This is a genomic window from Streptomyces cinnamoneus (assembly GCF_014650495.1).
In the GTDB taxonomy this organism is placed as follows: Bacteria; Actinomycetota; Actinomycetes; order Streptomycetales; family Streptomycetaceae; genus Streptomyces; species Streptomyces cinnamoneus.
The window spans coordinates 56,249-170,834 of sequence record NZ_BMVB01000006.1; the positions used below are offsets into that span (position 1 = coordinate 56,249).

Below are 114,586 nucleotides of genomic sequence, written 5' to 3' on the forward strand. Positions count from 1 at the left end.
GACTCCCCGGTACGACGATCGACTGTGCGATTCAAGGAAAGCCGAAAGGGAACCATGAGCGTGTCTTCCGGTCCCGAGGTGGTCGTCTGGGACACCACCTACGCCTGTCCCCTGCGTTGCTCGCACTGCTATTCGGAGTCCGGCCGGCGGGCGCCCAGGCAATTGAGCCACGAGGACATGCTGCGGGTGGCCGACGCCCTGATCTCGCTGAATCCGCGCGTGGTGGCGCTCTCCGGCGGCGAACCCCTCGTGGTCAAAGGGATCTTCGAGGTCGCCGGCCGGCTGTCGCGGGCCGGCGTGAAGACCGCCGTCTACACCAGCGGCTGGATCATGGAACCCTGGATGGCGACCGAGCTCGCGAAGGTGTTCGACGAGGTCATCGTGAGTCTGGACGGGGCGACGGCGCAGGTCCACGACCGGATCCGGGGCCGGCGCGGCTCCTTCGACCGGGCGCTGAGCGCCCTCACCCTCCTCGACGGAGTGGCCCGGGAACGCAGACGCCTGCGGCAGACGCCGCTCTGGTTCGGCATCGACTGCGTCGTGGTGCAGAGCAATTTCCCGCAGCTGGAGGAATTCTGCACGGCCATCGCCCCGCGCTTCGGCGAATTGCGCAGCCTCACCTTCAACGCGGCGGTTCCCGAAGGGCTCGCCAGCCGGCCGGAATTCTGCCGCTTCGAGCTCCTCGACGACGACCGGATCGCGCAGTTGACGAGCGAGCGGCAGGTTGCCAGGCTGCAGCAGCTCGCACCGGAAGGGGTGCGGGTCTGCACCACCGACAATCAGAATCTCGTCATGCGCCCCGACCGTTTCGCACGGGGCGTCGACACACTCGTGATGCAGATCGAACCGGACGGTGCCGTCCGGGCGCTTCCCGTCTACGAAGGCACCGTGGGAAACATTCTGCAGGAGTCCCCGCTCGACCTGTGGTATCGCGGGGTGTCCCGGCTGAGCGACCCGTTCGTCGTGGAGACGCTTTCCGCAGTGCGCACCATGCAGGACTGGGCGGAGGCCGTCCGGCGCATGGATTACCACTTCGGCTCGCAGGAAGTGCGTTCCCGCATCGACCGGCGCTCCGTCCGCACCAATCCGCCGGAGTTCACCGCCCTCGCCCTGTGACGCCCTGACCGACCGCGCACGTCCTCGCTCCGGAAGTCCTCGCCCCCGAAAGGGACGCGCCGTGCTGACGCTCAAGGACTACGACCGCTTCGCTCTCGCCGACCCCGTCTTCTACGACGTGCCCGAGCGCTACCCCGACGACCACGACCGGATCCCCGCGGCCCGCCGGCAGCCTCCCGAGGGCTGGGAGCGGGACGAGTCGGACTGGTGGGTCTCCCTGCGTCCGCGCGGGGCCCCACCGCCCGCGCCGGGCTGGCGGATCCACGTGTCGGTGACGCCGGACCGTCTCGCCCGGGCCGCCGGGATCGTCTGGGGCCACTGCATGGAGCACGGGCTCGCCTTCGGCTTCCTGCGCAGCGCCGCCACCGCGCGCGAGCTCAACGGCCATCGCGCCGACCGCTTCCGGGGCGGGCGGACCATCACGGTCCACGCCGGTGACGAGGCCGCCCTCACCCGGACCCTCGGCGAACTCGCCGTCCTCCTCGACGGCCTGGCGGGGGTGTACGTCCTGGGCGCCCTGCGGCACGGGAACGGCCCCCTGTACGTGCGCTACGCCACCGGGCCCGGCGCACCGCGACGGCGGCCGGACGGCACGCCCGTGGCCGCACCGCGCCGGGCCGCCTTCACCGTCCCCGACGGGGTGCGCCTGCCCGAGGTACTGCGCTCCGACCTCGCGGCGCTGCACGCCCCGCCCGCGGGCGGGTTCCCCTACCGGGCCGAGCGCGCGCTGCGCCTGCGCCACGGCGGCGGGACGTACCTCGCGACGGACACCCGCACCGGGGAACGGGTGGTGCTGCACGAGGCCCGGCCCCACGCCGGGCTGGACCGGCACGGCGACGACGCCGTCGCCCGGCTCGGACGGCGCCGGGCCGCCCTGGAACGGCTGGCGGGCCTGGCGTGCGTACCGCGGCTCGCCGGCCACCTGACGCACTTGGAGCACCACTTCCTGGCCGAGGAGCACATCGAGGGCGACCCCCTGCAACGGGCCGCCGCGGCCGCCTTCCCGCTGACCTCCGCCGCCCGCGCCGCACGGGAGGCCGGGCCGTACACACGGTGGGCGCTGGAGGTGCTCGGCCGGATCGAGGAGGCGGTGGGCGCCGTTCGCTCCCGCGGGCTGCGCCTGGCCGCACTGGATCCGGCCACCGTGCTCCTGCGCCCCGACGGCTCGGTGGTGCTCACCGGCCTGGCCTCGGCCGTGCCCGGCGACGACGACCGGCCGGCGCCGGCCGGCGACCCCTCCTTCTCGGTGCCCGCCGGCCTCGGCGCGGCGGCCGCGGCCCGGTACCTGCTCGACCGGCTGCGCCTGTGGCTGTTCCTGCCCGTCCCGTACACCGGCACGGGTCCGCTGCGTGCGCTCGCGGCCGCCGTCGAGGAGCACTACCCCGTGCCCCGCGGGTTCGGTACGGCCCTGCTGTCGGGCCTGCGACCGCCCGGACGCTGCGAGCGGGGGAACGGGAAGGACGACGGGGACGACGACGCGGTGAGCGCGCTGCTGACGGCACAGCGGCCCGACTGGCCGGCGATCCGCGACGCGCTGGTGCGCGGCATCCACGCCGGTGCCACGCCCGACCGCCCCGACCGGCTCTTCCCCGGCTCCCCGAGCGGACCGCGGGAGATCGGCGGGACGGCGTTCGCCCACGGCGCGGCCGGCGTGCTGTACGCCCTGCACGGCGCCGGGGCGGACGTCCCGGACGCGTACACCGCCTGGCTCACGGCCGCGGTCCGCCGGGAGAGTGCGCCCCGCGCCGGCCTCTACGAGGGCCTGCACGGCGTCGCCCTCACCCTCGACGTGCTCGGGCGGCGCGAGGCGGCACTGGAGGTCCTGGAGCGCTGCCCGCCGGCAAACGACCCGGCCGCCCCCGCGGACCTGGCCGGGGGCCGCGCCGGAATCGCCCTGACCCTGCTGCACTTCGCGTCGGTGACCGGTGACACCGCCCTGCACGACCGCGCCCTGCGGCTGGCCGGCGAGCTCGCCCGCACCACCGGCGACGGGCCGCTGCCGGCCGTGCCCGGCAGGCCGCCGCCCCACGGACTCCTGCACGGCCCCGCCGGAGTCGCCCTGCTGTTCCTGCGGCTGTACGAACAGAGCGGGGACGGCTCCTGGACCGGCCACGCCCGGCGGGCGCTGCGCCACGATCTCGCCGGGCTGCGGACCCTGGCCGACGGCACCGTCGCCCTCGCCGCCGGCACCGGCCCGGCCCTGCCCTACCTGCAGGGCGGCAGCGCCGGCCTGGCGTTCGTCCTGCCGGAGCTGCACCGGCACCGGCCCGACCGCGCCACGGCCGCGCTGCCGGCCGCGATCCGGCGCACGTGCGACGCGGTGTACGTGCACACCGCAGGGCTGCTGCGCGGGCGCGCCGGGACCGTCGCGGCGCTGGTGGCGCTGGGCGAGCCGGCGGGCGGGCCGGTGCTGCTGCGGCAGGTGCGGCGGCTGGCGTGGCACGCCCGCTCGTACCGGGGCCACCTCGCGTTTCCCGGATTCCGGCCGGACCGGCTCTCGTCGGACCTGGCGACGGGTGCGGCGGGCGTGCTGCTCGCCCTGAGGTCCGCGTTCGAGGGGACCGGCGTCCTTCCCTTCCTGGGCGCACGGTCCATGTCCGTCCCGTCGGCCCCGTCGGCAGCGGAGGGGAGGTGAGCGACGTGTCGGAGATCCTGGAACTGCAGGAGCTGGAGGAGGAGCCCCCCGCCCAGTGGCCCTGCAGCAACAGCTACCAGAGCACCTTCGGACAGGTCTGAGCCGCGCGGGCGGGCGCGGCGGCCGTCGTCCCGGACGACGGCGGCCGGCGCGCCCGCCGCGTCACCCCTCGCCCGTCCCCGCCACGCCGCCGGCACCGGGAGGAGACTGCATGCTCGCTCAAGGCCACCTCGCCGCCGACCCCCTGTTCGTGGACGCGCTCGACCGCGTCGAGGACACCGCCGGGCGCTTCGCGCGGGCCGCCCAGCCGGCGCCGCCGGGCTGGCGGCGCGCGGAACGCGGCGGCTGGGTGGCCCTGGGGCGCGGGGACGCCCGGTTGCCGGCCCAGGGCTGGAAGATCCACGCCTCGGCAACCGCCGAGGAGGCCCCGCGAGTGGTCGACGCGGTGTGGGAGTACTGCGTGGAGCACGGCATCAGCTTCAAGTTCCTGCGCAGCCGCACCCTGTTGGCGCTGGTCAACGGCAAGCGGGCGCCGCGCTCGGCCGCCGGCAAGCTCGTCACCGTCTATCCGCGCTGCGAGGAGATGCTGGAGCGGACGCTCCAGGAGCTCTCGACGCTGCTGCGGGGGGTTCGGGGGCCGTACATCCTCAGTGATCTGCGCTGGGGCGACGGCCCGTTGTACCTGCGCTACGGGGGTTTCTCCGCCCGCTACTGCTTCGGCGGCGACGGCGAGTACGTGCCCGCGGTGGTGCGCCCGGACGGACTGCCGGTGCCCGACGTGCGCGGCACCGTCTTCAAGGTCCCGCCGTGGGCGCGGGTGCCGCCCTTCATCGACGCGCGGATCCGCGCCACCCGGGCGAGGACCGGCGGCGGCCTGCCCTACCGGGTCGAGAAGGCCCTGCACTTCTCCAACAGCGGCGGCGTCTACCGCGCCGTGGACCCGGCCACCGGCCGGCGGGTGGTGCTGCGGGAGGCCCGCCCGTACGCCGGTGTCGACGACAACGGCATGGACGCGGTCGCCCGGCTGGAGCGCGAGCACGCGGTGCTGCGGCGGCTGGCCGGGCTGGACTGCGTGCCGCAGCTCCTGGCCCGCACGCGCCACTGGGAACACCATTTCCTGGTCGAGGAGTTCGTCGAGGGCGAGCGACTGCACGAGGCGGTCGCCCGCCGCCACCCCCTCTTCCACCCGGGCGCGGGCGAGGAGGAGGCCGCCGCCTACGCCGCGTGGGCGTGCGGGGTCCTCGACCGCGTGGCGGTCGCGACGGCGGCGCTGCACGCGCGGGGCGTCGTCTTCGGGGACCTGCAGCCCGCCAACGTGCTGCTGCGGCCGGACGGCAGCGTCTGCCTGGTCGACTTCGAGACGTGCTTCGGCATCGCGGAGGACTTCACCCCCGTCCTGGGCACCCCCGGCTTCACGGCCCCCTGGGCGCGTTCGGGCGTCGCCGTCGACGCGTACGCCCTGGACTGCCTCAGGCTCGCGGTCCTCTGCCCGCTGACCGAGCTGCTGCGCTTCGACGTGCACAAGCACGAGCAGCTGATCCGGCTGGCGGAGAGCCGCTTCCCGCTGCCGCCCGGCTTCGGTGACCGGCTGCGCGAGGGCCTCGCCCCGCCCCCGGACGCCTCCCCTGCGCCGGCCGTCCCCTGGCCGGTGGGGCCGGGCGGCCGCAACGAGCCGGGCCCCTGCCGCGAGGGCGGCACCGGTGAGGAGCACGCCCCCGGCTGGGAGGCGGTCCTGGCGTCCCTGGCCCGGGCCGTCCTGAGCAGCGCCACCCCGGAGCGGGAGGACCGCCTCTTCCCGGGCGACGTCCGGCAGTTCGACCAGCAGGGCGCGGGCCTCGCCTTCGGAGCGGCGGGGGTGCTGCACGCGCTGCACGGCACGGGGCACGGCACGGGTTCCCGCTTCGACGGGTACGTCGACTGGCTGGCACGGGCGGCCGAACGCACCCGCTGGCCGCGGCCCGGCCTGTACGACGGGCTGGCAGGCATGGCGTACGTCCTCGACGAGCTCGGCCGCCCGCAGCAGGCACGGGCGGCGGTCGACCGGCTGGCCGCCTTCGACCTGCGGGGATGCGGAGCGGGACTGTTCGGCGGGCTCGCCGGGATCGCCCTGACACTGTGGCACTTCGGCGACGCGCAGGGGGCGCTGCGGCTCGGCGACCGGCTGGCGCGCTCCCTCGACGACGAGGCGTCGCCGCCGGCGGCCGTGGGGCTGATGCGCGGCTGGTCGGGTCCGGCGTTGCTGTTCGCCCGGCTCTTCGCCGGGACGGGGGACGAGCACCATCTGCGCCGCGCCGAGGCCGCGCTGACCCGTGACCTGGCCCACTGCGGGGTCGCGCGCGGGAGGTTCGTGCACGTGCGGGAGGGCGAGCGCCGGATCACCACGCTCGGGCGGGGCAGCGCCGGGATCGGCATCGCCCTCGACGCGTACCTGGAGCAGTGCGAGGACGCCCACTTCCGCCGGCTGCGCGACCGCATCCGCGAGAGCCTGGGCACCGAACTCCTCCTGTCCTCCGGCCTCCTGGACGGCCACGCCGGACTGCTGTACGCCCTCACGCACCTCGGCGGGCCCGCCGGCGCGCGCCGGGTGCAGCTGCGCGGGCTGGGGCTGCACGCGGTGCGGTGCCGGGGGGAGCTGGCGTTCCCGATGGACGGCCGGCTGCGGCTGTCGATGGACCTGGCGACGGGCACGGCGGGCGTTCTGCTCGCCGTGCACGCCGCAACCCGGCCCGGGTCGACCGCTTCCTTGCCGTTCCTGCGCCCGGCGTGAGGGAGCGCGCGCCTGCCCTGACCCGCCGGCAGTGCGCGGCCGCCCGTCAGTGGCCGCCCGTCACCTTGAAGCCGCGCGGCACCATGAGGACGACGAGCAGGGTGACGGCGACGACGATGCCGGCCGAGACGTACGCGGTGGTGGTGAGCGCGGTGTCGAAGGCGGCGCGGGCGGCGTCCAGCACGCGCCGGCCCGTATCGCCGGCCGCCCCCTCGGCCACCTCCGCCGCGCCGCCCACCGACTCCCGGGCCGTGTCCAGGTCACTCCCGTGGAGCGGAAGCCCCGTCATGCGGCCGGTGTAGACGGCGCCGTGGATGCTGCCGAGCAGCGCCACACCGAGGCCCACCCCGAGTTCGTAGCAGGTCTCGGACACCGCGCCGGCCTGACCGGCCCGTTCGACGGGGACGGAGGAGACGAGGACGGACGCCGAGGCGGTGATCGCCAGGCCGTCGCCGAGGCCGAGCGCGGCCAGCACGAGCGCGACGACCGGGTACGTCGTCGGTTCCGGGGCGAGCGCGAGCAGGAGGAAGCCGGCCGCCAGGGCGCCGAGGCCGACGGCCAGGACGGCCCGCACCCCCAGGTGGTGCATCAGCCAGGGCGAGGACAGGGAGCCGGCCAGCATGGCGAGCGCGGAGGGCAGGGTCCGCAGTCCGGCCTCCGCCGGCGAGTAGCCGTGCACGTACTGCAGCCACAGCGAGATGAGGAACAGTGCGGCGCCGATGGCCAGCATGGCCAGCAGGGTGGCGAGAGCGGCGGCCGTGAAGGGGCCGGTGCGGAAGAGGCGTACGTCGAGGAGGGGGTCGTCGAGCCGGAGCTGGCGCCGGGCGAAGACCGCGAGCAGGACCACGCCCGACAGGAGGACGCCCACGTCCCCGGGGTGCAGGCTGCCCTTGGCGACGTGTTTGATGCCCCAGGCGAGCGCGACGATGCCGGCGACGGACAGCAGCGCGCCCGGCCAGTCGAGCCGCCCGTGCTGCGGGGCCCGGTACTCGGGCAGGAGTCCGATGCCGGCCACGACCGTCACGACGACGACGGGGACGTTCACCCAGAACGCGGACTGCCACGCGAAGTGTTCGACGAGGAAACCGCCGATCAGCGGCCCGACGCAGGCGCCGGCACCGGCCACGGCGGCCCAGATGCCGATGGCCAGGGCGCGTTCGCGGTCGTCGGTGAAGATGTTGCGGATCAGCGAGAGCGTCGAGGGCATCACCATGGCGCCGCCGAGGCCGAGCAGTACCCGGCCGGTGATGAGCTGCCCGGAGCTGTGGGAGGTGGCGGCGACGACGGAGGCCAGCCCGAACAGCACGAAGCCGGTGAGGAAGAGCAGCTTGCGGCCCCAGCGGTCGCCGACGGCGCCGGTGGTGACGAGCAGTCCGCCGAGGACCAGGCCGTAGACGTCGATGATCCACAGCTGTTCGAGCGCGCCGGGCCGCAGGTCGTCGATCAGTGAGGGGAGCGCCACGTTGAGGATGGTGGCGTCCATGGCGACGAGCAGCAGGCTGGCGCACAGCACGGCGAGCATGGCCCAGCGGCCGGCGTCCGGGGCCGCCGCCCGGTCCCCGGTCCCGGGTTCTCCGGGGGCTCGCGCCATGGCACGACACCTCACCCTCCACGGCCCCGAGCCGCCGGTGGCGAAGGACGACCGGCCTGAACAGTATGAACCGGTTTGATGCTTTTTGCCCGGGAGTGCTCACCGGCTGAGCAGATCGGTGCGGACGCGGGCCACGTCGCGGGCCACGCCGGTGAGCCACGCCTCGGCGTCGACGGCCAGCAGCACGGGCGCGGCGTCCGCGGCCTGTTCCGGGGAACGGCTCGGCGGGGGCGAGCCGCCGGCGGACGGCTCTTCTCCCGCCGTGGGAGGGGCTCCCGAGCGCAGCAGCTCGCCGGAGCGGCGGCAGGCGGCCGCCACCTCCTCGGCCAGGGCAGTGAGTCCTGCGGCCGCCTCCGGGGGCAGCGGGGCGGGGGCGGCCCCGTCCGGGCAGCGCAGCAGCATCAGCTCGCCGCCGCGCAGCATGTGGTAGCCGGCCGTCAGGGCGAGCTCCCAGTGCGGGTCCGCCGTGTGCCGGGGCATGCGCTCGGTCTGGTACTGGCAGTAGGTGGCCTCGGCCAGGAGCATCGCCCGGCGGGCGGGCCGCAGCGGGTCCGCGGGGCCGGGTCTGCCGCACAGCACGTCGACGACCGCGCGGCAGGCCGCGGCGCCCTCGGTGAGGAAGCCGGCGAGTGCGCCCCGCAGTTCGCCGTGGCCGCCGCGCGGCCAGGCGAGCAGGCTCACCGCCGCGCCCACGGCGCCTCCGGCGAGCACGTCCACGATCCGCACGGCGGACAGCTGCCAGTCGGCCACCGACAGCTGAGTGAACATCAGGACGAAGGCGAGGGTGAACACCGCCTGCTCGCCGGCCGGCCCGAGGACGGGCCCGGCGGTGAGGCCGGCGAGGAGGACGAGGGGCAGCACGGCGGCGTAGAAGAGGGGGACGTCGCCGACCGCGAGGAGCAGGAGGGCGGCCAGGCCGGCGCCGACGGCGGTGCCGAGGAAGGCGGGGCGCAGGGCGGTACGGGTGTCGGCGGCGGAGGTGCGCAGGAGGCTGAGCGTCGCCAGCAGCATCCAGAAGCCGTGCGACAGGCCCAGCCCGCCGGCCAGGAGCCGGGCGATCGCCATGGCCAGGGCGACCCGGAGGGCGTTCTGCAGGTGGACCGAGTGGGGGGTCAGGTGCAGGCGCAGCCGTCGCCACCACAACAGAGCGGCGGGTTCGGTGGCGTACCGGAACGGCCATGTGGGGGCGCGGCCCTCGGCGGTGGGGCGGACGCCGAGCGCGATGCGGGACGCCTGCGCGGCCAGCAGTGCCCCTTCGGCGGCGGCCTTGACGACCGCGTCCTGGTGCCGCCGCAGGGGCGAGGCGCCGGGGAGCGCGTCCGCGCGGGCCGCGTCGAAGGCGGCCACGGCCTCGGACAGGCCGGCGGCTTCGCCCGGCGGGGACCCGCCGCGCAGCCCGGCGGCCACCGGGTCCAGGGCCGCCGCGGTCCGGCCCAGCAGGGCCAGCGCGGGCGGGGCCGCCACGGGCGGCCCGCCGGTGCCGCCGTAGAGCCGGTCGAGCTGGTCGCGGACGTGCCGGACGGCCGCGCGGGCGTGGTTGAGGGCCCGGTCGCGGGCGGAGGGCGAGGTGGGGCGCTCGGTGGGCGGCATCCGGGACGGGCGGGCGGCGTCGAGGGCGCGGTCGGCGGCGGGCCGGGTGTCCCCCGCCCCGGCGGCGGCCGTGGCGCAGCTGCCGGCCACGGCGGCGGTCGCGTCGGCGAGGTGGACGCGGTACGGCACGGACGGGGGCTCGGGCCGCAGGACCCGCTCCACGAGTGCGGTGAGCAGGATGCCGGTGGTCAGGCCCGCCAGCCGGGAGCCGAGGGTGTCGGGGGCGTAGGGCGGGAAGCAGGGCAGGACGTAGAAGAGCTGGACGGCGACGCTCACCCCGGCCAGCCGGGGGCCGCCGACGCCGCCGAAGGAGACGGCGAAGCCGACGACGAACATGCCGCAGGCGGCGGCCCAGTCGCGGACGGCGAGCAGGGTCCCGGCGGTGACCATGAGGCAGCCCACGGGCACCATGGCCAGCAGGGTGCCCGTGCGTTGCCGGGCGGTGCCGCTGAGCCGCGAGAACATCACCAGCGGCAGGGAGCCGAACATCGCGTACAGCCCCATGAGGGGGTCGCCCAGTCCGTAGGTGCACGCGTAGAAGCCGGTGCAGCCGGCGACCGTCGCCCACAGGGCGCGCCGCGCAGCCTGCGGACCGCCCCGCTGCCGCAGCAGCCGGCGGACCGCGGCGCTTCCCCCCACCGGCCGTTCGACCGGGCTACGGGCACGGACCATGGTGCCTCCCCAGGCTAGGCCGGTCCGGGCCGGCCGCAACCCGACCGGGCGGCACGACGAAGCCGAGCCGTTCGCCGCCCAGGGCATGCCGGGCGACCTGCGAGCCACGGAACCCACCCACCGACCGACGCACCACCCGGCCGGGGGCCGAGACCCGGCCGAGACGACCGCCACCAGGCCGGGCGACCTGCGGACCGCGGAGCCCACCCGCCCACTGACGTGCCACCCGGCCACAGCCGAAACCCGCCGGGCAGCATGACGAAGCCAAACCGGCCGCCACCCGGGGCACGCCGGGCTACCTGCGGACCGCGGGCCTCACCCACCAGCCAACGCACCACCCCGCCGGCAGCCGAGACCCGCCGGCCGGCACGACGGAACCGAGCCGACCGCCACCCGGCGCACGCCAGGCGACTCGCGAACCACGGGCCCCACCCACCGGACGGGGGCCGAGGCCGCCGGGCGCACGAAGCCGAGCCGGCCGTCGCCCACAGGCACCGCCCATCCCGCGGCCCACCGGCTGTCACCGCAGCCAACGAGCCGCGGCCGCCCGCCGGCCGACGGGCAACCCGGCCGTCGGCCGGAGGGCGGGCGGATCCGGCAACCCGTGCCCGCCCGCCGGCCGTCGGCCGCAGCGGCCGCCTCCGGTCAGGCCGCCGCGGCGAAGGCCGCCAGGCGCTGTTCGATCTGGGGGGCGGTGGCGTGGCCGACGGCCAGGACGGCGGCGCGGGCGCCGTCGACGGCCAGGAGGGTGGGAAAGCCCTCGACGCCGTACTCCGCCGACCGGCGGAAGTCGGCGCGGGCGGCGTTCGCCGAGGCCGGAGAGGTGAAGGCGGCCGCCACGGCGTCCGCGTCCAGGCCGGCCCGCTCGGCGACGGTGCGGTAGGTGCCGGCGTCGGACAGGCTCAGCCCGTCGACGTAGAACGCCTCCTGCAGGGCCGCGGCCAGTTCCGCCGCCCGCTCGGGGGCGGCCTGGCGCAGGGCGGCCACGCCACGGGCGGCGGCCTCGGAGTCCATGACGAACGAGCCGTCCGCGATCAGCCGGTCGTAGGCGGCGCCGAACCCGGCCCCCGTCATCTCGGCGATCTTGGCGTTGGCGCCCTGGACGTAGCCGAACTCCCGGATCGGCACCCGGCGGGCCCCGGTGAACAGGCCGCCCGAGACGACCTCCACGGGCAGCTCGGGCCGGCGGCGGGCGACCTCGGCCAGGGTGGCCGAGAAGCCGTGGGACCAGCCGCAGTAGGCGTCGAAGACGTAGACGAGCTTCATGGGGGGGCCTCCAGGGGCGGTGGTGCGGTGCCCGTCGGCACGGGCGGTTCATCTGCCTCAACAGTATCTGCTGCGTCAGACATTCCCGTCCGCCCGAGGTTTTTACGGCCTCCTCACCGGCACCCCCGTCACCGCAGCCGCGGCAGCGCGTCCCGGGCCGCGTGGCTGAGGGTCTTCAGGTCCTCCGCGAACCGCTCGCGGTGATCCTCCGGCAGCGGCTCCAGGAAGAAGCGCCGGATGTTCTCCACATGGACCCGCGCCGCCCGCACCACCGTCTCCTCCCCCCGGGGCGTCAGCCGCACCAGCCGCCCCCGCCGGTCGTCGGGGTCGGCGTCCCGGACCACCAGCCCCGCCGCCTCCATCCGGTCCACGAGCCGGGTGACCCCGCCGGTGCTCAGCACGCGCTCCTGGGCGATCGCCCGCATCGGCAGGCCCGCCTCCCCCGCCCGGCCCAGGATCAGCAGCACCTCGAACATCAGGTGGCTGATCCCGCACTCCTCCTCGATCGCCCGGCCCAGGATGTACTCCAGCCGGTTCGCGGCCCCCTGCAGCCGCCCGAACGCCAGCACGAGGCCGTCGTTCGCCGCCTGCTCCGCCGTTGCGATCTCCGCTTCCCCTGCCACCTGGTCCCTCTCACCGCGCCTCACCACGTCCCGCGACGCCCTTGCGCCACCCCGGAGCCTACGAGGAGAACCGCGGCACCGGCGCCGGTGCGGGGCCGGGGTCGTCACCCGATGGCGGGAAGGGACGGCGCGGAGGGCAGAATCGGAGGGTGTCCAGACGAACGAGCCCACGCCGGCAGCCGGCGATCACCGCCACCTCACCGTGCCCCTGCGGGCTCGGCGCACCGTACGGGGAGTGCTGCGGCAGCTTCCACCAGGGCCGGGCGGCGGCGCCCACGGCCGAGCGGCTGATGCGCTCGCGCTACAGCGCCTTCGTGGTCCGCGACGCCGCCTATCTGCTGCGCACCTGGCACTCCACGACGCGGCCGCCCGGGCTGGACTTCGACCCCGGCATCACGTGGACGGGTCTCGACGTCCTGGGCGCCACGGACGGCAGCGCCTTCCACCAGGAGGGCACGGTGGAGTTCCGTGCCCACTACAGGGTGGGAGGGGAGGCGGACAGCCAGCACGAGCTCAGCCGCTTCGCCCGCGAGGACGGACAGTGGGTGTATCTGGACGCGGTCGGCTGACCGGGCCGGCGGCCCGGCCCGGACGAGGCCGGCCTCAGACGAGGTCGAAGGGTTCGACGCCGTGGCCCTCCCAGATCCGCCGGGAGGCGTCCTCGGGGTACGGGCCCGCTCCGGTCCCCGTGTCCAGGAGCCCGGTGAGCCGCCCGTCGGTGACCCGGTAGGCCGGCCAGCCGGGGTCGCCGTGGGCGGCGAACGACGCCCACGAGCGGCGGATGTCGTCCCCCAGCGCGAGGACGTCCTCGGGCGGCGGCTCCTCCCCGTAGAACAGGCGGGCGGCGGGGGCGCTGTAGGTGCCGAACAGCAGTGACACGTCCAGGCCGTGGGCGGCGCCGAGGGCGCCGCCGAGCGCGGGCGCGGACAGGCACAGCTCGTACAGGTGGGCCGTGCCGCCGCCGGCGGAGTGGGCGTCGGCGAGGTGCAGGGACGGCATGCGGAACAGCACGTCGCTGTAGAGCAGTTCGAAGAGCGCGGCCGGCGAGGCGTCCGGATGGGCGGCGCGGTAGGCCCGTTCGCCGTCGGGTGCGGGGGCCAGGGCGCGCAGCGCCGCGGTGGCGTCCTCGTCGGTGATCTTCTCGGGATGGCCGGAGAGCATGAGGAAGGGGCGGAACTCGTCCCGGGTATGACCGGTCAGCAGGTCGGTCTCGCTCGCCCGGCCGTCGCGCAGGCTCCGCCAGGGCACGTCCGGCACCACGTCGCCGTCGACGACCGGCAGGAAGGGAACGCCCGAGCGGGCCAGCCGGCCCCAGCGGTCGATGCGGGCGGGCAGTTCCTCCATGAGCGGGTCGATGGCGTCGGCCAGGCGTTGCGGGCTCACCGCGGCGAGCCCGGCGGTGGTGGGGGTCGTGCCGAGCCGGGCGGCCAGGTCGGCGGTGACGTCCGCGGCCAGGGCGCAGGTCGCGTAGAGGCCGGGCACGGACTGGGTGATGGCCCGGCGGAAGAGGCCCGCGGCCCGGGGGGCGGCGAGCAGCGTGGCGATCGAGCCCGCTCCGGCGGACTGTCCGCAGAGGGTGACCCGGTCCGGGTTGCCACCGAAGCGGGCGATGTTCTGCCGCACCCAGTCGAGGGCGGCGAGCTGGTCGAGCAGGCCGCGGTTGTCGGGTACCCCGGGGAGGTGTGCGAAGCCCTCGGCGCCGAGCCGGTAGTTGAGGGTGACCACGACCAGTCCGCCCTGGCCGGCCAGGAGCGCGGCGTCGTACAGGGGGTCACCCGCGGCCCCGGAGACGTAGGCCCCGCCGGGGATCCACACCAGGACCGGCAGCCCGGACCCGCCGGGGTCCGGGGTCCAGACGTTCAGGGTGAGCCAGTCGGTGCCGGCCGGGTCCCCGGGGACGCGGGCGGGCCCGGACTGCGGTGGCGGTGGCCCGAAGGCGAGGGCGTCACGGACCCCGTCCCAGGGGAGGGGCGGCTGCGGCGCGGCGAAGCGCAGGTTTCCGACGGGTGGCCGGGCATAGGGGACGCCGCGGAAGACGGCGAGGCCCCCGGCGGTCAGCTCTCCGCGCACGATGCCCTGAGCGGTACGTATCTCCATACCCGTACCGCTCCCCCGCGCCGCCCTTTCCCATGTGTGCGGGGGCGGCCGTGTGCGGGGGCGGCCGGTGCAAGGTGGCGGCCCCGCCGGGTGGCGGGGCCGTGGAGCGGGGCTACTTGACGCGGCCGTACCAGACGCTGTTGGTCCAGATCTTCTCCAGCCGGACGGAGGTGCCGGGCTTGGGGGCGTGCCAGATCTTGTTGTTACCCGCGTAGATCCCCACGTGGTAGACGTTGCTGCCGCTGTGGAAGAAGACCAGGTCGCCCGCCTGCCGGGAGCTGCCGGACAGGTGCCGGGTGGCGTTGTACTGGCTGGCGGCGGTGCGCGGGAGGGTCTTGCCGGCCTTCTTGAACGAGTAGAGCGTCAGGCCCGAGCAGTCGAACCGGTCGGGGCCCGTGGCGCCGTACTGGTAGGGGGAGCCCTGCTTGGCGGCGGCGACCTTCAGCGCCTGTTCGCCGGCGGTCGCCGCCTGGGCCGCGGGGGCCAGGCCGGGGACGAGGACCGTTGCCGCGAGCGTGGCGGCGGTGACGGCCGACGCGGCGCCGGCCCGGGAAATGAGCGCAGGTATGCGAGGCATCGCAGACATGCCAAAGCCCTTCGGCATCCGCCTACGAAAGATGACCTGTCGGGTTCGGGCTGCGAAGTTGCCCGGCCACGGTGTGGCTTCACCCCAAGAACCACCGCGTTCGTGGTTCGTACTGCTTGGGTCTCCCGCTCCTGCCGATTCGTCGAATCGTTTCCGCACCCGGTGCGGCGGCAGGACTCGGCGTCCGCCCGGGTCGCCCGCCTCGGTGACGGGATCTTGTGTTCGGTGAGAGATCCTGCACCATCAGTCGCTCAAATTCGGGCTCCAAACGGTCATCTGTGAACTTCTTCACTTCAGATGCAAACAGGGAACCGAAGCCGTTCCACCGCCCGCCGCCTGCCGCCAAACCGCTTTCCCGCAAGGGAGTTGAAGCACGGAATCATCAACTCCGCAGCGGCGGTTCAACACGGCTGCCGCCAGGCGTCCAGCTCCAGCTTCTTCTTCATGGAGCTGAGCCCCAGCCGCCCGGCCGTACCGCAGAACTCCTTCGGGGACAGGTCGTATTCGACGTGGAAGACCGCTTTGTTCTGCTTCACGAAGGGGGTGAGCTTCTCGCACTCGCCGTACTGGGCGCACTGCTCGTTGACCGCGAAATCGAAGTCGCGCACCAGCTCCGGGATCTGTTCGAGATCGTTCTTCAAACCGATGGCCAGTCCCCGGTCATGAGCGAGTTTCACCAGCATCCGGTTGAAGGCCAGCTGGTCGGCGGCCGTCAGCGCGAAACCGGTGCGGTTGCGGAATCCCTCGGTCAGATCCGGTTCGACCGCGTCGAATCCCTTCTGCCGGCACATGTCGATCCGCGCGGCCATGATCGGCCGCAACGCGTCGAGACGGCGGATGTCCAGCCATTTCTCGCCGTCCCAGCCCTTGTTGTTCTTCCCGAGGACCGACCTGGGGAATTCCGAGTGATCGGGACGGAAGTCCTCCCAGGCCCCGGCGTTGATGTAACAGATCACCTTGCGGCCGCGGGAGTGCAGCTCGGCCACCGTCCGTGCCGAGTTCTCGAAACCGTCGATGTCGTAGACGGGGACGTCCACCGAGGTGTCGACCTTCCCGCCGAGCTGCCACTGCCAGCGCAGGCCCGGCCGGGGCTGCCAGCGGCGCGACGCCGGGGGCGCCGAGCCGTCCGGCGCCGCGCTCATGCGGTCCACCGGACGCTCGTCGTCGGCGCCCGGTGCCTCGTCCGGCGACGAGCCCGAGCAGCCCGCCAGCACGAACGGCAGCACGAGCAGCAGCGCGCCCAGGAGCCCCGCCCGGGACGGCCGCCCGGTCACCGGGCGCTCCCCAGGGCCCGGTCCCCCGTGCGGGGCACGCTGCACCAGGGGTTGGCCCCGGTGCCCGGAACCGCGCAGTGCACCCCGGCGCCCCGGGCCTCGGCGGTCCGCGCGACCTGCCCGGCGCGGTCGGGCGGCACCGCGTGGACGAGGTGGCAGAAACGGCCCGGCGGATGGTCGGCGGTCCAGGCGGGCACGCCGGCCCGCCGGTACTCCTCCCACGTCCCCTCGAAGGTGACCAGCAGGTCGGCGAGCGCGGCGTAGCCGGGGTCGGGATGCGTGCCCGGGTTCAGGACGACGGTGCGCGCGCCCAGCAGCCGGGCGGCCGTGACGAGCCCGCGGTAGCGGGGCAGCAGCGCGGCGCCGGCCGCGGCCTGGTCGAAGAAGACGCCGTCCACGCCGTACCAGCGACGGTGCCGGAGGACGTCGGCGGCCACCGCGCGGGGCGGCCGCCGGCCGTAGCCGGTGTCGACGTAGCCCAGCAGCCGCGCCCCCGCCCGGCGCAGCCGCCCGGCGACGTCCCGGAAGGCGGGGTCGGGGCCGCTGCCGGGGCCGTCCGCCATGTTGAGCACGACCGCGTACAGGCCGGGGGCGGCCGCCACCAGGGCGGCCCACTCCTCGGGGTGGGCCGCCGGGTGCACGTACAGCGGGACGAGCAGGCGCCCGCCGCCGCCCTCGGTCGTGTGCGGTGCGGGGCGCTTCACCGGACGGGCTCCGCGGAGCGGCCGGCGGCCGCGGCCCACAGGTCGGCGAGGGAGTCCTCCAGGCGGTGCCGGGGCGCCCAGTCCAGGGCGCGGCCGGCCGCGGTGATGTCGGCCCGTTGCCAGGGGACGGCGGCCGAGCGGGGCGAGCCGTCGCCGTCCTCGTCGATCCGGACGCCGCCGGGTCCGTCGAGGCCGGCGGCGTGCAGCAGTCCCTCGGCGACGGCCCGGACCGGACGGGCCGTGCCGCTGCCGATGTTGAGGACGCCGGGCAGCGGCCGCGAGGCCGTCACGGCGCACACGACGGCGTCGGCCACGTCCCGCGCGTCGACGAAGTCGCGGTGCGCGGAGAGGTCGCCGGTGCGCACCCGCCCGCCGGGGCGGGCCCGGTGCAGCTCGATGGCGAGCCGGCCGGGCAGGGAGGCGGGCGGGGCGCCGGGGCCCACGGGGTTGAACACCCGCAGGACGACGGCGTCGAGGCCGGAGGCGGTCACGGCGAGGGTGCCGGCGAGCTTGCTCGCCCCGTAGAGGCCGAGGGGGCGGGCCGGGTCGGTCTCGGTCACGGGCCAGTGGCCGTCGGCGGGTCCGTACTCGGCGGCCGACCCCAGGTGCACCAGGCGTGCGTCGGGGGCGGCCGCGTGCAGGGCTTCGCACAGGGCGGCGGGGCCGCGGGCGTTGACGGCGGTGAGGGTCAGCGGGTTGCCGCCGACCGCTCCGGCGCAGTTGACGACCGCGTCGGGTGCGGCTTCGCGCAGGACAGCCGCGAGCCGGTCCGGGTCGGTCGTGGCCAGGTCGACGGGCAGGGCGGAGCCGGGCGCCCGGCCGCCGCCGAGCACCCGGACGCCCGGAAGGGCGCGCAGGTGCGCGGCGGCGTGCCGGCCCAGGAAGCCGGTGGCGCCCAGGACGAGGGTGCGCATCGGGTCCGGTCACGCTCCCTTGATCAGCAGGTCGCGGCGGACGGAGAACTCCGCGTTGGCCCGGTCGTAGTCGTCGGGGCGCCCGATGTCGAGCCAGTAGCCGTCGAATTCGTAGGCGTGGGGCGGGGTGTCGTCGGCGAGCAGGTCGAGGACGAGCTCGTCGAAGCCCAGCGGCAGGCCGGGGGTGTAGCGGGCGAGGGCGGAGCGGGTGACGCCGTAGACGCCCATGGAGACGCGGTAGTCCATGCTGGGCTTCTCGGCGAAGCCGACCACGCGCCCGGAGTCGGTGGTGAGCACGCCGAAGTCGATGTTGACCTTCCGGGCGTAGGTGGCGATGGTCAGCTGGGCTCCGGAGGCGATGTGGTCGGTGAGGACCTCGCCGAAGTCGAGGTCGGTGAGGACGTCGCCGTTCATCACGAGGAAGTGCTCCGGCAGCCGGCCGGTCATGGTGAGCAGCGGGCCCATGGTGCCCAGCGGGCTCTCCTCGGTGGTGTAGTCGACCGCGATGCCCCACTGGGAGCCGTCGCCGACGTAGGCGCGGATGATGTGCCCGAGGTGGCCGATGGCGAGGGTGCAGCTGGTGAAGCCTGCGCCGGCCAGCTGGCGCATGACGATTTCGAGGATGGCGTGCTGGTCGCCGATGGGCACCAGGGGCTTGGGCAGTGCGGTGGTGTACGGGCGCAGCCGGACGCCCTTGCCTCCGGCCAGGATGACTGCGTGCATGGGGTGCCGTTCCTCTCTGCGAAGGGTGTCTCTCGTCGGTCCGTCGTCGGTCCGTGCGCGGGGGAAGGGCGTCAGACGTTGTAGATGCCGGTCTTGTACCGGCCGAGGTTGACCGGGTCGCGGAAGAAGTCGATGGCTTCGCGCAGGCCCTCCTCCAGGGTGTGGGCGGGGCTCCAGCCGGTGGCGGCCCGCAGCCGGGAGGAGTCGCAGACGAGCCGCATCACCTCGGAGGCGGCGGGCCGGACGCGCGCCGGGTCCTCCTGGACGTCGAGGTCGGCGTCCATCAGCTTGCCGATGAGGGTCACCAGGTCGCCGACGGAGATCTCCTCGCCGGTGCCGGAGTTGAACGTGCGCCCGAGGACGGCGCCGGCGGGTGCGGTGCCGACGGCGCGGAAGGCGGCGACGGTGTCCTTGACGTAGCTGAAGTCGCGGGTGGGGCGCAGGTCGCCGAGGGTGATGGTGCGTTCCCCGGCGGCGACCTGGCCGATGACGGTGGGGATGACGGCCCGCATGGACTGGCGGGGGCCGAAGGTGTTGAAGGGGCGCAGGGTGACGACGGGCAGCCCGAAGCTGGCGTGGTAGCTGTCGGCGAGCCGGTCCCCGCCCGCCTTGGACGCGGCGTACGGGGACTGGGTGTTGATGGGGTGGTCCTCGGTGATCGGCACGGTCTGCGCGGTGCCGTAGGTCTCGCTGGTGGAGGTGTGGACCAGGCGGGGGATGTCCTGGTGGCGAACGGCCTCCAGGACGTTGAGGGTGCCGGTGACGTTGGTCTCGACGTAGCTGTGCGGGGCCCGGTAGGAGTACGGGATCGCGATGAGCGCGGCGAGGTGGTAGACGGTCTCGGCGCCGGCCACCAGGCCCTGGACCGAGCCGGGGTCGCGGACGTCGCCGAGGACCACCTCGACGTGGTCCATGACGTCCGCGGGCAGGTCCTCCAGCCAGCCGAAGGACGAGAAGGAGTTGTACTGCACCATGGCGCGGACGCGGTGGCCGTCGGCGACGAGCGCCTCCACCAGGTGGGATCCGATGAAGCCTTCGGCGCCGGTGACGGCGACGAGTGAGGGTGCGGGCATGCGGGTCTCCTCTTCGGAACGAAGCGCGGGGACGTACGGGGACGGAAGGTGCGCGGACGGAAGGTGCGGCGGTGCGCGGGCGGGTCAGCGGTGCGTGGTGATCCGGCCGAGCAGGGCGGTGGCGGCGGCCAGCAGACCGGCCGCCGCGCCGGTACAGGCCACCAGTTGGGCGGTGACCGGGGACGAGAGGTGGAGGACGAGGGCGCAGGTCTCCGCGCCGGCGGCGCCGAGGCAGAGCAGCGCCGGGATCCAGGCGGTGCCGTATGCCTGGAGCAGCAGCCCGGACCAGAGCACGGTCCCGAGCGCCAGCAGGGCGGCCAGCCGTGCGGGGGCGGGCTGGGGGGCGCCGGGCCACAGGGCGCCCACGGCCAGCAGGAGGACGGTCAGCGCCGCGAGGTAACCGGTGGCGCAGAGGGCCAGGACGCGGGCCGCCCTCAGCAGCAGCCCGGTGGTGGTCGTGGCGGCGGAGAGCGCGCCCAGGGCCATGCCGCGGCAGCGGTGGAGCAGCCATTCGGCGACGCCCATGCTGAGGGTGAGGGCCAGGACGGCCGGCGCGCCCGGGCCGCCCGGGTGGTGGACGAGGACGTCGCCGAGCGCGGCGACGGTGGTCAGGACGCCGCAGCCCAGGCCGAACAGGCCGTAGGGCAGGGAGGTGACGAGCGGGGTCCCCGGCCCGTCGGCGCCCTGGGACTCGCGCCGGGTGCGGGCGATCTCGTACCCCGCGGCGAAGAGCGCGCCTCCGGCGGAGGCGAGCAGCAGGGCGGTGCCCAGGGCGTCCGGCGGCCGGGTGACGAGGACCACCGCTCCCCCGGTGGCGGTCGGCAGCAGGGCGAGCAGCAGGAGCCGTTCCCTGCCGAGGACCAGCAGGACGGTGGCGGCGGCCAGGTAGAGCGCCTGCCCGGCCGCGAAGGCGAGCGCGCCGGCCGGCGCGTTCGCGGCCAGGGCGGCGCCGGTGGCGAGCAGGGCGCCGAGCGGGGCGCCCGTGCTCAGGCAGCGGCCCGCCGCCGCCCGCCCGCCGGCCGCCAGCCGGAGGTACGCGCGGTGGGCGAGCGCCTGGTTCCACGCCCAGGCCACCAGGGCGGAGGCCACCAGGGCCCCGGTGCCCGCGGGCAGCCCGAAGCGGTCGCGGCCGCCGTCCAGCAGGGGCGAGCCGAGGGCGTAGCCGAAGCCGGGCAGGGTGAAGACCACGGAGCGGAGCAGGAACGGCCACGGTGCGACCCGCCAGGGGTCGGGGCGGGGGCCGGGCTCGGGGTGGCTGCGCGGCACCCGGGCGTAGAGCTCGGCCGCCAGCTCGAAGGCGTCGGTGCGCCCGTAGCGTTCGGCGATCTGTTCGCCCGTCAGGCCGTCGGCCTCCAGGACGGCGGCGATCTCGTCGGGGTGGACCGCCGCCGCGCAGACGGTGCCCAGTTCCTCGGCGAGCTCGTCGAGGGGGTCGGCGGCCCACCGCGGCCGGGAGCGCGTGTGCGCGGGGGCGACCGCGAGGTCGTGGGCCGGTTCGGGTTCGTCGGGTACGAGCCGCAGCAGTCCGCTCACCGGACACCCCCTGCGGCCAGGGCCATGACGGGGACGGTCTCCGGCACGGCGAAGGGCCGCGTCAGGCCGGACAGGTCGTGGTAGATGTCGCGGAAGGCGCTGATGGTCTGCCGGAGGGTGAACTGCTCGATGACGCGCAGCCGGGCGGCCTGCCCCATCTCGGCCCGCAGCGCCGGATCCCGCAGGAGCCGCAGCGCCGCCCGGGCCATGCTCTGCGGGTCGCGCGGCGGGACGACCAGTCCGCTGTCGCCCACCGCCTCGCGGACGCCGCCCACGTCGGTGGAGACGGTGGCCCGCCCGCACGACATGGCCTCGATGAGGGTGAAGGGGAAGCCTTCGCTGATGCTGGAGAGCATCACGACGTTGCCGGCCGCGTAGGCGTCGCGGATGTCCTCGACGCGGCCCTCGAAGACGACGGCGCCGGCCACGCCCAGTTCGGCGGCGAGGGCCTCGCAGGCGGTGCGGTAGCCCTCGCCGCCGCGCGGGGTGCCGCCGAACAGGCGCAGCCGGGCGTCGGGTATCTCGGCCCGGACGAGCGCGAAGGCACGGATGAGGGTCTCCAGGCCCTTGATGGGGTCGACCCGTCCGGCCCAGCTCAGGGTCGGGACCTCCGGTTCCGGCCCGGCGGGCGGGAACGCGGCCGGGTCGACGCCGTTGTAGACGGTGCGGATGCGGCCGGGCGGGGTGCCGCCGTGCTCCTCCCAGCGGCGGTTGTAGCGGTTGCCGGGGGTGACGAGCGCCGCGCACCGGTAGCTCTCCTCGGCGAGCATCCTGAACAGCCCGAGCATCAGTGCCTTGACCGGCCAGCGGTAGGGCTCGCTGCGGAAGCCGAGGTAGCGCTCGCGCAGGTAGATGCCGTGCTCGGTGAGGAGGAAGGGTGTGCCGTGGCGGTGGTGGGCGACGAGTCCGGGCAGGGTGGCCAGGCCCCCGCTGACGGCGTGGGTGATCCCTTCGGCGGGCGGCTGCGCGGCGAGCGGGCGCAGGGCGTGTTCCAGCAGGTCGGTGGCGGCCAGCGCGTCGTGGAGCGTGGGGCGCGCGGCGGCGGTGGCCAGACGGGGGCGGTTCCAGAGGCGGGCGAGCAGGCGGGCCGCCGGCTCGCTGCGCAGGGCGGCGAAGAGCGTGCCGCGGTCGGCGTGGTCGGCGAGCCGGTAGAAGCTGCGGGCGAAGTGCTGTTCCTGCGGGGGGTCGAGGAGGGCCAGCAGGAACTGCTCGTAGCAGGTGAGGAAGCGTTTCATCTCCCGGCCGCGGGGTACGCGGCCGGCCGGGGGCGTTCCCCACAGGGGGACGGTCTGGACGGCCCGGACGTGGGAGGGCAGCGGCCAGGCGAGCTGTTCGCGGCCGGTGCCGGTGACGGCGATGACGCGGAAGTCGACGTCCGGCATGCCCTGGACGAGCTGGTCGCACCAGACGCTGACCCCGCCGTGGCTGTGCGGATAGGTCCCCTCGGTGAGCAGGGTCACCGAGGGAGCGGCGGACGCCGTTTCGGCTGACGGTCCGTGCATGGAAGTCGGTTCTCTCCAGAAGGCGGCGCGGCGACGGGACGGTGCTGCACGAAGCTGCCGGCCTGCCTCAGCGCCGGACCCTGTCGCCGGGCCCGTAGGGCACCCGGGCGGTGACGCCCCGGGGCACCGGGAGGGCGGCCGCGGGTGCCTGCACCCGGGTGGCCTTCCCCAGGAGGACGCGGGCCGCGGAGGTGGAGTCGGCCAGGGCGAAGGCGAGGGAGCCCTCGCCCGTGGCGGGCGCGGCCCAGCCGGAGCGGAGCCCGGCGTAGGCGGTTCCGAAGGGGATGCGGCCGGTGCCCTGCACCTGGACGGTGCCGGTGGGCAGCGTCGCGCTGACGTCGACGCCGGCGGGCGCGGTGACGCTGATGTCCGCGCCGATGCGGTGGGCGCTCACCTTGCCCTCGCGGACGGCGGCGGCCCAGGCGGCGCGCTTGCGCAGCTCCGTCCCGATGTCCCGCATCCGGAGGTTGACCGGCGGGGTGCTGTCGGCGAAGAGACTGCGGTAGTCGGCGAGGATCTTCTCCAGCGCCTGGTAGCCGATGCGCTCCTCGGCGAGGTTGGACTGGTGGATGAAGTGCGGGCGCGGGTCGTTGGCGAGCACGTGGCCCAGGGCGATCCGGCTCTCCAGCGGCACGATGTAGTCGGTGTAGCCGGTGGAGGACGACAGGGGTGCCGGCAGGCAGGTGGTGGTGGCCGAGCCCTCGCACACGCCGCTGCCGCCGTCGGCCTTGCGGGTGTAGAGCCAGTTGTACTCGTCGACCTGCTCGGTGGCCTTGCCGGCGTTGTAGAAGATGTTCATGGGGTAGCGGGGCACCGTCAGGGAGGGCCCCACCCGGCGCTGTTCGCGCTCCCGCGAGCTGTCGCTGGCGAGCCAGGCGACCTGGGTCTGGGTGAGGGCGGGCGCGAGCTCGGGGTTGTCCTCGGGCTGCTGCGGCGCGGTCTTCAGGCCGGAGTGCTCGCCGGTGACCAGTTCGTCCTTGTCGACGGCCAGGCCCTGCCGGGCCGCCCAGCCCCGGTTGTCGTCGATCTGGGCGGTGATGGTGGCGCGGCTGGTCCAGCGGGTGCGGCCCAGCAGGTCGGTGGCGCACTTCCACGGCACGACGGAGGTGTTCTGCAGGCAGCCGAGGAAGGGGTGGTTGTAGGTGTGGTCGATCCAGCGGTAGGCGCTCTGGTCGGCGACCAGCTGCCGGGCGAGCGGGTCGGAGCCGGCGTGGGCCTCCTTGTAGCCCTCGCTGCCGCCGCCGTTGAAGGCCAGGTCCAGGGTGAGGCCGTGGTCGCGGGACCACTGCCCGGCGTACTGGGCGTCGGCGGCGGTCATCCGGATCGGGTCGTTCTCCGGGTGGGTGCCCGGCGGGCAGTCGACGTCGCCCGGGGTGCAGTTGAGCTGGGAGTCCCACCGGTCGTCGGAGCCGAAGACGTCGTCGACGTGGACGGCGAAGTAGTTGCGGGAGGCGCCCAGGTGGACGCCCTGGGTCAGCCACTCCACGATGCCGCGCGAGAGCAGCCGGAACTGGCTCTGGTACTGGTTGTAGACGAAGGTGACGACCAGTTCGCTGCGGCCGTCGTGGGTGTACTGGCCGACCAGTGAGCCGCGCCGGGACCCGTCGGGGACGGGGGCGTCGAGGTAGCTGGTGTAGGTCGCTCCGTCCGGCTGCCGGTCGAGCGGAGCGGCGAGGTAGCCGTAGCTCTCGTTCACACCGGTGTCGTTGTCCTCGAAAGGAACGTTTTTTCTGAGGTAGGCGAACGGCCCGGCAGCCCCTTCGGCGGTGACCTGCGCGGTCCGGCCGTCCAGGGACCCGGCGTGCACGGTGGTCAGGCCGACCGCCGGGCGAGCGTAGGTGTAGGCGTCCACCTGCCGGATGCCGAACCGTTTCTCGTATCCGGCGACGGCCGCCATCTCCGCCGATCCGTCCCCGAACGGATTGTCGTTGGGCAGCACCACGCCCTGGTACTTGGCGCGGGGCCTGCCGTCCACGGTGTCGCTCAGGAAGGCGTCGTCGATGCGCGGCCGCCCCCGGTCGCCCAGGTCGACCCTGGTGTACGGGGTGCCGGCGGCATCGAGTTCGGCGCGGATCGCCTCGACGGCCGGGCCGCCGTCGTCGACGACGAGAACGCGCAGGTCGACGCGGGGTACGGCCGCTGCGGCCTGCGCGCCCTGCGCGCCGGCGGCGGGCAGGCCCACCGCCAGCAGGACGGCCGCGGCCAAGCCCGCGACCGGACGGGATGAACGCCCCATGTGCTTCTCCCCCCAAGGAACGGACGTCGCGCATGCGGCGCGCGGCATCCGTGTGCATGACGTGTGCGCGGGACGCCGGCCGGGCGTCCGGAGCACATCGAATAGGTCCCCACCTCATGGCTCCGTTGGCGGCCGGGCTCCCCCTACCGGCCGGCCGTTCCTCCCCTGCCACGGACCGGGTGCCGATGCCCCGTTCCGGGCCGCGCGGCCGGAGCCCGGCCGCACCACGATGACGCGGGCTCCGGGCACGGACGTGCTCCGGCACCGGGAGGCTCGACCGCCTCCCGACCGCTCAGCCATATAGTGCGTCATGCCCGAACCCCCACGCGCGGCGCACTGGGCAGTAGCCCCGGGGGCCCGGAGGATTGCTGGCCGAAAGTTGCCACCGCTCCGGACGGCCTCCTCACCTGGACGATCCGCCCAGAGGGGGGATCACGTCCGATGTGACCTGTGTCAACTTCCGTATACAACGTGCCGGGAGTCGCGTGCAGGGGCGGACGACACAGGCGGCCCCTGCGTTCCTGATCGTCGGGAGATCGGCCGAATGACGGCTGTCCGATATGCCGGTTGCACCAGGCATTCGTCCCATGCGCGGGTCACGTTCCGCCCGCCGCCCGGCGGACGGAAGGGCCCGCACCCCCGCCGCGCCGGGAGCCGCCGGATACGGAATCACCCTTCCGGGTCCGGGGTGTCGCGAGTCAACCAGGCTTTTCCGAGGGGACGTTGTTTCTTGAGGCCATGGGGCGGGCGGAAATCGGAGGGAACAGGGGTGGCTGTGCACCGGACGGAAGGCTTGTGCATCGGGGCCGTCGTGCCGCGGACGGGGCGGCTGGCCCGGCTGGGGGATCCCCTGGCCTTCGTACTGGAGCGGCTGGCACCCCGGCTGACGCACCTCGCGCACGGCTCGCGCCGTCTCCCCCTCCGGCTGGCCTGGCGCGACAGCCGCTCGGACGCCGACGGGGCGCGCCGGGCGGTCGCCGAACTCGTCCGGGACGAAGGGGTGCAGGCGGTGGTGACCACGGACGGCACCCGGGTGCTGCCCGCGGTGGCCGACTCCTGCGAGGTCCTGGGCATCCCCTGCGTGTCGACGGCGTTCCCCTGGCAGACCTACCTGCTCGGCAGGGGGGCCGAGCCCGCAGCCCGCCCCTTCCGCTGGACCTACCACTTCGCCTGGGGCCTGGACGACATCGCGGCGGTCTTCGCCGAGATGTGGGAACGCGTGGGACCGCGGCGGACGGTCGGCTGCCTGTGGAACGACGGTCCGCAGGGCCACTCCCTGCGCCACCCCCGCCACGGCTTCGTCCCCGTGGCGACCGCGCGCGGGCACACCCTCGTCGACCCCGGCGGCTACCGCGAGCCGGCCACCGGCTTCGAGCAGTGCGTGCGCCGGTTCCAGGAGGCCGGGGCCGACGTCGTCACGAGCGCGGCCACCGTCGAGGACCTGGCGCTCTTCCACCGGCAGGCCCACGAGGCCGGGCTGCGCCCACGGCTGATCACCTGCTCGCGGTGGCTGGCCCAGCCCCGCGCGAGCCCCCACACGGACGGGCTGGCGAACACCCGGATCGCCACCCTCGTCTACTGGTCGCCGCGCCACCCCTTCCGCTCGTCCGTCGACGACACCACCGCGGCCGCGCTGGCCCGGGACTACCGCCGCAGCACGGGCAAACCCTGGCTCCAGCTGCTCGGCCCCGCGCACGCCCTGCTGGAGGTGGCCGCCCACGCCCTGGCCACGGCGGCCGACCCCACCGACCGCCGGGCGGTCGCCGAGGCCCTGGGCCGCACCCGGCTGGACACGGTCGCCGGCCCGCTCGACTTCACGTGCGGGCCCACGCCCAACGTGGCGCTGCTGCCGCTGATCGGCGGCCAGTGGCGCCCGGGCCCGGGCCGGCAGCCCGAGCTCGCAGTGGTCACCAACACACGGCTGCCGGGCGTCGCCCCCGACGCACGGCTCACGGTCGGGCTGTAGACCGGGGGCGCCCGGGGTGGGGCCGCCTCAGACGACCGCGAGGACGATCTTTCCGGTGAGGTGGCCGTGCTCGCTCGCGCGCTGCGCCTCCGCGGCCTGGCTCAGCGGGTAGACGCGATGCACGGGCAGCTGGAGGATGCCGGCCTCGTGCAGGGCGAGCGCCGCGCCCAGGGCGGTCGCGGTCTGGGCGCTCGGGCCGGAGCTGAAGCGCACGCCGTGGCGGCGGGCGCCCTCGGCATCGGCGATGGTCACCACCCGGTCGGGCCCGCCGGTCAGTTCGACCGACACCCCGACGGCGTCTCCCTTGCCGACGGCGTCCAGCGCCGCGTCCACCCCCTCCGGGGCGGCCTCCCGCACGCGGTCGGCGAGCCCTTCCCCGTAGGCGACGGGGATCGCGCCGAGGCCCCGCAGGTACGCGTGGTTGGACTCGCTCGCGGTGCCGATCACCCGGATGCCCCGGGCCCGCGCGAACTGCACCGCCAGCGTGCCCACGCCTCCGGCGGCGCCGTGGACGATCAGCGTCTCCTCCTCGCTGAGCCGCAGCGCGTCCAGGGTGCGCCAGGCCGTCTCGGCCGCCACCGGCAGGGCCGCCCCCTCCTCCCAGGCCAGTGAGAGCGGCTTGACGACGAGCTCGGCGGCCGACGCCAGGGCCTGCTCGGCATAGGCGCCGGTGACCGTGCGGCCGAGGACCGCGTCCCCGGCCCGCACCTCCGTCACCCCCTCGCCGACCGCCTCGACGAGGCCGGACGCCTCCAGTCCGGGCACGTGCGGCAGGTCGAGGGGGAACAGCTCGGCGAGGGCACCGCTGCGGAGTTTGTGGTCGATCGGGTTGACCCCGGCACAGCGGACGGCGACCCGGACCTGCCCCGGCCCCGGGGCGGGCAGGTCGGTGTCGACGAGCCGGAGCACGTCGGCGGGGCCGTAGGCATCGAAGGTGACGGCCTTGATCATGGTCATGGAATCACCATCATCGAAAACGGGGCGTTTCCGTGCCAGGCTGGCCGCTGTTTCCCCGAATCCGGGATTACGCGCGTTCTTCGGCGAGGTGTTTGACGCCGTCGAGCGTGGCCCGTATGCCGGTGCGCAGGTCGCCCAGGCGCGCCTGCACGATCTCCTTCTCCCGCTCCGGCTCGCGGTCGATCGCCAGGTTGAGCCCGGAACGGGCCGGGCCGATGCGCCCGGAGTGGCTGAGCACGGTGCCGCCGTCGGCCGCCCGGAGCTCGAACGTCCAGGTGGCGAGCGGGCGGGCGGGGTCGGTGGGCTCCTCCCCGTACCGGCCCTCCGGGTCGATGACCTCCCAGGCGAAGCGCCGCTCCGGCTCCAGCACGGCCACCCGGGAGACGGTGCGCCACTCCAGGCCCGCCACGGGGTGCCGGTTGTAGCCGGCGAACTGCGCGCCCAGTACCGGCCCGGTGGCGCCGTCCAGCCATTCGGTGCGCTGGAGTTCGGGGCTGAGCCTGGCGGGCAGCGCGATGTCGGTCACCAGCCGCCAGACATCGGAGGGTGCCGCCTTGATGTGGATCTCTTCGTGAACACTCGGGCCGTCCGCGTACCGCATGGGGTCTCCTGCCTCCTGCGCATGACAAGTAGTCAGGAACAGTGTGCCTCCGACGGCGGCTCGGGGCTGTGGCGGGCGTCACCGCGGAAGAAGTCGACGAGGAGCATGTCGCGCAGGCCCGTGCGGGACCCCGGGGCGGGCCGCAGCGGTGAGACGCCGTGCAGGACGCGCCGGTCGTCGAGGACGATCGTCTCCAGGGGCGCGGTCAGCACCGTCCGGTGGAGGGGCTGCCGTCGCAGGTCGTACAGGCAGGACTCGGCGCCGCGCACGTTCTCCCGCAGGATCAGCACCTGGGCCACGTAGCAGTGTCCGTCCCGGTGGATGCCCTCGGGGGTGGGGTGTCCCTCGGCCCCGGCGGTGGCCGTGATGCGGATCTGATGGACGCCGCAGGTGTCGATGCCGGTGCGGGGGCCGGGCAGGCGGTCCCAGAGGGTGCGGACGACCGCGCGCAGGGCCGGTCCGTCCGCGACGGCGTCGCGCAACGGGGCGAACATGCGGTCCACGCCGCCGTTCACGCTGTTCACGGTGCGTTCCTGGAAGAAGGCGGCGTGCGGCAGGCGCTCCAGGCGGTCGCCGAGGATGCGGAACCGGCCGTAGCGGCGGAAGCGGTAGGGGGCGGCGGCCGTGCCCAGGTGGGGGTCGGCGGGCAGGTCGTTCCAGGACTCGGTGAACCGTGTCACCGGGCCCCGGGGTATCGCCGCGAGTGCCGAGGTGAGCAGGACGGGGGTGTGGTGCACGAAGGGGGGCGAGGGCCGGGAGGCGGACGCGGGGATTCCGGGAGCGCTGAGGGGGGTCGCGGTCATGGTGTCCTTGCTTCCGTACAGACCTGGTGGGGAGAGCACCACCGGAGTGCACGACGAGCCGCTCCGCGCATGACGCATCCCCCCGTTCACGCGTGCTGCGTGGCACCACGGTACCGGGCGGCCCCCGTTCGTCCAGGCGACCCGCAACGCGCCGGGGCGGACGGTGAGTTCATGTGGCGTACACCGTCGTGGGGGATCCTCGGGGGGTGAGTGCTGTGTTCGTCGTCTCGGTGCACGACGTCGCCCCCTGGAGCTTCGCGGCCGGCCGCCGGTGGCTGGACGATCTGGATGCGCGGGGGGTGCCGGCGACGCTGCTGCTCGTGCCGGGGCCTTGGCGCGGCCCGCGGTTGCCGCAGGACGCGGCCCTGGTGCGGTGGCTGCACGACGCCCGCGGGCGCGGGCACGAGCTCGCGCTGCACGGCTACGTCCACCGGGCCGTGCCCGGCGGCCCCTTGCCGCGCCGGTGGGTGAACGCCGTGGTGGCGCGGGGGTGTGCCGAGTTCTGTGCGCTGGACGAGCGGGCGGCGCACGACCGGCTGACGAGCGGGCTGGCCGCCCTGGCCTCGGTGGGCATCGTCCCGGAGGGCTTCACTCCGCCGGGGTGGCTCGCCTCGCCGGGGAGTGTGGCGGCGCTGCGCGGCCTGGGCCTGGAGTACACGACGAGCCACCTGGCGGTGCACGACCTGCGCACCGGCCGCCGCCACCGCATGCCCGCGCTCTCCCACCGCCCGGGAGGTCTCGGCGAGGGGGTGGGTGCCCGGCTGATGCCGGCGGCGGCCCGCCGCTGGTCGGTGCGGGGCAAGGCGTTCCGCATCGCGCTGCACCCGGCGGACCTGGACCGTCCCGGGCTGCGGGAGCGCGCCCTGGAGGCCGTCGACCTGGCCCTTGCGGCGGGGGCGCGCCCGTGCACGTACGCCGGGCTGGTCCGCGCGGCCCGGCGGGCCGCGACGTGAGGATCGTGCAGCTGGCCGGCTTCTACGGCCCGGCCTCCGGCGGTCTGCGCACCACGGTGGACGCCCTCGGCCGCGGTTATGTGGCCGCCGGGCACGAGCGGGTGCTGGTCGTGCCCGGCGGCGGGTACGGGCTGCAGCGCACCGCCGTCGACGGGCTGCGGCTGACGGTGCCCGGGGTGCCGGTGGGCGGCGGCTACCGGCTGGTGCTCGCGCCGCCGGTGCTGCGCGGACTGCGGGCGCTGCTGGGGCGGCTGGGGCCGGACGTGGTCGAGGTGTCGGACAAGCTGACGCTGGTTCATGCCGCCCGCCGGGCCCGGGCCCGGGGGGTGCGCACGGTCCTGCTCTCCCACGAGCGGCTCGACGCGATCCTGGCGCCCCGGGTGCCGGCGGTGCTGCCGCTGGGCCGGGCGGCCGATGCGTGGAACCGCCGGCTGGCGGGGGCGTTCGATGCCGTGGTGGCGGCGTCGGCCTTCTCCTGTGCCGAGTTCGCGCGGGTGGGGGCGCCGGCGCTCCACCGGGTGGCGCTCGGCGTCGACCTGCAGGTCTTTCACCCGGCGGCGGGTGGGGCGGCGGTGCAGGGGGGACGGCCGGCGCCGGCCGGCGGGAATGCGGAGGTCCGGCTGGTGTACGCCGGGCGGTTGTCGGCGGAGAAGTGTCCGCAGCTGCTGCCGGAGACGCTGCGCGTGCTGCGGCGGTGGGGCGTGGCGGCCCGGCTGGACGTGCTGGGCGACGGCCCGGAACGTGCGCGTCTGCGGCGGGGTGCCGCCGGGCTGCCCGTCCGTTTCCACGGTCACGTGAACGACCGCCGGGTCGTGGCCGCGGTGACGGCGGCGGCGGATGTGGCGCTGGCCCCCTGTCCGGTGGAGGCTTTCGGCCTGTCGGTGCTGGAGGCGCTCGCCTGTGGGACGCCGGTCGTCACGGCCGACCGCGGGGCGGCGCAGGAGCTGTTGGCGCCGGGGGCGGGGCTGGCGGTTCCGGCGTCGGCGGAGGCGATGGCGGCCGCGGTGGTGAGCCTGACGGCGCAGTCGCGGGAGCGCCGGCGGGCTGCGGCGCGTGCGAGGGCGGAGGAGTTCCCGTGGGCGAGGACGGTGGCCGGCCTGCTGGCGGTCCATGCGGGGACCGGCTGAGGTGACGTCGCCTCACGGCGGACCGGCGGCCCCGGACATGCCGGGACCGGCCCGGTGCCCCGCTGGGCGGGGTGCCGGGCCGGTCCTGGAGGGGGTGCCTGCCGGCCGGGTCAGGCGGCCGGGGTGACGGCCGCCGGGTCGGCCTTGTGGCCGGCCGGTGCCTCCTTCGGTGTGAGCAGTCGCTCGGCCAGCTCGCCGAAGACCAGGCCGAAGCCCGTCCACAGCACCAGCTCGACGGCCAGCGACGCCAGGCGGAACTCCCACAGGAGCGTGGCCGGGAAGCCTTCCGGCACGTTGCCGCCGGCGGGCAGGAAGGCGTAGGCGAGTCCGATCGCCACCACCAGCGCGGCGCCCGCCGCCACCGTCGCGTGCCAGTTGCCCAGGCGGGGGGCCAGCCGTCGGCCGAGGATGACCGCGCCGACGGCGAGCAGCACGCTGAGGGCGATCATCAGGAAGAACAGCGCGGTGCGCTGGTCCAGCGTGTCCGGGTCGCCCACGGCGGGCGGGTTCGCCGGGTACTTGAGGAACGGCACCAGGAAGACGGCCACGAACGCGCCGAGCGCGACCAGGGCCGCCGTGGCCCGGGGGCCGAAGCGGCCGATGCGGCCCAGGGCCACGCAGAAGGCCAGTGCGGCGATGCCGCCCAGGGCGACGCCGTAGACCAGGATGCCGGTGGCGAGGCCGCCGGTGGCCTGCATCGTCCGGCTGACCAGCTCCACGCCGCCGTCACCGTGGTCGTGGCTGTGCGCCTCCTCGAAGGCGATGGCCGCGTCCACGTGGGGCTCGCCGAGCAGGTAGGCGGTGACCAGGGCGAGGGCGCCGGTGATCAGACCGGCCAGCATGCCCCGTACGAGCAGGGCTCTCACCGATACCGGGTTCACGAGGTTCACGAGCTCGATTCCTCCGGCTGTCAGTGGCAGGGGAAGCCGAGCAGGTGCCGGCCGTCGTGCACCCACTCGTGCACGTCCTCGCCGGCGATGAGCGAGGTGGCGCCCTGCTCCGCGCCCACGAAGTAGAGCAGGACCAGCATCAGGATGCCCACGAAGGCCGCCCAGGGGGCGATCTCCTTCAGCGAGAGGGGAGCGACCTCGGGTATGGCGGGGGTGCTCGGTGCGGGGGCGGCGGACTGAGCCATGGTGGTACCTCCAGGGGAACAACGCGTCCCGGTCGTTGGTGCGGACGACGGTGCCGGGTCTGACTTCCTGCCGCCGCCCCGTCGTGACCGGGTGACCGTCAGGTACACAGTGGCGCGACCGTGCCGGATTCGCACCGGCTTCCGAACGCACCGTCGTCATGTACACGCGACCGTACCTCGTGGCAGGTGAGGGCGCTACAGGCGTGTGGATGCGCACCCCCGGCGCACGCCCGCGCCCGCACCCATGGTGTGCTGGGCCCCCGGGCGCGAGCGCCGTCTTCCGGGGAGGAGAAGGACCATGACCGTGCGTGTGCTGCTGATCTCGCCCGCGGCCGGGCCCGCGCTGCGGGCGGTGCGCTTCGACGACGACGCGCCGCTGGACGAGGCGGGGGTGCACCGGGCCCGCGAGGCGGCGGGTGCGCTGCCGCGCGGTGCGCGCGCGTACACCGCTCCGGCGAGGGGCTGCCGGGAGACGGCGGCGGCCCTGGGCCTGGACGCGGCCCCCGAGCCGGCCCTGCGGGACCTGGAGGTGGGCCGATGGCGGGGCCGTTCGCTGGACGAGGTCGCGGCCACCGAACCGCAGGCCGTGGCGGCCTGGCTGACGGACCCCGGGGCCGCGCCGCACGGCGGGGAGCCGGTGACGGCTCTGGTCGGGCGCGTGGGTGCGTGGCTGGACGAGCGGACGGCCGGTGCGGGCGGCCGGGTGCCGGTGGTGGCCGGCCCGGCGGTGATCCGGGCGGCGATGGTGCACGCGCTGGGGCTGCCGCCCGAGGTGTTCTGGCGCCTGGACGTCGCCCCGCTGACCCTGACCGAACTCACCGCCCGCGCCGGCCGCTGGAACCTCCGCTGCGGCCGCCCCCTGCAACCCCCGGGCCCGGCACCGGAATCTGCATAATGAAACCTCTTTGCCATCAGTCAACTGCCAGCGCGCACAGGGGTTGTGGAAGCATGGGTTCGCACGAGATGCACGAGAAGCTGATCGCTCTGCTCGATGAGCACAGTGCCGAGTACCGGACGATCGAGCACGAGCCCGAGGGCGGCACGGAGGCCGTGAGCCGGCTGCGCGGGCACGAGCTTCACCAGGCGGCCAAGTGCATCGTCGTGATGGTGAAGCTGGGCAAGAAGGTGACGCGCTACGTGCTCGCCGTCGTTCCCGGTGACAGGCGAGTGGACCTTGCTGCGATCAAGAGCCTGCTCGGCGGGACCTACGTGGGGTTCGCCGCTCAGGACGTCGCCGAACGGCTCTCGGGCTGTGCCAGCGGCACGATTCTGCCGTTCTCCTTCGACCAGCAGGTGGAACTCGTCGTCGACCCGGCACTGCTGGAGAACCGGGAGTTCTTCTTCAACGCAGCACGCCTCGACCGGTCCCTCGCTCTGGCCACGCGCGACTTCGTCAAGATCGCCGAGCCGCGCGTCGAGGCCATCGCGCTCGCCTGACCCCACCGGGCCGTCACGGCCGGACGGGGGGCGGGGTGACCTCTTCCAGGCGCGGAGCGGAGAAGCACCAGCGCAGCCACAGCGCCGACTCGATGTCCCAGAACGGCGCCGCGGCCAGGCCGTCCGCCACCGGGATGCGGAAACCCTGGGCCGCGACGATCGCGCGCAGCGTCATGTGCACCCCGGCGACGTCCCGGGCCGTCTTCGCCCAGTCGGGGTAGACGTCGTCGCCGCGGACGAGCGGATAGCGCCCGACGAAAGCCGCCCAGTCGGCCGCGCCGCCGATTTCGAGGACGTCGGCGGCGGGATCGGTGACCGGCAGCTGCCACGTCCGCCAGGGCCGGGGGTGGAGACTGGACCCCAGGTCGAGGTACATCCGCCACATGCCCGGCCCGTCACGCCGCGCCGTGGACGTGTAAAGCCCCAGGTGGAACGGCTTCGTGCGGGGAGGGCCGGGGTCCCCGCCGGGCGCGGTGAACCGCTCCCGGTCCGGGGTGAGCCACCGGTGCGGCACCAGCTCGTGCGGGCTGGTGCCGATCCAGTGCTGGCGCGTCCGGTCGAGAGGCCCCCGGACGAGACTCTCCTCGTCCCGGGCGAGCCGGCCCAGCAGCAGGCAGCCGTCGGCCATCCCGTCCGCCTCCGCCAGCTCGGACGGGGCCAGGACGGCCGGACCGCCCGCCAGGGCCGTCATCTCGGGCTCGGTCCACCCCGTCATGACGGCGGTGAAATGGCGCAGCCCGGCGTCCGTGTCGGTGGTCAGCTCCGGTGCCGCGTCGAGCTGCGCCACTCGCCGGCGCAGGATCCGGGCGGGAGTGGGGTGCATGCCGGAACTCCTTCCCCGGCGGCGCCCCCGTGCACCGCGGTGCCGTCCCTCCGGCGGGCCGCCGATCAGCAGCTGATGGACACTTCCTGGCCGAGGGCGTTGGCGGAGCTGGTCGGCGGCCGGTAGCCGGGCGGGAAGACGACCTTGAAGTACATCCAGCCCCGGTAGGTGCCGGGGCTGCACCTCACGGCCGCGTTGTTCTGGGCGCTGCGGGTGTTCCTCTGCGTCCTCAGCGTGGACTGGTTGACGAGCTGTCCGTTCTTGTACAGCGCCGCCCGGGTGGTGATCTCCGGCACCGGTGCCGTGCACGAGACCGTCACGACGACGTTGACGGTGCCGGGCACGTGGGTGGAGTTGTGCGGGCGCTGCACCTGGCCCTCACATCGGATCACCGCGGACGCGTCCGCGTCCGAACCGGACTTGCCGGCATCCACGCTGCCGCCGCCGGCGTCGCGCCCCTCCGGCACGGTGGCCGGAGCGGACGGGTCGCCGACCGCTCCGGCTGGGGAGGTGCCGCCGACGAGCGCCAGGACCGCCATCGACGCGGCGGCCGCCGTCCTCCATGCCTGCATGTCTGCTCCTCCGTGTTCGCCCGCTCAGGTCGGGTGTGAGCACATCAAGGAGAGACCCTACAGAGAGAAATCGATTCATCACCCAGGGTGATGTGCGTTCGAGGGGTAATCCGGTCAGCCCGGTCGCCCGCCGGGAAGGCTCACAGGGCCTTCACGGGCGGCCGGGAACGCTCCGGTCGACTGGTACGTCCCAGCCAGTGTGGCCCGAATGCGCACGGCGTCGCACGCCGTCCGCAGGGGGAGGGGGCGTACGGCATGGACGGCATGGACACGGCACCGCACAGGCCGCTGCTGGCCGGGCGGTACAGGCTGCTGGAACAGCTCGGCCAGGGAGGCATGGGCGTCGTCTGGCTCGCCCTGGACGAGGTCCTCGACCGGGAGGTCGCGGCCAAGGAAGTCCGGGCACCGGAGCACATGAACGACGAGGACGTCCGGGTCCTGTACGCCCGCCTCAAGCAGGAGGCCCGGGCGGCCGCGCGCGTCACGCACCCCAACGTCATCACCGTGCACGACGTGATCGAACAACAAGGCCGCCCCTGGATCGTGATGGAGCTGGTGCGGGGCCAGTCACTGGACAAGGTGCTCCGGCAGGAAGGCGTGCTGCAGGTCAAGGAAGCGGCCAGGATCGGCGGCATGGTGCTGCAGGCACTGCGCGCCGCGCACGCCGTCGGAGTGCTGCACCGCGACGTCAAACCCGCCAACGTCCTGATACAGGACGGCGGCCGCGTCGTCCTCACCGACTTCGGCATCGCCGTCATCGAGGGGGCGGGCACCCTCACCCGCACCGGCGACCTGGTCGGCTCGGCCGAATACCTCGCGCCCGAACGGGCCATGGGCCGCCGCCCGGGCATCCCCTCGGACCTGTGGTCGCTGGGCACCCTGCTCTACGTGGCCGTCGAAGGGGTCTCACCCTTCCGGCGCGGCGACGCACTCAGCACCCTGCGAGCCGTCGTCGACGACGATCCCGCCCCGGCCCGGCGCGCCGGTCTCCTGACCCCGCTGCTGGAAGGGCTGCTGCGCAAGGACCCCGAAGCACGCATGGGTTCGGCCGAGGCCGAGCAGCTGCTGGAGGCGATCGCGAGCGGCCGGCTCACGGAAGAGCCCACCGGCTACGTCCGCACCACCGTCGACGAGCAGCTGCGGAACCCGGGCCCGGCAACCGCACCGGCACCCGCACCCGCACCCGCACCCGCACCCGCACCCGCACCCGCACCCGTGACGGTGCCGGACACGCCGACGCCCCAGTCGAGCCCGCCGACCCCCGTGTCGTCGCCCTCGCCCTTCTCCTCGTCCACGCCGCCCCCGTCACCGTCCCCCTCCCTCTCCACGTCCCTGCTCGCCCCTCCCCCGCCGGGCCCCGGCCCCGCGGCGGATCCGCTGCCGGCCGGCGTGCCGGTGGGCCTGCAGCAAGGCGGCCTGTCGACGCCCATCGTCGGGCCGGGCGCGGGGACGCCGTCACCGGTGGGATACCCGCTGCGCCCGGTGCCGGGGCCCGGCCCGGACCCGGGTCCGGGCCCGCGGCGGGCGGCATGGGTCGTGGCGGCCGTGGTGGCGCTGCTCCTGCTCGTGGGAGGGGTGGCCGTCCTGGTCGCGCTGCGCAGCGCCGAGGGGTCCGGGTCACCGGGCGGCGGCTCCACGGAGACGGCGAACCCCCAGCAGACGGGCGACGCCACGGCCCCCGGGACCAGCGGCCCCACCGCCGGTCCGACGGGCGACGCGAGCGCTCCCGCACCGCCCCCGCCCGACCCGGCGGAGAAGAGCCCGAGCCCGAGCTCCACCTGCAACGGGGGCTGGGTCTACTCGTGCTAGCAAGCACCAACGAACGGAAACGTCGGAACGGATGAGAACCGGCTATCGGGGGGTGTGCGCTGTGAAGCGCGAACGGATGCGTGTCGTCTCGCTGCTGGCCGTCTCCGCCCTGCTCGGGGGGACGGCGGTGTCGGGCTGCTCCAAGGGAACGTCCAAGGTGGCCATGAAGATCGCCCTGGAGGCCGCGGGAGTGATCGCTCCCGGTGCCTTCATACCGGCGCCCGACGCCGACATCAAGGGCGTCAAGGCCGTCCCGGTGAGCGGGAGCAAGGGCGCCGACGGCACCGGGCCGCTGGGCGGCATCCGGGGCCGGACGCGCTGCGACAAGGCCAAGCTGGTCGCCGAGCTCACCCGCGACCGGGTCAAGGGGACGGCGTGGGCGAAGGTCCGCAAGATCCCCTTCGAGAAGATCGCGGAGTTCGTCCAGGGCCTGAGCGAGGGCTTCGTGCTCCAGGACACCCTGGTCCGGAACCACAACTACAAGGGCGACGGCAAGACCGAGTCCTACCTGTCCGTCGTCCAGGCGGGCACCGCGCTGCTCTTCGACGACTTCCGCAACCCCGCCGTCAAGTGCAACTGCGGCAATCCCCTGCTGCAGCCGGAGAAGAACATCGACCGGCAGGCGTCCACCTACACCGGTGAGCACTGGGAGGCGTTCCAGAACTCGCAGGTCACGGTCGTCGCTCCGCAGCCCCTGGAGGAGGGTCCGCTCAAGGCCCTCCCGCTCGTCGACCCCTTCCAGCCCGGCACGGGCTTCGACCGCCCGATGGGCGGCGACGGTTCGAACGACAGCCCGACCCGTCCCGTGCCGACCCTGCCGCCCCCGGTGCCGACCCGGTCCGGCTCGCCAGGAGCCTCGGACACGCCGTCGCCGTCCGGGACGCGGTCCCGGGCCCCGTCCGGCTCCGCTCCCCCGCCGCCCCCGTCCACGGGGGGCAGCGCCACGTCCCGGCCATCGACCGGCGTGCCGTCCACCCCGTCCCGCACCGCCCCGCCGCCGAAGACGGGCACGCCCTCCGTCACGCACAAGCCCCAGCCCACGCCGACCCGTCCGGCACCGACGACGAAGCAGCCACCCGGCCCGTCGACCCCCGTGGCCCCGCCCCGCACGGCCTCGGCACCGGCCCCCGCCCACACGACGGCAGCCGCCACCCGCCCCCCGAAGACGGCGCCCCCGCCGGTCGAACACAGCCTGGCCCCACCCCCGAAGACCGCCGCGCCGCCCGTGGAACGCACCGTCGCCCCGCCCCCGAAGACGGCGGCCCCGCCGGTCGAACGCACCCTGGCCCCACCCAGGACGGCCGCCCCGCCGGTGGAACGCACCCTCGCCCCACCGCCCAGGACCGCCGCCCCGCCGGCCGCAACGGCGGCGCCGCCCGCACCCGGTCAAACTGCCGGGTCGTAACCGCTGCCGTCTGGTGGCACGATGCCAGGACGGGGCGTCGGCCCCTGTCCTGGCGGGCATCCGCGTTACTCGCCGGAACCCCAGTCGTTCTTGTCCGTGAATGTCTCAGGGTGGAGGGCGGGGGCGGTGACCCGATCTACGGATGCTTACTACCGGCAGCACGTCATGCCGTACTACCGGGCGTTCGGATCACGCTTCGGGTACACGGCGCTGCTCGGCCGGACACGCCACTTCGGCTGGTACGAACCCGGTGATTCCCCCTGGCGGTTCACGGCCGCCATGCGGCGCATGGAGGTCGTTGCGGCCACCAAACTGGCCCTGCCGTCCGCGTCCTCGGTGCTCGACGCCGGTTGCGGGGTCGGTGACACGGCACGCACGGTCGCACGGGTGAGCGGGGCGTACGTCACCGGGATCGACGGGATCGAGCCGGACGTCGCCCTCGCGCGGCAGCGGTCGGCCCGGGCAGGCGAGCCGGGCAGGCGGACGCGTTTCCTCCGGGCCAACTACCACGCGCTCCCGTTCGCCGCCGCCAGCTTCGACGGCGTCTACACCATGGAGTCGTTCGTCCACTCGCCCGACCCCCCGCAAGGACTGGCCGAGTTCTTCCGTGTCCTGCGTCCCGGCGGGAAGCTGGTGATGTTCGAGTATTCGAGCACTCCGCAGGCCGAGCTCGCGCCGCGGGCGCGGGGCGCACTGCTCCGCGTCTGTGAGCTCTCGGGCATGCCGGGGATGCTCACGATGACCCACGGGGAGCTGGAACGGCTCCTTCGGCAAACCGGATTCGTCGTCGAACCGACGTATGACGCCACGGAGAAGACCCTGCCCATGCTGCGGTCCTTCTCGGCACTGGGCAGGCTCCCCTACACGCTCGCGTGCGGCGTGGGCCGTGGCGACAGCCTGGTCAACGCGATGTCGGCGGTGGAGATGTACCGGCACCAGGACACCTGGCGGTACACCATCTGTCGCGCCACGAAGCCGTGAGCCCCACCGCCGCCCCGCCGGCCGCTACGGCGTCGGCATTGCCACCCTCGCCCGGTCGAAGTGCCGCGTCGTGACCTCGTACGTCGGGCTGGCGTACAGGCCCTGGGCCCGCCTGGCGGGGTCCGGGTGCGGGTTGCGGTAGAGCTGCTCCGCCAGGTCGCGCAGCTCCAGCATGGCGGGGATCGCGCCCTGCAACGCCGCCGGTTCACCGGTGAAAGCCCTCTCCAGCAGGCACAACAGCAGCGCGTACGCCTCGTTGAACCGGTCGGCGGCGAGGCGCACGCCACTGCCGGGCGGATAGTGCGCGGCCTTCGCGGCCGGGTCGATGGGGTAGGCGTCGCCCCAGCGGACGTCGACGGCCGGGCCGGTCGGCCCGGTCGCCGGGGTGTCGAGCGGGCCGTAGCTGCGCTGCCGCCGGATCTCGTCGAAGCGGAAGTAGTGCGCGGGCTCGCGGGCCTCGCCGAACAGCGTGTCGTCGGAGTCGAAGACCGTGCCGCTGACGCCCTCCCCCTCCTCGGTGATCACGCGCAGCGCCAGGAGCGCGGAGTCGAGGTCCGTGACGGTGAGGACCTCGCCGCCCGAGTTGTAGAAGTCCCGCGGCCCCACCTGCAGGGCGGGGTCGCCGCAGAACAGCTCGCGCTCACCCAGTTCGTCCGCGAGGCGCACCAGGCCCTCGCGGATGGTGTTGTAGAACTGCCCGATCGACGTCCAGCCGTCGTCGTCGGCCACGGAGGGGTGGCCGGGCGGCTCGGCCACGTAGTCGGGGCGCTCGATGTACAGGAACGTCTCCAGCGCCTCCACGCTGAAGTGGCGCAGGGCGATGGGGACCTTCTCCTTGCTGAAGGGCAGCAGGGCCGGGTAGCCGGTGACGAACCGGGGGTCCGCCACGCAGGGCGTGCCGCCGACGGCGTTGAGGAGGTTGGCCACGAGCGTCATGTGCAGCATCTCTTCCAGCACCACGCCCCGGATGGCGTAGAAGGCGTGCCGGTTGGTGCCGGGCCGCAGCGTGTACATGGCCGTCAGGTAGGGCGGGATGGTGAGGTGTTCGAGGGCGAGGGCGGCCTGCAGGAAGAGGTGCAGGTCGGCGCGGTCGCGCGGCACCCGGAACGGCGGCTCCCGGCGCACGGTGGGCTCGGTCATGACTGTCCTTCCTGCTGCGGGATCGCAACGGCCACCTGGAGAGCGGGGGCGGACCGGAGGGTGCGGGGCCGGTGCAGCTCCGTCAGGTCGCGGTGGATCTGCTCACAGCTGCGCAGGGTCATGGCGGCCATCGTGAGCGAGGGGTTGGCGGTGCCCATCGAGGGCATGCTGCCGCAGCCCACGGCGTAGAGGGTGGGGTGGTCCCAGGTGCGCTGCCACTGGTCGACCACGGAGGTGGCGGGGTCGTCGCCCATGACGTGCGTCCCCGCGCCGTGGCCCGCGCCCTGGAAGACGAAGTCGCGGCCCTCGAAGCGGAACCAGCCGGCCGAGAAGGGGCCGGGGGCGTAGCTGGTGTGGTCCTCGGCGCCGATCAGCCCGAAGATCTGGTCGGAGACGTCCTTGGCGGCGGCGATGCCCCGCTTGACCCGGTCCGAGAGGTCGTAGGTGATGACGGGCCGGAGGTTGCCGAGCCGGTCGCGGTGGGCGGGGTCGAGGGTGACGCGGTTGCGGCTCTCGGCGTCCTGCTCCATGGCGAACTGCAGGGTGAACTGGCGGCCGACGTGCCGGCCCAGTTCCTCGCGCAGCCGCGGCCCGAACAGGCCCTTGCCGCGCGGCTGCGCCGAGCCGCCCCCCATGCCCAGCAGCCGGGCGACGTCGCTGCCGGGGGATCCGGCCGACCAGGTCCAGCCCCAGTTGGCGATCTCGATGCGGAAGGGGGCGCGGTCCCGGCGGGCGGGCCCGGTGCGGAAGTTCTCCATGCCGGAGGTGGAGCCGGGGCCGCGGAAGGGGCCCACCGGGTGGTCGAGCAGGCCCCAGGTGAGCAGCGTGGGGTGGTCCATGAGGTTGCGGCCCACCTGGTCGCTGCTGTTGGCGAGGCCCGAGGCGAGCAGCAGCCGGGCGTTCTCGATGGAGTGGGCGGCGAGGACGACGATGTCCGCCTCGGCGGTGCGGGTGGTGTGCACGGGGGCGGCCGGGTCGTCGTACTGCTGGTACTCGACGCCGTAGACGTGGCCGTTGCCGTTGGCCAGGACCCGGCTGACCACGGCGTGCGTGACGAGCGTGACGCGGTGGCTCCAGGTGGTCTGGGTCTTGAGGGGGTTGTACTTCGCCTGGACGGGACAGATGGGCACGCAGGAGGAGTTGCCGACGCAGCGTTCGCCGTAGTTGGGCAGGCCGGCCGCACCGTCGGGGCGGTGGCCCCGGCCCGCGTCGTACTGCTCGTTGGGGGTGCTGTTGCGGGCGGCCGGGGTGGTGACCACGCGCAGGACGGTCTCCTCCGCGCCGGGCGCCTCCCGGACCGGCTTCCCGTCGAGACGGGCGGCCAGCACCCGGTCGAGGTAGGTGGGGGGAACGGGGTGCATCGGGTAGACGTAGCCGGTCGGGTAGGGCGTGCCGGCGGCCTCGGCCTGCTCGGCGGCGTCGCCGGCCGCGCCCATCATGCGCTCGGCGGTGCGGTAGTGGCTCTCCAGGTCGGCGTAGCCGATGGGCCAGTCGCGGCCGTAGCCGTAGGCGCTGCGGACCGTGAAGTCCTCGGGCTGCATGCGCGGTACGAGGCCCATCCAGTGCAGGGCGCTGCCGCCGGTGGCGCGCAGGTAGTCGCTGCTGTAGGGCAGGGCGCCGTTCTGGACGAAGTAGCCGTTCGACCGGAAGCCGCCCTCGGGCAGGCCCTGGACGTCGATGACGTCCGGGGAGGGGGCGGCGGCGTTGGGCCGGTAGGGCGCGTTGGGCACCTTGGCGAGGGCCGCGTAGTAGGTGTTCATCGCGTCGAGGGTGCCCGGCCAGGTGTCCAGGGTGCGGGTGCCGGCTTCCAGGACGAGGACGCGCCAGCCCTGGTCGCCCAGTTGCTTGGCGACCAGGGAGCCGGCGAGTCCGGCGCCGGCGACGATCACGTCGTAGCGGTCCGTCGCGGGTCGCGGTGCGGTGCTCATGCGGCGTCCTCCGTCTGCCGGAGGGCCCCGGGGGCCGGGGCGCCGGCCGGCGGTTCGGACCAGCTGCCGTGGCCGGGGGCCTTGGCGCCCGGCGGGTGGGCGTCGAACGTCCGCCAGGCCAGGCCCTCGGTGTAGGACTCGGGCGAGACGACGAACGCGACGTTGGCCCGTTCCCGGCCGAGGGCCGCGTGGACGGAGCGGGACAGCTGCGGCCAGACGCCGAGGTACCACAGGTGGGTGATGGCGCGGGCGATGTCGCGCGAGGTCTCGTCGACGAGGCCGTCGGGGTCGCCCCCGGCGGCGTTCAGGTCGTCGATGAAGCGGCTCACGGCTTGTGTGCCCACTTGTTCGACGGTGGTGTCGTGGTAGAGCCGGACCATGCCGGTGCCGCGCAGCTCGAACTCGTCGAAACCGGTGAGGCGTACGGAGATGTCGACGAACCCCGGGTACTCCGGCGGTACTTCGGTGTGCTCGGGCGGCGGTGCTGACTGCGCGGGATCCATCGGGGCTCCCCCATTCATGAGACTGCCGCATTTCTACCGGAGAGTCCGCAATGGGAGAAGCGCTTTATGAACACCCGTCACCTGCAAGGATAGTTCAGTGGGGAACCGATGTTCCCCACAGGTGTTCGCCTAGCGTTGCACGAGGTCACTGGGGTCGGTGTTGGCGCCGCAGACGACCACGGCGACGGTCTCGCCCGCGGCGGGGACGTAGGCGCCGCGCCCCTCGGGGACGAGGGCGGCGAGCGCGGTGGCGCCGGCGTGCTCGACGGCCAGCCGGCGGTCGTCCCAGAGCAGGTGGCGGGCGCGGACGATCGCGTCGTCGGGGACGAGTACGGACCTCACGCCGTCGTCCTGCGCGGCGGCCAGGGCCGTCCGCGACACCTGCCGGGCCCCGAGCGCGTCGGCCGCGACGGAGTCGACGTCCACGTCGACCACGCGCCCGGCCTGCAACGCGGCGTTGAGGGCACGGCAGTTCGCGGGCTCGACCGCGACGGTCCGCACGCCGTGGTGGCGGGCGGCCGTGGCCACCCCGGCGAAGAGCCCGCCGCCGCCGACCGCGACGACGACCGTGTCCAGGCCGGGGACGCGCTCGCGGATCTCGTCGAGGAGGGTGCCGGCCCCGGCCGCGATCAGCGGGTGGTCGTAGGCGTGGCTGGCCAGCGCGCCGGTGGAGGCGGCGAACTCCTCGCAGGCGGCCAGGGCCTGGGCGTACTCGGTGCCGACCAGGCGCACGTCGGCGCCGTAGCCGCGGAGCTTGGCGACCTTGACGTGGGGGGCGTTCTCGGGGAGGAAGACGGTGGCGCGGACGCCCTCCTGACGTGCGGCCCAGGCACAGGCGAGCCCGGCGTTGCCGCCGGAGGCGATGGTCACCCCGGCGTCCGGCAGGGTGCCGGCCTCGCGGTGGGCGGCGAGGAAGTTGTGGGCGCCGCGGGCCTTGAAGGAGCCGGTGTGCTGCATCTGTTCCAGCGCGAGCCATACGCCGTTGCCGGCGGGGGTGACGGTGACGGGTCGGATGTGCCCGGCGACGCGGTCGGCGGCACGCTTGACGTCGTCGTAGGTGAGAGGGGGCACGGCAGAACTCCTTCTGGAGGGGCGGCTGACGGAGGGGCGGCCGGGTGCAAGATCGTTTACGGGTGACCCCTACCCCAGCCGGAGCACGTTCAGCCCACGGGAGCGTTTTCCACCAGCGGGGGCGGGCCGGCCCGCCGGGGCAGGGTCGGCCCGCGGCACGGGCCCTGCCCACCGGCGTAGGTCCAGCCTGCCAGGGCAGGATCAGCCGCCGGTACGGGTCCAGCCCGCCGGGGCAGGATCAGCCTGCGGCACGGGCCCTGCCCACCGGCGTAGGTCCAGCCTGCCAGGGCAGGTTCAGCCGCCGGCACGGGTCCAGCCCGCCGGGGCAGGGACAGTCCGCCGGGGCAGGATCAGCCGCCGGCACGGGTCCAGCCCGCCAGGGCAGGATCAGCCGCCGGTACGGGTCCAGCCCGCCGGGGGCAAGTTCAGCCCGCCGGGGCGGGTTCAGCCCGCCGTGCGGCCCGGGGTCGTCACGGCGTCCAGCAGCACCCGTGCCGCCTCGCGCGCATGCCGTGCGGGTTCGGCGCTGCCGGAGAGGGCGGCCGTCGTGATCGCCCCCTCCGCGAGCAGGACCAGCGGGTCGGTCAGGGTCGCGGGGGCGCCCGCGGCGTCGACGAGGTCCGCCACGTACCGCCGGAAGGCGTCCTTGTGCGCGCGGGCCAGCCCGGCCACCACCGGCGACGTCCCGCCCAGCTCCCCGAAGGAGTTGACGAACGCGCACCCCCGGAAGTCCGGTTCCGCGAACCACTGCCCGAGCCGGTCGTAGACCGCCAGCACCCGGCCGGGGCCGGCCGGCACGGCCTCCACGTGGCGCGCCAGCGCCCCGCGCCAGTGTTCGTCCCGGCGCCGCAGGTACGCCTCCACGAGCGCGTCCTTGGACGGGAAGAGCTGGTAGAGGCGCTTGAGGGACACCCCGGAGGCGCCACGGATCGCATCCATGCCCACCGCCTGCAGACCGCGGGCGTAGAACAGCTCCCCGGCCGCGTCGAGGACCCGGTCCTCGACGCTCTCCCCTGCTGCCGGTGACGGCGTCATGCCACTCCTCCTTGCGCGAGAACCATCGTTCTCCTACGCTACCGCACAGCACGGAGAACGATCGTTCTCCGCGGATCCGCACCGGACCAGGGGAGAGTCATGCCCGACAGCAAGCCGCCGTTCCCGCCGTTCACCGCCGACACCGCCCTGCAGAAGGTGCGGGCTGCTGAGGACGCCTGGAACAGCCGGGACCCCGAGCGCGTCGCCCTCGGCTACACCGAGGACTCCCAGTGGCGCAACCGCGACGTGTTCCTGACCGGCCGCGCCGAGATCGTGGCGTTCCTCCGCGAGAAGTGGGTGCGCGAGCTCGACTACCGGCTGCGCAAGGAGCTGTGGGCGTGGAGCGGGAACCGCATCGCCGTGCGCTTCGTGTACGAGTGGCACGACGCGGCCGGCCGGTGGTTCCGCAGCCACGGCAACGAGAACTGGGAGTTCGCCGCGAACGGGCTGATGAGCCGGCGCTACGCCAGCATCAACGACGTGCCCATCAGCGAGCGGGAGCGGTGTGTCCGTCCGTGGCGGGAGGAGTCATCCGCAGTGGCGTGAGCTGCTCGATGTCGTAGCGCTCGCGCAGCTTGGCCACGGCCTCCCCGTCCACCTGCGGACCGGAGTTGAGGATGTCGAAGAGCTCCTCGAAGTAACGCTCGTGGTCCGGCGGCGGCGACGCCTGGAAGAACATCCGGGCGGGGTCCCCCGTCGGGTTGGCGAAGGCGTGCGGGCAGCCCGCCGGCACGACGATCACCGTGCCGGCCTTCGCCCGGACGCACCGCTGACCCGAGGGGGACTCCCACTCCCGCCAGCTGTCGCGGGTGCGGATGCGCGGCTCGAAGGCGAGCACGTCGAGTTCGCCCTCCAGCACGTAGAAGAGCTCCTCGCTGCGGGTGTGCAGGTGGGCGCCGACGTCGAAGCCGGGCGGTACGACCACTTCGAAGCTGGAGGCGGCCCGCGAGTGCTCCCCGGTCACCTTGAAGGTCACCTGCTGGGCCGGGGTGACGAGGGTCCGCCCCCCGCCGGGGGGCACGACCAGGCCGTCGGGTGCGCTGAGCAACGTCATGGGCGGGGCCTTTCGGGGTGGCCGGACGGCCGGGCGGCCGTGGCGGCGGTCACCAGGTGACGGGCAGGTTCTCCGGGCCCCGGATCAACGCGCTGCGCTGCCAGCGGATCTTCTCCACCGGATCCGCCAGGCGCAGGTCCGGGAAGCGTTCCAGGAGGGTGGAGAGGATGACCTCGGACTCCAGCCGGGCCAGCATCGACCCCAGGCAGAAGTGCGGGCCGTGCCCGAAGGACAGGTGCGGGTTGTGCGTGCGGTCGAAGTCCAGCTCGTCCGGGCGCTCGAAGACGGCCGGGTCCCGGTTGGCCGTGAGGTAGGAGGAGTGCACGACCTCCCCGGCCCGGATCAGCACCCCGCCGACCTCGACGTCCTCGGTGGCGATGCGGGCCAGCCCGACGGCGTTGCGGTGCGGGATGTAGCGCAGCAACTCCTCGATCGCCTGGGGAAGCAGCTCGGGTTCGGTGCGCAGCCGCGCCAGCTGGCGGGGGTGGGTGAGCAGCGCGTAGACCATGTTGGCGCTGTTGTTGCGCACGGCGTGGGCGGCGCTGGCCTGGATGAGCAGCGCGATGGCGACGGCCTCCTCCAGGCTGAGCTCGCCGCGGACGGTGGCCTCGGCGAGGTGGCCGATGAGGTCGTCGCCGGGGGCGGGGCGCCGCTGCTCCAGCAGCTCGGTGAAGTAGGCCGCCATGCCCGTCTTGGCGCGCTCGCTCTCCTCCCGGCCGTAGCCGGCCGACAGGAGGATGTTGGTCCACTCCGCCATGCGCGGCCGCTCGTGCTCCGGGACGCCCATCACATCGCTGATCACGGCGAGCGGCAGCGGACCGTGCAGGTGCTCCATCAGGTCCGCGGGCGGCCCCTCCTGCTCCATCTCGTCGAGGAGCTGGTCGGCCGCACGCTGCGCCGCGGGGCGCAGCCGTTCGAGGCTGCGGGTGGTGAAGGCGCGGGCCACGGCCTTGCGCAGCCTGGTGTGCTCGGGCGGGTCGGCGAAGCCCACCGCCTCGTCGAGCGGAATGAAGTGCGGGGCCAGCCGGGTGATCGGGCGACCGAGGACCGCCTGCCGGCTGAAGCGGGGGTCGGAGGTGACGAACTTGACGTCGTCGTACCGGGTCACGAACCAGGCGTGGCCCTCCCCGTTGGGCAGCTTGACCCGCGAGACCGGCTCGTCGCGCAGCTGCGCGGCCATGAAGGGGTCGAAGTCCAGGCCCCGCAGGTCCTTCACGTCCCAGAAACGTACGGGGAACTGCTCTGATACGGATTCCGTCGTCGTCATCGGCTGCACACCCACCCTGCCTTTGAGCGCTTCTGTCCCACAGCCAAGCTCCCCCCAAAAGCGCCCCGGCAGCGTGCCGCGCCGGGGATTTCACTCGTCCGGCGCAGCGCGTGGGCGTGTGCGCCGCTCGTTCGCCTGACGCGCGGGCGTGGCGGCGCAGGTGGTGCGCGCCGGGCGCCCGAGGCTGTGCCGCGTGCGTGGACTACGGCGGGGCAGGGCCCGCGAGGGTGCGGTGCTGCGGCGGGTGCTGGCCGCCCTGCTCGCGGCGGCGGTGGTACCGGCGGTCACCGGCGTCACGGACGCCCGGGGCCAGGAAGCGGAGCGGGCCCCGGCGTCGCCCATCGTGGCGGCCGACCAGGCGACGCGCGCCGTGTACGTGCTCGACGCGGCCCAGGCGCAGTGGGACGCCGAGGGCGACGACCCGGGGGTGCTCTGGTCCTGGAGCGCGGACGGCCGGGAGGGCCTGGCGGACCTGCGGACCGACGCGTCGTGGACGAACCCGAGCGAGGTGAAGTCCCGGGAACTGGGCGGCCGGCGCTATCTGCTGGTCACGGCCTCCGGCGGGCTGGCCGCCGTGGTGGGCTACCCGGACCGGTCGGTGTACTGGGCGGCCGACACCGGCCCGGGCAACGCCCACAGCATCGAGCTGCTGCCCGACGGCAACGTGGCCGTGGCCGCCAGCACGGGCGGGTACGTACGCCTGTACACCGCGTCGACGGGCCCGCGGGCCACCGGGCACGTGCAGGTCCCGCTGACCGGGGCCCACGGGGTGCACTGGGATCCCCGGACGCAGCTGCTGTGGGCCCTGGGCAACCGGCAGCTCATCGCGATGGAGGTGGGCGGGGAGCCGGAGGACCCGGAGCTCACGGTGGTGCGGCAGGTGACGCTGCCCAGCCGCGGCGGCCACGACCTGGCGCCCGTCCTCGGCAGCCGGGGACGACTGTGGGTGGCCACCGCCTCGGCGGTGTACCAGTACGCGACGTCGGAGCGGGAGTTCGTGTCGTACCCGCTGCAGGCGCGGATCAGCGGCCCGGGCGTCAAGAGCGTCGGCGACGACCCGAGGACCGGCCAGGTGCTGGTTGCCCGGCCCGAGCCGGGCAACCCCTGCACCTGGTGCACCGCCACGCTGTACCTGTACCGGCCCGACGGGACGCGGACGCTGCTGCGCGGCGGGGTGTACAAGGCCCGCTGGTGGAGCACCGACCGGGGCCGCTGACGGCTACCGGGTGACCGCGGGCGGCGCCTCCTGCAGGCGGGCCCGTACGTCGGCGGCCGCCCCGACGCTGTCGGGGACCTGGTCCCACAGCGCGAGCAGGGCGGGCGCCAGCCGGGATGCCCGGTCGCCGCTGTGCTGCCAGCAGTAGTGGGCCCGCTTGAGGGCGGCGAGCGCCTCGGTGTCGTCCGGGCCGCCCCGGGCCAGGTGCTCGGAGGCGGCCGACATCCACAGCTCGGCGGCGCGCGGGTGGTCGCCGGCCAGCCGGGCGAGGTCGGCGCGGACCTCGATCCACAGTCCGGCCTGCGGGCTGTGCGGGCCGTACCGGCGCAGCGCCTGCTGCTCCCAGGCGGCCGCCATGGCGGCGGCCTCGTTGTGCCGGCCGGCCTGGGCGGCAGCGAGGATGCGCGGCAGCGGGTCCTCCTCCTCGGGCGCGGGGGCCGGGACCGCAACGGGCACGGGCGCAGGCGCGGCGGGGGCGGCCGCCGGAGCCGGGGGCGCGGCGGCGGGGGCCGGGGCGGCGCGGTTGGCGAGGACGGGACCGGCGGTGCCGTGGCGGAGGTCCAGGAAGCCCTCGGGGAGCCCGGCCTGAGCCAGCGCCGGCTGGTGGAGGAGGGCGGGGTCGAGGGTGGGGCCGGCCGCGGGGTGCCCGACGGACAAGGCGGTCAGGAAGGAGCGGGTGTAGGGCCCGGCCTCCTGGGCGGGCCGGTCCGGGGTGGGGGTGACCACCCCGCAGAGCGGCAGGCCGCCGGCGAGGCGCCCGTCGCGGGCCGCGGCGCTCACGTGCGGCCAGGCGTGGTCGTCGGCGACGGCGTCGACGAGCAGCAGGGTGGGGCCGGCGTGCTCGCGCAGCGCCCGCAGGAGCCACTCCCAGGGCAGGCCGGTGTAGCGGACGGTGGCGGCGGTGCTCTCGCGCAGGGCCAGGTGCAGCTCGGTGCTGCGCCGGGCGGGGACCATCAGGTGCCCGGTGACCCACACCAGCAGCGGTCCGGGCACCCGGACGGCGTCCTGGAGGTAGGCCAGCACGCTCTGCGGGCCCGCCATGGCCGGGAGCTGCACCACGTCGGCCGAGGCGGCGGCGAGGAATCCCCGCGGGCTCGCGCCCGCGATGGCGTGCGCGGTCGGGTTCGGCAGGGCACCGCGCCGCCCGTCGGGGGTGCCGTCCAGCAAGAGAACACAGCCATGGGTCGGGTGGTCCAACGCGTTCTTCCTTCCGGCCGTTACGTGAGCCCGTGACGCAACTCTAGGCGCCGGTCCGGGCCCCCAGGCGGGCTTTCTCCACCACTTCCGGCCCTCGTCTCCGCGAAATCCGACATCAGCCCACATATAAGTCATATGAGAAGTGTGTTTTTCAGTGTTTTCGGCGGAGAAGAAGCGGAGTGGTGGCGTGCGGACACACCGGGGAAGGGCCGTACTGGCGGTCATGGGGCTCATATCGGGGGTCGCCGCGGGCTGCTCCCCGCCCGACGGCGCGCTGCGGGCGGCCGGGCCCCCGCGCGCGCCGGCCCCGGCCCGGAGCGGGTTCACGCTCGTGGCCACCGGGGACGTGCTCCCCCACGACTCGGTGATCCGGCAGGCGCGGGAGGACGGCGAGCGCTCCGGGGCGGGCCACGACTTCCGCCCGATGCTCGCGGGCGTCCGGCACGTCGTCTCCGGCGCCGACGTGGCGATCTGTCACATGGAGACGGTGTACGGGGAGGAGAAGGGGCCGTTCAGCGGCTGGCCCGCGTTCGTCTCGCCCCCGCACGTGGCCCGGGCGCTGAAGGAGACCGGGTACGACTCCTGCTCGACGGCCTCCAACCACACGCTGGACGCGGGGGAGGACGGCGTGCGGCGCACCCTGGACGCCATGGACGCGGTGGGCCTCCGGCACGCCGGGTCGGCCCGGTCCGCCGCCGAGGGCGCCCGGGTGAACCTGCTGCAGGCGGGCCCGGCCCGCGTCGCCCAGCTGTCCTACACCTACGCCACCAACGGCATACCCGTGCCGCAGGGCCGCCCCTGGACGGTCAACCTCATCGACAAGGACCGCATCCTCGCCGACGTCCGTGCCGCCCGGAAGGCGGGGGCGGACGTCGTGGCGGTCAGCCTGCACTGGGGCACCGAGTGGCAGCAGGAGCCCGACGAACAGCAGCTGACGCTGGCGCGGCAGCTGACGGCGGCCACCACCGGCGGCCGCCCGGACGTCGACCTGATCCTGGGCACGCACAACCACGTGCCGCAGGCGTACGAGAAGGTCAACGGCACCTGGGTGGTCTACGGGATGGGCGACCAGCTGGCGGGCGAGATGTTCAACCCCGAGGGCGCCCGGGACGACCGGGGCAACCAGAGCTCCATCGCCCGCTTCACCTTCGCCCCGCCCGCGCGCCGCGGGGAGCGCTGGCGGGTGGTCAGGGCGGAGTTCCTGCCCCAGCTCACCGATCTGCGGGACCACTACCGGGTGCTCGACCTCGGCCGGGCGATCGCCGGGCAACCGGGCCGGGCGGAGCTGGCCGACGCCAGGGAGCGGATCCGCCGGGCCGTCCTCTCCCGTGGGGCCGGCGAGGACGGCCTGACCATGGCCGACTAGCCGGACCGCCGGCAGCCGGGCGGTCCGGCCCCGTCAGGGCCGCCCGGTGCCGGGTCCCGGACCGCGCCGCTCAGCCCATGGCCGCGCGGGTCTGCGGGTCGTCCAGCGCCTTGTGGCTGACGGTCCTGCAGAACGAGACCTCCCCGGTGTTCTCGATGTACTTCGCCGCGACCCAGGTCGTGCGGTCCCGCAGCATGTACCAGATCGGGTTGCCCCCCACCTCCTGCGCGCGGACCTTGCAGCGCAGCGCGGCCTGGCCGTGGAACTTGAGCATGCCTCTCGCGGAGGAGTCGGTGCTCGGGAACGCCCGCTCGACGATGCCCGTGGACGCGACGACCGTGCCGTAGGGCCGGCCCGGCGGGGCCGCCTGGACGGGGGCGGCGGCGAGCAGGGATCCGCCGAGGGCGGCGGCCGCGATCACACCGGCCGAGAACTTCCTGCTGCGGATCGCGAAGGTACTGAACATGGGAACTCCCTCGATGCGAAGTGGATCACGCATTGCCCAAGTTCCACATGAAATGTCGACCTAAACACAAATCAAGATGACGGCCCGGATGGCGGATCGGCGTCCGGGGCCCGGCCGTCCCGCCCGTCGGCCTTGCGGGCCCGGCTCGGCTGCACGCGTTTGGGCTCGCCCTTCATCTTCGGGTGCTCGGGCGGGTAGGGCAGGTCCCCCAGCCCGTGCTCGCGCTCGTCGCGGTCGGCCAGGTCGAGCGCGGCCTGCAGTCCGCAGGGTTCGGCGTCCATCCCGGCGTGCACGTCGCCGACGTCGGCGAAGCGGGCGGGCATCGTGGCCAGGTCGAAGTCCTCCGGCACGGCGTCGGCCACCTCGTCCCAGCGCAGCGGCGCGGAGACCGGGGCGTGCGGCCGCGGGCGCACGGAGTAGGCACTGGCGATGGTGCGGTCACGGGCGGTCTGGTTGTAGTCGACAAAGATCTTTTTCCCGCGTTCCTCCTTCCACCAGGCGGTGGTGATGCGCTGCGGCGCCCGCCGCTCCAGCTCCCGGGCCACGGCGATGGCGGCGCGCCGCACCTGCACGAACGTCCACTGGGGGGTGATGGGCACGAAGACGTGCAGACCGCGCCCGCCGGAGGTCTTGGGCCAGCCGGTCAGGCCCAGCCCCGCCAGGACGTCCCGCAGTTCGAGCGCGGCGCGGACCGCGTCGGCGTACTCGGTGCCGGGCTGCGGGTCGAGGTCGATGCGCAGCTCGTCGGGGTGGTCGGTGTCGGCGCGCCGCACCGGCCAGGGGTGGAAGGTCAGGCACCCCAGGTTCGCCGCCCAGAGCACGGCCGCGGTCTCGGTGGGGCAGATCTCGTCGGCGTACCGGCCGCTGGGGAAGGCGATGCGTCCGGTGGGGATCCACTCGGGGAGGTTCTTGGGCGCCCGCTTCTGGAAGAACGACTCCCCCGTCACACCGTCGGGGTAGCGCTCCAGGGTGGTGGGCCGGTCCCTGAGGGCGCGCAGGATGCCGTCGCCGACGCTCAGGTAGTAGGTGGCGAGGTCGTACTTGGTGAATCCGCGCTCCGGGAAGTAGACCTTGTCCGGGTGGGACAGCCGGACCGTCCGCTCGCCGACGGTGAGCTCCAGGGAGTCTGCCATGCGTGTCACGCTAGGCCGAACGGGAGGGGCGCGCCTGTCGGGCGGGGCCGGGGTGCACTCCCGCGCGCACAATCCAGGGCATGGACCTTCCGGTGATGCCCCCCGTGGCGCCCATGCTGGCCAAGCCGGCGGCGAGGATCCCGCCCGGCATGCAGTACGAGGCCAAGTGGGACGGCTTCCGGGCCGTCGTCTTCCGCGACGGTGACGAGATCGAGCTCGGCAGCCGCACCGGCAAGCCGCTCACCCGCTACTTCCCCGAGCTCGTGGACGCCCTGCTGCACCAGCTGCCGCAGCGCTGCGTCCTGGACGGCGAGATCGTGATCGCCCGTGGGGGCCGCCTGGACTTCGACGCGCTGCTGGAGCGCATCCACCCGGCCGACTCACGGGTCCGCCATCTGGCGGGGACGACCCCGGCGAGCCTCATCGCCTTCGACCTGCTCGCGCTGGGCGGCGCGTCCTTGATGGACACGGCCCAGCGCGAGCGCCGCGAGGCGCTGACGGACGCTCTGCGCGGCGTCCACGACCCGGTCTTCACCGCCCCCGTCACCTACGACCTCGACGTGGCCGGGGGCTGGTTCGAGCAGTTCGAGGGGGCGGGTCTGGACGGGGTGATCGCCAAGCCGCCGGAGCTGCCCTACCGGCCGGGCGAGCGGGTCATGGTCAAGGTCAAGCACGAGCGGACCGCCGACTGCGTCGTGGCGGGCCTGCGGCTGCACAAGAGCGGCCCGGTGGTCGGCTCGCTGCTGCTGGGCCTGTACGACGCGGCCGGGCGGCTGCAGCACGTGGGCGTCTGCGCGTCGTTCCCCATGCGCCGCCGCCAGGAGCTGATGAGCGAGCTGGAGCCGCTGCGGATGCCGTCGGCGGCCGGGCACCCGTGGGAGGAGTGGGCCAGCGCCGAGGCCCAGGCGGCCGGCCGGCTGCCCGGCGGCCCCAGCCGCTGGACGGGGAAGAAGGACCTGTCCTGGATCGCCCTGCGCCCGGAGCGGGTCGTCGAGGTCGCCTACGACCACATGCAGGGCGACCGCTTCCGCCACACGGCGCAGTTCCGCCGCTGGCGCCCGGACCGCGCCCCGGAGCAGTGCACGTACGCGCAGCTGGAGGAGCCGGTCGGCTACGACCTGGCCCAGGTCCTCGGCACTGCCTGACGCAGCGTCGGCGCACCCCCTCCCCTCGGAGCAACCCGGTCCCCGTACGGCCCAGCAAATCAGGAACTGACGGGACGCCGGCTCCGAGTCTGGGGAGAACTCCTGAACCCAGTGGGAGAGGTGGTGCTCATGGCAAGGATTCCGACGGCCCGCCCGGCCGGTGGCGCACGGCACCGGGCCGCCGTACTGGCCTGCGCGGGTGCCGTGTGCCTGCCGTTGTGCGCGGGCGCCGCGGTGGCGTCCGGCTTCACCGACGGCCCCGGCTCCCCCTTCTGGGCCGAGCCCGTGAACCGGCCCGCGAAGCAGGCGCGCATCTGGCAGGAGCGGGGCCGGGACGAGGACGCGGAGGCGGTGCAGCGCATCGCGGAGCAGCCCACGGCCGTCTGGATGACCGGCGAGGACCCCCGGGAACAGGTCGAGCGGGTCACCGAGGCGGCCGAACGCGCCGGCCGCATCCCGCTCCTGGTCGCCTACAACATCCCGCACCGCGACTGCGGCCAGTACTCCTCCGGCGGCGCGCGCGACGCCGGCGCCTACCGCGCCTGGGTGGCCCGCGCCGCGGCCGGCATCGGCGAGCGCCGGGCCTGGGTGGTCCTCGAACCCGATGCGGTCGCGCAGTGGGCGGCGGGCTGCCTGCCGCAGGAGGCGAGGGCCGGGCGCCTGGGACTCCTGGCCGAGGCGGTACGGGCGTTCAAGGCGCAGCGCGGCACGTCGGTGTACATCGACGCCGGCAACGCGGGCTGGATCTCCGACCAGCAGTTGCTGGCCGACGCGCTGAAGAAGGCGGGGATCGCGGACGCGGACGGCTTCGCGCTCAACGTCTCCAACTTCCACACCACGCCCGTCACCCGGACCTACGGCCTCCAGTTGTCGGACCGGCTGGGCGGGGCCCACTTCATCATCGACACCAGCCGCAACGGCAAGGGGCCACTGCCTCCGACGCTGCCCTCCGAGGGCGGGAACGAGGCGTGGTGCAACCCGCCCGGCCGGGCCCTGGGCACGCCGCCCACCACCGCCACCGGCGACCCGCGGATCGACGCGTTCGTCTGGATCAAGCGGCCCGGGGAGTCGGACGGCTCCTGCCGCGGCGCTCCGCAGGCCGGGCGCTGGTGGAACGAGTACGCCCTGGGCCTGGCCACGGCGTCGTCCGCCCCGGCACGGTGACCGGGGGGACGCTCCCGCCCCCCCGGCCGTCCCTCGCTCAGTGGACGTGCACCCAGGCCGCCCGCGAGGGCGTCCCCGCCCGGTCCACGAGGAAGACCATGTACCAGCCCGCCGGCACCAGCGAGGGGTCGCCCGGCACCGTCACGTTCACCGCCCCTGCCGGGCCGCCGCTCACGGTCAGTGCGATGGAGCGCTGCTCCACGTCCGTCGCGTGCGTGACCGCGCTCGGCCGCATCAGCCGGGCCCTCGCCACCTCGCGCCGGTCCGTCCCCGGCAGCGTCAGCGTCGCGCCGCGCTCGGCGTCGAGCGGCCCGGTCCGCAGCGCCGGCCGGTGGTCCCGGTAGAGGTACGGCGGCGTGTAGACCTCGATGCGCTTCTCGAAGGCCCCCATGCGCGTGCCCGCGGCGTCCGCGAAGAGCGGGTTCGACCCGAAGACCGCGATCCGCCCGTCCGGCAGCAGCAGCGCCTCGGCGTGGTAGTCGCGCCCGACCGTGGGTTCGGCGGCCGTGCGGAAGGCGCGCTCCGCGGGGTCGTAGAACTGGGCGCGCAGGATGTCGGAGCCGCGCTTGCCGCGGTAGTCGCCGGAGCCGCCGGTGGTGAAGACGCGGTCGTCGGGGGTGAGGACGGCGTTGAGGTAGCGGGTGGGCCGGGGCAGGTCGGGGCCGGGGGCGTAGCGGGGGGCCGCATCGCCGAGGTCGGCGATGGCGGTGCGCTTGCTGGAGCGGTGGGACTCCCCCACCCCGCCACCGCCGAGGATCATGACCTTGTGCTGCTGGGCGGGAGGCAGCAGGACGGAGGCGGAGGTCTCCGTCATGTCCCGGTCCGCAAGGCCCGGTACGGGCTCGAAGGAGTTGGTGTCGACGTTCCACAGGCCGGGGGTGCGGCCCCGGTCGGCGGGGCCGTAGCCGGCGTTGGAGCCGGAGTAGAAGAGGCGGCCGCCGGCGGTGAGGAAGAGGGCGGGGTAGGTGGGGAAGTAGCGGTCGGGCCCGGCCGACCAGGTGCGGGTCCTGGGGTCGTAGATCTCGTTCTTGCCCGGGATGATCTCGCCCATGTCGTCGAGCCCGGAGACGGCCAGCACCCGTCCGTCCCTCAGGGTCACCAGGGTGGGGTACCACCGGGCCTCGTCCATCGGGTCGACCCGCACGTAGCGCTCGGCGATGGGGTCGAACTCGTAGGCGTCCCTGAGCCCTTGGAAGTCCTTCTTGTCCAGGCCCAGCTTGGCCGCGAGCCCGTAGAGGTCCTGGGCGTCCTTGCCGGTCAGGCCCTGGATGCGGTACTGGTCGGCGGTGTGGGTGATGCCGCCCTCCCCGCCGGCGACCGCCTCCACGTAGACCCGGGCCTGAGCGGCGGTGACCGTGACCTTCTTGCCGGCCCCCTTGCCCTTGCCCTTGCCGCCCTTGCCCTTGGGCTTGTCCTTCCCGGTGACGGTCTTCGTCGCGCGCGGGACGAGCACGGGCAGCTGGGAGCGGTAGCGCTTGCCGGTGGAGCCCACGAAGACGGTGCCGGCCGGGAAGGTCCGGGGGGCGTCGGGGTTCTCGTTCTTGACGAGCATCGCGCCGCCGGCCCGCCGGACGTCGCCGGTCAGCTTCTCGTAGCGCGCGGTGCCGCCGGCCACCAGGAGCCTGCCGTCGGGGAGCTGGGCGTGGCCGGAGCAGAACATGTCCTTGGGGGTGGGGACCTGCTGGAAGGTGTTGCGCACGGGGTCCCACAGGACGCTCTGGAACGTGCCGGCGCGGAAGTTCTTCTCGTCGTTGCCCGACCCGGCGATGAGCAGCACCTTGCCGGTGCGCAGCAGGGCGGCGTGGATGGCGTTGATGCGGAACCGGTCGGGGACGTCCACGACGTCCCAGTGGCCGTAGCGCGCCTTGTACGCCTCCTGGTTGACGGAGTAGTCGTGCCAGGCCCGTTCGGCGAACTCGGTGGCGGCCGGCCCGTTCGCGGCGACCAGCGCCAGGACGGCGCCGATGCCCAGCAGCACCCTGCGTTCCTTCGCGTTGGGCAGGATCCTCACCCGTCCACATCCCCTCGTCGGCTCGCTCGGCAACGTCTGTGTCACATCTCCCGGCGGTGCTGTCCGACGGGGCGCGACGCCCCGGCCTCCGGCTCCGCGCTCGCGATCGCCTCGCCCGCCGGTGCCGGGGTCAGGCCGCGGCGGCGCACCAGCCGGCGGTCCTGCCACAGCCCGCCCTGCCACACGGCGAGCGGGCCGAGGGCGGTCAGCAGGGCGAGCAGCGCCCAGACGCGCATGGCCGTGTGGGCGTGGCCGAGCATCCAGGAGGCGAGCAGGGAAAGGGCGAAGACCGCCGCCCACATCAGGTGGGTGCGGAAGGTCGCCATGCAGTCGGGGCTGGCGGAATCGCCCTTGGGGGTGACCACGAACCGTGAGCGCCGGCGCAGCAGCGCCTCGCCCAGGGAGCGGGCGTACAGGGGCGCGGAGAGGGCCGACATGACCATGCCGGCGGCGCCGGAGGAGCCGGCCGGCTCGTGGGGGCTGACGTTGTGGCGGCGGTTCCACACGTAGAGCCCGACCTGCAGCGCGGCCGCGTCGCAGTAGAGCATCAGCCACAGCGACGACTCCACGGTGATCCCCGAGGCCCCGAGCCCGAGGAACAGGGCGCAGGTCAGGGCGCCCAGCGCCCAGTTGAGGGCGGCCATCGGGTAATAGGCGATCATGAAGCTGTAGTTGATCAGCCGGCCGGGCGGCAGGGTCCACACCGCCCGCCAGAACTGGCGCAGCAACGTCTCGTAGGTCCCGCGCGACCAGCGCAGTTGCTGGGAGAAGAAGTCGGTCCAGGAGGAGGGGCCCTCGCCCACGGCGAGGACGTCGGGGGTGTAGACGGACTTCCAGCGGCGGCCGGTGGCGGGGTTGCGGCGGCGGTGGATCTCCAGGCCGGTGGCCATGTCCTCGGTGATGGAGTCGAACAGGCCGCCGATCTGGCGCAGGACGCCGATGCGGACGCAGTTGCTGGTGCCGACGAACATGGGCGAGCCGTAGGCGTTGCCCGCCCGCTGGATCAGGGCGTGGAAGAGGAACTGCTGGCTCTCGGCCGCCTTGGTGACGGCCGTCGTGTAGTTGCCGTAGACCTGGGGTCCGACCACGAAGGCCACGTCGGGGTCCCGGAAGTAGCCGAGCATGCGTTCGAGGAAGTTGGACAGGGGCACGTGGTCGGTGTCCACGCAGGCCATGAACTCGTAGTCGTCCCCGTGGGCGTCCAGCCAGGCATTGTAGTTGCCGTGCTTGGTGCGGGCGCGGAAGCAGCCCGAGGGCTGGTTCCAGCGGGCGACGCCCTTGCGGGAGAAGTGGCGTACGCCCAGCTGTTCGCAGAGCCGCTTGACGTCGGGGTCGTCACCCTCGTCGAGCAGCCAGACGTCCAGCGGTCCGTCGTGCGCGATGCGGACCGCTCCTTCGAGGGTGGCGCGCACCATGGACAGCGGCTCCTTGCCCGGCACGAAGCTGGTCAGGAAGGCCACGCGGGTGCCGGGCTGGGCGCGTACGGGAACGGGATCCCTGGCCACCCAGGTGGCGTGGGCGTTGGAGGCGACGTTGACCACGCGGAAGAGCTCGATGAGGCCGATCGCGACGAGCATCACCGTGTCGGCGAAGCGCTCCCAGTCGCTCACGTACGGCCGGTGGAGCCAGTGGCCGGGCGAGATCAGCCAGAGCAGGAGGGCCACGGAGACCAGCGGGGCCGCGGCCACCAGCAGCATCACCCCCACCCCGCCGCCGCGGCCGCGGCTGAGCAGCCGCCGGTAGCGCACCTGGTAGACGCCGTTCGGAGGATCGGTCAGCTCCCCCGCCAGCCGGCTGAATCCGGCGTAGTCGTAGCCCTCCGGGCCGCTGGTGCCGGTCGGGTCCACCACCCCGGGGCCTCCGGGCCCGTCGCCTCCGGAGCCGCCCGCGCCCGCTCCCGCGCCGTCGTCGCGGCCGGGGCCGCCCGGACCGCAGCCGCCGGCTCCGCCGCCGGGGCCGGGCACCGCGGGTGTCGCCGGCCCGGAGGACGCGACGCCGGCCGGTGCCCGCCGGGCCGGCGGGTCGGCGGGGATGTCGTCGCCGGCCGGGGACGCGCTCGCGCCGGGGCGCCCGCGGGCCGCCGCAGGACGGGCGTCACTCGCCGAAACCGCCACCACACACCCCCAACCGCACAAGGACACGGGACAACGCGGAGGAAAAACTAACAAAACGGACCTAGGATCATGTGACAACCGCACCGAAGGCGCCATCGCGTCACTCACCCAGCCCAGGAACCGAACAGGTGGACCCGTGCCCTAGAATTGAAGAATTCTTCAATTGATCAGATCCACAGGAATCCACCGGGTACAAGCGGGCAGTCGGACGATCCACCAAGGGGGAGCCGCCGTGAGTGCGTTCGCCGAAGCGATGCGGGAGCGGGTGCGCGCGGCACGCGCGGCCCTGGCCGCGGCACGGGCCGCGGCGGACAGCTACGGGGCGGCGATCGCCGAGGACGAGCTGGACGACGCGCTGCGGCTGGCCCGCGCGCACGGCGTCACGACGGACGCGACCGACGGGGAAGACGGGCAGGACGGGAGTTGATCGGCGTGCGGGTGCCGCTGTACCAGGCGAAGGCGGAGTTCTTCCGGATGCTCGGACACCCGGTGCGCATCCGGGTCCTGGAGCTCCTGCAGGACGGGCCGAAGCCGGTGCGCGACCTCCTCACCGCGATCGGCATCGAGCCCTCCAGCCTCTCCCAGCAGCTCGCCGTCCTCCGCCGGTCGGGCATCGTGACCGCCACCCGCGAGGGCTCGACCGTCGTCTACGCCCTGGCCGGCGGGGACGTGGCGGAGTTGCTGGGCGCCGCCCGGCGGATCCTGACCGAGCTGCTCACCGGCCAGGAGGAGCTGCTCACGGAACTGCGCGGCACCGCGGGAACAGGAGCGGAACGGACATGACCCGGGACACCGAGAAGTACGCCGAGAAGGCGGTCGGCTGGCGCGTGCTGATCTACGTCGTCTTCGGCCACGTCCTGGCCGGCTTCATCTGGCTGCTCTTCTACCTCGGCGCGCACGCGAAGTAGGCCCGGGCCGCGCCCCCGCCGCGGCCGGTGCGCCGGCCCCGTTCCGCAAGCCGGAAACCGGCATTCACGAAGACAGGTGATAACGGAATGGCCAAGACCGACGTAAACGATGTATGAGGGGAAGACCGCGCGGTATACGCCCGCGTCCTATGCCAATCGCGGGAAAGACCGCCGGAGCTGCGCCTCGCTTTCCGGCCCCCTCCCCACCGTATACGGAATGGCCCCCTCCTCTCCGGTCAACGCGCAGGTCAGCACCGTGGGCCATTGCCCCGAACCGGGCTCGCGGACGGCGCCGCGCTGCTACTGTCCCGCGGCATGGAGGAGCTCTTCACCCCTGATGAAGTTGCGCGTATCGAAGCCACCGCGCAGGAGAACGGCATTTCCTCGCGCGACTGGGTGCGCGAAGTCGTGCTCCAGCGCCTCAACGGCGAGTGGCGGCACGACCTGGAGGACGCCGTCTGGCCGATCACGGTGCACCGCCGCCCCGGCGGCACGCTCCAGGAGCTGCACCACGCGGGCTGCTGGGTACCGAGGGGCGGGGAGGACACGATGACCACCGCCGAGGCCCGCCGCAAGGCGGCCGAGTACGACGTGCGGTTCTGCGACGCCTGTGAACCGGAGCGGTTCCTGGTCCCCTTCGACTGACGGTTCCCGGGCCCTATTACGCTGTCCACCGCAAGATCAATTAGGTGGGTGGGGGAAGTAGGGCATGAGGACAGCCACGCGACTGGCGGGGTGGGCGACCCTGCTCGTGGGCTACGCGACTGTACTGCTCGGTGTGGTCCCGTTCCGTGAACTGCCGCCCAAGCGGCACCAGCTCCTGCTGCTGGCCGCGACGGCCGCGTGCGCGGTGTGCTGGCTGCTCGCCTCCCTCCTGGCCCGGGCCGGCCGGCAGGCGGCGCTGCGCAGGAAGGTGTGGCGCAAGCGGTACGAGCCGTGGCCCGAGCCGCGGCCGGCACGCCTGCTGTCCTGGGTCCTGGGCTTCGGCATCGCGCTGACGAGCATGGCCGCGCTGTGCCAGGGAGTCGGTCCCGACGGCGCGGAGGGCGAGTGGCTGGCCAGGGCCGACCGGGCCGGGGGCAGCACGTACGAGCTGCGGATCCAGAGGATCCTCGGGGAACCGCGCCCGACGGACGAGAAGATCACCGGCGACGACGAGTACGCGTCGACGATCGTCGTCACCGTCCCCTTCACCTCCGGCCCGCAGCAGGTCACCGTCGATGCGGTGCACACCCGCGGCAAGCCGGAGGCGGGGCGCACCGTCGAGCTGCTGTACGCGCCGGACCGCCCCGACCTGGGGGTGCGTCAGGCGCCGGACAACGACATCGGCTCGTTCGCCGGCCGCGTCATCGCCCTGCCGACCATCTGGATCCTCGGCTCGGCGGCCGGGTTCGTCACGGGCGTGGCGCTGTACCGCCGTGAAGTCGGCGTGCGCTACGCGCGTCGATTCGAGCCCTGGGTGCACCTGCCGGCCGCGGCGCTCCTGCTCTGCGGGGCCGGGCTCGTCACCCCGCTGCTCATCGGCTTCCCCGCCACGGGCACGGGCTGGTGCCTGGCGGCCGGGGCCGCGGCCACGCCGTGGCTCGCTCTCACCTGGGTGGCGAAGACGAGCTGAGCCACGGCGGACTGCGGGGGCGTCAGGCGCGACGGCGCTTGAAGGCGCGCCGGATCAGGAAGATCGCCAGCACGATCATCGCCACCACGAAGAGGGTGCCGAGGATCATCACGATGAGCAGGGCCACGCCCAGCTTCTTGAAGAAGCCCTTCTTCTTTTTCTTCTTCTTGTCCTTGGCCAGCGTCTGCTTGCCGTCCTTGGCCTTCGCCCGGTGGTGCGACGCCGCGGCGACCTCCACCGCATCGGCGGTGGTGCCCGTGGTCGCCGCCTGGGCGGCGGCGGGACCGGCGACGGCGGCCGACGCCTGGTGCACGGTGCCGGCCGACGGGGCCGCCGCCGCGGCCGAGGCGGGCGTCGCCAGCAGGGCGACGCCCAGGACCAGCGCCATGAGGGCGGACGCCCGGCGGGCCAGGCGCCCCCGGTGCCGCGCTCGGTCGTACAGCTGCTCGGTGTTCATCCGCGCCCCCTGTGTCGGTGCTCTGGGTTTTCGATGCTCCGCAGGTCGCGGGGCGCATACATTATCGGCACACCCGTACGGCGGCCATCAGGGCGCATGCCCGCCCCCGGACAGCACCCCGGTGAGCCCTCCGGGGGCCCGGGATGCCAAGGGGGACGATATGCCGCGGGTGGGCGGCACGCGGTCAAAAAGGTCAAATCCCCAAGGTCAGGCGATCAGCTGATCGCCGTCGGGTACGTCCTCGACGGTCACCCGCACCTGGGCCGGCAGCCCCAGGCCGGCAGCCACCGCGCGCGCCAGGCCGTCCGGGTCGGGCCGGGTGGGGTAGGGCACGGGCTCGCCGTCGGTGTAGGACTCGATGGCCTTGGTGAAGTAGCCCGGGTGCCAGGCGCCGACGGCGCCCCTGACCTCGACGGCGGTGATGCGCCGGGCCCCGGCCCGGCGCGCGGCGGCGGCGAGGATCTCGTCCGACCGCAGCTCGCCGGGCACGCGGAAGAGACTGGCGTGGGCGCCCACCTTGGCGCCGCACGCCAGGCGGAGGGTGACGGTCAGACAGCTGGTGACGCTGGGGTAGAGGATCGGGCGGCCCCGCCCGGCCTCGGCGACCTGTCCTTCGGTGATGCGCACCGGGGAGGGTGCCGCGACGGCGGTCGCGACGGGCGTCGCGGCGAGCGCGGCGGCCGCGACCAGCAGCGCCCTCCGGGAGGTCCGGGCGGGCGGGGCGGACGAGGCGGGCGCGGCGGATATGGACGGGCGGTGGCCGGACATGTGACTCCCGGGTGTCGGCGGAACGTGCGTACCGCCCCCACCCTTTCACCGTTTCCCGGCCGGTCCTTCCACCGCCTCGGCGCCGCCTCGTCAGCGCGCGTCGACGTCTCGTCAGCACCTCGCCGGAGTCCCGTCGGCGTCTCCCTCACCGTCTCCCGGCCGGGACCACCGGGCGACAGCGCCCGGGCCCGTCCGGTGGTCCGTGCGGAGCGCTCAGACCGTGGGCGCGTCCGGTTCGAACCGGCTGCGGACCGCGGTCTGCACCTCGGCCTCCTCGGCCGGGTCGGCGGCCAGCCTCCGCAGTTGCTCCACGACGCGGGCGTCGGCCGTGGTCGCGTGGTGGGCGGCGAGCTCCCGGGTGGACTCCTCGCAGTCCCACAGGCACTCGACGGCGAAGCCGGTGGCGAACGAGGGGTCCGTCGCGGCGAGGGCGCGCGCCGCCCGGCCGCGCAGGTGCGAGGAGGACGTCTCGCGGTAGACGTGGCGCAGCACGGGGGCGGCGCAGCCGATCGCCAGCCGTCCGGCGCCGTCCACCAGGTCCCACAGGACCGGGGCGTCGCAGCCCTCGGTCCGCACGGTCCGGCGCAGGGCGCCGAGGACGAGCGCCGCGTCGTAGGGGGCTCCCCGGCAGGCGAGCATCCCGGCCGCGGCCGCGCCGAGGGCGTCGGCGCGGTGGATCCAGGCGCGGGCCCGCTCCAGGGCCGCCGTGCTGCGCATCCGCTCGAAGGCGGTGACGGCGGCCTCGGCGACCAGGGCCACGGGGTCGTCGGCGGCGGTCTCGATGAGGTCGAGGGCCTGGGGGTCGTGGTGCTCGGCGAGGTAGCGCAGGGCGGTGGCGCGGGCGGCCTCCGGGCCGAAGGCGGCGGCCTCGATGATCTCCATGCGGTCCTCGGGGCCCGCCACCGCGGTCAGGCAGCGGGTCGCGGGGACGTGCCGCAGCTGGGTGGGGTACAGGGCGAGCCCCTCCTGGGCCCAGGCCAGGACCTCGCGCACGCTCCAGCCCGGCCGCGGGCCGGAGGGGCGCAGCTGGCGCTGCCAGCGGTCGAAGGAGCCCTGCTCCTGGGCGGCGCGCACGCGGGCGGCGATCCGCGGGGCGTGGCGGTCCTCCGCCCACAGCCGCCAGGGCCGGGGCTCGAAGGCGTCGCGGACGGCCGCGGCGAGCGCGGATTCACCCTCGGGGGTGTGCGGGAACCTGGCGAGCACCGCGCCGCCGAGGGCCGCGAGGCCGGCGTCGTCGTCGCGCAGGGCCAGCTCGTCGAGGGCCCAGGCCCAGTTGCCGCCGGTGGCCGCGTAGCGGCGCAGCAGCAGGAGGGCGTCGTCGCGCCCGTACGAGGCGAGGTGACCGAGGACGGCGAGGGCCAGGCCGGTGCGCTCCTCGGCGGTGTCGAGCAGGTCGTCCGGGTGGAAGAGGTGCTGTTCGAGCTCGCCGAGCCCGCCGTCGAGGTCCAGATACAGGCGCGCGTAGTAGAGGGAGCGGTTCTCGACCTGCCAGTCGCGCCGGGGGTCGCGGAGCACACAGTGGTGGAGTGCCGCGAGCGCCTCGGCGCGCGGTGCCGCGAGGGCGTGCAGGGTCCCGTCGCCGCGGCCTCGCTGAAGGAGGCCGAGCAGGGTGCCGCTGGGCGCTATGTCTGGATCGAACATGGGGTCAGCATCCGGTGCGGGGAGTCGGCTGGCAACGGGATTTCCTTCCGGACGGCATTCTTGCCGGTTCCACCTGTGCTATGCCTGGTGAACTGTGGAAACTCGGGTTCTCCGTAGCGCCCGCAGCCTACCCGGAAGAGAGCATTCCGCCGAGTGGTGTCAGATTTGTCGCACTCACGCCGGCGGCATATGCCCTGAGCACCACCGTATCGGGTATTGCCAAAGCCCTTACGGGCCCTCGCTCCCTGTGCAACAGTCGTTACAGCAGTCCTACCGGCCGTTCCGGCGGACCCCGGAGCCGGCCGCGCCCCGTTTGTATCGGAGTACGAGATGCCGTCCCCCCTGTCCGCGGACCCCTCCGCAGCACAGCCGCCCGAGGGCGGCCCGGTCGACGCGCTCATCTCGCAGGCCCTGCGGCTCAGAGGCGGCATCGACGCCGTGCGCCGCGAGACCGCGGCCGACGCGGAGCGCTCGGACGACCCCCGGCTGCGCTGGCAGCGCGCCCTGTGCGAGCTCGCCGCCCACCACGTGGACAACCTCGGCGAGCACCTCGGCCAGCTGCGCGAAGGGCTGGACAGGGAGGGTGCCGCCGCTGCGGCCGGCGGAGCCGCCCGTGGGGCGTCGGCCCCGGCCGCCACACTGCCCCGTCCCCCCGGTCCCGTCGACGGGGCGGACGCCCCGGCCGGCCGGGTGGGCAGCGCCGAGTGGAATTTCCTCACCGACGAGGTCACCTGGTCCGACGAGCTCTTCCAGCTCTTCGGCCGCCGCCCCGAGGACGGCGCGCTGACCCTGGACGAGCTCCCCTCCTGGCTGGTGCCGGAGGACAGGGAGGTGCTCACCGCGCTGGTCACCGACTGCCTGGTGGACGGCAAGCCGATCGACGGCGAGTTCCGCATCGTGCACGGCGAGGGGGCCGTGCGCACGGTGCACATGATGGGCGAGCCGGTGCTCGACTCCGACGGCTGCACGGCCTCCATGTGGGCCGTGCTGCGGGACGTCACCGCACTGCGGCGCTGCCGGCAGGAGGTGCACGAGACCCGTGACTCGGCGCACCGCCGCCGGCACCACGCGCAGACGGAGCACCGGCTTGCGGTCGAGCTGCAGGAAGCCGTGCTGCCGCCGTGGCGCGGCTCCCTGCGGTTCCCGCCCGCGGGGCCGCCCGTCGCGGCGGCCGACCGGGGCTGTGGCGGCGCGCTCGACCTGGCCGGGCACTACCTCCCCTCCGCGACCAGCAGCCTCGTCGGCGGCGACTGGTTCGACGCGATGGAGCTGCCCGACGGCCGTACGCTGCTGACCGTCGGCGGCCTCACCGGGCACGGTGTGACCGCCACCTCCACCATGGCCATGCTGCTCGGGGCCGTGCGCGGCATGGCCGTCTCCGGTACCGAGCCCGGCCCGCTGATGGGCTGGCTCAACCACCTCCTCGACGCCTCCGTCCAGCCCGCACTGGGCAGCGCGCTCTGCTGCCGCTACGACCCCGTGACCGGCACCCTGCTGTGGTCCCGGGCCGGCCACCCCGCCCCCCTGCTCTTCCGCGGCGGGGTGGGCCTGACGCTCCCGCCCCCGGAGGGCATGCTGCTCGGGGCGGTCGCCGACGCCGAGTACGCCCAGGCCGAGGAGCGGCTGCTCCCCGGTGACGTGCTCCTCCTGCACACCGAAGGACTGGCCCGCAGGCCCGAGCTGGCGCGGCTGCCGGAGCTGGCGCCGCGCTTCGCGGCGGCCGGCAGCGCCCATGAGTGCCTGCGGGTCGTCCTGGAGGAGTTCGGCGGTACGGAGCGCGAGGACGACGCCTGTGTGCTGATCGCCCGCATCGGCGCGTAGCCGATCGCCCGCATCGGCGCCGGGAGACCGCGTAGCGGCGGGGTCTCCCGGCCCTCACACCGCCGTGGGCCTGGGCTTGCCCGGTGCCTTGGGCAGCGCCCGCTGGATGTCGTCCCTCAGATGCCCGATCGTGGGGTAGTCCGCGTACTTCCCGCTGAGCCGGTACATCTCCCGCAGCCGGTCCCAGGTGCGGTGCGAGGAGTTCTCTCCGATCGTGTTGAGCGCCATCCGGGCGAAGGTGTCGGCCTGCTCGGGGTCGTTGCCGATGAAGCAGGCGGACGCCATGGAGATGTAGTCGAAGATCATCGAGCGCTGCTGCTGCTCGTTCCGCAGCTCCAGCGCCCGTTTGGCGTGCTGCTGGGCGATGGGGGCGACCGTGGGGTCGTGCTCGGCGAGCGTGCGGTAGGCCAGCGCCTGCATGCCGTGCAGGTCCGCCTCGTCGAACATCTGCATCCAGCTCGGCGGTGGCACGTCGCCCTTGTCCGCGACGAACAGCTCCTCGGCCTCGCCCAGGGTGCGCCGCATGGCCTGGCCCCGCCCCATCGACGCCTGCGCCCAGGCTTCGACGGTGCAGAGCATGGCCCGGGTGCGGGGCAGGGCCTGGTCGCCGGAGCCGGACTTGGCGAGCTTCATCAGGTCCAGGGCGTCGTCGGGCCGGCCCACGTGGACCATCTGGCGGGCCGCCCGCGAGAGGGCCTCCCCCGCCCGGGGCCGGTCACCGCCCTCCCGGGCCGCGTGCGCGGCGATGACGAAGTACTTCTGCGCCGTCGGCTCCAGCCCCACGTCGTGGGACATCCAGCCGGCCAGCACCGCGAGGTTGGCCGCCACCCCCCACAGCCTGCGCTGCAGGTGATCGGGGTGGCGATAGGAGAGCATGCCGCCCACTTCATTGAGCTGGCCGACCACCGCCTTGCGCTGCAGCCCGCCGCCGCGGGAGGCGTCCCACAGCCGGAAGACTTCGACCGAGCGCTCCAGGGCGTCGATCTCCAGGGACCCCACGGGGGCCGCCTCGTAACGGTCGAACCCGGCCGGGTCGGCGTGGGCGGTCGTGCCCAGGGGATCGTCGAAGTGGGGAGCGTCGGAGGCGAGGACCGGGTCGGAGTGCAGCCAGTCGTGCATCGCGCCGCTGATTGCTGATCCTGCGGCGAGCGCGGCGCCCGCGCCCACCAAGCCGCGTCGGTTGAGCATGAGGTCCATTCCCGTGAATTCGGTGAGGACCGCGGCGGTCCGCTCGGGTGGCCAGGGCACCCCGTCCGGGGACTTGCCCTTGCCGGCCCGCCCTCGCCGGCCGAAACCGAGGTCCTCGATGGTCACGACACGGCCGAGTCGCTCGGTGAAGAGGGCGGCCAGTACCTTCGGCACGGGATCGCGGGGGGACTCCCCCATGTCGATCCACCGCCGTACACGCGAGGTGTCGGTCGCCAGCTGCGGATGGCCCATGGCCGCCGCCTGCCGGTTCACAAGCCTCGCGAGCTCGCCCTTGGACCAGCCGGCCAGGCCGAACAGGTCCGCGAGGCGGGTGTTGGGTTCCCTCGTCACGTCAAGCCCCCAGGTTCCTCGGCTGACTTGAAGGTACTCGGGCGGTCATGGGCCAAGCGAGTATTCGCCAGGGTTCGCCAGGGTGCGCCACATGGTGTGCCACCCGCGCCCGGGTGTGATGTAGGAACGCGCAACCCCGGCCACCCGGCAGCCCGACAGCATTCCCCAGGGTGCCGACGGCCCGGGCGACCGGGGAGCGCAGCTATTCGCCGACACGAAGGGATCTGTTCCGCCCATGTATGCAGCATCGACCTCCGTGTCCGCCCCGCCCCGGCCGCTCCGCCCCGCGCAGAGCGGCAGCGGGCCGTACCTCGACCCCTCCCACGCCGTGGGGGCCGCGTTCGGGGGCGGCCGGGGACGGAGGCCCGCGGGGATCGGCGCCCAACCGCTCAGCGGGAGAATCGACTTGTCCGGCCCCCAGGGCGCGCAGCTGCGCACGGTGATCTCGTCGGTGCACCGCATCTGTCCCGAGTTCAACCCCGTCCAGGTCCTGCGGCGCGGCGGTCGCTCCGTCCTCCTGGTGGGCACGACAGGGCGCAGCACAGCCGTGGCCAAGTGTTTACTGGATCAATCGCCGGCCTGGGCCGAGCGGTTCCGGCACGAAATAGCCACATACCGGGCGTTCGTCCGGCATCGCCCCCCGGTCCGGGTGCCCCGGCTGATCGCTGCCGACCCCGATAACTGCACCCTCGTCATCGAGCGGATGCCCGGGCGTCCCGCCGCCGTCCAGCGGCACCCGGTGGACACCCTGCCCCGCGCGGACGTCAGGGCGGCGCTCGGTGCCATCTGCCGGGTGAACCTCTGGCGGCCGCCCGCCGGGATGTTCGACATGCCGCTGGACTACGGCAAGCGGATCGCCCGCTACCACGAGCTCGGCCTGCTCACGGACCGTGACATGGGCGACCTGCAGAAGCTGTTGCACGGTCTGGCCCATGTGCAGGGCCAGTTCTGCCACGGCGACGCCCTGCTGTCGAACGTCCTGCTCTCCCCCGCCGGCCCGGTGCTGGTCGACTGGGACCACGCCGGCTGGTACCTGCCGGGGTACGACCTGGCGACGCTGTGGACCGTCCTCGGCGACGCCCCGGTGGCCCGCCGTCAGATCAGCCAGCTGGCGCAGGCCGCGGGCCCCACGGCCCGCGACGCCTTCCTGGTCAATCTGATGCTGGTGCTCACCCGGGAGATCCGGACGTACGAGACGGCCGTGCAGCGCGCTCTGCAGGAGCCGGCCCCGCAGGGGACGACCCCCGAGTCGGGGGAGGAGCAGCGGCTGCTGCTGCGGAGGTTGCACGACGACTGCGCCATGGCCCGCCGGGCCGTGCGAGCCGCCGTCGGTACGCGCTGAGCGGGCCCGATCGATACGTCGCACCGCCGACTTGCGGCGTGTCGATGCTCCCCCATCCGGGCGAGCGCCGGTCCGCCCCGCCCCAACGCCCGCGTCGGGAAACACCCCGACGCGGGCGTTGACGTGTGCAACACCCCCACCTCAGTCTGATGAGCGCCACTCCAGTCGTACTGACGGATCGTCTGCTCGCCCGAACGTCTTGGTAAGTTCGGACCGCAGAACTGATCGCGCACCTTTCCTGTCGAGGCTCGGCACGGCCCGTCCTGAGGAGGCCGCATTGCGAGGATCCGTACCGGAGGCACCACGGAACGCACCCCGGACCGGCAGGCGAAGAAGACGTCGCGCGCAGGCGGTCGGCGCGATCGCATCGGCCGCCCTGCTGCTGCCCCTGGCCCCGGCCCGCGGGGCCGCGGCCGAGCGGCAGCGCCCCGACACCCTGCAGCGCGAGTTCGCCGCCGCGGCGGCCGCCTACCACGTGCCCGGCAACGTCCTGCTCGCCCTGTCCTACCTGCAGTCCCGCTGGGACACCCACGCCGGCGCCCCCAGCGTCACCGCCGGCTACGGCCCGATGCACCTCACCGACGCGGCCACGGCCCTCGCCGCCACCCCGCACCACAGCGAGCCCGGCGAGGACGCCCGGGGCGACGCCGCCCGGCCGCGGGCCGCCACCCGCCGGGCCCTGCCCCCGCCCACGACCCTGCCCGCGCGCCTGCGCACCCTGGAGCGGGCGGCCGAACTGACCAGCCTGTCGCCCAAGGAGCTGCGCGAGAGCACGGCGGCCAACCTCCGCGGCGGCGCCGCGCTGCTCGCCGCCGAGCAGAAGCGACTGGGCCTGCCGCTGAGCAAGGACCCCGCCGACTGGTACGGCGCGGTGGCCGGCTACGCGGGGGCCTCGGACATCGCAACGGCGCGGACCTTCGCCGACGACGTGTTCGACGTCCTGCGCGGCGGCCAGCGGCGCACCACCGACAACGGCCAGCAGGTCGTCCTGCCCGCCAGCCCGGGCCTCGCGCCCCGCACCGGGCAGGCGAGCAGGCTGGGGCTGGCCCCGGCCCACGAGGACGACGACGTCGAGTGCCCGTCCTCGGTGGCCTGCGAGTCGATCCCCGCGCCGTACCAGCTGCTGGAGGGCAAGGACTACGGCAACCACGACATCGCCGACCGGCCGCGGTCGCAGAAGGTCGACTTCATCGTCATCCACGACACCGAGGGGACGTGGGAGACGACGATCAAGCTCGTCAAGGACCCGGCGTACGTGTCCTGGAACTACACCATCCGGTCCGGGGACGGCCACATCGCGCAGCACGTGCCCACCAAGGACGTCGCCTGGCACGCCGGGAACTGGTACGTGAACGCCAAGTCGGTGGGCATCGAGCACGAGGGCTTCCTGGCCCAGCCCGACGCCTGGTACACGGAGGAGATGTACCGCACGTCCGCGCGGCTGGTGCGCCACCTGGCGCGGAAGCTGGACGTTCCGCTGGACCGGCAGCACATCCTGGGCCATGACAACGTCCCGGGCACCACGCCGGCGGCGATCCGCGGCATGCACACCGACCCGGGGCCGTTCTGGGACTGGGCGCACTACTTCGACCTGCTGGACCGGCCCTTCCGCACCACGGGGAGCCCCTTCAGCGGGATGGTCACAATCGCTCCCGACTACGACGACCACGAGCCGGTCTACACCGGCTGCGTCAAGCCGGGCGAACCCTGTGCCCCGCACGGCTCGGGTGCGGTCCGGCTGCACACCGCGCCCCGCGAGGACGCGCCGCTGATCAAGGACGTCGGCCTGCGGCCGGACGGCAGCCCGTCGACGACCGACGTCAACGACACGGGTGCCCGGGCCTCCACCGGACAGCAGTTCGCCGTCGCCGACCGCGAGGGCGGCTGGACGGCGATCTGGTACCTCGGGCAGCGGGCCTGGTTCCGCGATCCGTGGTGGGGCCCGACGGCCGTCGGTTCCCGCGGGCGGCTGGTCACGCCGCGGGAGGGCCTGAAAGAGATCCCGGTGTACGGGCGCGCCTACCCGGAGAAGGACGCCTACCCCGAGGGGGTGCCGGTGCAGGCGGTGACGCCGCTGCCGTACAAGCTGCTCGCGGGGCAGGAGTACGTCCTGGGCGCGACGTCGCCGGGCGAGTACCTGTGGGCGACGACGTTCGAGCCGGCGGGGCACCGGGTGGTCCGCGGCAAGGACGTCTACTACGAGATCCAGTTCGGGCACCGGGTGGCCTTCGTGAAGGCCGCGGACGTCACGGTCCGCACCTCGGACTGGTAGCGGCCGGGCAGCGGGGCCGGTAGCGGCACGGACGACGGAGCCCGGCACGCCGAGGGGCGTGCCGGGCTCCGGTGCGTGATGGGGCCGCGGCCCTAGCCCGCCTGGAACATCTCCGCGGGCAGCGGCTTGAGCAGCTGGTAGAGGTCGTCGGTGATCGGCCGGTCCCAGCTGGCGATCGTGACGAGGACGCCGTCGCTGCGGTCGAACTGGGTACAGGAGATCCGGCTCTCGGAGCACTTCAGGCGGCGCACGATGAGCAGGTTGTCCTCGTGCATCACCGGCACGTCCTCGGTCTCCACGACCTCCACCGGCTCGTCGTTGCCGAGCGCGGCCAGCAGCTGGGCGACCTCGAAGGGCGGCTGTCCCTCGCCGAGGTCCCGCGCCGGGGAGCCCTCGGGCAGGTTGCCGATGATCATCGCGGGGCCGCGTCCGCCGAACAGGTCGTAGCGCAGGAAGACGCCCTGGCAGCTTCCGTCGGGTGCGGGCAGCAGCCCGGCTCCGAGGTCACCGGGCCAGTCCCCGGGATCCATGGCGAGGACGTCGAAGTCCGGCCCGGTGGGGGTGGCGGCGCTGCGGCGGCGGAGGAAGGACATGCCCACATCGTACGTGCCCGGCCCCGTGCCGTGCCCGCGGGGAACCCTTGTGGGCGGTGCGTGCCCCTCCGCCCGTCGGGGCCGTGCCCGGAGGCCGGGCCGGCCGGGGTGCGCCCGGGGCGGGACCGGCTAGGTGAGGTCGAATTCGCCGTCGCGTGCGCTGAGCACGAACGCGCGCCACTCCCCGGGGGAGAAGATCACGGCCGGGACGTCCGGGTCGCGCCGGTCCCGCATGGCGATGTAGCCCTCGACGAAGGCGATCTGGACGTTGCCCCGCCGGCCGCGGCTGCTGGACTGCCACGTGGCCGTGGCGAGGTCGAGCTCCGGCTTTGCGTCGCCTGCCAGTTGTTCCGTCGTGCTGTCCGCCACGTCCGCACTCCTCCCGGCTCGTCGTCCCCGCCCACACTAGCGAGCGACGCGCGCGCCGCACAGGCCGCGAGGGCTTCAGGTGGTGGGCGGGGCGGCGCCGACCAGCCACATGGAGAAGAACTGGGCGCCGCCGCCGTAGGCGTGGCCGAGCGCCCGGCGTGCGCCCGGCACTTGGTGCTCGCCGGCCCGGCCGCGGACCTGCAGGGCGGCCTCGGCGAAACGGAGCATGCCGGAGGCTCCGATGGGGTTGGTGGACAGCACCCCGCCGGAGGGGTTGACGGGCAGGTCGCCGTCGAGCGCGGTGGCGCCGGACTCGGTGAGCTTCCAGCCCTCGCCCTCGGCGGCGAAGCCGAGGTTCTCCAGCCACATCGGCTCGTACCAGCTGAAGGGCACGTACATCTCGGCGACGTCGATCTCGCGGCGCGGGTCGGTGATGCCGGCCTGGCGGTAGACGTCCGCCGCACAGTCCCGGCCGGCGCGCGGGGAGACGAAGTCCTTGCCGGCGAAGAGGGTGGGCTCGCTGCGCATGGCGCCGCCGTGCAGCCAGGCGGGCGGGTGCGGAGCCCGGGCGGCGCCGGCCCGGCCGGTGAGGACCATGGCGCAGGCCCCGTCGGAGGAGGGACAGGTCTCGGAGTAGCGGACGGGGTCCCACAGCATGGGCGAGGAGCGCACCTTCTCCAGGGTGAGGCCGTGTTCGTGGAGGTGGGCGTAGGGGTTCTTCAGGGCGTTGCGGCGGTCCTTGTGGGCGACGAGGGTGCCGATGCCCTCGGGGGCACCGGTGCGGCGGATGTAGGCGCGGATGTGCGGGGCGAAGAAGCCGCCGGCGCCGGCGAGGAGCGGCTGCTGGAAGGGGACGGGCAGGGACAGCGCCCACATGGCGTTGGACTCGGACTGCTTCTCGAAGGCCAGGGTGAGGACGGTGGTGTGGACGCGGGCGGCGACGAGGTTGGCGGCGACGAGCGCGGTCGAGCCGCCGACGGAGCCGGCGGTGTGCACGCGCAGCACGGGCTTGCCAGCGGCGCCGAGGGCGTCGGCGAGGTAGAGCTCGGGCATCATGACGCCCTCGAAGAAGTCGGGGGCCTTGCCGATGACGACGGCCTCGATGTCGCTCCAGTCCAGCGCGGCGTCCTCCAGTGCCCGCGCGGCGGCCTCGCGGACGAGTCCGGCGAGGGAGACGTCCCGGCGGGCGGCCGCGTGGTGGGTCTGGCCGATGCCGACGACGGCGACGGGTTCGCTGCTCATGTGCGTGCTCCCTCCGGTTCCGCTCCCGGGTGCCCCGCCGGCTCGCCCTCCAGCACGGCGACGAGGTTCTGCTGCAGGCACGGGCCCGAGGTGGCGTGGGCCAGGGCCCGGTCCGAGGCGCCCCGGTGGATGCGGGCGGCCGCCTCGCCGAGGCGGATCAGGCCGGCGGCCATGACGGGGTCGGTGGCGGGGGTGCCGCCGGAGGGGTTGACGGTCACGGTGCCGTCCAGGCGCAGGGCGCGGCGCAGGACGGCTTCCTGCGCGGCGTCGGCGGTGTGGAGTTCGGCGGTGTCGACGGGGGCGTCGAAGGCGCCGGCGCGTTCGGCGGCCAGGCGGGTGGAGGGCGAGTCGGTGAGGTCGCGCAGGCCCAGGGCGTGGGACTCGATGCGGTGGTCGATGCCGCGGATCCAGGCGGGGCGGGTGCACATGCGGCGGGCGGTGGCTCCGGCGGCGAGCACGACGGCGGCCGCGCCGTCGGTGGCGGCCCGGGCGCCGGGGGCGTGCGGGGTCCCGGAGGGGTGGCCGTCCGCGGACGGGACGGGGGCGGCCTCGTCGGTCAGGAGGGCGGCCTCGTCGATCAGGCCGGCGTCGAGGAGGGCCCGGGTCTGGAGGGCGGCCAGGCAGGCGGGGTCGGGCCAGAGGGGGGCGAGGTAGTAGGGGTCGAGCTGACGGGTGAGGACGTCCCGCAGGTCGCCGGAGGAGGGTTTTCCGTGGGCGTAGACGAGGGCGGTGCCGGCCTGGCCCGTGAGGATCTTCACCCACGCCTCGTACAGCGCCCAGGCCCCGTCCATTTCCACGTGGGACTCGGCGATGGGCGGCCATGCGCCGACGCCGTCGAGGGCGAGGGTGAAGGAGAAGGGGCGGCCGGCGAGGTAGTCGCTCGACCCGGAGCAGGTGAAGTCCGCCTCGCCGGGGGCCAGTCCGGCCTGGTCCAGGGCGTCGTGGAGGACGGGCAGCAGCATCTCCGCCTCCGAGAGCCCGTCGGCGGGTTCGTGGTGTCCGCTCCGGGCGAAGGCGACGACGGCGACGTCGCGGGGCGTCACAGCAGCTCCTTGTAGGTGTCGTAGGCGGCGTCGGGCTCCGGGGCGGGCCGGTAGTGGTCGGGGTGACGGCTGTCGTCGGTCCACACGGGCTCGACGCGCATGCCCATGCGCACCTCGTCGTAGGGGATGCCGCCGATGCGCGCGTGGAGGGCGAGGTCGGCGCCGTCGAGGGCGATGTGGGCGTAGACGTAGGGCACGTCGATGTCGAGGCCCTTGGCCTTGATGTTGACGACGCAGAAGGTGGTGACGGTGCCGCGCGGGCCGACCTCGACGTGTTCGGCGGTGGCGACGCCGCAGGTGGGGCAGGCGCCGCGGGGCGGTACGCACACCCTGCGGCAGGAGGGGCAGCGCTCGCCGAGTATCCGGCGGCCGGCCAGGGCGTGGAGGTAGCGGGTCTGGGCGCGGCCGGGCGCGTAGGTGTAGTCGAGGCGGGCGGGGGTGGTGAGGGTGGTGACGGGGTCGGCGAAGGCGCCGCCGTGCGGCGTCGCGCCGGCGGTGGCGGTGGCCGTGCCGTCGTACGGTTCGAAGCAGGCGATGTCGGTGATGGCGCCCTCGCGGTGGGCGGCCCAGCGGATCCGTACCCGCATGCCGGTGCGCACGGCCCGGGCGTGCGGCGCGTCGAGGGCGTGCAGCAGGGCGGTGTCGGCTCCGTCGAGGCGTACCAGCGCCCAGGCGAAGGGGGTGCGCAGGGGTTGCCGGTGGCGGGGGGCGGGGTTCCACGCCCAGGTGGTGACCGTGCCGGTGGTGCCGACCTCGACGAGGTCGCGGATCTCCTCGGCGGTGACGGGGTCGTACTCGACGGGCGGGACGAGCACCCGGCCGTCCCGGGTGCGCACGCCGAGGACGGTGCGTTCGCGCAGTCCGGTGAGGAAGGCGCTCTGGACGGGGCCGAGGGAGCGGGTGAAGGGGAAGGCGACGACGAGCGGGGCGGTGAGGTTCTCCGGCACCGAATGTCCCCTCCTTCAGGCACGCCGGTAGACGGCGGGCCGTTTCTCGGCGAAGGCGCGGGCGCCCTCCCGGGCGTCGGCGGTGTCGAAGACGGGGCGGCCGCGTTCGAGTTCGAGGGCGAGGGCCCGGGTCTCGTCCAGGCCGGCGGTGTCGTGGACGCACGCCTTGACGGCCTCGACGGCGAGGGGGCCGTTGGCGTTGATGAGGGCGGCGGTCTCCAGGGCCCGTTCCAGAGCGGTGCCGTCCGGGACGACGTGCCCGATCAGGCCGATGCGCGCGGCTTCGGCAGCGGTGTACGCCCGGCCGGTGAGGAGCATTTCGAGGGCGTGGGTGCGTGGGATCTGCCGGGGCAGCCGGACGGTGGAGCCGCCGATGGGGAACAGGCCGCGGCGCACCTCGAAGAGGCCGAAGGTGGCGCTCTCGCCGGCGATGCGGATGTCGGTGCCCTGGAGGATCTCGGTGCCGCCGGCGACGCAGGGCCCTTCGACGGCGGCGATGACGGGCTTGCGCGGCCGGTGGTGGCGGAGCATGGCCTTCCAGTGCAGGTCGGGGTCGGCCTTGAAGCGTTCGCGGACGGGGTCGTCCGTCGTGCCGCGGGCCGCCAGGGCCTTGAGGTCCATGCCGGAACAGAAGGCTCCGCCGGCGCCGGTGAGGACGACGGAGCGGATGGCGTCGTCGGCGTCGGCGAGCAGCCAGCCGTCGTGGAGACCGGCCAGCATCGGCAGGGAGAGCGCGTTCCTCGCCTCCGGCCGGTTCAGGGTGAGTACGAGCGTCGCTCCGGCGCGCTCCGCGGTGAGGTGTTCGGTGCCGCCCATGGCTGTCCTCCCGTCGTGAGACCAGAACAGCGTGCAGGAGGCGGGGGTGCGGTTCAATAGTTTTCTGACAACCCGTCAGTTTTCTTGCCGCCCGGGCCTTCCGCACCGTGGCCGGCGGCGCTCCAATGACCTCCATGGACTACAACCTCGCGGACCTCTTCGAGTCGGTCGTCGACGCGGTGCCCGGCCGGGAGGCCCTGGTCCACCTCGACCACCCGGGCGGCGGAGCCGAGCGCAGACTGACGTACGCCCGGCTCGACGCGGCCGCCAACCGGCTCGCCCACCACCTGCGCGAGAGCGGCGTCGCGCCGGGCGAACACGTGGGCCTCCACCTCTACAACGGCGTCGAGTACCTCCAGGCGCTCTTCGCCTGCCTGAAGATCCGGGCCGTTCCCGTCAACGTCAACTACCGGTATGTGGAGGACGAACTCGCCTACCTCTACCACGACGCCGACCTGGTGGCGCTGGTGTTCGACGCCGACTTCACGGGCCGGGTGGCGGCGGCCCTCCCCCGCGCCGGCCGGCTGCGCCACCTGGTGTGCACCGGCACCCCGCCCGCGGGCGGGCCCGCACCGCGCGTCCCGCCCGTTCCCCTGACGGACGCCGTGGCGGCGGCCTCGCCGGAGCGGGACTTCGCCCCGCGCTCGGGCGACGACCGGTTCCTGATCTACACGGGCGGGACCACCGGCCTGCCCAAGGGCGTCGTGTGGCGGCAGGAGGACCTCTTCTTCTCCGGGCTCGGCGGCGGGGCGCCGACCGGCGAGCCGGTGAAGCGGCCCGAGGAGCTGGCCGAGCGGGTCGCCGCGGGCGGCTCGGGGCTGGTCTTCTTCCCCACCGCGCCCCTCATGCACGGCACGTCCACGCTCACCGCCCTCATCGGCTTCGGCTTCGGGCAGAAGGTGGTCCTGCACCGCAAGTTCGCCGCCGAGGAGGTGCTGCGGACGGTCGCACGGGAGCGGGTCACCAGCCTCTCCCTGGTCGGCGACGCGATGCTGCGCCCGCTGGTGGACGCCCTGGCCGGGCCGCTGCGGGGCTCGGACTGCTCGTCACTGCTGAGCGTGAGCAGCTCGGGGGCGGTCCTGTCGGAGACCGTGCGCGCGCAGTTCGCCGCGCTGCTGCCGGGCGTGCGGCTGCTGAACAACTTCGGCTCCTCGGAGTCGGGCTTCAACGGCACCGCCACCGAGGACGCGGGGCCGGACCGGGGCTTCCGGCTGCGCGTCAACGACCGTACGGCCGTCGTCGACCCGGTCACGCACCGGCCGGCGGCGCCCGGTGAGACCGGGCGGATCGCCCAGCGCGGCCACGTGCCGCTCGGCTACTACAACGATCCGCAGAAGACCGCCGAGACCTTCTTCACCGCGCGCGGCGAGCGCTGGGTGCTGCTCGGCGACCTGGCGACGGCCGGCGCGGACGGCGTGATCACCGTCCTCGGCCGGGGCTCGCAGTGCATCAACACCGGTGGCGAGAAGGTGTTCCCGGAGGAGGTCGAGCAGGCCCTCAAGGCGCATCCGGCGGTGTACGACGCGCTGGTGGCCGGCGTGCCGGACGCCCGCTGGGGGCAGCGCGTCGCAGCGGTCGTCCAGCCGCGCGAGGGCGCCGGACCGCCCACCCTGGCCGCCCTGCAGGAGCACTGCCGGGCCCGGCTCGCGGGGTACAAGGTGCCGCGCAGCATGGTCCTCACCGAGCGCATCCAGCGCTCGCCCAGCGGCAAGGCGGACTACCGGTGGGCCAAGGCGGTGGCCGCCGGACGCTCCCCGGAAACCACTCGTGCGGGTGATCCCCATCCGCCCGCGACCCCTTGACGCCCGGTGTCGGCCCGGAAAATACTTGACCCGGTGAATCTACCGAACGATCGGTCGGGTGACGGGGGCGACGGACGATGACAGGTGGGCACAGCCTGCGGGGTGACGCGGACGCGGCGGAGCGGATGCCGCGGGAGGAGTTGGAGGCGCTGCAGTTGCAGCGCCTGAGAGCGGTGCTGCGCCACGTCTACGACCACGTCCCCTTCTACCGCCGCTCGTTCGACGCCGCGGGCCTGCGGCCCGAGGACTGCCGCACGCCGGCGGACCTCGCCCGGTTCCCCTGCACGACCAAGGCGGATCTGCGCGAGCACTACCCCTTCGGCATGTTCGCGGTGGACCGGTCGCAGGTGCGGCGCCTGCACGCCTCCAGCGGCACGACGGGCGCACCGACCGTCGTGGGCTACACCGACCGCGACCTTGACGTCTGGGCGTCCCTGGTGGCCCGTTCGATCCGGGCGGCGGGCGGCCGTCCCGGCGATACGGTCCATGTGGCGTACGGCTACGGCCTGTTCACCGGTGGGCTGGGGGCGCACTACGGTGCGGAGCGGCTGGGCTGCACGGTGATCCCCGCGTCCGGCGGGATGACCGAGCGCCAGGTGCGCCTCATCCGGGACCTCCGTCCCCGCGTCATCATGGTCACCCCCACGTACATGCTCACCCTGCTCGACGAGTTCGAGCGACAGGGCATCGACCCCCGCACCACCTCCCTCGCGGTGGGCATCTTCGGTGCCGAGCCGTGGACGGAGGGGATGCGCCGGGAGATCGAGGAGCGCTTCGCCCTCGACGCCGTGGACATCTACGGGCTCTCGGAGGTGATGGGCCCCGGGGTGGCACAGGAGTGCGTGGAGACCAAGGACGGGCTGCACATCTGGGAGGACCACTTCTACCCGGAGGTCGTCGATCCCGTGACGGGCGAGCCGGTGCCGGACGGTGCGGTGGGCGAGCTGGTCCTCACCACGCTCACCAAGGAAGCCATGCCCGTGATCCGCTACCGCACCCGGGACCTGACACGGCTGCTGCCCGGCACGGCCCGTGCCTTCCGGCGGATGGAGCGGATCACCGGCCGCACCGACGACCTGGTCATCGTGCGGGGGGTGAACCTCTTCCCCTCCCAGGTCGAGGAGATCGTCCTGAGCATCCCGGGCCTCGCGCCGCACTTCCAGTTGCGTGTGACCCGGGAGGGACGAATGGACCACCTCACCGTGCGGGCCGAGGCGCGGCCGGAGGCGTCGGCCGCCCAACGGGCGGCGGCCGCCGCCGAGACGGCGCGCCGGGTCAAGGAAGGCATAGGCGTCTCGGCGTCGGTCGACGTCGTGGACCCCGGCACCCTGGAGCGGTCCGTGGGCAAGCTCCGGCGGATCGTCGACGAGCGTGGCCGCACCCCGCACGACTGAACCATCCCCGCACGACTGAACCATGACGCCACCGACCGCGTCACGAAGGGCGTCGGTTTCCCTTTCTCCCACAGGAGTTCGCCTTGCTCCTCCGTCACCGCTTACGCACGCTGGCCGTCGCCGGCCTCGCCCTGCTGACCGGCGCGAGCGCGCTGCCGGCCACGGCAGCGGCCGCCCCGGCGCCGGACCGTGCGCTCCAGCCGTCCGGCGGCGGCCTGTCCGCCGTGATCCGCTACACCGAGTACGGCATTCCGCACATCGTCGGCAAGGACTACGCGAGCCTCGGCTTCGGCAACGGCTGGGCACAGGCCGCCGACAACGTCTGTGAGCTCGCAGGCGGCTTCGTCACCCTGCGCGGGGAGCGCTCCCTGGCCTTCGGTGCCGACGCCCCGGCCGACGCGGCGCTGTCCTCGGCCCGCGACAACCTCTCCAGCGACCTGTTCTTCCGCGGCGTCAACGACGCCCGGACGGTGGAGAAGCTCCTCGACCAGCCCGCCCCGCGCGGGCCGAGCAGGCAGGCCAAGGAGCTGGCGCGCGGCTGGGCGGCGGGCTACAACGCCTGGCTGCGGCAGAACCGCATCGCCGACCCCGCCTGCCGCGGCAAGGACTGGGTCCGCCCGGTCACCGCCCTCGACGTCGCCCGGCGCGGCTACGCCATCACGCTGCTGGGCGGCGAGGGGCAGGCCGCCGACGGCATCGTCGGCGCCCGGCCCCCGGCCGGGAAGACCGTGGCACGGCCGCCGGCCGGCGCGGCGAAGCCGGACCTGGCAGCCGCGGCCCGCACGTTCTTCGACCGCGAGAACGCCGCCATGGGGTCGAACGCGGTGGCCTTCTCGGGTGGGACCACCGCCGACGGGCGGGGCCTGCTCCTGGGCAACCCGCACTACCCCTGGTCGGGCGGCCGCCGCTTCTGGCAGTCGCAGCTGACCATTCCCGGCGAGCTGAACGTCTCCGGCGCCTCGCTGCTCGGCCTCCCGATCACCTCCATCGGCCACAACGGCGACATGGCCTGGAGCCACACCGTCTCCACGGGCGTGCCGATGAGCGTGTACGAGCTGAAGCTGCGGCCCGGCGACCCGTACACCTACCTCGTGGACGGCAGACCCGAGCGGATGACCGGCCGGACGGTCACCGTCACCGTGCGCGGCAAGGACGGCAGGCCGGAGAAGGTCAGCCGCACCCAGTGGCGGACGCGCTTCGGCCCGGTGATCAGCGGGCTGGGCGAGGATCTGCCCCTGCCGTGGACGGCCGCGTCGGCGTTCGCCCTGGTCGACCCCAACGCCGCCAACCTCCGTTTCCTGGACGCCTCCCTGGGCCTGAGCAAGGCCCGCTCGGTGCAGGACGCCCGGGCAGCGCTCGACCGCGCCCAGGGGCTGCCCTGGGTCAACACGGTCGCCGCCGACTCCGGGGGCCACAGCCTCTACACCCAGGCGCAGGTCCTGCCGCGCGTCACCGACGAGCTCGCCCGTCGCTGCTCCACCCCGGCCGGGCAGCAGACCTTCCCCGCCGGGGGCCTGGCGATCCTGGACGGCTCACGCGGCGCCTGCGCGCTCGGCAAGGACGCCGACGCCGTCCAGCCAGGGATCTTCGGTCCCCGAGCCATGCCGACGCTGGTCGACGCTCCGTACGCCGAGAACTCCAACGACAGCGCCTGGCTGGCCAACGCGGACCGGCCGCTCACCGGCTACCCGCGCATCTTCGGCGACGTCGCCACACCGCGCTCCCTGCGTACCCGGGGCGCCGTCGAGGACGTCTCCGCCATGGCCGGTCGTGGCAGGCTCACCGTGGACGACCTGCAGAAGCATCAGTTCCGCAACCGCGCGCCCGCCGGTGACCTGGCCGCCGCGGACGCGGCCAAGGCGTGTGCCGCACTGCCGGGCGGCAAGGCCGTCGACAGCAAGGGGACGACCGTCGACGTGTCGGCCGCCTGCGCCGTCCTGGCCGGCTGGGACCGCACCATGAACACCGGCAGCAGGGGTGCCCTGCTCTTCGACCGCTTCTGGCGCACGCTGACCGCCGACGGGCAGGCGGAGGTCTGGCGGGTCCCCTTCGATCCCCAGAAGCCCGTGACCACGCCGAACACCCTCAACACCCAGGGCCCGGCCTTCGCCCGGTCCCTGGCGGATACGGTCGGCCAGCTGCGGGCGGCGGGCATCGCCCTCGACGCGCCCCTGGGCGAGCACCAGTTCGTGGTGCGCAACGGCAAGCGCATCCCCATACCCGGGGGCGGGCTGGGCGTGTGGAACATGATCGTCGCCCCGTGGGACGCCGCCCGCGGCGGCTACGCCGACGTGGTGCACGGCTCCAGTTACCTCCAGGCCGTCGGCTTCGACGGCAAGGGGTGCCCGGTGGCCCGGACCCTCCTCACATACAGCCAGTCGGCTTTCAGCGGCTCGCCCCACCACAGCGACCAGACCGAGCTGTTCTCGGCCGGGCGCATGGTGCAGGGCCGGTTCTGCGAGAAGGACATCATGGCGTCGCCGCAGCTGAAGGTGGTGCACGTCAGGGAGGGCTGAGCCCCGCGGCCCGGCCGACGGGGCGCACCGCGCCGCTCGCGCGGTGCGCCCCTGGTCGTTGCCGCCCGGTGGTCCGGAGCGGGGTCAGACGTCTATCTGGATCGCCTCCATGCGGCGGGACTGGCCCGTGGTGCCGACGGTGACCGGGTTGCCGCGGACGGCGTGCTGCCAGCCGATGCCCTCCAGGTGTGCCCGGGCCGTGACGGAGCCGGAGGCCACGCTGATGTGGAGGGCCTCCATCCGCCGGGACTGGCCGGTGGTGCCCGCGACGACGTTCTGGTAGTCGCCGCCGCAGCGGGTGCCCTGCCAGCCGATGTCGGCGAGGTGGGCGTTGAGGCACACCCCGCCGACGTTGCCCACGGCGACCTCGATGGCCTCCATGCGGCGCGACTGGCCCGTGGTGCCGGCGACGCTGCCGTCGCAGACGGCCGGCAGCCAGCCGAGATCGGCCACGTGCACGCGGTAACAGACGATTCTGCCGGCCGCGGCGCCGCGGTTGGCCAGTTCGGCCTTCACCGCGTCGGCCGCGGTGCCGGTGGCGCCGGACCGGGCGGTTTCGCCGGTCGTCCGGGCCTGGGCGGTGGCGGTGCCCGTGAGGCCGAGCACGGCCGCGGCGGACAGGGCCAGCAGTGCCTTGCTGCTCTTGGTGACGAAGCCGTTCACAGCGGTCTCCTCCTGTTGTCGGTCGGACCGCCGTCCTGTCTAGCGAGCCCCGGGAGGGCGCAGTACCCCCCGTGCCCGGCATCGGCCGGGAACCGCCGTGGAGCGGCGGGCTCCGCACCGGCGGGAAACGGTCACCCCGTGCGCTCGCGGCCCCGCCAGTACGGTTCGCGCAGCCGGCGTTTGTAGAGCTTGCCGTTGGGGTCGCGGGGCATGGCCGCGATGAACTCCACCGACCTGGGGCGCTTGTAGCCGGCCAGCAGGCCGGCGCAGTGCTCCAGGAGGGTGGCGGCCAGGGCCTCGTCCGGCCGGTGTCCCTCGGCGGGCTCCACGACGGCCTTGACCTCCTCGCCCCAGTCGTCGTGCGGGATGCCGAAGACGGCGGCGTCGGCGACGGCCGGGTGGGCCAGGAGCGCGGACTCGACCTCGGCGGGGTAGATGTTGACGCCGCCCGAGATGATCAGGTCGATCTTGCGGTCGTGGAGGAAGAGGTAGCCGTCCTCGTCGAGGCGGCCCAGGTCGCCGACGGTGAAGAAGTCGCCGACCCGGCTGCGCTCCGTCTTGGCGGCGTCCTTGTGGTAGGCGAAGCGGCCGGTGGTCATCCGCAGGTAGACGGTGCCGACCTCACCGGCGGGCAGGGCCTTGCCCTCGTCGTCGAGCACGGCGAGTTCGCTGATGGGCCAGGCCCGGCCGACCGTGCCCGGTCTGCGCAGCCACTCCTCGGCGGTGGCGAAGGCGCCGCCGCCCTCGCTGGCCGCGTAGTACTCCTCGACGCAGGTGCCCCACCAGTCGATCATGGCTCGTTTCACGTGTTCCGGGCAGGGGGCGGCGCCGTGCAGGGCGTGCCGCATGGAGGAGACGTCATAGCGTTCGCGCACGTCGTGCGGCAGGGCGAGCAGGCGCTGGAACTGGGTGGGCACCATGTGGGTGTGGGTGCACCGGTGGGTGTCGATCAGGCGCAGCATCTCCTGGGGCGTCCACTTGTCCATCACCACCAGCCGGTGCCCGATGTGCAGGGACGCGGCGGCGAACTGCAGGACGGCCGTGTGGTAGAGCGGCGAGCAGACCAGGTGGACGTTGCCGCCGGCCGGCTGGATGCCGAAGATCCCGAGGAAGCCGCCGAGATGGCTCTCCTCGGGCGGCCGGCCGTTCAGGGGGCGACGGATGCCGCGGGGGCGTCCCGTGGTGCCGGAGGTGTAGTTCATGACCCAGCCGAGGGTCCGGCCGGCGGGCGGGGTGCCGGGCTGCCCGTCGAGGAGCGTGGCGTACGGGCGGAATCCCGGGACGTCACCGACGGCGTACCGCCGGGCCGCGGGCAGGTTCGCCTCGTCGGCGGCGGCCGCGGCTGCGGCGCCCCAGCGCTCGTGGGCGATGAGCACCTTGGCCCCGGAGTCGGCGACGATCCAGGCGATCTCCGCTGCGAGGAGGTGGTGGTTGACGGGCACCAGGTAGAAGCCGGCCTGGGTGGCGGCGAGATGGGCCGTGAGGAACTCCGCGCCGTTGGGCAGGACGGTGGCGAAGGCGTCGCCCTCGCGGAGGCCGGCGGCGCGGAGGCCGTGGACCAGGCGGTTGGCCTCGGCGTGCAGGCGACCTGCGGTCCAGCCCTCCCCCTGCGGGGTGATCAGGACGACGCGGCCGGGGTTCTCCGTGGCCTGCGCCCAGAAGCCGTTGCTCTTTTGCGTCATGGCGTGGTGTCCTCCTGGGGCGCGTCGCAGGGTGCGGCTCGGTGGGTGGCGTCGTGCCCGCCCTCCCCCGGCTGCCGCCGGGAGGTGCCCCCGGACGGCGGAACGACTGCCCGCAACCGCTCCACTGCTCGCTCGAAGCCGCGGGTCAGGTCGTCCACGACCGCCTGGACGGAACGTACGGAGTCCATCGCCCCCACGATCTGGCCCACCGGCGTGCCCAGCAGGGGCAGGGCCTCGTACTTCTGGATGCGGGTGAGGGCTTCCGCGACGAGCAGGCCCTGGAGCGGCATGGGCAGGGGGCCGGGGCCGGCCGGGTCGTCCCAGGCGTCGGTCCAGGCGGTGCGCAGCTGACGGGCGGGCTTGCCGGTGAGGGCCCGGGAGCGGACGGTGTCCCCGGATCCGGCGGCGAGGAGCTTCGCGGTCAGGGCCCGGGAGGGCAGCGCGGCCTCCTCGGTGGTGAGCCACAGGGAGCCGAGCCAGACGCCCTGGGCGCCCAGGGCGAGGCCGGCGGCGATCTGTTCCCCGCTGCCGATGCCGCCGGCGGCCAGCACGGGCAGCGGGTCGACGGCCCGGACGACCTCGGGGGTCAGCACCATGGTGGCGATCTCCCCGGTGTGGCCGCCGGCTTCGTAGCCCTGGGCGACGACGATGTCGACGCCGGCGTCCGCGTGGCGGGCGGCGTGGCGGGCGCTGCCGGCGAGCGCGGCGACGAGGGCGCCGTGCCGGTGGGCGCGGTCGACGACATCGGCGGGCGGCGGGCCGAGGGCGTTGGCCAGGAGCTTCACCGGGTAGTCGAAGGCGACGTCCAGCTGGGTGCGGGCCACCTCCTCCATCCATCCGGTGATGCGCCACCCGGACGGATCGCCCTCGGCGAGCGCGGGCACGCCGTACCGGGCGAGGGTCTCCTGGACGAACCGGCGGTGGCCGGGCGGGATCATCGCCTCGACGTCGGCCTCGGTGACGCCCTCGGCCCTCCTCGCGGGCATGACGACGTCGAGCCCGTACGGTCTGCCGTCGGTGTGCTCCTCCATCCAGTCGAGGTCGCGCGCGAGGTCGCCGGGGGCGCGGTAGCGCACCGCGCCCAGGACGCCGAACCCGCCGGCGCGGCTGATGGCGGCGGCCACCGCGGGGAAGGGAGTGAAACCGAAGAGGGCGTGCTCGATGCCCATCCGGCTGCTCAGCTCGGTCCGCATGGGCGGCAGGATGCCGCAGCGGCCCCGGGGAGGGAACCCGGCGGCATCATTTTTCTGACGCAGCGTCAGATCTGTCCGGGGTTGCTGCGGGGGGAGCGGATCCGGCGCAACGCCGCGACCTGCCGGTACAGCTCCACGGCCTCGGCGGAGCGGCCCAGCTGCTCCAGGCAGTGCGCCTCGTCCTGCCGGCTGGCCAGGGCGTCGGGGTGGGCCGCGCCCAGCACCCGCTGGCGGGCCTGGGCGACGTCGCGGTAGACGGCGAGGGCGTCGGTCCAGCGGCCGAGCCAGCCGAGCCCGACCGCCACCTCGCGGCGGCTGACGAGCGTGTCGGGGTGGTCCGCGCCCAGCACCCGGGCGCGGATCGCGCAGACGTCGCGCGCCTCGGCCAGGGCCTCCTCCCAGCGGCCCAGGCGGCCGAGGTTGACGCCCAGGCCGTGCCGGGCGCGCAGGGTGTCGGGGTGGGCCGCGCCCTGGGCCCGGGTGCGGTCCTCGACCAGTTCGCGGTAGAGCTCCAGGGCCTCCGCGCTGCGGCCCAGCCGGCCCAGGCAGATGCCCGCCTCGTAGCGGGCGGCGAGCGTGTCGGCCTCGTCGGGGCCGAGCACCCGGGCCCGGGCGGTGGCCACCTCCTGGTACGTGCGCAACGCCTCCGTCCAGCGGCCGAGCTGGCCGAGCGCGTAGCCGACCTCGTAGCGGGTGACGAGGGTGTCCGGGTGCTCGGGGCCCAGGACGCGGGCGCGCGCGGCCGCGACGTCGCGCGCCATGCTGTACGAGTCCTCCAGCCGGCCCAGTCTGCTCAGGTTGAAGGCGAGGTTGTGGCGGCAGCGCAGGGTGTCCGGGTGGTCGGTGCCCATCACGCGCTCCCGGGCGGTGAGCACGGCGGTGTACACCTGGTGGGCCTCGAAGTGGCGGCCCAGCTGCCCGAGGACGTAGGCCGTCTCCTGGCGGGCGGCGAGGGTGTCCGGGTGGTCGGGGCCGAGCACCCGTTCACGGCCCGCGGCCGTCCGCGCGAACTCGCGCAGCGCGTCGCGCGGCCGGCCCAGCCGGCTGAGGGCGAAGCCGACCTCGTAGCGGCTGGCGAGCGTGTCGGGGTGGTCGGGGCCGAGGAGGCGTTCGCGCTCGGCCGCGACGGCCTGCTGCACCTCACCGGCCTCGGCCCAGCGGTCCAGGCGGGCGAGCCGCAGTCCCTCGCTGTGCCGTCCGGCGAGGTCGGCGACGAGAGCCGGCGGCGGCCGCTCGGTCGCCGCCGCGGGCGCGGTCCCACGCGCCGGGGTGCCGGCCGGGCCCTCGCCCCCCTCGTCCCAGGGGCCGGTCCAGGAGCCGGTCAGGGCGGCGGGGGGGTCGGGAGGAGGCTGCAGGGAACCGGTGCCGGCGGCCTTGGAACCGGTGGTCATGTTCCGCGCCCAGCCCGGCAGCCGGGGCGGCTCGGGCAGCCGGGCCGAGGCCCGCAGAGGCCGGGGGCGCTCCTCGGGCAGGGTGCGGCGCGGGGGCGCGCCCGCCCGGTACGGGGGCATGGCGGCGATGCGCCGGACCAGCTCGGCGGCGTCCTCCGGCCGGTCGTCGGGCTCCTTGGCCAGCAGGTCGAGGACGATGTCCTCGAAGGGCACGGGCAACTCCGGCCGCGTCTCGCGCGGCGGCCGCGGCGGGGTGTCGCGGTGGCCGACGAGCACGGCCCAGGCGTCGTCCATGTCGAAGGGCGGCGCACCGGTGGCGAGCTCGTACAGCACGCAGCCCAGCGAGTACAGGTCGCTGCGGTGGTCGACGTTCCCGGCGCCGATCTGTTCGGGCGACATGTAGTGCGGGGTGCCCATGGCGATGCCGGTGCCGGTGAGCCGGGTGGAGAAGCCGATGTCGTGGGCCAGGCGCGCGATGCCGAAGTCGCATATCTTCACGGTGCCGTCGGCGACGCGGACGATGTTGGCGGGCTTGAGGTCGCGGTGCACGATGCCCTGGCGGTGGGTGTAGGCCAGGGCGGCGCCGACCTGCTCGGCGATCTCGATGACCTCGGGCACGGGCAGCGGGTGCTGTTTGTTGTCCTCCAGCAGCTGGCTGAGGTTGCGGCCGTCGAGGAGCTCCATGACGAGGTAGAGCACGCCCTCGGACTCGCCGAAGTCGTGCACGACCGTGATGCCGCGGTGCTGCAGGGAGGCGGCGACGCGGGCCTCGCGCCGGAACCGCTCGCGCAGCACCCGAAGGTAGGACGGTTCGTGCTGACGTCCCATGGGTTTGAGGCACTTGACGGCCACCTGACGGCCCAGCGATTCGTCGCGGGCCCGCCACACCTCGCCCATCCCGCCCCGCCCGATCAGGTCGAGCAGCTGGTACCGGCCCTGGATCAGCCTGGTGTCCGCCATGCTGTGCCGCCGCCCCCGTCGTTTGGCTCCGCCTCCCCCGGCCCCTCAAGTATGGCGGCCCCTCAGTGCGGCTTGTAGCCCGACGGACGGCTCCGGGGGGCGGATGTGCGTCAGCGGCGCACCCGGGGCATGCCCAGGCCGATCCAGGAGATGATCTCCCGCTGGATCTCGTTGTTGCCGCCGCCGAAGGTGAAGATGACGGCGCTGCGGTAGCCGCGCTCCAGCTCGCCGCGGAGGACCGCGCCCGCGGAGCCCTCCTTGAGGGGGCCGGCCGCGCCCAGGACCTCCATCAGCCAGGCGTAGGCCGCCCGGCGCGCCTCGGAGCCGTAGACCTTGACCGCCGAGGCGTCCTGCGGGGTGAGCGCGCCGCGCTGGAGGGCGTCGACCATCCGCCAGTTCAGCAGCCGCATCGCGTCCAGCCGCACATGGGTGCGGGCGAGGAGGCCGCGCACCCAGCCCAGGTCGGCGACGCGGCGGCCGTCGGCGAGCTTGGTGGCGGCGGCCCAGTCACGGACGTCGCGCAGGGCCCTGATGGCGGTGGTGCCGTGGGCGGCGAGGGTGACGCGCTCGTGGTTGAGCTGAGTGGTGATCAGGCGCCAGCCCTGGTTCTCCTCGCCGACCCGGCGGGAGAAGGGGACGCGGACGTTCTCGTAGTGGCTGGCGGTGGTGTCGTGCGAGGCCAGCGTGTTGATCAGGGTGCAGGAGTAGCCGGGGTCGCTGGTGGGGACGAGGAGGATGCTGATGCCCTTGTGCGGCGGGACGCCTTCCGTCACGGGGGCGGTGCGGACGGCGAGCCAGACCCAGTCGGCGGTGTCGCCGTTGGTGGTCCAGATCTTCTGCCCGTTCACCACGTACGCGTCGCCGTCGCGCACCGCCCGGGTGGTGAGGGAGGCGAGGTCGGTGCCGGCGCCGGGCTCGCTGTAGCCGATGGCGAAGTCCAGCTCGCCGGAGAGGATGCCCGGGAGGAAGGTCGCCTTCTGCTCGTCGGTGCCGAACCGCATGAGGGTGGGGCCGACCGTGTTGAGCGCCATGAGCGGCAGCGGCACCCCGGCCTGGGCGGCCTCGTCGAAGAAGATGAACTGCTCGACGGGGGTCATCCCGCTGCCCCCGTACTCCTTCGGCCACCCCACGCCGAGGCGGCCGTCCGCGCCGAGGCGGCGGACGGTCCGCCGGTAGAACCGCTTCCGCTCGGCCGCGTCGGCATGCCGCGCGGACGCCTCGTCGGGTACCAGATCCGCGAAGTACGCGCGCAGTTCGGCCCGTAACCGCTGCTGCTGCGGGGTGTACTGGAGATCCACGGCCCCTCCATGTGGTCGCCGGCGGTCCCTGTGGGTGCGGGCGGACACGGTAGAACGCGGTGCGGCAATACGGAAGGCACGCGCGGCCGCGGGCGGACCGTGCCCGGTCAACGCGAAGGGCGGACCCCCGAAGGGGTCCGCCCTGGTCGTGCGCTGCTGTGCGTAAGGCCGTGCCGCGGCCTCAGCGCCCCGCGTGCCGGCGGTGCCGCCCGCCGGAGGCCGGGCCCGCCGCCCGGCGCCGTCCGTGGCCGGCCACGGGGCCCGCCTGGCCGGGGTACTCGCCGTAGCCGCCGTACTGGCCGTCGTACGGTCCGCCGTAGTACCCGTCGTCGTGGTGTCCGCCCTGCTCCGCCGCCGCGAGCGCGGCGCGCTCCTCCGCCAGGCCGAAGCGGCCGAGCAGGCCGCCCAGCACCGGCAGGGTCTCCAGCCGGGGCAGCAGCCAGGCGTGCCACACGCCGGTCACGAAGAGGACCGCGGAGCTCGCGATCAGCACCGAGCCGAAGGTGTCGGTCGGGTAGTGGGCGCCGACGTACATGCGGGAGAAGGCGACCAGCAGGACCGCGAGGACACCGAGGACGGCGACCGTGCGACGGTGCCGGGACTCGCGGAAGAGGAAGAAGACGGCCAGGGCCACCGCCACGGTGAAGGCGGTGTGGCCGCTGGGGAAGCTGTTGGAGCCGATCTCGGGGTCGAGCATGAACTCGCGCGGCGGCCGGGGCCGCGCCACGATCGCCTTCGCCAGCTGCGTGCTGTTCCAGCCGACCGCGACCACGAGGAAGACCGCCGACGCGGTGATGGGGCGGCGCTTGACGAACAGCAGCCAGCCGCACCAGACCGCGAGGATGATCACGCCGGCCACGGGCGAGGCGCAGTAGCTGACCGCCTCCATCGTGTGGTTCAGCCAGCCGGTGCGCGTGTTGGTCTGGATCGTGCGGTCCAGGTCCAGGTCGTGCGGCTGGATCAGCCGCGTATGCGCGGCGACCATCCCGAGCGCGATCGCGGTCGCGAACAGCAGGAGGGAGTAGCGCAGCCAATGGCGCACGTAGGGCATGGGTGGGGCGTCCTTCGTATCGGTATGGCGGTACCGGGTCGGCAGCACGGTAGGCGTACGGTCGGATGACGGGTACATGCCGCGCAGATGACGTCGGCGCGGCTGTACAGCAAAAGCTACACGCGCGTAGCCCCCGGCTGCGGCGCCGGTCACGCTGTGTGGGCCGCGGCCCTACGCCCAGTCGGCCACCAGCCGCCCGTCCCGTACGGCCACGGCCGTGCCGAACGCGGCGCAGGCCCGGGCGTACCGGTCGTGGATCCACTGCCAGTGCTCCTCGCGCGCCACGGTGGTGCGGCAGTAGTCCAGGTACAGGGGCACCGCTTCGAGGCGGACGGGGCGGTAGCGGGCCGGCTCCGGGCCGTCCAGGGTGACGAGGAAGAGCAGCCCCAGGTCGTTGCGGAGGTGGGGGTCGACGGCGTAGTCGTCGACGAAGTCGCCCATGTCGTGCACGACGCGGGAGGCGACCCCGTGGAAGACGTGGGCGGAGTGCCCGGCGATCAGGGTCGCGCCGGCCGCCATCAGGGCGGCTGCGGCGTCCTGCACGTGGTGGGGCGGGGCGGCGGTCATGTTGGGCCCCCAGTGCGGGGTGACGAGCACCACGTCGGCCTCGGCGGCCGCGCGCCCCACCAGTTCGGCGAGCCAGTGGGGAACGCCGCGCCGCAGGTCGGCGAAGGCCACTCCGGGGCGGTCCTGCCCGGCCGCGAAGTCCTCAGGGTGGTCGGTGACGCCCACCACGGCCAGTCGTACCCCGCCCGTCTCCAGCACGGCGTACGCGCGGGCGGCGCCCGCGTCGGGCCCCGCCCCCACCGCCGCGACGCCCGCCCGCGTCAGGAGCTCACGGGTGTCCGTCAGGGCGTCGTAGCCGAAGTCCAGGGCGTGGTTGTTGGCCAGGGTCACGCAGTCCACGCCCAGCTCCGCGAGGACGTCCGCGGTCTCGGGCGGAGCCCGGAAGAAGAACGGCTTGCCCGGCGCGGGCCAGGGCTCGCCCCGGCCGGAGACGCAGCATTCGAGGTTGGCGACGAACAGATCGGCCGTCGCGACGATCTCGCGGAGCTCCTCGCACAGGATCGTGTCCGGCTCCGGCGCCTGTGCCAGCCGCTCGCCGACGCCGCGCCCGAGCATGGTGTCGCCGGCCATCGCCATCGTGATCGGCGCCATGCGCTCCCCTTCCCTCCGGGAGCCGCCCTTGCCGCCAGTATGCGGCGCGCGGGCCCCGGAGGACGAGGACGCCCCAGGGTGTGTGCGACGGGCCGGTGCGGGCCCCGCGGCGGGTCGGCCGCGTCAGCGGGCGGCCTTGCGGCGCCCGGCCTGCGGCGCCTCGTCCCCGCCGCCCTTGGCCCACAGCGAGCGCACGTGCCCCAGGTGCCGCGCCATGCACTTCTCGGCGCCCTTGGCGTCGCCCGCCAGCATCAGGTCGAGCAGCTCCAGGTGCTCCTCGGCCGAGGGGATCAGCTCGCCGCGCTGGTCCAGGGCGGTCAGCCCGTACAGGCGCGAGCGCTTGCGCAGGTCGCTGACGGTCTCGACGAGGCGTTCGTTGCCGGAGAGCGCGAGCAGGGAGAGGTGGAACTGCCGGTCCGCCTCCAGGTAGCCGATGAGGTCGTGCTCGCGGGCGGCGCGCACGATCTCCTCGGCGACGGGGCGGAGCACTTCGAGGTCCTCGGCGGTCGCGATGCGCGTGACGCGGCCGGTCATGGGCACCTCGATCAGGGTGCGGATCTCGGTGTACTGGTCGAGGTCGCGCTCGTTGACCTCGGTCACCCTGAAGCCCTTGTTGCGGACCGGCTCGACCAGGCCCTCGCGGGCCAGGTCGAGCATCGCCTCGCGCACCGGGGTCGCGGAGATGCCGAAGTCCTCCGCGAGCCCCGGTGCCGAGTAGACCTCGCCGGGGCGCAGTTCACCGGAGATCAGCGCGGCACGCAGGGCGTGGGCGACCTGATCGCGCAGCCGCTCCGTGGCGGTGACGAGATTGCGCTGCTTGAGGTGCCCCATGGTGTCCCTTTCGTGCCCCGATGGACTGGACCACCAGCGTACAATGTCACATTGTGCTTTGCGGTGCCAGGGTGTACGTGCGGCTCGCCGTGTAGAACTCCAGCGCGGCACGCCCCTGTTCGCGCGCACCGTGCCCGGACGCCTTCGCCCCGCCGAAGGGCAGGTGGAAGTCGACGCCCGTCGACGGTGCGTTGACGCGGATCATGCCCGTGTCCAGGCCGTCCAGTCCCTGCAGCACCGCATCGAGGCCGGCGGTGTGCACCGAGGTGACGAGCCCGTACGGCACGGAGTTGACGAGGCGCACGGCGTCGGCGAGGTCGTCGGCGGGCAGCAGGGCCGCGACGGGGCCGAAGACCTCCTCCCGCAGCAGGCCGTGGCCCGGCGCCACCTTCTCCACCAGCGTCGGCGCCGCGTACCAGCCGGGGCCGTCGACGGCAGTGCCCGCGGCGAGGACGGACACCCCGTCCAGGGCCCGGGTGAACTGCTCGCGCGCCCGCTGGGAGATGAGCGGCCCGCAGACGGTCGCCGGGTCGGCCGGGTCGCCCACCGGGAGCGCGCGCAGCGCCTCCCCGAGGGCCTCGCGCAGGGGGGCGAGGGCGGCGCCGACGGCGATCACCCGGCTGGTGGCGGTGCACTTCTGGCCCGCGTACCCGGCGAGGGCGGCCGCGATGTGGGCGGCGGCCCGGCCGATGTCGGCGTCGGGCAGGACGATCGCCGCGTTGAGCCCGCCCATCTCGGCCTGGACGGGGACGCCCCGGGCGGTGGCCGTGCGCACGACGTCGGTGCCGACGGCGGTGGAGCCGGTGAAGGAGACGACGTCGGCGGCGCGCAGGACGGCGTCGCCCTCGGCGGCACCGCCGGGAACGATGCGGAACACCCCCTCGGGCAGCGCCTCCCGGGCGATGTCGGCCAGCCGCAGCGCACAGGCGGTCGCCTCGGGCGCGGGTTTGAGGACGACGGTGTTGCCGGCCGCCAGAGCCGGCGCGGCCTTCCATCCGGGGATGGCGAAGGGGAAGTTCCACGGGGTGATCAGGCCCGCGACGCCGTGCGGCCGGCGGCGGGTCAGCAGCAGCCCCTCTCCGGCGGCCGGCTCGTGGACGGCGCCGGTGGGCTCGTAGGGGGCCTGGGCGTAGTAGCGCCAGATCGCGGCGGTGCGGGCCACCTCGGCCCGCGCCTCGGCGAGCGGCTTGCCCACTTCCCGTACGGCCAGGGCGGCCAGCTCGCCGGCGGCGGCGTCGACGGCGTCGGCGACCCGGCCGAGCGCCGAGGAGCGGGCGGCCGCGCCGGCGCGCAGCCACTGCGGCTGGGCGGCGCGGGCCCGCTCGACGGCGTCGGCCGCGGCCGCGGGGCCGGGGGCCCGGAGCCGCACGAGGACGTCGTCGGGGGCGGTGGGGTTGCGGGAGACGACGAAGGCCGGTTCGGTGGCGGCCGGTTCGGTGGTCACAGGAGGAAACCTCCGGGGAAGGGGTCGTCCGGGTCGAGGAAGTACTGGGCGGTGCCGGTGATCCAGGCGCGGCCGGTGATGGTGGGGACGACCGCCGGCAGCCCGCCGACCTCCGTCTCCCCCACCAGGCGGCCGGTGAACTCCGTCCCGATGAAGGACTCGTTGACGAAGTCCCGCTCCAGCGGGAGCGCGCCGCGCGCGTGCAGCTGTGCCATGCGGGCGGAGGTGCCGGTGCCGCAGGGGGACCGGTCGAACCAGCCCGGGTGGATGGCCATGGCGTGCCGGGAGCGGTGCGCGTCGGAGCCGGGCGCGGTGAGGTAGACGTGCTTGAGGCCGCCGATGCCGGGGTCCTCGGGGTGGACGGGCCGGTCCGGTGAGGCGTTGACGGCGTCCATGACGGCGAGCCCCGCGGCGAGGAGCTCGTCCTTGTGCTCCCGGCCGAACGGAAGCCCCAGCGCGTCGGTGTCGACGAAGGCGTAGAAGTTGCCGCCGAAGGCCAGGTCGAACGTCACCTTCCCGTGGCCGGGCACGTCCAGCGTGCGGTCCAGGCCGACGCAGAAGGCGGGCACGTTGGTGAACGTGACGGCCTTCGCCGCGCCGCCCTCGACGTGCACGTCGGCCGTGACCAGCCCGGCGGGGGTGTCCAGCCGCACGGTGGTGACGGGCTCGGTGACCGGCACCATACCGGTCTCCACGAGCACGGTGGCGACCCCGATGGTGCCGTGCCCGCACATCGGCAGCACGCCCGAGACCTCGATGTAGAGGACCCCGTAGTCGGCGTCGGGGCGGGTGGGTGGCTGGAGGATCGCGCCGCTCATGGAGGCGTGGCCGCGGGGTTCGTACATCAGGAGCGTGCGGAGGTGGTCCAGGTGCTCCATGAAGTGCAGCCGGCGTTCGGCCATGGTGGCGCCGGGTATGACGCCCACTCCGCCGGTGATGACGCGGGTGGGCATGCCCTCGGTGTGCGAGTCGACGGCGTGGAAGACGTGACGAGTGCGCACGGACGTCCTTTCAGCAGGTGGCTGCGGGGGCAGGTGGCTGCGGGGGCAGGTGGCTGCGGTGGCAGGTGGCTGCGGGGGCAGGTGGCTGCGGTGGTCAGTGGTGCCCGTCGGCGAGCGCCTTCTCGGTGGCGGCGCGCACCGCGGCGGCCGTCCCTCCCGTCAGGGGGCCGCGCGGCGGCCGGGTCGGGCCGCCGTGGCGGCCGGCGAGGTCCATGGAGACCTTGATGGCCTGGACGAACTCGGTCTTGGAGTCCCAGCGCAGCAGGGGGTGCAGCGAGGCGTAGAGGGGGCGTGCCGTCTGCAGGTCCCCGGCGACGGCCGCGCGGTACAGCTCGGCGCAGGTGGCGGGGAAGGCGTTGGGGTAGCCGGCGATCCAGCCGACCGCGCCGGCGACGGCGAGCTCCAGGAGGACGTCGTCCGCGCCGATCAGGAGGTCCAGTTCCGGGGCCAGTTCGGCCAGTTCGTAGGCGCGCCGGACGTCGCCGCTGAACTCCTTGACCGCCACGATGCTGCCCTCGCCGTGCAGGCCGGCGAGGAGGGCGGGGGTCAGGTCGACCTTGGTGTCGATGGGGTTGTTGTACGCCACGACCGGGATCTGGGCCCGGGCGACCTCGGCGTAGTGGGCGCGGACGGCACTCTCGTCGGCGCGGTAGGCGTTCGGCGGCAGCAGCAGGACGGAGCCGCAGCCGGCCTCGGCGGCCTGGTCGGCCCAGCGGCGCGCCTCGGCGCTGCCGTACGCGGCGACGCCGGGCATCACGCGCGCGCCGTCGCCGGCCGCCTCGACGGCGGTGCGCACGACGCGGGCGCGCTCGTCGTCGGTGAGGGTCTGGTACTCGCCGAGGGAGCCGTTGGGCACGACGCCGTCGCAGCCGTTGTCGATGAGCCAGCGGACGTGCTCGGCGTAGGCGTCGTAGTCGACGGAGAGGTCCGCGCGCAGCGGGAGCGCGGTGGCGACCATGATGCCGCGCCAGGGTCGGTCGGTGTTCCAGGAGGTGGCGGTCATGTGCGGGAACCCTTCTTCGGTGGGTGAGCGGGTCGTGCGGCCGGGGTCGTCCGGGCCGTGTCAGGGGGGTCGGAGCCCAGGACGCCGAGGGGGACGGGCACGGCGAGCGGCCGGCGTTCGGCGGACGGCGGTACGGTCCCCTGCGCCGTACCGGCGGCCGCCAGGCAGGCCACGGCCGCCCCGCACGTCCGGCCCTGGCACCAGCCCATGCCGGCACGGGTGAGGAGCTTGACGGTGCGGGCGTCCCGGGCGCCGAGGTCGCCGGCCGCCTCGCGGATGCGGCCGGCGGTCACCTCTTCGCAGCGGCAGACGTCCGTGTCGTCGGTGAGCCAGCCGGTCCAGCCGGGGCCGGGGGCGTGGGCGGCGGCCATGGCGTCGGCGAAGGCGCGCATGCGGTCCCGGCGGCGGCGCAGCTCGCGCATGCGCCCGTCGTGGGCGAGGGCGGGCCGGGGGCACAGGTGGGCTGCGGCCGCCCGGGCCGCCATCTCGCCCTCGACGACGGCCAGTTGCCAGCCGCCCACTCCCCCGGTCTCGCCCGCGGACCACAGGCCGGGCACCGAGCTGCGCTGCAGCTCGTCCAGGACCAGGGCGTCCGTGCCGTCGGCCGTGCGGCGGGTCGCGCAGCCGACGGTCGTGGCGAGCTCGATCTGCGGGGCGAGGCCGTGCCCGGCGGCCAGGGCGTCGCAGACGATGCGGCGGTCCGTTCCGGGAAGGGGCCGCCACGCACGGTCGATCCGGGAGACCGTCACGGCTTCGACGCGGTCGGTGCCGTGGACGGCGGTGACGGCGCTGCGGGTGCGCAGCCGCACCCGGTGGCGCAGCAGCAGCGAGCCGTGGACGACGGCTTCGAGGAGTTTGTGCGGGTTGGTGGCCAGGGCGCGCGGGTGGCGGGCGTAGCCGAGGTAGCCGGCCGCCTCCACGACGGCGGGGACGCGGGCGCCGGCGGTGGCGAGCGAGGAGGCCACGGCCAGCAGCAGCGGCCCGCTGCCCGCGACGACGATGCGCCGGCCGGGCAGGACGAGCCCGGACTTGAGCATGGCCTGGGCGCCTCCGGCGCCGACGACTCCGGGCAGGGTCCAGCCGGGGAAGGGCAGGTGCCGCTCCTGGGCGCCGGTGGCGAGCAGGACCGCGCGGGCGTGCACGCGCACCGGCCGGTCGCCGTCGCCGTCGGGGCCGGTGAGGGCGTGCACGGTCCAGGCGTCCTCGCCCTCCCGGGTCACGGTCCACACGTGGTGGCCGGTGAGGTGGTCGGTGCCGCTCGCCGTCAGGCGTTCGCGCAGTGCGGTGAAGGCGGGCCATCCGTGGTGCAGGGCCTGCGGCCGGGCGGCGCCCGTGGCGGGGGCGGGATGGCGGAAGAACTGGCCGCCGGTCTGTGCGGAGGCGTCCAGCAGGGCGACGGACAGGCCGAGTTCGCGGGCGGTGACGGCGCCGGCGAGGCCGGCGGGGCCGGCGCCGATGACCGCGAGGTCGTACGGCTCAGACGCCGAGCGGGGCATGGCCGTGTCCTTCCTGGGTGGTGACGGCGTCCCCGGGCCGGGCGGGGACCAGGCAGGCCCGCTTGTTGGGCTGTCCGTTGACGGTGGCCAGGCAGTCGTAGCACTGGCCGATGCCGCAGAAGGCGCCGCGCGGGCGGCCGCCGTCGCGGGTGGTGCGCCAGGCGAGGATGCCGGCCCCCCACAGGGCGGCGGCGACGGACTGGCCGGGCAGGGCGGTGACCGTACGGCCGTCGAAGGTGATCTCGAACGGCGGGCCGGGGTCCGCCCCGACGAGGTCGGCGGGGGTACGGGCCACTGCGGGCCTCCTCTCGACGGGGGGTGGGCTGCTCAGGCGGCGGCGAAGCGGCCGGGGCGGAAGGGCGTGACGTCCAGCGGTGGTTCGCCGCCCGTCAGCAGCCGGGCGATGATCAGGCCCGTCGCCGGGGCGAGTCCGATGCCGGCGCCCTCGTGGCCGCAGGCGTGCAGCAGGCCGGGCACGCGGGGGTCGGCGCCGATGGCGGGCAGGTGGTCGGGCATGTAGGGGCGGAATCCGGCGTACGTCCGCAGGGCGCGCACCCGGGCGAGCACCGGGAACAGTGCGGTGGCCTGGGCGGCGAGGCGGCGCAGCACCTCCACGGAGAGGGTGCGGTCGAAGCCGACCCGTTCGCGGCTGGCGCCGATGAGGACCGGGCCCGCGGGGGTGCCCTCGACGACGGCCGAGGTCTGCAGGGCCGCGGAGGCGCTCGCCACGTCGGCGACGTAGTCGGCCGCGTAGACCTTGTGCCGTACGACGCGCGGCAGCGGTTCGGTGACGAGCACGAAGCCGCGGCGGGGCAGGACGGGCAGGTACGCCCCGGCGAGCCGGGCCAGTTCACCGCCCCAGGTGCCGGCCGCGTTCACCACGCAGGGGGCGTGCAGGGTCCCGGACGGCGTCCGTACGCCCCGTACTTCGCCGCCGGGGCCGGTGAGGACGGCGGTGACCTCCTCGCCGGTGCGCACCTCGGCCCGGGAGGCGCGCAGCAGGTGGGCGGCGGCGAGGGCGGGCTGGACCTGGGCGTCCTGGGGGTAGTGGACGCCGCCGGGGAGGCCGGGGGCGAGGTGGGGTTCGAGGTCGTGCAGCCGGTCGGCGGGTATCTCCCGGGCCGTGACGCCGGCCGTGGCCTGGGCGGCGGCGAAGTCCCGCAGCGCGTCCAGGCCCGGGCCGGTGGAGGCGACGACGAGGCCGCCTTTGGGCTCGTACTCGGTGTGCTGCGGGAGGTCTTCGGCCAGGGTGCGCCACAACCCGGTGGAGAGCAGGGCGAGGTCGAGCTCGGGGCCGGGTTCCTTGTCCGAGACCAGCAGGTTGCCCTCGCCGGCCCCCGTGGTCCCGCCCGCGACGGGGCCACGGTCGACGACGGTGACAGTGAGGCCGGAGCGGGCGGCGTAATAGGCGCAGGCGGCGCCGACCACCCCCGCTCCGACGACGATGACGTCGGGGGATTTGCTCGTAGGCACCCCAGTAATATTTCACATTGCACTACGGGTGCCAAGAGCTTCCGATCAGTCTTCCCGTCCCTCCAGCAGCTCGCCCATCCACGCCTCGACGGCCTCCGGCGTGCGCGGCAGCGCTCCGGACATCAGCCGGGCGCCGTCAGCCGTGATGACCAGGTCGTCCTCGATGCGCACGCCGATGCCGCGCAGTTCGGGCGGCAGCGTCTCGTCGTCGGGCTGGAGGTAGAGCCCGGGTTCGACCGTGAGGACGTGACCCTCCTCCAGGACGCCGTCGAGATAGGTCTCCGCCCGCGCCTGGGCGCAGTCGTGGACGTCGAGACCGAGCATGTGGCCGCTGCTGCAGAGGGTGTAGCGGCGGTGGAAGTCGCCCTCCGGGCTCTTGAGCACGCCCCACTCGGCCAGCCCCTCCGCGATCACACGCATGCCGGCGCGGTGGAAGTCGCGGAAGCTCGCGCCGGGGCGGAGCGCGGCGATGCCCGCCTCCTGCGCGGCGAGGACGAGGTCGTAGACCTGCCGCTGGACGGAGGAGAAGCGGCCGGACAGGGGCAGGGTGCGGGTGATGTCGGCGGTGTAGAGGGTGTCGGTCTCCACGCCGGCGTCCAGGAGCAGCAGGTCGCGGGCGTCGAGGGCGCCGTCGTTGCGTATCCAGTGCAGGGTGCAGGCGTGCGCGCCGGAGGCGGCGATGGTGTCGTAGCCGGTGCCGTTGCCCTCGGCGCGGGCCCGCAGGCCGAAGACGCCCTCGATCCACCGCTCGCCCCGCGGGTGCGCCAGGGCGCGCGGGAGCGCCCGTACGACGTCCTCGAAGCCGGCGGCGGTGTGGTCCACGGCCGCCTGCAGCTGCCCGACCTCCCAGGCGTCCTTGACCAGCCGCAGTTCACTCAGCGCCGAGGCGAGGCCGGCGTCGCGGGACGCGTCGCGGCCCGGGGGGAGCTGACCGTACGCCTCCAGGTGCGCGCAGCGGATGCCGGTCATCCGCTCGGCCTCGTCGAGGTCGGGGCGGCGGCCGACCCAGAACTCGCCGTAGCGGCGGTCGCGGTAGAACTCCGGGCCGCTGCGCGGCGAGCGGGGGCGGACGTAGAGGACCGCCTCGTGCCGGTGCGGGCCGTCCGGCTCCAGGACCAGCACGTGGCCCGCCTGGTCCTCGCCGGTCAGCCCGGTCAGCCAGGCGTAGGCGCTGTGCGGGCGGAAGCGGTGGTCGCAGTCGTTGGAGCGGACCCTCAGCTCCCCCGCGGGGACGATCAGCCGCTCGCCGGGGAAGCGCGCCGAGAGCCTGGCGCGGCGGTGCCCGGTGAGGTCCGCGGCGGGCAGCCGGATGCCGGCGGGCAGCGGCGTGGCCGCCCAGTCCCCGGCCATGAAGGTCTCGAACTCCGGGGAGACGGGCAGATCGTGACTGACCGTCCGGGGCGCAGCGGCCGTCGGTTCGTTCATGGGGATCCTCCTCGGACACAGGTGGGTAACGGAGCGACTGATGCCTTGTCAGTGCAATTTCACATTACTATGTTACGGGTCACATTTCAGCCAGCGTTCGGCTGTTCGACTGTTCACGGAGTGACCACTGATGAACAAGCGCACCTGTACCGCTCTCGCCGCCCTGCTGGCGGCTCCTCTCGCACTCGGTGCGGCCGGCTGTTCCGGCGGTGAACGGCAGTCGGACGACGGCAAGGACGGCGGGCGGAAGAACCCCGCCGCCGCCAACGCGGGCGCCGTGCTCGGCGGCACCCCGCAGAAGGGCGGCACGCTCACCGTCCTGTCCAACCAGGACTTCACCCACCTCGACCCCGCCCGCAACTGGGTCATGAGCGACATGGACTTCGGCACCCGGCTGCTCTACCGCACGCTGGTGACCTACCGGGCCGCCCCCGGGGCCCAGGGCGGCGAGATCGTCCCCGACCTCGCCACCGACCTCGGCACCCCGTCCGACGGCGCCCGGACCTGGACGTTCCACCTCAAGCAGGGGGTGAAGTACGAGGACGGCACCCCGGTCACGGCACAGGACGTCAAGTACAACGTGGAACGGTCCTTCTCCCCCGACCTGCCCGGCGGCGCCGACTACGCGGCCCGTTACCTCGCCGGCGCCGAGGGCTACCGCGGCCCCGCCGAGGGCAAGCACCTCGACTCGGTCAAAACACCGGACGAGCACACGATCGTCTTCGAACTGAACAAACCCTTCGCGGAGTTCCCCAACGCCACCGTGATGCCCACCTTCGCTCCCGTGCCGCAGTCCCGGGACAAGGGCCCGCAGTACGACAACCGGCCCTTCTCCTCCGGCCCCTACAAGGTCGACTCCTACGACCGGAACAAGAAGCTCGTCCTCGTGCGCAACGACCACTGGGACCCGAGGACGGACGAGGTCCGCAAGGCGTACCCCGACAAGCTGGTCGTCGTGATGGGCCTGAAGGCCAACCAGATCGACGACCGCCTGATAGCGAGCCAGGGCGCGGACGCGTCGGCCGTCTCCTGGGGCGCCCTGCGACCGGAGAGCGCGGCCAAGGTGCTGCCCGACGCCCAGGTCAGACAGCGGCTGCTCGCCGAGTCCCAGAACTGCACGGACATGGTCCAGATGCACACCGGCCGGGCCCCCTTCGACGACGTCAGGGTGCGCCGGGCCGTGCAGTACGCCCTCGACCGGGAGGCCGTCATGACGGCCTCCGGCGGGCCCGCCTTCAACGACCCGTCGACCGCCTACATGCCCGCCGCGCTCTTCGGCGGCAAGCAGCCCGACACCCTGAAGATCCCCGCCACCGGCGACGCCGGGAAGGCGAAGGAGCTGCTGAAGGAGGCCGGCAAGCCGGACGGCTTCTCCACCAAGATGACGGTCTCCTCCGGGGACAAGGGCCGGGCGGAGGCGATCCAGCAGTCCCTCGGCAAGGCCGGCATCAAGGTCACCATCGAGACCATCGACCCGTCCGCGTTCTACGCCACCATCGGCGACACCAAGAACCGCACCGACATGGTCTACACCGGCTGGTGCCCCGACTACCCCTCCGGCTCCACCTTCCTGCCCTTCGTCTTCGACGGCCGCTTCGTCAAGGAGAAGGGCAACTCCGGCAACCACTCGCTCTTCCGCGACGACGCGACGATGAAGCGGATGGACGGCATCGCCGCCATGACCGACCCGAAGCAGGCCACCCGGGCGTGGCAGCAGCTGGACGGCGAGATCCTCGCCAAGGCCCCGGCCGTCCCCGTGCTGGTCCGGCGCTGGCCCCTGGTGCTGGGCACCAACATCGCCGGGGCCTACGGGCAGACCTCCTTCGGCGGACAGCTCGACTACGCCACGGCCGGCCTCAAGGACCCGTCCAGGAGCCAGGGCTGAGGGGCGGGCGCACCATGACCACCACCGCCCCCTCCCCGTCCGCGCTCCCCACGGGCAACGGCCCCTGGCGGCTCGCCCGGCGAGAGCTGCGCCGCCGCCCCTCCGTGACGGTCTCCCTCGCCGTCGTCGCCCTCTTCCTGCTCATGGCGGCCGGCGCGCCCCTGCTCAGCGCGCTCGCCGGATGGTCCCCCGAGGAGTTCGACAAGAACGCCGTCGACCCCTATCTCGGCGGCCGGCCGATCGGCCCGCTCGGCGGCGTCTCCGCCGACCACTGGCTCGGCGTGGAGCCCGTCACCGGCCGCGACCTGTTCGCCCGCGTCGTGCACGGCGCCCAGGTCTCGCTGCTCATCGCGCTGACCGCCACCGCCATCGTCGTCGTCACCGGCACCGCGGCCGGCATCGCGGCCGGCTACTTCGGCGGCCGCACCGACGCCGTCCTCTCCCGCCTGATGGACCTCACCATGTCCTTCCCGTCCCTCATCTTCATGATCGCGATGATGTCGGTGGCGAAGGACGTCAACCGCGTCCTGCTGATGACGGCGGTGATCGGGCTGTTCGGCTGGCCCGGCGTCGCCCGGGTCGTCCGCGGTCAGGCCCTCTCCCTCAAGCACCGCGAGTACGTGGACGCCGCCCGCGTCGGCGGCTCCGGCCCCTGGCGGATCCTCACCCGCGACATCCTCCCGGGCGTCTCGGGCCCGGTCATCGCCTACACCACCCTCATCGTCCCCGGCATGATCGCCACCGAGGCGGCCCTGAGCTACCTGGGCGTCGGCGTCCGGCCGCCCACCCCCTCCTGGGGCCAGATGATCGCCGAGAGCGTCGCCTTCTACGACACCGACCCCATGTACTTCGTCGTCCCGAGCACCTGCCTGTTCCTGACGGTGCTCGCCTTCACCCTGCTCGGCGACGCGCTGCGTGACGTGCTCGACCCGAGGAGCAGCCGCACATGATCCTCTACACCGCCCGCCGGCTCCTCGGCGTCGCCGGGGTGCTCCTCGCCATCGCCGCCGTCACCTTCACCGTCTTCTACGTGCTGCCCTCCGACCCCGCGGCCGTGGCCTGCGGCAAGTCGTGCAGCACCGACCGCCTGGAGGCGATCCGCGCCCACATGGGGCTCGACCGGCCGCTGTGGCGGCAGTTCGCGGACTTCGTCACCGGCATCTTCACCGGCCGGACCATGGGCAGCGGCCGGTACGCCCTGCACTGCTCGTTCCCCTGCCTCGGCTACTCCTACGAGAACTCCGCATCCGTGTGGGCCCTGCTGATGGACCGCCTGCCCGTCTCGGCCTCGCTGGCCCTGGGCGCGGCCGTGCTGTGGCTGCTGCTGGGCCTGAGCGCGGGTGTCACCGCGGCCCTGCGCAAGGACACCCTCACCGACCGCGCCCTGATGGTCGGCGCCGTCGCCGCCGCGTCGCTGCCGGTCTACTTCACCTCGATGATGCTGATCTACGGGCTGATCCGGGTGGCCGGGCTGCTGCCCTACCCGCAGTACGTGCCGCTCGGCGACGACCCCCTGCACTGGGCGTCGAACCTGCTGCTGCCGTGGCTGGCCCTGGCCCTGCTGTACGCCGCCATGTACGCGCGGCAGAGCCGCAGTTCGATGATCGAGGCGATGGCGGAGCCGTACATCCGCACGGCCCGCGCCAAGGGCCTGCCGCGGCGGACCGTCGTCGTCAAGCACGGGCTGCGGGCCGGCATGACCCCGATCCTCACCCTCTTCGGCATGGACCTGGGCGGGCTGCTGGCGGGCGCGGTGATCACCGAGTCGATCTTCGGGCTCCCGGGCATCGGCCGGCTGTTCTACGGGGCCCTGTCCACCGGCGACCAGCCGGTGATCCTCGGCGTCACCCTGATGGCCGCCGCCTTCATCGTCGTCGCCAACCTGGCCGTCGACCTGCTCTACGCCGTCGTCGACCCGCGAGTGAGGTACTGATGGCCGACGCACCCCTGCTGTCCGTGCAGGACCTGACCGTCACATTCCCCACCCCGCGCGGCCCGGTCCGGGCGGTGGACGCGCTCGGCTTCTCGGTGCACCGTGGCCGGACGCTCGGCATCGTCGGCGAGTCCGGATCCGGCAAGTCCGTCACCTCCCTGGCCGTGATGGGCCTGCACACCGGCGCCGAGGTCACCGGCTCCGTCGTCCTCGACGGACGCGAGCTCGTCGGCCTGCCCGAGCGGGAGCTGAACCGGCTGCGCGGCCGCCGGATGGCGATGATCTTCCAGGACCCGCTCTCCAGCCTCCATCCGTACTACACGGTCGGCGAGCAGATCGCCGAGCACCACCGCGTCCACTTCGGCTCCCGCCGCGCCGCGGCCCGCCGGCGGGCCGTGGAGATGCTCGGCGAGGTGGGCATCCCCGAGCCCGCACGCCGGGCGGGCGAGTACCCGCACCAGTTCTCCGGCGGCATGCGCCAGCGCGTGATGATCGCCATGGCGCTCGCCTGCGAGCCCGAGCTGCTCATCGCCGACGAGCCGACGACCGCCCTCGACGTGACCGTCCAGGCGCAGATCCTGGAACTGATCGCCCGGCTGCAGCAGGACCGGGGCCTGGCCGTCGTCATGATCACGCACGACCTCGGCGTCGTCGCCCGCGTCGCCCAGGAGGTGCTGGTGATGTACGGCGGGCGGGCGGCCGAACAGGCCCCGGTGGACGACCTCTTCGCCGCCCCGGCCCACCCCTACACCCGCGGCCTGCTCGACTCCCTGCCCCGCCTCGACGACCGGGACGACGAGCCCCTGCGGGCGATCCCCGGCAGCCCGCCCTCGCTCCTGGCCCCCTCCCCCGGCTGCGCCTTCGCACCGCGCTGCCCGCGGGCGGCGGCCGCGACGGGCGCCGAGCGGCGCCGGTGCGAGGAAACGCGGCCGTCGCTCGTCCGGGACCACGACCGCCTGACGGCCTGTCACCTGTCGCCGCGTGGCGACACCGGGGCCGCCGAACGCCCCGCCCGCAACGGAGGGATCCGATGACCACGAGCACCACCGCCGGGCCGCGGGCCGCCGAGCCGCTGCTCTCGTTGCGGGACGTGACCAAGACCTTCCCGGGCGGGCGGCGGCGCACGGGCGCCGGGGCACCGGTCCGTGCCGTCGACGGCGTCAGCCTGGACGTGGCGGCGGGCGAGACCCTGGGGCTGGTCGGGGAGTCCGGCTGCGGGAAGTCCACGACGGGCCGCATGATCGTGCGGCTCCTGGAGCCGACCACCGGATCGATCACCTACGACGGCCGCGACATCGGCCACCTCGGCCGGCGCGAGCTCAAGCCGCTGCGCCGGGAGCTGCAGATGGTCTTCCAGGACCCGCACTCCTCGCTCAACCCGCGCCAGACCGTGGCCCGCATCATCGCCGACCCGCTGCTGGTGCAGGGAAGCCCGGCGGCCGAGGCGCGCCGCCGGGCCGCGGAGCTGATGGAACTCGTCGGGCTGATCCCCGAGCACCTCGACCGTTTTCCGCACGAGTTCTCCGGCGGGCAGGCCCAGCGCATCGGCATCGCCCGGTCGCTCGCCACCAGGCCGCGCCTGATCGTCGCCGACGAACCGGTCTCGGCCCTCGACGTCTCCGTCCAGGCCCAGATCGTCAACCTCATGGAACGGCTGCAGCGCGAACTGGGCCTCGCCTACCTCTTCATCGCCCACGACCTGTCGGTGGTCAAGCGCGTCTGCGACCGGGTGGCGGTGATGTACCTGGGGCGCATCGTCGAAGTCGGCGCCAAGGAACGGGTGTACGCGGCGCCCGCCCACCCCTACACCCGGGCGCTGCTCTCCGCCGTGCCACTGCCGGACCCGGCGGCGGAGCGGGCCCGTGAGCGCATCGTGCTGCCCGGGGACCCGCCCAGCCCCGCGACACCGCCACCGGGCTGCACGTTCCATCCGCGCTGTCCGAAGGCGCAGGAGATCTGCCGGAGCGAGGCGCCGCTGTTGCGGGTCGCGACGGCGGGCGAGGCGCGGGAGGTGGCCTGTCACTTCCCGGAGACCGACCCGCCACCCAACGGAACCTGATCGTTCACTTGAGTTTTCCCGGCAACCCGATTCCCCTAAGGGGTTGTCAGTAACATTTCACATTACTACGTTACGCATCACATGGCGCTGCTGCGGACCCCCACGTCCCGCCCGTCACACGGCCGTTGTCGCCCGGCGCAGCGCCGCACCACGTGCCCGGAACGCTCCTTCTCCGCGTACGCACCCCCCATCCCTCCTCCCACACTGGAGTCATCGGTGTCCCGATCCACCACCCTGTGCAGATCCCTGCTCACCACCGCGATAGCGGTGACCCTCTGCGCCACGGCCGTCCAGGCCGGCCACGCCGACCCGGCCTCCCCCGCCCCGGCCTCCGCGGCCGCCGGGGCCGCGCGCCAGGATCCGCCGGCGCCGAACCCCTTCGACGAGGTCACCCGCCTGGCCAACGCCCCGAAGCCGGTCACCGAGGACCTCACCGCCCCCGGCCGGCTGAAGGACGGCCGCATCCCCGGGGCCCTGACCGCCACGCCGAAGCCCACGCTCGGCACACCGCGCGCCACGGTGGGCGGCGCCGCCGTCCCGTGCACCCTCGACGGCGTCAGGGGCCTGGGCGCCGAGCAGTTCGCCGACTTCCTCGCCGACCCGGCCGTCACCGCCGACGGCTGTCTGCGCACCCTGATCTGGACCTGGGACCAGCGGCTGGTGCCCGTCATGTCCAGGGCGCACGTCCAGGCCGTGTCCCGGCGGATCGAGCGGCTGGCCGGCGGGCACGACGGGAAGAACGGCAGCCACCTGCTGGAGATGTTCACCTACCTCCACGCCGTGGCCTACCACGACTTCTCGCACGACGAGATCGACCTCGGCGACGCACCGACCGTGGAGGCCATCCGCCGCGCGGTGGCCGCGTTCGGCTCGGCCGCCCGCACCTTCGACGTCACCCGCTCCAACGCCGAGACCCTGCGCGAGGCCCTCTACGCCGCCAGCTCCCCCGGCCTGCGCCAGCATCAATTGCCACTGGTCAAGCGGGTCCTGGCGACCATGGACGCCGCGCACCCGGACACCGCCAAGGACACCTCCTGGGCCGGTGCCGCGCTCGCCGCGCTCTCCCTGAACTACCTCGGCGTCTACACCGGCAACCACGACACCGCCTTCCACGCCGCCGTCACCGCCGACCCCTCCTACCGCGCCGCCTTCAAGTCCTTCGCCGGCCACACCCACCTCAAGGACACGGCCAACGCCTGGGTGGTGCGCGACGCCGTCGGCGAGTACGGGCGGATGGGGCAGATCGACGCGATCAAGAGCGAGATCACCACCGGCCTGGGCGGGCTGCTGGACACCGTCGTCCGCAACTTCGGCCAGGGCAGCCAGCCCTGGGGCAAGGTCGTCACCTGGCTGAACGAGTTCGGCGCCTGCAAGCAGTACGGGGTGTGCAAGGCGGACATCGAGCGCCGCCTCTTCCCCAGCACCTACGCGTACGACAACGGCGCCATCAAGGTCCGCACCGCCCTGCCGCGGGCCACCGTCGACAAGCTCTACTACGCGAGCAAGCAGGTCAAGGCCCAGTTCCACCGGGTACTGGGCACCGAGCAGCCGCTGGCGGGCGACACCAACACCACGCTCAACATCGTGCTGTACGCCTCCCGTTCCGACTACGAGATCTACCACCCCCTGCTCACCGGCATGGGGACCAACAACGGCGGCATCTACATCGAGAACGGCGCCACGTTCTACACCTACGAGCGCCGGGTCCCGCAGGACTCCACGCTCACGCTGGAGGAGCTCTTCCGCCACGAGTACACGCACTACCTCAACGGCCGCTGGGCCGTGCCCGGCCTCTTCGGCGAGGGCCCGTGGTACCAGGGCGACCGCACCACCGCGATGGACGAGGGCACGGCCGAGTTCTTCGACGGCGCCACCCGCGACGACGGCATCAGGGTCCGCAAGTCCCTGGTGCAGAGCATCATCAACGACACGGCGGGCGGCACCAAGCCGCGCATGAGCGTGTACGAACTGCTGCACGCGGAGTACGACCGGGACGGCTTCCGCTTCTACTCGTACGCCGGCACGTTCTTCGAGTTCCTGTGGTCGGAGCGCCCGTCGCTGCTCAAGGAGATGTACGGCCACCTGCGCGCCGATGACGTGGCGGGCTTCGACGCCTGGCGGGACCGGCTCGGCCGGGACACCGGCCTGCAGCGCGCCTACGACACCTTCCTCGACCGGCAGATCGCCAAGGTCAAGGACCTGTACGTGCCGGACACGACCTTCACGCCCGTGGGCCGGCTGGACGCGGGCCATCCGGCGACGGTACGCGCGTCCTTCACCGCCACGACCGGCATGAGGCCCGAGTGCAGCACCAACGGCGCCCCCGAGCGTCCCCGGTTCCTCTGCACGGGCCGCGTCACGGCCAACCTGAGCGACCCGGGCAACACCGACATGGTCTTCAAGGACATGTCCGAGACGGTCGACTACTTCATCCTCGACCGCGCGAAGAAGGGCACCAACAACTTCGCCGACATGAACTGCTCCTTCGGCAAGGTCGACATCTGGTCCGACCGCCCCGCGGGAACGGCCGACTTCACCTGCGAGGGCCCGCTGCGCGGGTGACCCCTGGAACCGGCCCACGGGCCCTCCCGTCCGGGGAGGGCCCGCCCGGGCCGGCCGGCGTTCCGTCGCACCCTCGCCTTCACGTCGCCGAAATCATCCCCTCGGCTCCTCATGGATCGTCTATATCCGGCGGCGTTTCGCGGCCGCCGGATTATAGGTGCAGCAGAGCGGGTCCCGGCACGATCGATGCCATCGACCTTCTCGAAGTGGAGCGAGCATGACGAAGTCCGTCGGCATCGACCTGACGCTCTCCGCACACTGGCGGGCGGACGACGGAAAGAAGTCCCCTTACCTACCGGAAGGTGTCCTGGAATTCGGCTGGCTGGGGCATCTCGTATCCGCGCTGGAGCGGATTCCTGGATACCGCGCCCGGCTGTTCGAGGAGGGCGAACTCCCGCAGGCGCTGACGGACGTGGACGTCCTGCTGCTGCCCGTCCCGCGTGGCGCCGCCGATCAGGAGCTCCCTCCCGCCGAGTTGGCCGCGCTGCGCGCGTTCGTGCAGTCCGGGGGCGGCGTCCTGCTGTTCGGGGACAGTGCCCGGCCGGTCCCGGGCGCCGATGCCGTCCCCGTTCCCCTCGTGCCGGACGCCCTGCTCACGGAGGTCCTGGTGAGCGGCCCCCGGCCGGCGCCCGACTCCCATCTGCTGACCTACGGACTCGACGTCACCGCGGTCCCCGGCCATCCGGCCACCGCGGGCGTCTCCTCGGTCCACATCCACCGGGCCCGGGCGCTCGACGTGACGGGCGGCCTGCATCCCCTCGTCGTGGGCGCGGGGGAGGTCCTCGCGGCGGCAGGCGGATCCGGCGAGGGCCGGATCGCGGTGGCCGGCAACGGCGCGATGTTCTCCCTGCCGCACCTGGGCCGGGCCTCCAACGCCCGTTTCCTGGTCAACCTGGTGCGCTGGCTAGCCGGCGACGAGGCGGACGAGGCGTCCTCGGCCGAGGCGGCCCGGGACATCGCGGGCCGGCAGCGTTTCCGCAGCCGTACGTTCTCCCCGGAGCCGGACCTCAAGCGGATCCAAGGTCCGCACGTGGTGGACGTCAGCGAGAGCCGGCAGGTGTTCGAGGCCGTCGCCGCCCGACCGCTGCCCGATCCCTACGAGGACCAGGACGCCTTCCTCGCCGAGGCGGAGCTGCGCTTCCACGAGCTGCCGCGCACCGTGCGCCAGGCCGTCATCCACTTCACCCGGGAGCCGAACGACTACGGCGCCCTCCTGGTGAAGGGCCTGCCCGTCGACCCGCAGCTGCCGCCCACCCCGGCCGACCCGCGCGAGCGCGTGCACACCGACCGCAAGCTGGGGGAACTCTGGCTGGCGGCCTTCTCCTCCGCGCTGGGGTCGATCTTCGCCTACCAGCAGGAGAAGCAGGGGCTGCTGTTCCAGAACGTCTCCCCCACCCCCCACAACGCGACGAAGCTCTCCTCCGAGAGCTCGTCCCTGCTGCTGGACTTCCACACCGAGACGGCGTTCCACCCGCACATGCCGGACTACGTGATGCTGCACTGCCTGCGCCCGGACCACGAGCGGGTGGCGAAGACCATCGTCTCCAACGTCCGGATGATCCTCGGCGAGCTGTCGCTGCGCGACCGGGCCACGCTCTTCGAGCCGCTGTTCCGGACCGGCGTCGACTATTCGTTCGGCAGCGCCAACGGAACGCGCGGCAACGGACCGGTCCTTCCGGTCCTCTACGGCAGTCCGTACGACCCGCAGATGACGGTAGACCTTGATCTGATGGTCGGTCTCACCCCGGCGGCGGACCGGGCGCTCGGCAAGGTCCAGGAGGCCGTCAACCGCACCAAGCGCTGGGTGACGCTGGACCGCGGCGACCTGCTGATCGTCGACAACCGGCGCTCGGTGCACGGGCGTTCGGAGTTCACTGCCCGCTTCGACGGCCGCGACCGATGGCTGCAGCGCGCCTGCGTGGTGCGCGACCTCGCCCGGTCCGCCGAGGACCACGAGACCGGCGGCCGGGTCCTGACCACGAGCTTCGCCGTATAACGGTCGGACGGCCGCGGCACCGTGCGGGTGCCGCGGCCGTCCAGTACGCGGGCAGGGCCGGCCATTCCCTGCGTACCAGCCGTTCGACGTCGGCAGCGGCGGCGCGGCCGGGGTCCGCGAGGCCATCCCCACGTCCTCCGGGCGCAGCAGCTCCCGCTCGGCCACTTCCTCACCGACGGGCTCCGGGTGGCGTGCCGCCGCCCCCGGCGAGATGGCCGGGGGCGGCGGACACGTGCGTCAGCGGCGGCGCCTCCGGACCGGCGGCGACGCGTGGTGGCGCACGCCGACGGCATGCGCGCAGCGGCCGAAGCGGGCTCCGGTCCTGACGGCGTGGTGCTGTTCCACGGTGCCGGCGATGATCGCCTGGTAGGCGTCGGCCAGCGCCGGGCCGGGGTCGATGCCCAGTTCCTCGGAGAGTGCGCGCCTGCCGTCGTGGTACACGGCGATGGCGTCGGCCTGCCGGTCGGCCCGGTACAGGGCGGTCATCAGCTGCACCCGCAGCCTCTCGCGCAGCGTGTGCTGGGCGATCAGGCCGGTCAGCTCGGGGACCAGCTCGCGGTGCAGCCCGCGGGCGAGGTCGGCCTCGATGCGGCTTTCGAGCACGGCGGTGCGCCGCTCCTCCAGCTGCGCCGCCTCGGCCGCGACCAGGTACTCGGTGGCGTTGGCCAGTGCCGGCCCGCGCCACAGGCGCAGCGCGGCGCGCAGCGTCGCGGCGGCGGTCTCGTGCCGTCCGGAGCGGAGTGCGTCCTCGCCCCGGGCGGCCAGGCGCTCGAACTGCACGGCGTCGATGCGGGTGCGGGGCGCAGGATGGAGCGCATAGCCGTGGTGTTCGCGGACGATGTCGACCGCAGGGCCGAGCCGGTTCCGGATCCTGGAGACGTAGGTGTAGATCTGGGCGCCGCTGGTCGAGGGCGGGTCCCAGTCCCAGAGCAGGGCGCGTAAGCGGGAGTCGGGCACGACGCTCCCGCCCGCGAGGACCAGCGAGGCGAGCACGGTGTGCAGCTTCGCCCCGGACAACGCGACGCGGGAGGCTCCCCTCCGCGCCTCCACCGGACCGAGCACCAAGAGTTCCATGTCTCCCCCTGCCGTGCGTGACGGGTGGCCCGGGTCTGGGCCACCGCGTTCTGGCATGGACAGTAAAGATCCAATGACCTGCCTGTCGATTATTTGACATCTCTAGGCCAAGGGTGGTCATCACATGCCCAGGTGAATGCCCTGCCGCTCCACCACCTCCGGGGGTGGCGGCCGGCCATCCGGCCCCGATGCGATCCATCGGCGCCTCCAGGGATGGCACTTCTGCCGCGGCTCCAGGGGGAACCAAGGAATCTGCAGGTCAGGCGCACCATTGTCGGATTCGGATGGCTGATGGCCGTGACTTTGCGTGTGGGCCGGCCGGCTGCCGAGGCCATCGGTGCGGGCCACGTGCCGGCCGGATCGGGCACCGGGGAGGTGTCTGCCGGAGCGGTGGAGACATCGACTGGCCGTAACCCTGGAGCTACCGACGATCTTCGCTGCGCCCTTCCCTTGACAGGAAAATGTCCGCGCCTACCTGCAGACGGAACCGCGCGCCACCGCGACGGCGACCGGACGACCGCCGTGCCACGTCATGTGCGCACCATCGCGCCGGGCTCAGGGCAAGGCGCCCTCCCCGGCTTCCTCCTCCTCTTCGAGACCGAACCCGTCGACGATGTGCATCGCGGCCTCCTCGGCCGAAGCGGCACCGCCGTCGATCCCGACGTCCCGGGCCACCACGTCGTTCGCGTGGTAGGGCGGCCCGTCCTCGGTGGCCACCACGCGCCCCGAGCGTGCGGCCCCCACCTCGCGATCGAGGGGCTCGCCGTCCGTACCCACCTGGTCGCCGATGCCGTCACCCTCGGGCACGGGGATGTCCGGCACCTCCTCGGCCAGGCGCTGGTCGAGGGTCTCCCCCTCGCGCTGCTCACGCACCGTCGTGCCGTAGTGATTGACGGCGAGGGGCCTCTCCGGCGGCGAGTAGCCCTGGTCCAGAACCACGTCGAGCCCGTCGCCGTCCAGGGCGTTCTCCAGGTCGAGGTCGTTCGGGTAGTCCTGGCTGTCGGGACCGACCGGTTGATAGACCTCGTCACCCATCTCTTCGTCGGGCATCACGGTGCTCTCCTTCATCGCCGGGGTTGTCCCGCGCCGGCCGCCACCCGCTTTTCGAACATATGCTTGAGTGCGCCGAACGCCACGCGGCGGGAACGTTCGCAGCGTCGAGGGCGATACCTCAAGGATCACCCGCCTCCCGCGAGGCCGCAATGTTCCCGGCCGATACCGGCCACCGCCACCACATCGAGCGGGTGGCCGGCAACTTTTACGGGGCCGAGCGGGCGACGCGGGCGTCAGGAGAGCCGGCCGCCGTAATCGGGCAGCTTGAAGCCCTTCTCGTAGAAACCGCCCTCGAAGTCGGTGGAGCGGTTGCCGAGGTTGGCGGTGATCGTGTGACCGCCGTTCGTGAGCTCTCTCCGGCAGCGCCTCTTCCCTTCACCCTTGCTTTCACCATGCGCGCGCGTGCATATCGCGTCCACCGGATAGCCGGCCTGCTTCAGCTGCTCCCGGGCCGACGAGGACGACGTCCGGGCGGTGACGAAGAGCACGGAGACGTGGTGCTCGCGCGCCCACTGGGCCACCTGGAGGACCGGCTTGTTGGCATGCCCCGGGCGGTAGTGGGTTTCCAGTGCGGTGTTGTCGATGTCCAGCACGACGGCCGGCTTCCCGTGGCGCTCGGCGACCCGCTCGCGCAGCCAAGGGATCGCGGGGGCGACGGCCTTCTTCACTTCGGCCTGCCAGGTCTCGTAGCTGGGCAGACCCGATTCCGGAGCGGCCTGCGCGGTGGTGGCGGCGCCCAGCGTCGCGGTCGGCAGCGCGACCGCGGCCAGCGCGGCGAGAACGGCGATGCGGTACTTCCTGACGGACATCGGATCCTGTCCCTTCCGTGTGTTCAACGTGTCGGTCAGAAAGGTCAGCACCGCAGAGGGAAGCCCGGGCGAATGAACGATGGCCCCGACATGAAGCCGTTCTGAGCCTTGGCCGATGGCGCAAAATCATCCACCCGGCCGAACCTCGGCCGCGGACAGCGGCCAGCCACGGAGCGCGCCACCCCTCCCGTGACTGCTCCAGACCGCGCTGATGGCCCATCAGCTCACTTTAGTAGCCCGTAATTTCAGCCATCACGCCTGTGATCTCCCTCTCGCACACGGGTGTGGCGTCCGGCCTTGTTCCACGGGCGACCGCCCTGCTTTGATCTTGGTGCGAACCGCCGGTCCGCCGGCGGACCGCACCATCTCGCCAAGGAGGGGACCGCCTCCCCGGAGGTCCGCCTCCCGAGAACCCAGTGACCGACCACCACGGAACCGACACCGGTCCGCACCGCGGATCGAACAGGAAGACCGGATGAACCACGTGTCCGACGTACCCGAACAGCCACCGCCCTTCGTCCAGTTCGGCCCCGAGGTGCTGACCGGAGCATGGGAGACGGTGCCCGTGAGCGCCGTCAAGGAATTCACCGAGTCGTGGAACGACCTGCCCGCCGACGGGCACCTGCCCACCGACGTGCCGTACCGATTCCGCCGCTACAGCACCTTCCGCCTGGCGGCCGGCGGGCTGGAGAGGCTCCCGCACACCGCCTTCTTCCAGGACGCGGACGTGAACGCGGTGAACGGCGGAGTGCACCGGATGTTCGCCCCGCTGGAGGACTC

Annotated in this window: 96 protein-coding genes, 1 pseudogene and 1 riboswitch (1 of these 98 only partly in view); of the genes and pseudogenes, 36 read left to right on the forward strand and 61 right to left on the reverse strand. The window is 74.1% G+C overall.

Features of this window, described 5'->3' with window-relative positions:
- The first annotated feature begins 24 nt into the window (after positions 1-24).
- From IE182_RS10830 to lanKC (IE182_RS10840), 3 genes are all read left to right on the forward strand, one after another.
- On the forward strand, positions 25-1,116 hold the full coding sequence (locus IE182_RS10830) for a radical SAM protein (protein WP_373303539.1): 1,092 nt from the start codon (positions 25-27) through the stop codon (positions 1,114-1,116).
- Positions 1,117-1,177: 61 nt separating this feature from the next.
- Complete coding sequence (gene lanKC, locus IE182_RS10835; RefSeq protein ID WP_190109509.1) at positions 1,178-3,751, forward strand: class III lanthionine synthetase LanKC; 2,574 nt, start codon at positions 1,178-1,180, stop codon at positions 3,749-3,751.
- A gap of 211 nt (positions 3,752-3,962) precedes the next feature.
- Entirely contained in the window at positions 3,963-6,518 is a 2,556-nt protein-coding gene (gene lanKC / locus IE182_RS10840; RefSeq protein ID WP_190109510.1) for a class III lanthionine synthetase LanKC, read from the forward strand.
- Positions 6,519-6,564: 46 nt separating this feature from the next.
- Here the strand turns inward: lanKC (IE182_RS10840) and IE182_RS10845 are convergent, their stop codons facing one another.
- The 4 genes from IE182_RS10845 to IE182_RS10860 all read right to left on the reverse strand — a co-directional run bounded on the left by IE182_RS10845 (position 6,565) and on the right by IE182_RS10860 (position 12,260).
- Complete coding sequence (locus tag IE182_RS10845; protein WP_229844729.1) at positions 6,565-8,109, reverse strand: MFS transporter; 1,545 nt, start codon at positions 8,107-8,109, stop codon at positions 6,565-6,567.
- A 99-nt stretch (positions 8,110-8,208) separates the two neighbouring features.
- A complete protein-coding gene (locus IE182_RS10850; RefSeq protein ID WP_190109511.1) occupies positions 8,209-10,371 on the reverse strand; it encodes an FUSC family protein in 2,163 nt (720 codons plus the stop codon).
- Between the two features lie 645 nt (positions 10,372-11,016).
- On the reverse strand, positions 11,017-11,637 hold the full coding sequence (locus tag IE182_RS10855) for a DsbA family protein (RefSeq protein ID WP_190109512.1): 621 nt from the start codon (positions 11,635-11,637) through the stop codon (positions 11,017-11,019).
- Between the two features lie 128 nt (positions 11,638-11,765).
- Positions 11,766-12,260, reverse strand: a complete 495-nt coding sequence (locus IE182_RS10860) for a MarR family winged helix-turn-helix transcriptional regulator (RefSeq protein ID WP_190109513.1) — start codon at positions 12,258-12,260, stop codon at positions 11,766-11,768.
- Between the two features lie 149 nt (positions 12,261-12,409).
- Here IE182_RS10860 and IE182_RS10865 point away from each other — a divergent pair, with 149 nt between their 5' ends.
- Positions 12,410-12,829: a YchJ family protein gene (locus IE182_RS10865; RefSeq protein WP_190109514.1), complete on the forward strand. Its 420-nt coding sequence runs from the start codon at positions 12,410-12,412 to the stop codon at positions 12,827-12,829.
- Between the two features lie 34 nt (positions 12,830-12,863).
- Here the strand turns inward: IE182_RS10865 and IE182_RS10870 are convergent, their stop codons facing one another.
- The 10 genes from IE182_RS10870 to IE182_RS10915 all read right to left on the reverse strand — a co-directional run bounded on the left by IE182_RS10870 (position 12,864) and on the right by IE182_RS10915 (position 24,902).
- The gene (locus tag IE182_RS10870; protein WP_190109515.1) at positions 12,864-14,357 is read right to left on the reverse strand and encodes a carboxylesterase/lipase family protein; all 1,494 of its coding nucleotides are present in this window, start codon (positions 14,355-14,357) and stop codon (positions 12,864-12,866) included.
- A gap of 112 nt (positions 14,358-14,469) precedes the next feature.
- Positions 14,470-14,943, reverse strand: a complete 474-nt coding sequence (locus tag IE182_RS10875) for a C40 family peptidase (protein WP_190109516.1) — start codon at positions 14,941-14,943, stop codon at positions 14,470-14,472.
- 4 nt (positions 14,944-14,947) lie between these two features.
- A riboswitch (cyclic di-AMP (ydaO/yuaA leader) is annotated at positions 14,948-15,098 on the reverse strand.
- 246 nt (positions 15,099-15,344) lie between these two features.
- Entirely contained in the window at positions 15,345-16,217 is an 873-nt protein-coding gene (locus IE182_RS10880; protein ID WP_229844730.1) for an endo alpha-1,4 polygalactosaminidase, read from the reverse strand.
- On the reverse strand, positions 16,214-16,921 hold the full coding sequence (locus IE182_RS10885; RefSeq protein ID WP_190109517.1) for a spherulation-specific family 4 protein: 708 nt from the start codon (positions 16,919-16,921) through the stop codon (positions 16,214-16,216). Before IE182_RS10885 ends, IE182_RS10880 begins: the two co-directional genes overlap by 4 nt.
- Positions 16,918-17,835, reverse strand: coding sequence for an NAD-dependent epimerase/dehydratase family protein (locus IE182_RS10890; protein WP_190109518.1), 918 nt, complete (start codon positions 17,833-17,835; stop codon positions 16,918-16,920). Before IE182_RS10890 ends, IE182_RS10885 begins: the two co-directional genes overlap by 4 nt.
- A 9-nt stretch (positions 17,836-17,844) precedes the next feature.
- Positions 17,845-18,558 (reverse strand): sugar phosphate nucleotidyltransferase, encoded by a 714-nt coding sequence (locus tag IE182_RS10895; RefSeq protein ID WP_190109519.1) that lies wholly within the window; start codon positions 18,556-18,558, stop codon positions 17,845-17,847.
- A 71-nt stretch (positions 18,559-18,629) separates the two neighbouring features.
- Complete coding sequence (locus IE182_RS10900; protein ID WP_190109520.1) at positions 18,630-19,631, reverse strand: SDR family NAD(P)-dependent oxidoreductase; 1,002 nt, start codon at positions 19,629-19,631, stop codon at positions 18,630-18,632.
- An 84-nt stretch (positions 19,632-19,715) separates the two neighbouring features.
- A complete protein-coding gene (locus tag IE182_RS10905; protein ID WP_190109521.1) occupies positions 19,716-21,164 on the reverse strand; it encodes a hypothetical protein in 1,449 nt (482 codons plus the stop codon).
- Entirely contained in the window at positions 21,161-22,666 is a 1,506-nt protein-coding gene (gene pelF / locus IE182_RS10910; protein WP_190109522.1) for a GT4 family glycosyltransferase PelF, read from the reverse strand. The genes IE182_RS10905 and pelF overlap by 4 nt, the downstream gene beginning before the upstream one ends.
- Before the next feature lie 67 nt (positions 22,667-22,733).
- Positions 22,734-24,902, reverse strand: a complete 2,169-nt coding sequence (locus tag IE182_RS10915; protein ID WP_190109523.1) for a hypothetical protein — start codon at positions 24,900-24,902, stop codon at positions 22,734-22,736.
- A gap of 775 nt (positions 24,903-25,677) precedes the next feature.
- Between IE182_RS10915 and IE182_RS10920 the strand changes: the two genes are divergently transcribed.
- Positions 25,678-26,868 (forward strand): ABC transporter substrate-binding protein, encoded by a 1,191-nt coding sequence (locus tag IE182_RS10920; RefSeq protein ID WP_229844731.1) that lies wholly within the window; start codon positions 25,678-25,680, stop codon positions 26,866-26,868.
- 27 nt (positions 26,869-26,895) lie between these two features.
- On the opposite strand, the gene IE182_RS10925 is transcribed toward IE182_RS10920, so the two are convergent.
- From IE182_RS10925 to IE182_RS10935, 3 genes are all read right to left on the reverse strand, one after another.
- Positions 26,896-27,819 (reverse strand): NADP-dependent oxidoreductase, encoded by a 924-nt coding sequence (locus IE182_RS10925; protein WP_190109737.1) that lies wholly within the window; start codon positions 27,817-27,819, stop codon positions 26,896-26,898.
- Between the two features lie 73 nt (positions 27,820-27,892).
- Positions 27,893-28,426, reverse strand: a complete 534-nt coding sequence (locus tag IE182_RS10930) for an SRPBCC family protein (protein ID WP_190109525.1) — start codon at positions 28,424-28,426, stop codon at positions 27,893-27,895.
- A gap of 32 nt (positions 28,427-28,458) precedes the next feature.
- Positions 28,459-29,229, reverse strand: coding sequence for a 2OG-Fe dioxygenase family protein (locus IE182_RS10935; RefSeq protein WP_190109526.1), 771 nt, complete (start codon positions 29,227-29,229; stop codon positions 28,459-28,461).
- Between the two features lie 206 nt (positions 29,230-29,435).
- On the opposite strand from IE182_RS10935, the gene IE182_RS10940 reads away from it, so the two are divergent.
- Positions 29,436-30,182 carry a DUF2334 domain-containing protein gene (locus IE182_RS10940; RefSeq protein WP_190109527.1) on the forward strand — a complete coding sequence of 249 codons (747 nt, stop codon included), beginning with the start codon at positions 29,436-29,438 and terminating at the stop codon, positions 30,180-30,182.
- Positions 30,179-31,309: a glycosyltransferase gene (locus IE182_RS10945; protein ID WP_190109528.1), complete on the forward strand. Its 1,131-nt coding sequence runs from the start codon at positions 30,179-30,181 to the stop codon at positions 31,307-31,309. Before IE182_RS10940 ends, IE182_RS10945 begins: the two co-directional genes overlap by 4 nt.
- 110 nt (positions 31,310-31,419) lie before the next feature.
- On the opposite strand, the gene IE182_RS10950 is transcribed toward IE182_RS10945, so the two are convergent.
- Positions 31,420-32,190, reverse strand: a complete 771-nt coding sequence (locus tag IE182_RS10950; RefSeq protein ID WP_190109738.1) for a CbtA family protein — start codon at positions 32,188-32,190, stop codon at positions 31,420-31,422.
- A gap of 29 nt (positions 32,191-32,219) precedes the next feature.
- Positions 32,220-32,444: a CbtB domain-containing protein gene (locus tag IE182_RS10955; protein WP_190109529.1), complete on the reverse strand. Its 225-nt coding sequence runs from the start codon at positions 32,442-32,444 to the stop codon at positions 32,220-32,222.
- A gap of 298 nt (positions 32,445-32,742) precedes the next feature.
- Here IE182_RS10955 and IE182_RS10960 point away from each other — a divergent pair, with 298 nt between their 5' ends.
- Positions 32,743-33,339: a histidine phosphatase family protein gene (locus tag IE182_RS10960; RefSeq protein ID WP_190109530.1), complete on the forward strand. Its 597-nt coding sequence runs from the start codon at positions 32,743-32,745 to the stop codon at positions 33,337-33,339.
- Between the two features lie 53 nt (positions 33,340-33,392).
- Positions 33,393-33,881 carry a YbaK/EbsC family protein gene (locus IE182_RS10965; RefSeq protein ID WP_190109531.1) on the forward strand — a complete coding sequence of 163 codons (489 nt, stop codon included), beginning with the start codon at positions 33,393-33,395 and terminating at the stop codon, positions 33,879-33,881.
- A 13-nt stretch (positions 33,882-33,894) separates the two neighbouring features.
- Here IE182_RS10965 and IE182_RS10970 read toward each other — a convergent pair whose 3' ends face one another.
- Both IE182_RS10970 and IE182_RS10975 read right to left on the reverse strand, forming a co-directional pair.
- Positions 33,895-34,704 (reverse strand): hypothetical protein, encoded by an 810-nt coding sequence (locus IE182_RS10970; protein WP_190109532.1) that lies wholly within the window; start codon positions 34,702-34,704, stop codon positions 33,895-33,897.
- Positions 34,705-34,769: 65 nt separating this feature from the next.
- On the reverse strand, positions 34,770-35,276 hold the full coding sequence (locus IE182_RS10975) for a hypothetical protein (protein WP_190109533.1): 507 nt from the start codon (positions 35,274-35,276) through the stop codon (positions 34,770-34,772).
- Between the two features lie 255 nt (positions 35,277-35,531).
- Between IE182_RS10975 and IE182_RS32020 the strand changes: the two genes are divergently transcribed.
- The 3 genes from IE182_RS32020 (at position 35,532) to IE182_RS10990 (ending at position 39,471) form a co-directional block, all read left to right on the forward strand.
- The gene (locus tag IE182_RS32020; RefSeq protein ID WP_229844732.1) at positions 35,532-37,085 is read left to right on the forward strand and encodes a serine/threonine-protein kinase; all 1,554 of its coding nucleotides are present in this window, start codon (positions 35,532-35,534) and stop codon (positions 37,083-37,085) included.
- A 61-nt stretch (positions 37,086-37,146) separates the two neighbouring features.
- On the forward strand, positions 37,147-38,490 hold the full coding sequence (locus tag IE182_RS10985; protein WP_190109534.1) for a DUF6777 domain-containing protein: 1,344 nt from the start codon (positions 37,147-37,149) through the stop codon (positions 38,488-38,490).
- Between the two features lie 126 nt (positions 38,491-38,616).
- Positions 38,617-39,471: a class I SAM-dependent methyltransferase gene (locus IE182_RS10990; RefSeq protein ID WP_190109535.1), complete on the forward strand. Its 855-nt coding sequence runs from the start codon at positions 38,617-38,619 to the stop codon at positions 39,469-39,471.
- Positions 39,472-39,495: 24 nt separating this feature from the next.
- On the opposite strand, the gene IE182_RS10995 is transcribed toward IE182_RS10990, so the two are convergent.
- The 5 genes from IE182_RS10995 to IE182_RS11015 all read right to left on the reverse strand — a co-directional run bounded on the left by IE182_RS10995 (position 39,496) and on the right by IE182_RS11015 (position 45,148).
- Positions 39,496-40,611 (reverse strand): ferritin-like domain-containing protein, encoded by a 1,116-nt coding sequence (locus IE182_RS10995; protein WP_190109536.1) that lies wholly within the window; start codon positions 40,609-40,611, stop codon positions 39,496-39,498.
- Positions 40,608-42,539: a GMC family oxidoreductase gene (locus tag IE182_RS11000; RefSeq protein ID WP_190109537.1), complete on the reverse strand. Its 1,932-nt coding sequence runs from the start codon at positions 42,537-42,539 to the stop codon at positions 40,608-40,610. Before IE182_RS11000 ends, IE182_RS10995 begins: the two co-directional genes overlap by 4 nt.
- Positions 42,536-43,042, reverse strand: coding sequence for a hypothetical protein (locus IE182_RS11005; protein WP_190109538.1), 507 nt, complete (start codon positions 43,040-43,042; stop codon positions 42,536-42,538). Before IE182_RS11005 ends, IE182_RS11000 begins: the two co-directional genes overlap by 4 nt.
- A 129-nt stretch (positions 43,043-43,171) precedes the next feature.
- Positions 43,172-44,113, reverse strand: coding sequence for a serine/threonine dehydratase (locus tag IE182_RS11010; protein ID WP_190109539.1), 942 nt, complete (start codon positions 44,111-44,113; stop codon positions 43,172-43,174).
- A 444-nt stretch (positions 44,114-44,557) separates the two neighbouring features.
- The gene (locus IE182_RS11015; RefSeq protein ID WP_190109540.1) at positions 44,558-45,148 is read right to left on the reverse strand and encodes a TetR/AcrR family transcriptional regulator; all 591 of its coding nucleotides are present in this window, start codon (positions 45,146-45,148) and stop codon (positions 44,558-44,560) included.
- A 99-nt stretch (positions 45,149-45,247) separates the two neighbouring features.
- Between IE182_RS11015 and IE182_RS11020 the strand changes: the two genes are divergently transcribed.
- Positions 45,248-45,694, forward strand: coding sequence for a nuclear transport factor 2 family protein (locus IE182_RS11020; protein WP_190109541.1), 447 nt, complete (start codon positions 45,248-45,250; stop codon positions 45,692-45,694).
- On the opposite strand, the gene IE182_RS11025 is transcribed toward IE182_RS11020, so the two are convergent.
- Both IE182_RS11025 and IE182_RS11030 read right to left on the reverse strand, forming a co-directional pair.
- Entirely contained in the window at positions 45,636-46,202 is a 567-nt protein-coding gene (locus IE182_RS11025; protein ID WP_190109542.1) for a cupin domain-containing protein, read from the reverse strand. The genes IE182_RS11020 and IE182_RS11025 overlap by 59 nt on opposite strands.
- A gap of 49 nt (positions 46,203-46,251) precedes the next feature.
- A complete protein-coding gene (locus IE182_RS11030) occupies positions 46,252-47,469 on the reverse strand; it encodes a cytochrome P450 (protein WP_190109543.1) in 1,218 nt (405 codons plus the stop codon).
- A gap of 193 nt (positions 47,470-47,662) precedes the next feature.
- Between IE182_RS11030 and IE182_RS11035 the strand changes: the two genes are divergently transcribed.
- Complete coding sequence (locus tag IE182_RS11035; RefSeq protein WP_229844733.1) at positions 47,663-48,685, forward strand: DUF6528 family protein; 1,023 nt, start codon at positions 47,663-47,665, stop codon at positions 48,683-48,685.
- 3 nt (positions 48,686-48,688) lie between these two features.
- On the opposite strand, the gene IE182_RS11040 is transcribed toward IE182_RS11035, so the two are convergent.
- Positions 48,689-49,882 carry a hypothetical protein gene (locus IE182_RS11040; RefSeq protein ID WP_190109544.1) on the reverse strand — a complete coding sequence of 398 codons (1,194 nt, stop codon included), beginning with the start codon at positions 49,880-49,882 and terminating at the stop codon, positions 48,689-48,691.
- Positions 49,883-50,105: 223 nt separating this feature from the next.
- On the opposite strand from IE182_RS11040, the gene IE182_RS11045 reads away from it, so the two are divergent.
- A complete protein-coding gene (locus tag IE182_RS11045; RefSeq protein WP_190109545.1) occupies positions 50,106-51,248 on the forward strand; it encodes a CapA family protein in 1,143 nt (380 codons plus the stop codon).
- A 70-nt stretch (positions 51,249-51,318) separates the two neighbouring features.
- Here IE182_RS11045 and IE182_RS11050 read toward each other — a convergent pair whose 3' ends face one another.
- Positions 51,319-51,714, reverse strand: a complete 396-nt coding sequence (locus IE182_RS11050) for an SH3 domain-containing protein (protein WP_190109546.1) — start codon at positions 51,712-51,714, stop codon at positions 51,319-51,321.
- Between the two features lie 71 nt (positions 51,715-51,785).
- Complete coding sequence (gene ligD / locus IE182_RS11055; protein WP_190109547.1) at positions 51,786-52,847, reverse strand: non-homologous end-joining DNA ligase; 1,062 nt, start codon at positions 52,845-52,847, stop codon at positions 51,786-51,788.
- An 80-nt stretch (positions 52,848-52,927) separates the two neighbouring features.
- On the opposite strand from ligD, the gene IE182_RS11060 reads away from it, so the two are divergent.
- Together IE182_RS11060 and IE182_RS11065 are read left to right on the forward strand one after the other, a co-directional pair.
- Positions 52,928-53,992, forward strand: a complete 1,065-nt coding sequence (locus tag IE182_RS11060; protein WP_190109548.1) for an ATP-dependent DNA ligase — start codon at positions 52,928-52,930, stop codon at positions 53,990-53,992.
- A gap of 129 nt (positions 53,993-54,121) precedes the next feature.
- Positions 54,122-55,156, forward strand: coding sequence for a glycoside hydrolase family 6 protein (locus tag IE182_RS11065; RefSeq protein ID WP_190109549.1), 1,035 nt, complete (start codon positions 54,122-54,124; stop codon positions 55,154-55,156).
- Between the two features lie 37 nt (positions 55,157-55,193).
- On the opposite strand, the gene glxA is transcribed toward IE182_RS11065, so the two are convergent.
- Together glxA and IE182_RS11075 are read right to left on the reverse strand one after the other, a co-directional pair.
- A complete protein-coding gene (gene glxA / locus IE182_RS11070; protein ID WP_190109550.1) occupies positions 55,194-57,167 on the reverse strand; it encodes a radical copper oxidase GlxA in 1,974 nt (657 codons plus the stop codon).
- Positions 57,168-57,208: 41 nt separating this feature from the next.
- On the reverse strand, positions 57,209-59,017 hold the full coding sequence (locus IE182_RS11075; protein ID WP_229844748.1) for a glycosyltransferase: 1,809 nt from the start codon (positions 59,015-59,017) through the stop codon (positions 57,209-57,211).
- A gap of 496 nt (positions 59,018-59,513) precedes the next feature.
- Between IE182_RS11075 and IE182_RS11080 the strand changes: the two genes are divergently transcribed.
- The 5 genes from IE182_RS11080 (at position 59,514) to IE182_RS11095 (ending at position 61,804) form a co-directional block, all read left to right on the forward strand.
- Positions 59,514-59,708, forward strand: a complete 195-nt coding sequence (locus tag IE182_RS11080; RefSeq protein ID WP_190109551.1) for a hypothetical protein — start codon at positions 59,514-59,516, stop codon at positions 59,706-59,708.
- Positions 59,709-59,713: 5 nt separating this feature from the next.
- Positions 59,714-60,064 (forward strand): ArsR/SmtB family transcription factor, encoded by a 351-nt coding sequence (locus IE182_RS11085; protein WP_190109741.1) that lies wholly within the window; start codon positions 59,714-59,716, stop codon positions 60,062-60,064.
- Complete coding sequence (locus IE182_RS32025; RefSeq protein WP_229844734.1) at positions 60,061-60,189, forward strand: DUF6126 family protein; 129 nt, start codon at positions 60,061-60,063, stop codon at positions 60,187-60,189. The genes IE182_RS11085 and IE182_RS32025 overlap by 4 nt, the downstream gene beginning before the upstream one ends.
- 264 nt (positions 60,190-60,453) lie before the next feature.
- Complete coding sequence (locus IE182_RS11090; RefSeq protein ID WP_190109552.1) at positions 60,454-60,834, forward strand: DUF6233 domain-containing protein; 381 nt, start codon at positions 60,454-60,456, stop codon at positions 60,832-60,834.
- A 64-nt stretch (positions 60,835-60,898) separates the two neighbouring features.
- Positions 60,899-61,804 carry a hypothetical protein gene (locus IE182_RS11095; protein WP_190109553.1) on the forward strand — a complete coding sequence of 302 codons (906 nt, stop codon included), beginning with the start codon at positions 60,899-60,901 and terminating at the stop codon, positions 61,802-61,804.
- A 22-nt stretch (positions 61,805-61,826) separates the two neighbouring features.
- On the opposite strand, the gene IE182_RS11100 is transcribed toward IE182_RS11095, so the two are convergent.
- The 3 genes from IE182_RS11100 to IE182_RS11110 form a co-directional block, all read right to left on the reverse strand.
- Positions 61,827-62,261, reverse strand: a complete 435-nt coding sequence (locus tag IE182_RS11100) for a hypothetical protein (RefSeq protein WP_190109554.1) — start codon at positions 62,259-62,261, stop codon at positions 61,827-61,829.
- Between the two features lie 207 nt (positions 62,262-62,468).
- Positions 62,469-63,029 carry a hypothetical protein gene (locus IE182_RS11105; protein WP_190109555.1) on the reverse strand — a complete coding sequence of 187 codons (561 nt, stop codon included), beginning with the start codon at positions 63,027-63,029 and terminating at the stop codon, positions 62,469-62,471.
- Between the two features lie 213 nt (positions 63,030-63,242).
- Entirely contained in the window at positions 63,243-64,670 is a 1,428-nt protein-coding gene (locus IE182_RS11110) for a HEAT repeat domain-containing protein (protein ID WP_190109556.1), read from the reverse strand.
- A 330-nt stretch (positions 64,671-65,000) separates the two neighbouring features.
- Between IE182_RS11110 and IE182_RS11115 the strand changes: the two genes are divergently transcribed.
- Positions 65,001-66,491, forward strand: coding sequence for a PP2C family protein-serine/threonine phosphatase (locus tag IE182_RS11115; RefSeq protein ID WP_190109557.1), 1,491 nt, complete (start codon positions 65,001-65,003; stop codon positions 66,489-66,491).
- Positions 66,492-66,545: 54 nt separating this feature from the next.
- Here the strand turns inward: IE182_RS11115 and IE182_RS11120 are convergent, their stop codons facing one another.
- The gene (locus tag IE182_RS11120) at positions 66,546-68,030 is read right to left on the reverse strand and encodes a DNA-binding protein NsdB (RefSeq protein ID WP_190109558.1); all 1,485 of its coding nucleotides are present in this window, start codon (positions 68,028-68,030) and stop codon (positions 66,546-66,548) included.
- Between the two features lie 235 nt (positions 68,031-68,265).
- On the opposite strand from IE182_RS11120, the gene IE182_RS11125 reads away from it, so the two are divergent.
- Together IE182_RS11125 and IE182_RS11130 are read left to right on the forward strand one after the other, a co-directional pair.
- Positions 68,266-69,372: an aminoglycoside phosphotransferase family protein gene (locus tag IE182_RS11125; RefSeq protein WP_190109559.1), complete on the forward strand. Its 1,107-nt coding sequence runs from the start codon at positions 68,266-68,268 to the stop codon at positions 69,370-69,372.
- 277 nt (positions 69,373-69,649) lie between these two features.
- A complete protein-coding gene (locus tag IE182_RS11130) occupies positions 69,650-71,644 on the forward strand; it encodes an N-acetylmuramoyl-L-alanine amidase (RefSeq protein ID WP_190109560.1) in 1,995 nt (664 codons plus the stop codon).
- A gap of 92 nt (positions 71,645-71,736) precedes the next feature.
- Here IE182_RS11130 and IE182_RS11135 read toward each other — a convergent pair whose 3' ends face one another.
- The 6 genes from IE182_RS11135 to IE182_RS11160 form a co-directional block, all read right to left on the reverse strand.
- The gene (locus IE182_RS11135; RefSeq protein WP_190109561.1) at positions 71,737-72,237 is read right to left on the reverse strand and encodes a hypothetical protein; all 501 of its coding nucleotides are present in this window, start codon (positions 72,235-72,237) and stop codon (positions 71,737-71,739) included.
- A gap of 129 nt (positions 72,238-72,366) precedes the next feature.
- Positions 72,367-72,606 carry a DUF397 domain-containing protein gene (locus tag IE182_RS11140; protein WP_190109562.1) on the reverse strand — a complete coding sequence of 80 codons (240 nt, stop codon included), beginning with the start codon at positions 72,604-72,606 and terminating at the stop codon, positions 72,367-72,369.
- 75 nt (positions 72,607-72,681) lie between these two features.
- Positions 72,682-73,848 carry a thiolase family protein gene (locus IE182_RS11145; protein WP_190109563.1) on the reverse strand — a complete coding sequence of 389 codons (1,167 nt, stop codon included), beginning with the start codon at positions 73,846-73,848 and terminating at the stop codon, positions 72,682-72,684.
- Positions 73,845-74,891 (reverse strand): thiolase family protein, encoded by a 1,047-nt coding sequence (locus tag IE182_RS11150; protein ID WP_190109564.1) that lies wholly within the window; start codon positions 74,889-74,891, stop codon positions 73,845-73,847. The genes IE182_RS11145 and IE182_RS11150 overlap by 4 nt, the downstream gene beginning before the upstream one ends.
- Entirely contained in the window at positions 74,888-75,838 is a 951-nt protein-coding gene (locus IE182_RS11155) for an OB-fold nucleic acid binding domain-containing protein (RefSeq protein WP_190109565.1), read from the reverse strand. The genes IE182_RS11150 and IE182_RS11155 overlap by 4 nt, the downstream gene beginning before the upstream one ends.
- Before the next feature lie 15 nt (positions 75,839-75,853).
- On the reverse strand, positions 75,854-76,654 hold the full coding sequence (locus IE182_RS11160; protein WP_190109566.1) for a crotonase/enoyl-CoA hydratase family protein: 801 nt from the start codon (positions 76,652-76,654) through the stop codon (positions 75,854-75,856).
- A gap of 134 nt (positions 76,655-76,788) precedes the next feature.
- Here IE182_RS11160 and IE182_RS11165 point away from each other — a divergent pair, with 134 nt between their 5' ends.
- From IE182_RS11165 to IE182_RS11175, 3 genes are all read left to right on the forward strand, one after another.
- The gene (locus IE182_RS11165) at positions 76,789-78,456 is read left to right on the forward strand and encodes an acyl-CoA synthetase (protein ID WP_190109567.1); all 1,668 of its coding nucleotides are present in this window, start codon (positions 76,789-76,791) and stop codon (positions 78,454-78,456) included.
- 77 nt (positions 78,457-78,533) lie between these two features.
- On the forward strand, positions 78,534-79,850 hold the full coding sequence (paaK, locus tag IE182_RS11170; protein ID WP_190109568.1) for a phenylacetate--CoA ligase PaaK: 1,317 nt from the start codon (positions 78,534-78,536) through the stop codon (positions 79,848-79,850).
- 83 nt (positions 79,851-79,933) lie between these two features.
- Positions 79,934-82,366 carry a penicillin acylase family protein gene (locus IE182_RS11175; RefSeq protein ID WP_190109569.1) on the forward strand — a complete coding sequence of 811 codons (2,433 nt, stop codon included), beginning with the start codon at positions 79,934-79,936 and terminating at the stop codon, positions 82,364-82,366.
- An 84-nt stretch (positions 82,367-82,450) separates the two neighbouring features.
- Here IE182_RS11175 and IE182_RS11180 read toward each other — a convergent pair whose 3' ends face one another.
- The 15 genes and pseudogenes from IE182_RS11180 to IE182_RS11250 all read right to left on the reverse strand — a co-directional run bounded on the left by IE182_RS11180 (position 82,451) and on the right by IE182_RS11250 (position 100,435).
- Positions 82,451-83,029, reverse strand: a complete 579-nt coding sequence (locus tag IE182_RS11180; protein ID WP_190109570.1) for a hypothetical protein — start codon at positions 83,027-83,029, stop codon at positions 82,451-82,453.
- A 131-nt stretch (positions 83,030-83,160) separates the two neighbouring features.
- Positions 83,161-84,711, reverse strand: coding sequence for an acyl-CoA synthetase (locus tag IE182_RS11185; RefSeq protein WP_190109571.1), 1,551 nt, complete (start codon positions 84,709-84,711; stop codon positions 83,161-83,163).
- An 89-nt stretch (positions 84,712-84,800) separates the two neighbouring features.
- Positions 84,801-85,904: pseudogene (locus IE182_RS11190) on the reverse strand (NAD(P)H-dependent flavin oxidoreductase); the annotation flags it as partial.
- Between the two features lie 65 nt (positions 85,905-85,969).
- Positions 85,970-88,255 carry a serine/threonine-protein kinase gene (locus IE182_RS11195; protein WP_190109573.1) on the reverse strand — a complete coding sequence of 762 codons (2,286 nt, stop codon included), beginning with the start codon at positions 88,253-88,255 and terminating at the stop codon, positions 85,970-85,972.
- A 110-nt stretch (positions 88,256-88,365) separates the two neighbouring features.
- Entirely contained in the window at positions 88,366-89,553 is a 1,188-nt protein-coding gene (locus IE182_RS11200; RefSeq protein WP_190109574.1) for an acyl-CoA dehydrogenase family protein, read from the reverse strand.
- Positions 89,554-89,734: 181 nt separating this feature from the next.
- Entirely contained in the window at positions 89,735-90,604 is an 870-nt protein-coding gene (locus IE182_RS11205) for a phosphatase PAP2 family protein (RefSeq protein ID WP_190109575.1), read from the reverse strand.
- 171 nt (positions 90,605-90,775) lie between these two features.
- Positions 90,776-91,762, reverse strand: coding sequence for a CapA family protein (locus IE182_RS11210; protein ID WP_190109576.1), 987 nt, complete (start codon positions 91,760-91,762; stop codon positions 90,776-90,778).
- 123 nt (positions 91,763-91,885) lie between these two features.
- On the reverse strand, positions 91,886-92,593 hold the full coding sequence (locus tag IE182_RS11215; RefSeq protein ID WP_190109577.1) for a GntR family transcriptional regulator: 708 nt from the start codon (positions 92,591-92,593) through the stop codon (positions 91,886-91,888).
- Between the two features lie 46 nt (positions 92,594-92,639).
- The gene (locus IE182_RS11220) at positions 92,640-94,037 is read right to left on the reverse strand and encodes an aldehyde dehydrogenase family protein (RefSeq protein ID WP_190109578.1); all 1,398 of its coding nucleotides are present in this window, start codon (positions 94,035-94,037) and stop codon (positions 92,640-92,642) included.
- Positions 94,034-95,038 carry a proline racemase family protein gene (locus IE182_RS11225; RefSeq protein ID WP_190109579.1) on the reverse strand — a complete coding sequence of 335 codons (1,005 nt, stop codon included), beginning with the start codon at positions 95,036-95,038 and terminating at the stop codon, positions 94,034-94,036. Before IE182_RS11225 ends, IE182_RS11220 begins: the two co-directional genes overlap by 4 nt.
- Positions 95,039-95,132: 94 nt before the next feature.
- Positions 95,133-96,041, reverse strand: a complete 909-nt coding sequence (locus IE182_RS11230) for a dihydrodipicolinate synthase family protein (protein WP_190109580.1) — start codon at positions 96,039-96,041, stop codon at positions 95,133-95,135.
- Positions 96,038-97,537 (reverse strand): FAD/NAD(P)-dependent oxidoreductase, encoded by a 1,500-nt coding sequence (locus IE182_RS11235; protein WP_190109581.1) that lies wholly within the window; start codon positions 97,535-97,537, stop codon positions 96,038-96,040. Before IE182_RS11235 ends, IE182_RS11230 begins: the two co-directional genes overlap by 4 nt.
- Complete coding sequence (locus tag IE182_RS11240) at positions 97,518-97,832, reverse strand: (2Fe-2S)-binding protein (protein ID WP_190109582.1); 315 nt, start codon at positions 97,830-97,832, stop codon at positions 97,518-97,520. Before IE182_RS11240 ends, IE182_RS11235 begins: the two co-directional genes overlap by 20 nt.
- A gap of 32 nt (positions 97,833-97,864) precedes the next feature.
- Complete coding sequence (locus tag IE182_RS11245; protein ID WP_190109583.1) at positions 97,865-99,010, reverse strand: NAD(P)/FAD-dependent oxidoreductase; 1,146 nt, start codon at positions 99,008-99,010, stop codon at positions 97,865-97,867.
- 45 nt (positions 99,011-99,055) lie between these two features.
- Positions 99,056-100,435, reverse strand: coding sequence for an aminopeptidase P family protein (locus tag IE182_RS11250; RefSeq protein ID WP_190109584.1), 1,380 nt, complete (start codon positions 100,433-100,435; stop codon positions 99,056-99,058).
- A 130-nt stretch (positions 100,436-100,565) separates the two neighbouring features.
- Between IE182_RS11250 and IE182_RS11255 the strand changes: the two genes are divergently transcribed.
- The 7 genes from IE182_RS11255 (at position 100,566) to IE182_RS11285 (ending at position 110,870) form a co-directional block, all read left to right on the forward strand.
- Entirely contained in the window at positions 100,566-102,320 is a 1,755-nt protein-coding gene (locus IE182_RS11255; protein WP_190109585.1) for an ABC transporter substrate-binding protein, read from the forward strand.
- 14 nt (positions 102,321-102,334) lie between these two features.
- Positions 102,335-103,270 (forward strand): ABC transporter permease, encoded by a 936-nt coding sequence (locus IE182_RS11260; RefSeq protein WP_190109586.1) that lies wholly within the window; start codon positions 102,335-102,337, stop codon positions 103,268-103,270.
- On the forward strand, positions 103,267-104,253 hold the full coding sequence (locus tag IE182_RS11265) for an ABC transporter permease (RefSeq protein WP_190109587.1): 987 nt from the start codon (positions 103,267-103,269) through the stop codon (positions 104,251-104,253). Before IE182_RS11260 ends, IE182_RS11265 begins: the two co-directional genes overlap by 4 nt.
- The gene (locus tag IE182_RS11270) at positions 104,253-105,287 is read left to right on the forward strand and encodes an ABC transporter ATP-binding protein (RefSeq protein WP_190109588.1); all 1,035 of its coding nucleotides are present in this window, start codon (positions 104,253-104,255) and stop codon (positions 105,285-105,287) included. The genes IE182_RS11265 and IE182_RS11270 overlap by 1 nt, the downstream gene beginning before the upstream one ends.
- A complete protein-coding gene (locus IE182_RS11275; RefSeq protein ID WP_190109589.1) occupies positions 105,284-106,312 on the forward strand; it encodes an ABC transporter ATP-binding protein in 1,029 nt (342 codons plus the stop codon). The genes IE182_RS11270 and IE182_RS11275 overlap by 4 nt, the downstream gene beginning before the upstream one ends.
- A gap of 216 nt (positions 106,313-106,528) precedes the next feature.
- Positions 106,529-108,874 (forward strand): collagenase, encoded by a 2,346-nt coding sequence (locus tag IE182_RS11280; RefSeq protein ID WP_229844735.1) that lies wholly within the window; start codon positions 106,529-106,531, stop codon positions 108,872-108,874.
- A gap of 217 nt (positions 108,875-109,091) precedes the next feature.
- Complete coding sequence (locus IE182_RS11285) at positions 109,092-110,870, forward strand: TauD/TfdA family dioxygenase (RefSeq protein ID WP_190109591.1); 1,779 nt, start codon at positions 109,092-109,094, stop codon at positions 110,868-110,870.
- A gap of 237 nt (positions 110,871-111,107) precedes the next feature.
- Here IE182_RS11285 and IE182_RS11290 read toward each other — a convergent pair whose 3' ends face one another.
- The 3 genes from IE182_RS11290 to IE182_RS11300 all read right to left on the reverse strand — a co-directional run bounded on the left by IE182_RS11290 (position 111,108) and on the right by IE182_RS11300 (position 113,806).
- Positions 111,108-111,944, reverse strand: coding sequence for an AfsR/SARP family transcriptional regulator (locus IE182_RS11290; RefSeq protein ID WP_190109592.1), 837 nt, complete (start codon positions 111,942-111,944; stop codon positions 111,108-111,110).
- A gap of 555 nt (positions 111,945-112,499) precedes the next feature.
- Positions 112,500-112,994, reverse strand: a complete 495-nt coding sequence (locus IE182_RS11295) for a DUF5709 domain-containing protein (RefSeq protein WP_190109593.1) — start codon at positions 112,992-112,994, stop codon at positions 112,500-112,502.
- A 236-nt stretch (positions 112,995-113,230) separates the two neighbouring features.
- Entirely contained in the window at positions 113,231-113,806 is a 576-nt protein-coding gene (locus IE182_RS11300) for an HAD family acid phosphatase (protein WP_190109594.1), read from the reverse strand.
- A gap of 475 nt (positions 113,807-114,281) precedes the next feature.
- Between IE182_RS11300 and IE182_RS11305 the strand changes: the two genes are divergently transcribed.
- A protein-coding gene (locus tag IE182_RS11305) for a 2OG-Fe dioxygenase family protein (protein WP_190109595.1) crosses the window boundary here: on the forward strand, positions 114,282-114,586 show its 5' end (the start). 403 nt of this gene lie beyond the right edge of the window; 305 of the gene's 708 nt are visible here — the first part of the coding sequence; the start codon lies at positions 114,282-114,284; its stop codon lies beyond the right edge, outside the window.

Coding starts and splice junctions, on each gene's coding strand:
- lanKC (WP_190109510.1), top strand. CDS start 3,963: ATGCTCGCTCAAGGCCACCTCGCCGCCGACCCCCTGTTCGTGGACGCG.
- IE182_RS10845 (WP_229844729.1), bottom strand. CDS start 8,109: ATGGCGCGAGCCCCCGGAGAACCCGGGACCGGGGACCGGGCGGCGGCC.
- IE182_RS10850 (WP_190109511.1), bottom strand. CDS start 10,371: ATGGTCCGTGCCCGTAGCCCGGTCGAACGGCCGGTGGGGGGAAGCGCC.
- IE182_RS10855 (WP_190109512.1), bottom strand. CDS start 11,637: ATGAAGCTCGTCTACGTCTTCGACGCCTACTGCGGCTGGTCCCACGGC.
- IE182_RS10870 (WP_190109515.1), bottom strand. CDS start 14,357: ATGGAGATACGTACCGCTCAGGGCATCGTGCGCGGAGAGCTGACCGCC.
- IE182_RS10875 (WP_190109516.1), bottom strand. CDS start 14,943: ATGTCTGCGATGCCTCGCATACCTGCGCTCATTTCCCGGGCCGGCGCC.
- IE182_RS10890 (WP_190109518.1), bottom strand. CDS start 17,835: ATGCGCACCCTCGTCCTGGGCGCCACCGGCTTCCTGGGCCGGCACGCC.
- IE182_RS10895 (WP_190109519.1), bottom strand. CDS start 18,558: ATGCACGCAGTCATCCTGGCCGGAGGCAAGGGCGTCCGGCTGCGCCCG.
- IE182_RS10900 (WP_190109520.1), bottom strand. CDS start 19,631: ATGCCCGCACCCTCACTCGTCGCCGTCACCGGCGCCGAAGGCTTCATC.
- pelF (WP_190109522.1), bottom strand. CDS start 22,666: ATGCACGGACCGTCAGCCGAAACGGCGTCCGCCGCTCCCTCGGTGACC.
- IE182_RS10915 (WP_190109523.1), bottom strand. CDS start 24,902: ATGGGGCGTTCATCCCGTCCGGTCGCGGGCTTGGCCGCGGCCGTCCTG.
- IE182_RS10925 (WP_190109737.1), bottom strand. CDS start 27,819: ATGATCAAGGCCGTCACCTTCGATGCCTACGGCCCCGCCGACGTGCTC.
- IE182_RS10930 (WP_190109525.1), bottom strand. CDS start 28,426: ATGCGGTACGCGGACGGCCCGAGTGTTCACGAAGAGATCCACATCAAG.
- IE182_RS10935 (WP_190109526.1), bottom strand. CDS start 29,229: ATGACCGCGACCCCCCTCAGCGCTCCCGGAATCCCCGCGTCCGCCTCC.
- IE182_RS10955 (WP_190109529.1), bottom strand. CDS start 32,444: ATGGCTCAGTCCGCCGCCCCCGCACCGAGCACCCCCGCCATACCCGAG.
- IE182_RS10960 (WP_190109530.1), top strand. CDS start 32,743: ATGACCGTGCGTGTGCTGCTGATCTCGCCCGCGGCCGGGCCCGCGCTG.
- IE182_RS10965 (WP_190109531.1), top strand. CDS start 33,393: ATGGGTTCGCACGAGATGCACGAGAAGCTGATCGCTCTGCTCGATGAG.
- IE182_RS10970 (WP_190109532.1), bottom strand. CDS start 34,704: ATGCACCCCACTCCCGCCCGGATCCTGCGCCGGCGAGTGGCGCAGCTC.
- IE182_RS10975 (WP_190109533.1), bottom strand. CDS start 35,276: ATGCAGGCATGGAGGACGGCGGCCGCCGCGTCGATGGCGGTCCTGGCG.
- IE182_RS32020 (WP_229844732.1), top strand. CDS start 35,532: ATGGACGGCATGGACACGGCACCGCACAGGCCGCTGCTGGCCGGGCGG.
- IE182_RS10995 (WP_190109536.1), bottom strand. CDS start 40,611: ATGACCGAGCCCACCGTGCGCCGGGAGCCGCCGTTCCGGGTGCCGCGC.
- IE182_RS11000 (WP_190109537.1), bottom strand. CDS start 42,539: ATGAGCACCGCACCGCGACCCGCGACGGACCGCTACGACGTGATCGTC.
- IE182_RS11005 (WP_190109538.1), bottom strand. CDS start 43,042: ATGGATCCCGCGCAGTCAGCACCGCCGCCCGAGCACACCGAAGTACCG.
- IE182_RS11015 (WP_190109540.1), bottom strand. CDS start 45,148: ATGACGCCGTCACCGGCAGCAGGGGAGAGCGTCGAGGACCGGGTCCTC.
- IE182_RS11020 (WP_190109541.1), top strand. CDS start 45,248: ATGCCCGACAGCAAGCCGCCGTTCCCGCCGTTCACCGCCGACACCGCC.
- IE182_RS11025 (WP_190109542.1), bottom strand. CDS start 46,202: ATGACGTTGCTCAGCGCACCCGACGGCCTGGTCGTGCCCCCCGGCGGG.
- IE182_RS11030 (WP_190109543.1), bottom strand. CDS start 47,469: ATGACGACGACGGAATCCGTATCAGAGCAGTTCCCCGTACGTTTCTGG.
- IE182_RS11045 (WP_190109545.1), top strand. CDS start 50,106: ATGGGGCTCATATCGGGGGTCGCCGCGGGCTGCTCCCCGCCCGACGGC.
- IE182_RS11050 (WP_190109546.1), bottom strand. CDS start 51,714: ATGTTCAGTACCTTCGCGATCCGCAGCAGGAAGTTCTCGGCCGGTGTG.
- ligD (WP_190109547.1), bottom strand. CDS start 52,847: ATGGCAGACTCCCTGGAGCTCACCGTCGGCGAGCGGACGGTCCGGCTG.
- IE182_RS11060 (WP_190109548.1), top strand. CDS start 52,928: ATGGACCTTCCGGTGATGCCCCCCGTGGCGCCCATGCTGGCCAAGCCG.
- IE182_RS11065 (WP_190109549.1), top strand. CDS start 54,122: ATGGCAAGGATTCCGACGGCCCGCCCGGCCGGTGGCGCACGGCACCGG.
- IE182_RS32025 (WP_229844734.1), top strand. CDS start 60,061: ATGACCCGGGACACCGAGAAGTACGCCGAGAAGGCGGTCGGCTGGCGC.
- IE182_RS11095 (WP_190109553.1), top strand. CDS start 60,899: ATGAGGACAGCCACGCGACTGGCGGGGTGGGCGACCCTGCTCGTGGGC.
- IE182_RS11100 (WP_190109554.1), bottom strand. CDS start 62,261: ATGAACACCGAGCAGCTGTACGACCGAGCGCGGCACCGGGGGCGCCTG.
- IE182_RS11105 (WP_190109555.1), bottom strand. CDS start 63,029: ATGTCCGGCCACCGCCCGTCCATATCCGCCGCGCCCGCCTCGTCCGCC.
- IE182_RS11110 (WP_190109556.1), bottom strand. CDS start 64,670: ATGTTCGATCCAGACATAGCGCCCAGCGGCACCCTGCTCGGCCTCCTT.
- IE182_RS11115 (WP_190109557.1), top strand. CDS start 65,001: ATGCCGTCCCCCCTGTCCGCGGACCCCTCCGCAGCACAGCCGCCCGAG.
- IE182_RS11125 (WP_190109559.1), top strand. CDS start 68,266: ATGTATGCAGCATCGACCTCCGTGTCCGCCCCGCCCCGGCCGCTCCGC.
- IE182_RS11135 (WP_190109561.1), bottom strand. CDS start 72,237: ATGTCCTTCCTCCGCCGCCGCAGCGCCGCCACCCCCACCGGGCCGGAC.
- IE182_RS11145 (WP_190109563.1), bottom strand. CDS start 73,848: ATGAGCAGCGAACCCGTCGCCGTCGTCGGCATCGGCCAGACCCACCAC.
- IE182_RS11160 (WP_190109566.1), bottom strand. CDS start 76,654: ATGGGCGGCACCGAACACCTCACCGCGGAGCGCGCCGGAGCGACGCTC.
- IE182_RS11165 (WP_190109567.1), top strand. CDS start 76,789: ATGGACTACAACCTCGCGGACCTCTTCGAGTCGGTCGTCGACGCGGTG.
- paaK (WP_190109568.1), top strand. CDS start 78,534: ATGACAGGTGGGCACAGCCTGCGGGGTGACGCGGACGCGGCGGAGCGG.
- IE182_RS11185 (WP_190109571.1), bottom strand. CDS start 84,711: ATGACGCAAAAGAGCAACGGCTTCTGGGCGCAGGCCACGGAGAACCCC.
- IE182_RS11195 (WP_190109573.1), bottom strand. CDS start 88,255: ATGGCGGACACCAGGCTGATCCAGGGCCGGTACCAGCTGCTCGACCTG.
- IE182_RS11205 (WP_190109575.1), bottom strand. CDS start 90,604: ATGCCCTACGTGCGCCATTGGCTGCGCTACTCCCTCCTGCTGTTCGCG.
- IE182_RS11210 (WP_190109576.1), bottom strand. CDS start 91,762: ATGGCGCCGATCACGATGGCGATGGCCGGCGACACCATGCTCGGGCGC.
- IE182_RS11215 (WP_190109577.1), bottom strand. CDS start 92,593: ATGGGGCACCTCAAGCAGCGCAATCTCGTCACCGCCACGGAGCGGCTG.
- IE182_RS11230 (WP_190109580.1), bottom strand. CDS start 96,041: ATGACCGCCACCTCCTGGAACACCGACCGACCCTGGCGCGGCATCATG.
- IE182_RS11235 (WP_190109581.1), bottom strand. CDS start 97,537: ATGCCCCGCTCGGCGTCTGAGCCGTACGACCTCGCGGTCATCGGCGCC.
- IE182_RS11250 (WP_190109584.1), bottom strand. CDS start 100,435: ATGAACGAACCGACGGCCGCTGCGCCCCGGACGGTCAGTCACGATCTG.
- IE182_RS11255 (WP_190109585.1), top strand. CDS start 100,566: ATGAACAAGCGCACCTGTACCGCTCTCGCCGCCCTGCTGGCGGCTCCT.
- IE182_RS11260 (WP_190109586.1), top strand. CDS start 102,335: ATGACCACCACCGCCCCCTCCCCGTCCGCGCTCCCCACGGGCAACGGC.
- IE182_RS11265 (WP_190109587.1), top strand. CDS start 103,267: ATGATCCTCTACACCGCCCGCCGGCTCCTCGGCGTCGCCGGGGTGCTC.
- IE182_RS11270 (WP_190109588.1), top strand. CDS start 104,253: ATGGCCGACGCACCCCTGCTGTCCGTGCAGGACCTGACCGTCACATTC.
- IE182_RS11275 (WP_190109589.1), top strand. CDS start 105,284: ATGACCACGAGCACCACCGCCGGGCCGCGGGCCGCCGAGCCGCTGCTC.
- IE182_RS11285 (WP_190109591.1), top strand. CDS start 109,092: ATGACGAAGTCCGTCGGCATCGACCTGACGCTCTCCGCACACTGGCGG.
- IE182_RS11290 (WP_190109592.1), bottom strand. CDS start 111,944: ATGGAACTCTTGGTGCTCGGTCCGGTGGAGGCGCGGAGGGGAGCCTCC.
- IE182_RS11295 (WP_190109593.1), bottom strand. CDS start 112,994: ATGCCCGACGAAGAGATGGGTGACGAGGTCTATCAACCGGTCGGTCCC.
- IE182_RS11300 (WP_190109594.1), bottom strand. CDS start 113,806: ATGTCCGTCAGGAAGTACCGCATCGCCGTTCTCGCCGCGCTGGCCGCG.